Origin of the sequence: Sandarakinorhabdus glacialis (genome assembly GCF_014643455.1) — a bacterium.
GTDB classification, from domain to species: domain Bacteria; phylum Pseudomonadota; class Alphaproteobacteria; order Sphingomonadales; family Sphingomonadaceae; genus Sandarakinorhabdus; species Sandarakinorhabdus glacialis.
Window position 1 is genome coordinate 1 of sequence record NZ_BMJM01000008.1, and the last position, 115,343, is coordinate 115,343.

Consider the following 115,343-nt stretch of genomic DNA (forward strand, 5'->3'; position numbering starts at 1 on the left):
CTATGACCACCCGACCCCACGCGCAACCCCCTTTCAACCCAACATGACAGATTTTTGAAAGCCAAGAGGGAAAAGGACATGGAAATAGTGGGAATTGAAGGAGGAAAGGGTCATTTTTTTCAGGAGCAACGCAAACCCCCCGCAGCCAATCTGGACCGAATCAAGCCGAATCAGCTCGAGATATAGTCCTTCATCGCAGCGGCTTCGGATTCGGCCTGTTCGATTCGACGCTTCACCAGATCGCCGATCGAGACCAGGCCGAGGATCTGGCCGTCGTCGACAACGGGGAGATGGCGAAAGCGGCGGTCGGTCATCACTTCCATCGATTTGATGACGCTTTGGGATGGCGGCGCTGTGACGACGGGTGACGACATGATGTCAGCTGCCGTTGCCTGGAGAATCGCGGCGCCGTGAGTGTGCAAGCCGGCGCAGATATCGCGTTCGCTAACGAGGCCGACGATACCCCCGTCGTCGAGAACGAGCACGGCGCCGATCCGGTGCGTGTAAAGCAACGCCGTGATGTCACTGACGACGGTATCGCGGGCTACCGATATCAGCGGCTTCTTGCCGCTGAGAATTGATCCGATCATGACGATCTCCCCAAAAGGGCGTCTTATGCGCCACCGGGCAATCATCGCCCGATTCGCTTCGGAAGGCAAAGCATGAACCCGGCTGATCAGGGTCACATCGAAACGCGGCCCGGGACGTCGCAGCGCAGCAACGGCGATCATTGGCGCCGGTTTCGCCGGTTGATGGTGTTGATGACTGTTGTCGCGCTCGGCACGGCCGGGTTTGCGATATGGCGGATGCGTGCCGATGGCGTGCCGTTCCACCTGCACTTCATCATCGCGATGGGCGGCGGGATCTTTCTCGCGTTGCTTTTGGCCGGCGCGCTGATGGGCCTGGCATTCGTATCGAACCGGTCGGGGCATGACGAAACGGTCGGGGATAGCGAACTCAACGAAGACTGAGCGCCATTGGTGATGACCGCCCTGCCCTGCCGAATGCGGCAGGACAGGGCTATCGATCAGCCTTCGGTCGACGCGTCCACAGCGACTTTGCGCGGCCGGCCACGGCGGCGTGGTGCAGCGGCCTCGCCCGCATCGGGTTCGACCGCAGCAGCTTCGAACAGCGTTGTTTCAGGCACGACTGCTTCGACAACCGGCGCTTCGCGGCGAGGCGCGCGCTCGGCACGAGGTGCGCGAACCGGGCGCTCGGCAGCGACATCGACGGGCTCGGGGCGACTAACCCGCAAGGTCGCTGGACCGGGCAAGCCCGGGATTGGGCCTTCGCCCGTTGCAGCGGCATCATATACGGGACGCACTTCGGCGGGCCGCTGACTGTCAGCAGCCCTTTGGCCTTCGCCCGGACGCTGGGCGTCCGGGCGGCGCTCGGCACGATCCCGGCGCTCGCCGCGCGGTGCGTCGTCGCGGTTGCGGCTTCCGGCATAAGGCTGGCGATCGCGATTGCCTTCGACTTCGCGGCGCGGCTGCTGGTCGCGCTGCTGCTGGTCGCGATTTACCGCGCCATTGTTGTTATCGGCCTCGCGGCGCGGCTCACGCTGGATGTTGTCGCGATTATTGTCGCGGATCGGACGATCGCGGTTTGGCCGCTCCTCGCGCCAATTGGCTCGTTGCTCGTTGCGGGGCTCGTTGCGAGATTCGTCGCGGCGCGGCTCGTTGCGCGGCTGTTCATTGCGCGGCTCGTCGCGACGATTATCGTCACGGCGTGGTTCTTCGCGGCGCGATTGCGGTTCCTCGCGGCGGGGCTCGTCGCGATTGTTGTCGATCCGGTCATCATCGCCATCGTCGTCGCTGTCATCACCATCGGCGTCGTTGGCGGCATAACCGGCGCTGTCGTCTTCGTAGAATTCGCGGCGACGCTGGGAATTCTGATCGGGCTGCTTGTCGCGATAGTCGCCGAGGACGCGGTAATAATGATCCGCATACTGGAGGTAATATTCGGCGGTGACGCGGTCGCCGGCTTGCTGCGCATCACGGGCCAGGGCGCGATATTTCTCGAGCAACTGGCTGGCATTGCCGCGCTGGCGGTTGTCGAGCCGATTGCCGTAATTGTTGCCGCCCGTCATCTGCTGCGGGCGCGGACCACTGTTGCCGCCGCGGCGCCGCCGGTTCTGGTTATTCCTGATCAACTTCGCGTCCCCGTGTAAACGGACGGCCTTCGCCGTGATGCTGGCATGTTCGACCGTGTTTCCGGCGGGTTCCCGTGGCGCATCCCCTGATGGGCCGAGGGCAAATCGTTGCCGGAGCTTCAATGTCGAAGGATAGAGGATATGATCCACTCCACCTGCGTCGCTCCGTAGACGGCTTTCGTCAGGCTTCCAAGCGAAAAGTTAAGTCGGTGGCGGCAGCGCCGGTCGCTCAGCGCGGCACCTTGGGTGCCATGCTGGCCATGACCTCGAACAATTGCCGCGGGTTGCTGCGCATGAGGTCGAGCAGCTGGAGTTCGGCAGCACCGGCGCGGCCGACCGGGATTTCGGGTGTGTCTGTGGCCAGGGCATCGAGGATCTGGGTCGCGGCTTCGTCGATCGAGATGCCGGCGTTGACCGGGTCGTCGTTGGGGCCGTTGACGCTGCCGTCGCCCTTCAAGGCATTAGCGGCGATCGAGGTGGCGACGAATCCCGGTGTCACGACGTGGACGGTGATGCCGTATTGCGCAGTTTCGGCGCGCAGGGCGTCGGACCAGCCGACCATGGCGTGCTTGGCGGCGCAATAGGCGGTGCGCAGCGGCGAGCCGACCTTGCCGGCGACCGAGGCATTGTTGACGATGGCGCCGGTGCCGCGCTTGACCATGGCCGGCATGACGAGCTGGGTCAGGCGCAGTGGCGCGAAGAAATCGACGTCCATGATCGTGCGATAAACGTCGAAATCGGTGTCGAGCGCGAGGCTGCGCTGCGAGATGCCGGCGTTGTTGACAAGGATGTCGATGCCGCCGGTTTTCGCCTCGGCTTCGGCAACGATCGCCGGCAGGCCGGCGAGGTCGGTGGCTTCGAACGGCAGGATCATGGTGTCTGACTGGCAGCGGCCGGCGACTTCGGCGAGGGCTTCGGCGCGGCGGCCGGACAGGACGAGGCGGGCACCGGCACGGGCGAACGCCGTCGCGAGGCCGGCTCCGATGCCGGAGGAAGCGCCGGTGATCCAGATCGTCTTGCCGGTGAAGTCCATGTCGATGCTCCTGAAAAGGTCAGCCGAATCGCAGTGCCGGCACGCCGACAACCAGGGGGTGACCCCATAGCAGCAGCGCCCAGAGCACCAGCCCGCCGAGGGCGGCGACCATGCCGGGCATCGCACTGCTCCATGGCAACCGGCCGCGAAGCTGGGCGCCGAAGGGAATGAAGCCCGTGGCGCGGATATGTTCGCCGTAGCCGGGCGTGGCGGCACGCTTCTTGATGTCCTGCATGCGGGCGCCGAACAGGGCGAGGACGAGGATGCCGCTGGCGAGAACGATGGTGCGGCTGTCGGCACTGAGGGCGATGTGGACGATTGCCCAGATGGCGAAACTCCACATCATCGGGTGGCGGGTGATGCGCTGGACGCCGCGCGGGCTGCCGCCGGAGGGCATGCCCATCAAGGCCGGATTGGGGGCGGTGACCGAGCCGACGAACAGGATGGCGGCGAAAAGCATCAGCGCGGGTGCGACGGCATAGGCCCAGCCGGGCGTGTCCCAAAGGCGGTCCGGCGGGATGGCGCGCCAGATCAGTATTGCCCAGGCCAGCGAGCCGAGCGCGACGATGCTGTAGAGCAGCAGGAAGCCCTTTTCGCCGATCGCGCGAACGAGCGGGGCACGCAGCGGGTGCGACAGGACTTCGTGGCTGCCGACGAACAGCGAGACCGCGACGATCAGGAGGCCGATGTCGGTCATTGGCGATACTGGAAGGGCAACGCGCCCGGCGCGAGGTCACGGTAGCGATCGCGGAGTTCGGTCTGCCGCGACGTCATCGGTTGGGCGATGCCGTCGATGAAGACGGCAACCGGCGCCGAGGCGAGTTCGAGAGGGTCGCCGTCCCAGACGACGACATCGCCGCGCTTGCCGGCCTCGAGAGTGCCGAGATCGGCGAGACCGAAAATTTGCGCCGGGACACGAGTGATTGCCGCGAGTGCCTGGCCGCGCGTGAGGCCGGCACCGCCGGGGACAGCGGCCTGTGCTACGGCGTTGCCGGCCTGGTACGGCAGGTTGCGCGCCTGGGTTCCTGAATCGCCGCCGAAGATGCCGAAGCCGACATCGACGCCGGCGGCGACCAGCCGGCCGACGTTGGAGCGCGTCGAAGCGAGAGTTTCGAAGCTGTCGGGCAGGTCGAACAGCGGCAGGGTGATGACCGGCACGCGGGCAGCGGCGATCTTGTCGGCGACGAGCCAGCCTTCGCGGGCGCCGATCAGGATGATGCGAAGTTTGGGGAATTCGCGGAGCAGGCCGAGGACGGCGGTGAGGTCGCTGGCGCGCTCGGCGTGGATGACGGCGGGGATGCGGCCTTCGACCACCGGGACCAGGGCAGAAGCGTCGATGCGCTTGATCAGCGAGCCGCGCTCGAGGCCTGACTCGAAGGCGGCGGGGTTGCGGGCGAAACGCTGGGCCTCGGCGAAGCCGTTACGCAGGTTGAGCCACGCGGCGGGGCGCGAACCGCCCGCTATACGCGCGCCGTCCTCGCCCATTTCGATGAGCTGGAAGGCGCGCGGGCGCAGCAGGATATCGCCTGTTGCAGCGAGGCTGATGATGGCGCCCTGCCCGGCAAAGATCTCGCCGGCCATCTCGGGGCCGACGACGGCGCGGGTGACGCCGCCGACGCGATTGATGGCGATCGGCGTCGACAGCGCGTTGATGGCGGGAGCGATGTCGATGGCGGCCGAGAACGGCGAGGTGCGGGCGCGGGCATCGTTGGTTTGCGGGACCGCATCGACTTCATTGATGCCGAGGTTCGACATGCCTGCGATAAGGCCGGGCGTGACAAATTTGCCGGTGGCGTCGATGACGGTGGCCCCGGCGGGGATGACGAGCCCCTGCCCCACTGCGGCGATGCGGCCGTCGCGGACGATGACCGTCCCATTGGCGATGCTGGTTTCGCCGACCGCCGTAAGAACGGTGCCGCCGGTGATGGCGATGGTGGCGGCGGTTGCAGGGCTGGCCAGCAATAGCGCGAGGATGAGGCCGAAACGCTTCATTTCGGATCTCCGCGGCCGGGTTGGCCGAGTTCGAAATCGGCTACGGGACGCCGGCTGCGATCGGCCCAGTCATAGATGACGGCGCCGTCGATCCAGACTTTCTCGGGGCGGGCATAGACCGAGAACGGGTCGGCGTTCCACAGCACGACGTCGCCCATCTTGCCGGCTTCGAGGCTGCCGGTGCGCGCGGCGATGCCGAGGCCCTTGGCGGGGTTGAGCGACAGCCAGGTCCAGGCGCGTTCGGGTGTGATGCCCATCCCCATGCGGTTGCCGGCAGCCATCGCCTTGGCGGCTTCCTGGTTGAGGCGCTGGATGCCGTTAGCGTCGTCGGAGTGAACAATGGCACAGGCGCCGGCCTTGTCGACAAGGGCGATATTTTCGCGGATGCCGTCGTAGCTTTCCATCTTGAAGCCGTACCAGTCGGCCCACATCGCGCTGCAGATGCCTTCCTTCGCCAGCAGGTCGGCGACCTTGTAGCTTTCGACGGCGTGGTGGAATGCGGTGATCTTGTAACCGAACTCGTGCGCCATGCCGATCATGTTGGTCATCTCGTCGGCGCGGTAGCAATGGTTCTGGATGAGGATTTCGCCGTTGAGCACACCGACCAGCGTGTCGTTGGCGATCTCACGGCGCGGTGCGTCGCTCGGCTTGGCCGTGCCGGCCTTGGCGCGGCGGGTATAGTCTTCCCATTTGCGCCGATAGGTGCTCGCATCCGACCAGGCCTGGCGGCCATAGGCGATGTTGCCCATCCGCGTGCTCGGCAACTGGTTGCGGGCGCCATAGACGCGCTTGGGGTTCTCGCCGCAGGCCATCTTCAGGCTGTAGGGCGCGCCGGGGAACTTCATGTCCTGGACGCTGCGACCATAGACATTCTTGAGCGTCGTGCCGCGGCCGCCGAACAGGTTCGCCGAGCCGGGCAGGATGTGGAGCGTGGTGACGCCGCCGGCCAGCGCCCGCGAAAAACCGGGATCCTGCGGCCAGACCGAATGCTCGGCCCAGACTTCGGGGCGCGCCGGACTGGTGGCTTCGTTGCCGTCGCTGAGCGCGTCGACGCCGGGGCTGGGATAGACACCGAGATGGCTGTGAATATCGATGACGCCGGGCGTGACGAATTTGCCGGCGGCGTCGATGACGGTGGCGCCGGCGGGGATGGCGACTTCGCTGCCGATCTCCGCGATCAGCCCGTTTTCGATGCGGACTGCGCCGGGCGCGAACTTTCGCCCGGTGCCGTCATAGACGACGGCGTTGCGGATGATGGTGGTGACGCCAGGGAAGGCCCGATAGGTCGACGGATAAGGGTCGGACGGGATCGAGACGATGTCGCCGGCCTTGCCGCCAGCGCTTTTTGGCGGCGGCTTGGTTGCACAGGCGGCGAGCAGGGCAAGTCCGGACAGCGCGAGGAAACGCATCAATTGACCCCGTGCATCCAGCGCTTGAGCAGCGGCGAGATCGCCAACAGCACGGCGCCGATGATCGCCGAGGCGATGCCGATGGTCTGGAAGACGCCGGCATAGGTGGCGAGGCTGACACCGAGATTGGTGACCTCGCCGCCGACGGTTTCGACGCTGGCGACCTGCGCCACGATACCGCCGACATATTGCGCCACCGAGATCGACAGGAACCATACCCCCATCATCATGCCGACGATCCGGGCGATCGACAGCTTGGTGATCATGCTGAGCCCCACCGGCGAGATGCAGAGTTCGGCCATCGAATGGATCAGGTAGAGGCCGGCCAGCCACCAGAGTGCGACCTTGTAGTCGGGACCGGCAAAGGTCGTGCCCAGGACGAGGAAGAGGAAGCCGAGGCCGACGCCGATCAGCGCGATGCCGAATTTGACCGGAATGCCGGGTTCGAGGCCGCGTGCCGCCAGTCGAGTCCACATCATGCTGAACAGCGGCGCCAGCAAGACGATGAAGAAGGCGTTGAAGAACTGCGTCTGGCCGGCGCTGATCGAAAACAAGCCGAATATGGATAGCTCGGTGTTGCGATCGGCGAACAGCGTCAGCGACGAGCCGGCTTGCTCGAACAGCGTCCAGAAGGTGACGTTGAAGACAATGAGCACCATCGCCGCCAGCATCATCTGGAATTCGGCCTTGTTGCCGACACGGTACGACCAGACGAGGATCGCCGGCAGCCCGATGATGAAGGTCAGGAACAGCGCCTTGCCCAGCACGGGCAGCGCGACGAGATAGCCGATGATGCCCTGGCCTTCGACCGGCGCCGGTGCATCGAGCGTGTTCGAGAACAACAGCCAGGGGATGACCACGGCGGCGACCGAGAGCAGATAAATCAGCCGCGAGCGATCGGGACCGGCGGCGGCTGGCGCCTCACCGTATCCGTCGAGACGGCCGCCGTCGAACTGGATCAGCGCCCAGGCGACCAGCATGCCGAGCGCCGCGAGTCCGAAACCGGCCCACCAGCCGAACGCGACGGCGAGGAAGGGACAGAGGATCTGCGAGCCGAGCGAGCCGAGGTTGATGCCCATGTAGAAGATGGTGAAACCGGCGTCGCGGCGCTGGTCGCCCTTGGCGTAGAGCGAGCCGACCATCGTCGAGATGTTGGGCTTGAAGAAGCCGTTGCCGATGACGATCAGCGAGAGCGCCGTCAGCATGATGCCGACATACAAAGGCGAACGCTCGGCATCGCTGGCGAAGCCGCCCTTGGCGATCGTCCGGGCCGCGGTGCCGTCGGCGGCGAGCAGGTCGACCGAGCCGTCGTCGCGGCCCTTGATCTGCAGCCGTTGGCCGCCATCCACGACGAACTGCTTGTTGGTGCCGTCGGCGGCGGTTTCGGCGAGGACTTCGTGGCGGACACCGTCGTAGGTCGCAAAAGGCTTGGCCGTGTCGCCGCCGAAGCAGAGCATGAGATAACCAGCGGCCATGATCAGCGCGCCGAACTTCACGGCGCGCTTCGAGCCGAGGTAGCGATCCGCCAGCAGGCCGCCGACAAATGGGGTCAAATAGACGAGGCTCATATAGGCGCCGTACATGCCGTTGCCGACGCGGTCGTTGAAGATGAAATGCTGGGTGAGATAGAGCACCAGCAGCGCCCGCATGCCGTAGAAGCCGAAGCGTTCCCACATCTCGGTGGTGAACAGCCGGGCGAGTTGTGCCGGATGGCCGAACCATTGCGGGCGGCTGTCGTGCGGCCCTGCGGCGATCGGCGCGGCGCCAACGCTATCGGTCAAATTATCAACTCCCGAACCCTTTGCGGCGATTTCGCTCGCCGTTATGCGGGCGACGATAGCGAGCGATTGCCGGGTGCGGAAGGGGGAGAGTGGCGGGGGCCGCCGTGCCGGGCTAGAAGGCCGGATGACCGAGTTCAACGATATCAGTTCCCCGGCCGCGCTGTTGGCGACGCGGCGATCGGGCAAGGCGCGCGACATGGGTGCGCCCGGGCCATCGGCGGTGCAGAAGCACGCGATCCTGGCGGCGGCAATGCGCGTGCCCGACCATGGCAAGCTGGCGCCCTGGCGGTTCGTGACCGTGGAAGACGACCGGCGCGCGGCGCTGAGCGCGGCGATGGAAGCAATCTATGTGGCGGAAAAGCCCGACGCCGGACGGTTGGAGCGCGAGGCGATCCGGGGTTTTGCCCTGCAGGCGCCGTGGCTGGTGATCGTCATGGCGCGGCCGGACCCGGCAAGCCATATTCCGGCTTGGGAGCAGGAGCTGTCAGTCGGTACGGCGACGGGATTCCTCTGCATGGCGGCGCACTCGCAAGGGTTTGTGGCGAATTGGCTGACGGGGTGGCCGGCTTATTCGCCGGGGGTGCTGGCGCTGGTCGGCGAAGCGGGGGAGCGGATTGCCGGGTTCATCTTTGTCGGGACGCCGACGCGCGAACTGGAGGAGCGGCCTCGGCCGGCGTTCGGGGATGTGGTGCGCGCCTGGGAGGGATGAGCGGGTGCTTTCAGGCTGTCGCAAACGTTAACATTTTCTGCATTTTCCGCTTTCGCCGGTTTTTGCAGGGTTGGCGAAGTGCCTCGAAGCGGGAATGTCGGGATAGCCGAAAGAGGGCTTGTAGGACAGGGGCTTCCGCAATCGGCGGGTGCTGGCGTGGGGCGCGATGGATGCTGAAACGAGTTCAGCATGACGATTTCTTCATTGATCAGGCGCAGTCGATGGAGCCGCTGCCAGCCTTTGAAATGGCGCATTTGGCGCCGCCGCGGATGCGGATGTCGCCCGAGCCGGCGACCGAGCCGCTGGCGGTGGTGGTGGCGAACGCGTTGACGTTACCCGAGCCGCTGACCGAGACCGACAGGGTGGCGGTCTTCAGCGCGGCGAGATCGAGGTCGCCCGAGCCGGCGACCGAGGCGCGGGTTTCGCTGCTGGTACCGGCGGCGGCGACCTTGCCCGAGCCGGCGACCGAGAAGCGCGTCGTTGCCGATTTGACGCTCGGCAGGCGGAGATTGCCCGAACCGGCGACGCTGGCGCCGAATTCGGGGGTGTCGATGCGATCGACGGTGACATCGCCCGAGCCGGCGACCTTGGCGGCGCGCAGCATCGGCACGGTGACGACGAAGCGCGTCTTGCCGTTCTGGCCGAGGCTGTTCCAGTTCCAGCCGCTGTTTTTCTTGTTGCCGATTACGAGTTCGCCGTCTTCGACGCGGACTTCGAGGCGGTCGAGCGCTGCGACTTCGCCGCTGCCGCGGACGCTAATCGCTTTGCCGGTGATGACCTGGACGTCGGATGCACCGGCGACGGCGATGCGGTCGAACGTGCCGACGGTGTAGTTGCGGTCGGCGGCGCTGGCGGCGGCGGGGATTAGGGCGCTGGCGAGGAGAAGGCGGACGATCATGGCGGGGCTCCTGTGTTGGTTAGATAATACACAGGGTGTTTGGGTTGGGCAAGGGCGTTTGATTGGGGGATTGGGAGATGGGCCCCGGCCTTCGCCGGGGTGACGGGGAAGGGTGGAGTGACGGGGCCGATCTGCACAGAGTCACCCACCCCCGGCCCCTCCCTTGAAGAAGGGAGGGGGGAAGATGAGTGCTTTATGCGGCTTTGAGGACCTGCTCGATCTTGAGCTGGGCGGCGGGTTCGTCGATGTTTTCCATCGCGGCGAGTTCGCGGGCCAGTCGCCCGATGGCAGCTTCGTAGATCTGGCGTTCGGAATAGCTTTGTTCGGGCTGGTCTTCGGCCCGGTGAAGGTCGCGGACGACCTCGGCTATCGAGACCAGGTCGCCCGAATTGATCTTGGCTTCGTATTCCTGGGCGCGGCGCGACCACATGGTGCGCTTGATGCGCGGCTTGCCGCGCAGCGTGGTCAGTGCCTCGGTGAGGGTGGCCTGGCTCGACAGCTTGCGCATGCCGACGGCCTCGGCCTTGTTGGTCGGGACGCGCAGGGTCATGCGCTCCTTTTCGAAGCGCAGCACGAAGAGTTCGAGGACCGAGCCGGCGATTTCGGAGCGTTGCAGCTCGACGACCCGGCCGACGCCATGTTTGGGGTAAACGACATAATCACCGACTTCAAAGCCGAGAGCCTTGGCAATTGCCATGAATAATCGTTCCTTTTCACCCCGAAGCGCGACGACAGGTGCGAGGATGGCCGCCAAGCCGAGGGACAAACCTGGATCGGCAGCGGCGCGACACTGTCTTCGAGTACGGGCGTCCTGCCTGCTAGACTATCTGGCGCGCCACCGACCCGGCAGGGGGCGATTGGTGGACGAACCGGCGACCGCGGCGGTGGTTGGATCCACCGTCACGGCGATCTTGTAGCAGAAAATTCACCGGAATTCTACTGTCGCGTAGGGCTGGAAGGCCGAGTGCAGCGATATTCCATCGGCAATACGTTATATTGCGGGGATGGGGTGCGTTACCGCGCAGGGAGAACACCCTCACCCGGGCCGGCGCAAGGGCGCCGTCTCTCGCCTCTCCCGCAGGCGGGAGAGGGGTACAGCAAATCAGCTGCCGGTGAAGTATTTGTCGAACTTGCCTTCTTCGCCCTTGTGGTCGTCGGCGTCGGCGGGGGTTTCGCCCTTGATGGTGATGTTGGGCCAGCTTGCCGAGAAAGTGGCGTTGAGCTCCATCCACTTTTCGAGGCCGCCCTCGGTGTCGGGCAGGATCGCCTCGGCCGGGCATTCGGGTTCGCAGACGCCGCAGTCGATGCACTCGTTGGGATTGATGACGACCATGTTCTCGCCCTCGTAGAAGCAATCGACGGGGCAGACTTCCACGCAGTCCATGTACTTGCACTTGATGCAGGCTTCGGTGACGACGTACGCCATGGTCTCTTCCTCGCGGGACGTGCCCGTCTTGATGCGACGGAACAGGCCCGCCGCTAATGGTTTCGTCGCCTGCTAGAACGAGGCCGATACTCCCGTCAATGGTGCGGAATATACAGGTGCCAAGCTGCGGGTCAGATCGGTGTAGAGATGACGGGCTTCTTCATAGGGTCCGCGGCGCTCGGAAAGCGCCTCGACACGGACGATGATGACCTCGTCGTCGCGGGGAAAACTGATCACCGAGCCGGCGCGAACCAAGGCGGAGGCGCGGTCGATCACCCTGCCGTCTATTCGCAATCGTCGGCTTTCGCATAGAGTTTGCGCCACGGAGCGTGATTTCGCGAGCCTCGCGAACCACAGCCATTTGTCGAGCCGAAGCCCTGTGCCGTAAACCAAATGCTACCTGCCTTTCATGCTCGCCAGGATCGCGAAGGGAGAATCCGAGAGCATCCGGGCATCGCTTTCGGAAACTTGGGGAACCTGAGGCCGGCGCAGACCACGCCAGGCAAAATGGGCGGCACCATCGACAAGCTGCAGCCGGTAACCAAGTGCGCGCATCAGTCGCGCCAGCCCGTCGCGCGTGAGCCCGGCCGAGGCCGCCCAGTTCGGATCGGGGATGAACGGCGCCCTGCCCTCGCGCTTGCCGTGGATGGCGCGGGCGAGGCGGTCGACCATGTCGATGCGGACGGCTTCGTTGCCGATCGGCCAGAAACCGGCGGCTTCGAGGAACCCTGTCGGCAAATTGGCATCGATAACAACGCTGACCCGGCCGGGTTGCGGCAATGGCGGCAGCGCGGCGACTTCGTTCCAGACTGCCCAGAGGGCCAGCCGCCAGCGGGTCGGTTCGGGACGGAGCAGATTGGCGACGTAGATATGGACGACGCCGAGGCGGACGCCGGCGCCGGTGAGGGCGCGGCGATCGGCGCGGGCGAGGGCCTCGACCTGGCCTTCAGCTTCGGTGCGGGTCAGCATGCCGAGGGTTTCGACAAGGCGGACGATGAGCCCGCGGGCGCCGGGCGAGACGGCGTCGTGGAGCGCGGCGAGATTAACGAGGGCGCCGAGTTCGCGGGCGAGCGCGGCGTCGAACCAGGCCTGCAGGCGGATTTGTATCTGGCGGCGGTCTTCGGGCGACAGGGTCGACAAGGCGCGATCGATTTCGATGCGCGGGCTCATGGCGTCGCGGCCCCGGCGCAGCGACGCGACGCGGGCGCCGTTCCAGAACAGGCGGGGTGGCATCTTGCCGGTGAAATCGAGCTGGAAATCGCAGTCGGCGCTGGCGACGAGGGCGGCGGCGCGGCGGGCCATTTCCTTGACGAGATAGCGTTCGGCGGCGGCCAGCAGCAGGCGTTGCTCGCCGGCGCGGGCCAGGGGATCGGCGGTGAAGCGGAAGCCGTCGAGGGTGCCGATAACTTCGCCTTCGACGGCGACGGCGCCGTAAGGATCGATTTCGACGCGCTGGTCGCCGCCGCGCGCCTTCAGATCCTTGAGCAGCACGGCGGTGCGGCGATCGACGAAGCGCTGGGTGAGCGCGGTGTGGAGCGCGTCGGACAGGCGATCCTCGACGGCGCGGGTGCGCTCGGCCCAATGCGGCGCGTTGGCGAGCCAGTCGGGACGGTGCGCGACGAAGGTCCAGGTGCGCGCGCCGGCGATGCGATCGGCGAGGGTTTCGACGTCGCCGGTGACACGGTCGAGATGGGCGAGTTCGCTGGCGATCCAGGCGTCGGGGAGCTTGTGGTCGCCTTCGGACAGATGCTTGAAGACGCGGGCGACAAGACGCGCGTGCTGTTCGGGGCCGGTCTTGCGATAATCGGGCAGGCCGCACGCCGCCCATAGCCGGGCAACGCCGCGCGGGGTGGCGGTGCGTTCGACCACCCAGGGCTCGGCGGCGAGGGATTTGAGGACCGACAGGTCGATGGCGTCGTCGCCGCGTTGGAGTTCGGCGCGGGGTGGGCGGGCGTCGAGCGCGGCGATGAGGCGGGGAAGCGAGGTGAAATCGAGATCGGTGTTGCGCCAGACGAGGTGCTCGAGGGGCTCGAAGCGGTGCTCCTCGAGGCCTTCGATCTCCTCGGGGGTGAAACTGGCGGCCTCGGCGGTGCCGAGTTGTACGGTGCCGAAAGTGCCGTCCTTTTGATAGCGACCGGCGCGGCCGGCGATCTGCGCCATTTCGGAGAGGGTCAGGCGGCGATTGCGGCGGCCGTCGAACTTGCCGAGGCTGGCGAAGGCGACATGGGCGATGTCCATGTTGAGGCCCATGCCGATGGCGTCGGTGGCGACGAGATAGTCGACTTCGCCGGACTGGTACATGGCGACCTGGGCGTTGCGGGTGCGCGGGCTGAGGCTGCCCATGACGACGGCGGCACCGCCTTTTTGCCGGCGCAGCATTTCGGCCAGCGCATAGACTTCGGTGGCGGTGAAGGCGACGATGGCGCAGCGGCGCGGCAGGCGGGAAAGTTTCTTGGCGCCGGCGTAGCTGAGAGTCGAGAAGCGCGGCCGGGTGACGATCTCGGCCTCGGGGACGAGGCGGCGCAGCAGCGGGCGGAGAGTTTCGGACCCGAGGATCATCGTTTCGGCATAGCCGCGGGCGTGGAGCAGGCGATCGGTGAAGACATGCCCGCGTTCGGGATCGGCGGCGACCTGGCCTTCGTCGATGGCGACAAAGGCGACGTCGCGATCGGTAGGCATGGCCTCGACGGTGGAGAGGAAATAGCGGGCGTTCGGCGGGACGATCTTTTCCTCGCCGGTGATCAGCGCGACATTGGCCTCGCCCTTGAGCGCGACGACCTTTTCATAGACTTCGCGGGCGAGCAGCCGGAGCGGGAACCCGATGATGCCGCTGGCATGGCCGCATAGCCGCTCGACGGCGAGATGCGTCTTGCCGGTGTTGGTCGGGCCGAGCACGGCGGTCAGGGTGGATCCGCCGCGGGTGGGCCGGATCGTCGGGGGAGGGCGGCGGATCGTCACCGCACCAATGTGGGAATTTGCCGTCAGGATGACAATTCCGCGGGCGGCGGAGCATCGGACCGGGGGAAGAAACGCTCTCGGCTCATCGCGTCCTTTGCAACGGGATAGCGAACTGAAGACTCGCATGGCTGAACGGCAGATTCAAGTGACCGTTCCAAGACGTCGGCTGGTCGCACGCATAGTTGTGACAAGCCGTTGCTGGATTGACACAGGGTATGGGGGGAGTCCAAGCAATCACCTGTCTTGGGCGGCCGTGGGGGCTTCGTCTTGTTTCAATCGGATCTGCGCGCCGGAAATGGTGTAGCCGAACTGACGCTGCCCAATAGTGGCGGCTTTGTCGCACCGGATTGGCGCGGGCTTTTGCGGCGGACGGTGCCGCAGGATATTCTTGGCATCGGACTGGGCACCGAGGGCGTCACCGATCTTGGCGCCGATATCGGCAGCAAGCGCTGGTGGCTCGGCATGGCGGCGTGCACGGCGCTGTGCGGGACGGCCTTGTGGCTAGGCAGCATGGTGGTGCCGCTAAGCGAGGCACCGCGGGCGGTGCTGACGCCGGTGCAGCGCGAGGCATTGCGGCCGTCGATGGTGGCGCCGCTGGCACGCGGCGGAGCGACGGGGGCGGAAGTTTTGCCGCAATCGCGGCTGGTCGAGGCGCTGGCGGAGACACCCGAGCGGCCACGGCTGGAATTGACGGCGCAGATGCGGGCGCAGGACAGTTTCGAGAGCGTGTTGCGGCGGGCGGGGGTCGGCCAGGGCGATATTGCCGCGGTGACGGTGCTGGTGCGGCCGGCGGCGAACCTGGGGGCGCTGACCAAGGGGAGCGATATCGACATCGTGCTGGGGCGGCGGGACAGCAAATCGGTGCCGCGGCCGCTGGAAAGCCTGGGATTTCGGGCGGCGTTCGACTTGCGGCTGGCGCTGAACCGGACCGCCGAGGGCCTGCAGTTGCAGCGTATCCCGATCGCGATCGATTCGACGCCGCTGCGGGTCAAGGGGCTGGTCGGCGGTAGTCTTTCTCAATCGATGCGCGGCGCCGGGGTGCCGGGCAATCTGATCGGTGAATATATCAAGACTATGGCCTACGCGGTCGACCTGCAGCGCGGCGTCGGCAAGCGCGACCGCTTCGACATCGTCGTTGAGCGCGACCGCGCCGAGACGGGCGAGGTCCGCTATGGCCAGCTGTTGTTTGCCGGGGTCGACCGGGTCGGCAAGGAGCCGATCGAGCTGGGGCGGTATGTCTATGGCGGCAAGCCGCAGTTCTTCAGGGCCGACGGCGAAAGCGCCAAGAAAGGCCTGATGCGGACGCCGGTCGAAGGCGCGCGGCTGACATCGGCGTTCGGCATGCGCTTTCACCCGCTGCTGGCGTATTCGCGGATGCACCAGGGGGTCGATTTCGGGGCGCGCTATGGCTCGCCGATCTATGCGGCGGCGAGTGGCAAGGTGGCGTATGCGGCACCGCACGGCGGCCATGGCAATTATGTGCGGCTGTTGCACAACAAGGAGTTGGCGACGGCATATGCGCATATGTCGAAGTTTGCCGTGAGGGCCGGGCAGAGCGTGTCGCAGGGGCAGATCATCGGCTATGTCGGGTCGACGGGGGTGTCGACCGGGCCGCATCTTCATTACGAAGTCTGGTTGCGCGGCAAGGCGGTCAACCCGGTGCAGCTGAAGTTCATCGGCGGGACGCAGCTTGCGGGCAACGACATGGCGAGCTTCCTTTCGGTGATGAACCGGATGCGGGGGCTGTCGGTGGCGGGGGTCGCGGTTGCCGAGGCCGTGATGGAGCCCGGGCGGACACGGCGCAAGCGCGGCTGATTGTACGGCGCGGTGGCCAGCGGGCCGGGCCACCGCTATGGGACTGGCATGCACCGTATCATTGCCACTGCCCTGTTGCTCCTGTCATCCGCGGCATTCGCCTGGCCGCAACCCCAGCGCCCGGTCTCGAGCATCGTCAGCCCGACTTGGGCGAGCGAGGCAAGCCGCGAAGCCGCGGGTGAAGCGGCGAGCGTGATGCGGCTCCTGAACGTGCGCGCGGGGCAGACGGTGGCCGATATCGGCGCCGGCAGCGGTTATTACACGATGCGATTGTCGCCGGTGGTGGGGCCGCGGGGGCGGGTCATCGCGCAGGATATCGTGCCGAAATATCTGAACCAGCTGAAGGCACGCGTGCGGCGGGCGGGGCTTAAGAACGTGCGTTTCGTGCTGGGCGGGGAGAATGATCCGCGGTTGCCGGTCGGGGCGGTCGATACGGCGCTGCTGATCCACATGTACCACGAGATCGCGCAGCCATACGAGCTGCTGTACCGGCTGCGCGCGGCATTGAAGCCCGAGGGGCGGATCGCGGTCGTCGATCTCGATCGGACGAGCGGGCAGCATGGCATGCCGCGGGCTTTGCTGGTGTGCGAGGTCAAGGCGGTCGGGTATGACCTGGTGTCGATCACGGATTTGAAGCCGGGGTATCTGGCGGTGTTTCGCAAAGGACCTGCGACCAATCCGGCTGCTGTGCGGGCTTGCCGGGAGTAGGGATTTTTTTGGCGCGGGGGGACACCCCCACCCGGGCCGCGAAGACGCGTCTCTCGCCTCCCCCCTTGAGGGGGAGGACAAGAATTAGCTGTAGTTGAAACTGATGCTGATGCGTTCGGTTTTGGCGCTGCCCGAAGGGACTTCGTGGCGGAGCCAGCTTTCCCAGAGGAAGACGGTGCCGGGCTGGGGGACGGCATAGACGAAGTTGCGGGTTTCTTCCGGCGCGTCCAGAAGGCGCGACGGCGACGCCATCATCAGCGGCAGGCGGGGATCCTCGAGCTTGAGCGCGCCGGCGCCGGGGGGGACCGAGACGTAGACGGTGCCCGAGACGATGCTGTGCGGGTGGATGTGACCCGAATGACCGCCGCCCTTGAGGACGTTGACCCAGAGGCTGTCGAGTTTGAGGCGCTTTGCAATGTCAAGGTGGGCGGCGGCGGCGAACGCCTTGACGTGGCGGTCGAGGTCGCGGCGGAGGTCGTCGAAGGCCGGGTCACGCTGCGGCAGGTCGGTGAGCGAGGCGTAGGAGGTGTAGCCGGCATAGCCGTGCTCCTTCGACCAGGCGCGGCCGGCGCGGTCGTCCCGGGCGAGGCTGCGGCAACTGTGCTCGAGGTCTTCGAGGAGAGCGGGGTCGATGGCGCCTTCGTAGAAGGGCGTCGGGAAAAGGTTGCGGATGGTCATGCGGCGTCCTGACCATTCAGCGGGCGGGAAAGCAAGTGCGGCGGGTGCGGCGAGGGTGCGTCAACGGTTCGTCGAAAACCACTGTCCTACAGAGAACAAAACCGGAACAATGGTGGCTCGATACGGAGTCGTTGTCATGTTTACTCTCGATCAATCCGCGCTGATGGGAATTGCGGCGCTTGTTATGTCTATCGCCGCGCTGATCTGGTCGCTGCGACGAAAGCCGTGATTCGTGCGGCGTTTCACCCGGCGGAGGCGGGCTTTTTCCGGTTGGTGGTGGAAATGGGCCCCGGTCTTCGCCGGGGTGACGGGTTAGAGAACGCCTAGCGGGACCAGCGGGTGAAGATCGCCGTCGGCAGCAGGATGCCGCGGGCTTGTTCGCGGATGGCCATGTCGCCGGCTTCGATGGTCCCGCCGGCGCCGGCCATGACTTCGTCGGTCAACGCCTTGATCGCCAGTGCCGACATGCGGATCGCATAGACGGTGAGGACGAGAAAGGTGGCTTCGTCGGACAGGAGCTGCCGGGCTAGGTGCATGAGTTCAGGCAGGTCGCGTTCGAGGGTCCAGATCTCGCCTTCGGGGCCGCGGCCGTATTTGGGCGGATCGAGCAGGATGCCGTCGTATTTGCTGCCGCGGCGGACTTCGCGGCGCATGAATTTCAGCGCGTCGTCGGTCAGCCAGCGCACCGAGGTTTCGGGCAGGCCCGACAGCGCAGCGTTCTCGCGCGCGGAGGCGATGGCCTTCTTGCTGGCATCGACGTGGGTGACGACCGCGCCGGCTTCGGCGGCGATGAGGCTGCCGACGCCGGTGTAGCCGAACATGTTGAGAATCTTGTCGTTGGGCTTGATCTTCGCCCGCATCCAGTCCCATTGCGCGCCCATGTCGGGGAAGAAACCGAGATGGCGGAAGGGCGTGTTGACGGCGTTGAAGCGCACCGGGCCGCGATCGAGCGGCCAGCGCTCGGGGACCTTGCTGGCGAGATCCCAACGGCCGCCGCCCTCATCGTCGCGCCCGCCGGTGAACTCGCCGTCGGATAGCCATTCGGGATTGGCGGGTTTCCATAGCGCCTGCGCTTCGGGGCGGATGAAGCTGTAGGGGCCATAGCGTTCGAATTTGCGGCCATCGCCCGAATCGAGGAGGGCGTAGTCGTCCCATGATTCGGTGATCAGGACATCGAGGCCGGTCATGCGGCGGCTTTTATCGGTCTGGCCTTGGTGACGGCGCCGATTTCGGCGCGCGCCGGGGCGTAAGCAAGCATTGCCTTCCCGGCGGCGCGGGCGTCGTCGATGGTGACGGCCTCGATTCGCGCCACGACTTCGGATGCCGGCACCCAGCGGCCGTGGACGAGCAATTGGCGGGCCAGATAGTCGCCCTGCCCTTGCGGGCTTTCGAGCGCCATCAGCAGCGACGCGACGGCGATGGCCTTGGCCCGGGCGAACTCGGCGGTGTCGAGGGTTTCGGCGGTCTCGGCAAGCACGCGATCGACGAGCTCGCGGGCGCGGGCGGCGTCCTTGCGCGATGTCGCGGCATGGACGCTCATCAGCCCGCCGTCGGCATAGGGCGAGACCGAGGCGCTGATCGAATAGGCATAGCCGCGTTCCTCGCGGACTTCCTGGAACAAGCGTGACGAGGTGCCGCCGCCTGCCGCCAGCGTGAACAAAGCGGCCGCGTCGTGCGCGGGGTCGTAATGGCCGGGGGCGGGATAGGCACTGGTCAACTGTGCTTGCTCGAAACGGCGCGAATCGATGAACTGGCCCGAGGCGAAGGAGGCGCGTTCGGCGGCGGGTGCAGGCGCGTCGCCGCCATTGCGGAAGGCAGCTTCGGCGAGGCGCATGACTTCGTCGTGATCGAGCTTGCCGGCGACGACCAGTGTCAGGCGCGAATTGCGGTAGTGGGTGTCGAGCCAGTCGCGGAGATGCGCGGTGGTCAGCCGGGCGAGGCTTTCCTCGCTGCCGAGGATCGAGCGGCCGAGCGCCTGGCCGGGATAGGCGACCTCCTGCAGGTGATCGAAGACGATGTCGTCGGGGGTGTCGCGGACTTCGCCCAATTCCTGCAGGACGACGTCCTTTTCGCGGACGAGATCATCTTCGTCGAACCTTGGCGACGTGACGAGATCGGCGATGACGGCGAGGCCGAGCGGCAGGTCGCGCGCCAATAGCCGGGCGTGAAAGGCTGTCGTGTCGCGCGAGGTCCAGGCGTTGATGCTGCCGCCGACATCTTCGATCTGTTCGGAAATGGCGCGGGCCGAGCGAGTCGCCGTGCCCTTGAAGACCATGTGCTCGAACAGATGGGCGAGGCCGTTGTGCTCGGGGATTTCGAAGCGCGCGCCGGTTTCGGCGTGGAGCGCGACGGCGACGGTCTCGACGCCGGGGGTCTGGCAGGTGGCAACGCGCAGGCCGTGGGCGGTATGGGCGATGACGGGGGTTTTCATTCGGCCGCAACCGCGAATGCCGGGCGGGCGCGCTCGGCGATGAACGCCTCGATCTTGCCGAGGTCGGCGGGGAGCACGGTAAAGCGTTCCTCGCCGGTCATCAGGCCCTTGAGGCGGGCGGGCAGTTCCGGACGGACGCCGGTCGCGGCGACGACGGCATCCTGGAACTTGGCGGGATGCGCGGTGGCCAGGGTAACGACCGGGCTGTCGCAGCTGCTGCGCTGTGCAGCCGCGAGCGCGATGGCCGTGTGCGGATCGATATGCTGGCCGCTGTGATCCTGGGCCCAGCGCATCGCCGCCGCCATTTCGGCCGAATCGACGCGCGCGGTGTCGAAGGCCAGCGCGGCGCCGGCACGTTGCCCGGCAGGTATGACGACGCCGCCGGTGGCTTCGAAACCGCGCATCGAGGCGGCGTTGGCACTGCCGTCGCGGCCGGCGAGATCGAACAACAGGCGCTCAAAATTGCTGCTGACCTGGATGTCCATCGACGGCGAGGCGGTCGCGGTGACGGTGCCGACGCTATAGTCGCCGGTGCCGAGCGCGCGGTGGAGGATGTCGTTTTCGTTGGTGGCGACAATCAGCCGGTCGATCGGCAGGCCCATCTGGCGCGCCGCATAGCCGGCATAGACATCGCCGAAATTGCCGGTGGGGACCGAAAAGCTGACCGGGCGATCGGGGGCGCCGAGACGGACCGCGGCGTAGAAATAATAGACGATCTGGAGCATCAGCCGCGCCCAGTTGATCGAATTGACCGCCGACAATGCGAATCGGCTGGCGAAGTCGGTGTCGTTGAACATTGCCTTCACCAGGCGCTGGGCGTCGTCGAAATTGCCCTCGATGGCGATGTTGTGGACGTTGGGGGCGATGACGGTGGTCATCTGGCGGCGCTGGACTTCGGACACGCGGCCTTGCGGGTGGAGCATGAAGACTTCGACGCGGTCGCGCCGGGCCAGCGCGTTGATCGCCGCCGAGCCGGTGTCGCCCGAGGTGGCGCCGATCACGGTGATGTGGCGATCGGAACGGCCGAGGAAGGTTTGGAATAGCAGTCCGAGCGACTGCATGGCGACGTCCTTGAACGCCAGTGTCGGGCCGTGAAACAACTCTAGCAACCAATGGCGCTGGTCGAGCTGGACCAGCGGCGTGACGGCGGCGTGGTCGAAATTGCCATAGGCCGCGGTGAACAGGGTGCGCAGTTCGGCGTCGCTAAGGGCGCCGCCGACGAAGGGCGAGCAGACGCGAACAGCTGTCTCGACATAAGAGAGCCCGTTCATCGCCGAAATGGCGCCCTTGGCGAAGCGCGGCCAGGTCTCGGGGACGTACAGCCCGCCGTCGCTGGCGAGGCCGGCAAGCGTGACCGCTTCGAAATCGAGGGAGGGCGCGGCGCCGCGAGTGCTGATGTAACGCATGATGACCTGCGATTAGGACGCCGAAGGCGCGGCGGCAACCGTTTCCCAGCGCAGGCGCCGCCGTAGCCAGATGCCGTAGATGACAGCGAGGACGATCGCGAGGCCGAACCATTGGCCGGCATAGGAGAGATGGTTGTCGGGAAGGTCCGCCGGGCTGGGCAGGCGCGAGGGGGTCAGCGGCGGCACGGCGGTGTCGGGGATGAGCATGAATTGCGGGCGGCCCGGTGCGTCGCCATAGGGGCGCTCGATGATCAGGCCGGTGAATGTCGTGTCGACGTCGATCGGGACCTGGGCCGCGTCAGGGCGGCGGGTCCAGCCGGCGACGGCGACGATGTCCGGGGATTTACCGGCTGGGCCGCACGAGACGAGGACGAGGTAGCCCGAGACGTCTTTCGCGCTGCTGCCGCCCTTCAGGTCATAGGGGAGGACCTTGCCTGGCGTGCACGGCAGTTCGGCACGCCGATACTGGACGCTGATCTCGCCGGTCATTGCCCGGAAATAATCGGCGGGAGTTAGAAGCGGCAGGCGCTGGGCTGCTTCGAGCTGGGCGATGAGATCGGCTTTCCAGATGCGGCGCTGGAGCTGCCAGGTGCCGAGGCCGATGAGAACAGCGAGCATGACGGCGGTGAGCAGGGTCGGGAAGATGAAGCCGCGCTTCACAAATGGCCCAGGCGTGCCTCGTGGCGATATTCGAGCGCGATAAGCAGCGCCTTGGCGACGCGCATCAGGATGACGGTGAGCACGATGGTCAGCGGCACCCAGAGCGCGACATGGACATACCATGCCGGCGAGCGCGTCAGTTCGAGCCACATCGCAAGGCCGGTGACGATGGCGCCGACGATCAGGATGAGGAAAGTGGCCGCGCCGTCACCGACGTTGAAGGCACGATAGTCGAGATCGCACGCCGAGCACTTCGGGCGGAAGACGATGAACGTCCTGAACAGCTTGCCTTGGGCGCAGCGCGGGCAGCGACCCCTGAGCGCGTTCGCAACCGGCGCCGGTCCAGGAGGGGTACTAGCCAAAGGCGTTGTGCACGACCGCGGCACCGAACTTGGAGCCCCAGACATAGATGGTGATGAACAGGAACAGCCAGACGACATCGACGAAATGCCAGTACCAAGCAGCGGCTTCGAAGCCGAAATGCTGGGTGGGGGTGAAGTCGCCCTTGTAGGCGCGGCGCAGGCAGACGATCAGGAAGATCGTGCCGACGATGACATGGAAGCCGTGAAAACCGGTCGCCATGTAGAAGGTCGAGCCATAGATATTGCCGGCGAACGGGATCGTCGCGTGGTAGTATTCATAGGCCTGCACGGCGCTGAAGATCATGCCGAGCAGGATCGTGAGGATCAGGCCCTGCTTGAGCGACTTGCGGTCGCCGTGGATGAGGGCGTGGTGCGCCCAGGTGATGGTGGTGCCCGACAGCAGCAGGATCAGCGTGTTGAGCAGCGGGAAGACGAAGGGATCAAGGACCTCGACGCCGGCGGGGGGCCAAACGCCATCGATGCCGGCCTGGGCACTGGGGAAAAGCGCCGCATTGAAGAAGGCCCAGAACCAAGCGACGAAGAACATGACTTCGGAGGCGATGAACAGGATCATGCCGTAGCGGTGATGAAGCTGGACGACTGGCGTGTGGTCACCGGTGTTGGCTTCGTGGATGACGCTGCTCCACCAAAAGTAGAAGGCAGCGATGACAAAGGCGAAGCCGGCGAAGAAGACCATCGGTCCCCAGGCGGCCTTGTGCATCCAGCCGATGGCGCCGGCAGCAAAGATCAGCGCTGCGACAGCCATGGCGATCGGCCAAGGCGAGGGGTTGAGGATGTGGAAATCGTGTGTCTTGCCGGCGGCCATGACCTTTAGCCCCTGTTGTCTGATGGCTGGAGTTTCGCGCCTTGAGCCGGGCTCGCAGCATTGAGTGAGGCGCTTACCGGCTTTGCCTCGGGATTGTCCACCGGGAAGAAGGTGTAGCTGAGCGTGATCTCGTCGATCTTCTTCGCATCGGGGTCATCAAGGATGGCCGGATCGATGAAATAGGTGACCGGCATCTGGACGGTTTCGCCGGCAGCGAGTGTCTGTTCCGTAAAGCAGAAACATTCGATTTTGCGGAAATACTGGCCTGCGGTGTCGGGCGACACGTTGAAGATGGCGCGGCCGGTGGTCGGCGCGGCGGACAGGTTGGTGGCGGTGTAATAGGCGAGGCGTTTTTCGCCGATCTTGATCTTCTGGTCGCGATTGACCGGGCTAAACGTCCACGGCATGCCGGGAGAAACGTTCGAATCGAAGCGGATCTTGATGGTGCGGCCGCCGAGCGCGTTGAGGTGGCTGGCGTCGGGAATGGCTGCCGCCTCCGAGCGACCCGTAGTGCCGCCGAAGCCGGTGGCCTGGCAGAACAGGCGATAAAGCGGCACGCTGGCATAGGCGAGGCCGATCATCGCGACCGCCATGAGCGCCGTGAGGAGCCCGGTGCGGCGCTTGGCGCGGTGGAGGGCGGCGTCGGTCATGGCGCGGGAGTCGCTGGTGGGGCAGTGGGCCCTACGGTGGGTTTGCCGTTTTCGAGGCCCGGGGCCATGCGGACGACGGTGATGCCGTAGAATAGCGCCACCAGTGCGGCGAGCAGGAGCCCGAGCGCAATGTTGCGCGAGCGGCGACGGGCAATGAAGGCGGCGCGCTCCTCGGGGGTCCAGGAGGCGGTGGAATCAGGGATCATGCGAACACCAAACGATCAACGACAAGGGCGCCGAACAAGGCGGCGAGATAGACGAGGCTGAACTTGAACAGTTGCTTTTCGGCAATCATGTCGGCGGCGCGTTGCGTCTGGCTGCGTGACACGCGAAGGGCCATGGCGAGGAAGACCAGCCCGAGGGCGATCGCGCTGCCGCCGTAGATCCAGCCGGTGAGGCCGAGGACGGCGGGGGCGATCGATACCGGGACCAGCAGCACCGAATAGGCGAGGATCTGCCGCCGCGTGTTGGCCATGCCGTGGGTGACGGGGAGCATGGGGACGCCGGCCTTGGAATAATCGGCCTCCATGAACAGCGCCAGCGCCCAGAAGTGCGGCGGGGTCCACAGGAAGATGATGGCGAACAGCAGCCAGGGCAGCAATGCCGTGTCGCCGGTGACCGCGGCCCAGCCGACGATGACCGGGAATGCCCCGGCAGCACCGCCGATGACGATGTTCTGCGGGGTGCGGCGCTTGAGCCAGACGGTATAGACGATGACGTAGAACAGGATCGACACGGCGAGCCAGAAGGCCGCGGCCCAATTGAGCGCCACGCCGATGATTGCAACCGATCCGACCGCAAGGGCGATGGCGAAGTTCAGCGCCTCGCCGGGATTGATTCGCCCGGCCGGAAGCGGGCGGTTGGCGGTGCGCTTCATCAGCGCGTCGATATCGGCCTCGTACCATTGGTTGAGCGCGCCGGCGGCACCGGCGGCGACCGCGATGCACAGGATGGCGGTGAAACCGAGAACGGGATGGATGCTGCCGGGCGCGGCGATCATGGCGCAGGCGGCGGTGAAGACGACCAGAGTCATCACCCGCGGCTTGAGCAGCGCGAAATAGTCCCGCCATTCGGCAAACGCCGTGATTGGCGCGGTCAGTGGCGCTGCAACAGGAGAGGCGTTCGGTTGGTTCATCTTCATTCTGCTGCGCCCCTCCCGCGGACGGGAGGGGCGGTTTGACTTTACTTGATGATCGGCAGGGTTTCGAACTGGTGGAACGGCGGTGGCGAGGACAGCGTCCACTCCAGCGTCGTCGCGCCCTCACCCCAGTAATTGTCGCTGACACGCTTTTTGCTGGCGAAGCTGACGATCAGGTTGATGAAGAAGAACACCATGCCAAGCGCCATGATGGCGTAGCCCCAGCTGGCGATCTGGTTGTAATAGGCGAACTGCTCCGGATAGTCGGGGATGCGGCGCGGCATCCCGTCCTGGCCGAGGAAGTGCATCGGGAAGAACATGACATTCACGCCGATGAAGAACACCCAGAAGTGCAGTTTACCGAGGAACTCGTTGTACGGCTTGCCGGTCATCTTGCCGAACCAGTAATAGAAACCGGCAAAGATCGCGAACACGGCGCCCAGCGAGAGCACGTAGTGGAAATGTGCCACGACGTAATAGGTGTCGTGGAAATAGGTGTCGACGCCGGCGTTGGCGAGGATGACGCCGGTGACGCCGCCGACGGTGAACATGAAGATGAAGCCGATCGCCCACAGCATCGGGGTCGGAAAGCTGAGCGAGCCACCCCACATCGTTGCGATCCACGAGAATATCTTGATGCCGGTCGGCACTGCGATGATCATCGTGGCGGCGGTGAAGTACATCTTGGTGTTCACGTCGAGACCGGCGGTGAACATATGATGCGCCCAGACGAGAAAGCCGATGAAGCCGATCGCGACCATGGCATAGGCCATGCCGAGATAGCCGAAGACGGGCTTTTTCGAGAAGGTGCTGATGATCTGCGACACCATGCCGAAACCCGGCAAGATGAGGATGTAGACCTCGGGGTGGCCGAAGAACCAGAACAGATGCTGGTACAGGACCGGGTCACCACCGCCGTCGGCGGTGAAGAAGTGGGTGCCGAAGTTGCGATCGGTCAGCAGCATGGTGATGGCACCGGCGAGGACCGGCAGCGACAACAGCAGCAGAAAAGCGGTGACCAGCACCGACCAGACGAACAGCGGCATCTTGTGGAGGGTCATCCCCGGTGCGCGCATGTTGAGGATGGTGGTGATGAAGTTGATGGCGCCGAGGATCGACGAGGCACCGGCGAGATGGAGCGACAGGATCGCCATGTCGACGGCAGGCCCCGGATGTCCGGCGGTGGAGAGCGGCGGATAGATCGTCCAGCCGGTGCCGGCGCCGTTGAAGCCGGCGGGGCCTTCGACAAACATCGACCCGAGCAGCAGCAGGAACGATGGCACCAGCAGCCAGAACGAGACGTTGTTCATGCGCGGGAAGGCCATGTCTGGCGCGCCGATCATGATCGGCACGAACCAGTTGCCGAAGCCGCCGATCATCGCCGGCATGACGGTGAAGAACACCATGATCAGGCCGTGGGCGGTGATGAAGACGTTCCAGAGATGGTATGACGCGTCAAGGTTCCCTTGCGTGAACCAGGTCAGGTACTGGATGCCCGGCTGCGCCAGTTCGAGACGCATGACGCCCGAGATCGCGCCGCCGAGGGTGCCGGCAATGATCGCGAAGATCAGGTAGAGCGTCCCGATGTCCTTGTGATTGGTCGAGAACAGCCAGCGCTGGACGAAGCTCAGCTCTGGATGGTGGTCGTCATGGGCGTGGTCGGCATGGCCGACGAGCGCGCTGTTGTTGGCGCTGGCGGGCGCGCTGGGGGTTGCCATCTATCGGTCCCTCTTTCAGGCGGCAGGAGTTGTAGTGGCGGTCGGCGTCGGTGCCGTGTTCGTCGCAGCAGGCGACGGTACGCCGGGCGCAGCCGGAAGTGGGGCCGTGCCCGTTGCGGCGGGCGCCTGGCCGGTTGCGGCGGGCACCGCACCGGGCGTAGCGCCGACACCGGGCACCGGCTGGACCGGCGTTGCAGCGCCTGCGGTCGGCGTGATGCCGTTTTCGGCCTGCTTGGCGGCGGTCCATTGGGCGAACCGCTCACGCGAGACGACTTCGACGGCGATCGGCATGAAGGCGTGCTTGGTGCCGCACAGCTCCGAACATTGGCCGAAATAGACGCCGGGGCGATCGACCTTGAACCAGGTCTCGTTGATGCGGCCCGGAACGGCGTCCATCTTCACCCAGAAGCTGGGGACGGCGAAGCTGTGCATGACATCGGCCGAGGTCGTGAGGACCTTGACCACGGCGCCCTGCGGAACGACGATGCGGTTGTCGGTATCGAGCAGCTTGGGGCTGCCGCGCTGGGCTGCCTCGGCCTCGGTAAGCATGACGGCATCGAAGCTGAAACCGCCCTGGTCGGGATACTCATACTCCCAATACCATTGATGGCCGGTAGCCTTGATGGTGAGATCGGCCTTGGGCGGGCTGTACTGGTTGGCGAGCAGGCGGAACGACGGCACCGCGATCCAGATCAGGATGAGCACCGGCACGACCGTCCAGGCGATCTCGACCAGGGTATTGTGGCTGGTCCGCGAGGCGACAGGGTTGCGCGCGGCGCGGTAGCGAAACACCGTCCAGGCCAGCAGGATCAGTACGAAGATCGCCGTAGCGGCCATCAGCGGATTGAGGATGCCGTTGGCCATTGCCTGGGCTTCGCGCGCGATCGGCGTCATCGGCTGCTGGAGGTCGATGCTGCCTCGGGGCATGCCGATGCCGGGCGTCGCCGTGACGAATTCGGGCGCGCTGCTCGGCAATGCCGTCGTGGTGACGACGGGCACCGGTGCCGCGACCGGCGCGTCGCTTTGCGCCAGCGCCGGAACGCTGGCGCCAAGCGTGCCGGCGAACGCGATGACAATCGGCAAAATCAGGCGCTGCATTCTGCGCATCATGGCCCCACGGCAAAAATGACCGGACAGTGCCGGCGAACAATGGGTCCCTATGGCGCGATGCAGCGCTGCGGGCAAGCGGCTGTTGTGTCGCAAGTCGATTCAATCCTGTAGCTTGGGCTAAGCGCGCTGGACCAGGTTGCCGGTCAGGCCTTGAGGTCGGCGAACACCGGCGTGGTTTTCGACAGCTGGCCGCGGATGGCATTGGGCAGGTCGTCGCCCTGGAGCAGGCCGGCGTTCCACAGCGCGACATAGTCGAGGCCCTGCTCGATGGTCTGGTCGCGGCCAGCGTTGAGGACATTCTTGATGCCGGTGATGACCAACGGCGACTTGGCGGCGATTTCGCGTGCCATGGCGTCGGCGGCGGCGAGCGCGGCATCGTGGCTGGCTTCGACGCGGTTGACGAAGCCGTACTGCCTGGCCTCCTCGACCGGAAAACGCCGCCCGGTGTAGGCGAGTTCGCGGATCAGGCCCTGCGGCAGCAGGTAGGGAATGCGTTGCAGCGTGCCGACATCGGCGACGATGGCGATGCTGACCTCCTGGATCGTGAAATACGAGCCCTCGGCGGCGATGCGGATGTCGCAGGCGGTGATCAGATCGACGCCCCCGCCGATGCAGGCGCCGTGGACGACGGCGATGACCGGCACGCGGCAACGATCGATGATGCAGAAGCTTTCCTGCATCGTGCGGACATGACGGCGGAAGGACTCGCGGGCGCGGCCCAGGTCCACCGGCTCAGTGGAAGCGCTGTTGCTGCCGGCCCAGCCGAGATCGAGGCCTGCGGTGAAATGCTTGCCCGTCGAGGCGATGATGACGACGCGGATGCTCGGATCGGCGTCGATGGCCTGGAAGACTTCGATGATCTCGGGCCAGAATTCCTTGTTCATGGTGTTGAGCGCGGCGGGACGGTTCATCGTGACGCGAGCGATCGGGCCGTCGACGGTGTAATCGAGGGTGGTCAGTTCCATGGTGGATTCCTTTGGGCTATGCCCTTTCGATGACCAAATTTACCGTCAACGGCAATCCTGTGCATTTCAAGATGCCGCCCGAGACACCGCTGCTATGGGCGCTGCGCGATGCGTCGAACCTGACCGGGACCAAGTACGGCTGCGGCGCCGGGCTTTGCGGAGCCTGCACGGTGCATATCGACGGCAAGGCGCAGCGATCGTGCCAGGTGCCGATCGGCAGCATCGAAGGTACATTCGTGACGACAATCGAGGGGCTGAGCGACGATCGCAGCCATGTCGTCCAGCAGGCGTGGATCGCAGAACAGGTGCCGCAGTGCGGCTATTGCCAGTCGGGGATGATCATGGCGGTGGCGGCGATACTGAAGGAGATCCCTGAGCCGTCGGATGCCGATATCGATGCGACGATCACCAATTTGTGCCGATGCGGGACATATCCGCGGATCCGCAGGGCGATCCACCGGGCGGCGCGGGGGGATGTCGATTCGGGGGTGCCCGGGCCGGATACGACGGCTTCGGAGGCGGCGCGGATGGCGCCTAGCTTGAAGGCGCGTTGAGGTTTCGGGGGGGCAGGAGAAACTGGGTCCCGGGTCGAGCCCGGGATGACAGATTCAGAACCGATCGTCATGCTGAATTTGTTTCAGCATCCATCCCGCCACCTGCGCGCCTGTCCCCGGCCGCGCGATGGATGCTGAAACCAGTTCAGCATGACGAATGGATTTTTGGGGGGTTTTAGCCGAAAGGCCGCGCGGCCATCGCATAGTGCGCCATCGCCATGGTGGTTAGTTGCGCGTTGACGCGGATGCAGCTCGAAAAGGTGCTGGCGTCGGCGACATAGACGTTCGCCGCGCCGTGGAGGCGGCAATCGAGATCGACGACGCCCTTGGCGGGGTCGGCGTTGCGGGCGTTGCCGCCTTGGGGGTGCGAGCTCGACATCGAGACGTCGTCGGCTTCGCGCAGCTCGGCGGCGAAGAAGGCGTCGATGTCGTCGCCGGGGTGGAGCGTCTGCCCGCGGGCGAGGCCGGGATAGACTTCGATGGCGCCGGCGGCGAAATGCACGCGTGAAAGGGTGGCGAGGGCGCGGCGGAGCAGGGGCAGTTCCCTGGCCTCGGTGAGTTTTAGATGGAGCTTGCCGCAGATCAGCTTGCCGACGCGGTCGGCGGGGAACAGCACGCCGGCGGAGTTGAGCCGGCCATAGGCGCGCATGCGGGCGGCGTGGTCGCCGAACCAACCGGGGAGCAGCGCGGCCATGCTCATAGGGGGTTGGAAATGCGATTCGAGCAGGAAGTCGCCGCGATCGACATAGGTGGTCATCTGGTCCTCGTCCCATGAGCGCTGCGGGCTGTCGGCGGGCATCAGCGCGGCGACGGGACAGGCGATATTGAGCGAGATATCGGTACCGGTGCCCTTGATGCCGCTGGCAGCGAGCAGCCGGCTCGAGGCGAGGGTGCCGGCGGCGACGACAACACCTTTGGTAGCGCGGATGAAGGCCTTGCGGCCGTCGGCGAGCTTGATCTCGACGCCCTCGGCGACCTGCTTGCCGGCGACTTTATGGGGGCGCCAGCGGATGCGGGTGGCTTCGGCGTCGGGGAGGATGTCAGCGCCGTCGCGGCGAGCGGCGATGAGCAGCGACTGGGCGGTTCCGGTCTTGCGGCCATAGGGGCAGCCGGTGTTGCAATAGCCGCAATAGGCGCAGGCGGCGCCGGCCGACTGCGGGCCAAAGTTCTTGTTGAACCAGCCGGCGGGGGCGGCGGCGTCGACGGGATCGCCGGTGATGGCGGCGTGGGCGTGCCAGCCGGCGAGCAGATGGGTGCCGTTGTTGCGGCCGCTGCGCTGCTCGATGCGCTCGACGCCGAGCGCGGTCTCGGCGGCGACATAGCTCGCCATGAAGCGAGTTTCGTCGATGGGGGCGCCGAGCCCGGCCCAGGTCGCGAACACATCATTGGCGGCAGGGTGGGTGCCGCCGGGTTCGGCAACGCGCAGGCAGATGCCGTTGTTGATGACCGTCGAGCCGCCGACGCAGCGGCCCTGGAACAGGATGATGTCGTTGTCGCGGCTGGTCTGCAGCGCGCCGTCGACGAACAGCGACGAGGTCATACGGCGTTCTTCATGGCTGAGCGCCGAGGAGGGCCAGGCGCTGCCGGCTTCGATGACGAGGACCTTGTGGCCTTGCGCGGCGAGTTCGCCGGCGGCCATGCTGCCGCCGGCGCCCGAGCCGATGACGATGATCTCGGCTTCGACGGGGACGGTCTCGGGGCCGAGGAAATCGCTCGGCAGGAGGTCGCGGCCGGGGAAAAGCGTGATGGGCTGTTCGCCGGCGCCGCGGGTGCGGTGGGCCGGCAGGGTGAAGCCGATCTGGGCGAAGACGGGATTGTGGCGGTTGCCCTCCTGCTCGCCGGGCAGCCAATGACCGTAATAGCCGGCGTGGATGATGCCGCGGACGCGGGCGAGATCCTGGAGAAAGTTGTTGCTGCTCGAGATGAGGCTCTTTTCGAGGCGGCGGGCGCGCCATTTGGGCGGCATCAGCAGGAACATGGGGCCGCCCATCAGCAGGCAGAGGGCGATCAGCGAGAGCTTGACCTGCCTCGCCTTGGGGCCGTGGATGTAGCTGAATTGGGTCTGGATGTTGTCGGTGACTTGCTGGGGCGAGATCACCATGTCGACGCCGTGGAATAACGCCTCGACGACGGATTTCAGGATGGGGGCGGTGAAGACCCCGAACGGTTTTTGCATTGCCCAGCCCCCAACGAGATGCCCGGCGACCCCTGCCGCGTCCGGATGCACCGGCACGGCTTGGGGTAATTGTTAACCGGATTGGGGGTTGGGGGCAATATGGGTGCGGCGGGGGAGGAAGTTACCCCTCACCCCGCCGCGCCGAGGGGCGCGAGTCGCCCTCTCCCGCAGGGGGAGAGGGTAGAGCTTACTCGGCGGCTTCGGCGGCGCCCCAGCCGATGATGGCCTTGGTTTCGAGAAAGTCGTGGAAGGCGAAATCGCCCCATTCGCGGCCGTTTCCCGACTGTTTGTAGCCACCGAACGGCGCCATCATGTCGCCGGCGGCGTTGTTGATGTTGACCTGGCCGGCGCGCAGCTGGCGCGCGACCTTGCGGGCGTGCTCAGGGTCACCCTGCACATAGGCGGCGAGGCCATAGACCGTGTCGTTGCCGATGGCGATCGCCTGCTCCTCGGTTTCGTACGGCAGCATCGCCAGCACCGGCCCGAAGATTTCCTCGCGGGCGATGGTCATGTCGTTGGTGACGTCGGCAAAGATCGTCGGCTTGACGTAATAGCCCCTCTCGAGGCCCTCGGGGCGTCCGGTGCCGCCCGATACCAGCGTGGCGCCTTCGTCGATGCCCTTCTGGATGAGGTCCTGGATCTTGTTCCACTGGGTCTCGCTGACCACGGGACCGATGGCTGCATTACCATCGGGCGAACCGACAGTGGTCGCCTCGGCGGCGGCACGGGCGTATTCCTTGGCCTGCGCCATCTTCGCCGAAGGCACGAGCATGCGGGTCGGGGCGTTGCACGACTGGCCCGAGTTCATCATCACCGACTTGATGCCGCCGGTGACCGCGACGTTGAGGTCGGCGTCGTCGAGGATGATGTTCGGCGACTTGCCGCCGAGCTCCTGGTGGACGCGTTTGACGGTCGGGGCGGCGTTGCGCGCGACCTCGATGCCGGCGCGGGTCGAGCCGGTGAAGCTGACCATGTCGACTTCGGGATGGCTGCTGAGCGCGGCGCCGACGGTCGGGCCGTCGCCATTGACGAGGTTGAAGACGCCGGCGGGAACGCCTGCGGAATGCATGACTTCGGCCCAGAGCACCGCCGAGAACGGCGCGATTTCGGACGGTTTGAGCACCATCGTGCAGCCGGTGGCAATGGCGGGCACGACCTTGCAGGCGATCTGGTTGATCGGCCAGTTCCACGGCGTGATGAAGGCGCAGACGCCGATGGCTTCATGGGTGATCAGCGTCGAGCCGCGCAGTTCCTCGAACTTATAGTTCTTGAGGACCTCGATGCCGGTCATCAGATGGCCGACGCCGATGGCGGCCTGTGCCTGCTGGGCGAGCCAGCCGGGAGCGCCCATTTCCTCGGTGATCGCCGCGGCGATCTCGGGATAGCGTTTTTGATATTCGGCGAGGATGTTCTGGAGCAGCTCGATGCGGTCGGCGCGGCTGACCTGCGAGAAGCTCGGGAACGCCTTGCGGGCGGCCATGACGGCGCGGTCGGCATCGCCGGCGCTGCCCATCGAGATGATGCCAGCGACTTCCTCGGTGGCCGGGTTGATGACGTCGATCTGCCTGGCGATCGCGGGATCGGTCCATTCGCCGTCGATATAGAATTTGCGGTAATCGCGCATGGCTAGAACTCCCAAGGGTGGTTTAGAGCTGTTCTAGCACGGCGGGTGCAGGGCGCACCCTCTCGCTTTTCCGTCAGGGTTCACGCCGAGGTAAGTCTGTCGCGCTTCCAGCCGGCCCAATCGAAGCGCCAGGCGCGTTCGTGGAAGAAGAACGCCACGGCGTTGACACACGGCTCGATGATGGCGATGCCGCCGGCGATCTGCCAGCTGCCGGTCATCAGATAGGCCACCGTGAACCCGATGGTCAGGTGAATGCTGAGATAGGTGAGGGTTTTGGTGATTTCCTGGCGCATGGCGACCTCCCTGGTGCGCCTTGGTGCGACCTGTCGGGATTCAACGCCAGAGCAAAATCCGGGTTGCGGTTATTGCCAAAATCGATGGGCTGCGATGATTGGGCACAGGCAAGTCATTTGGCCAGCAGGTCCATCGCTGCGATCGTCATCGCCTCGACGCCAGCAGCAATTGTCGGGACCGGGTCTGGGGCCCAGCCGGCATTGTGGAGCGAGGCGACCGAGGGACCGCCCTTTTGCGCGGCGTCCCAGGTCGACTGCTTGACGGCGCCGAGCCAGAAAATCGCCGATTCGATCGTCGGGTCGGCGAGGTTGAAGGCGTTGAAGTCCTCGCTCGCCATCGACGGGTCGAGCTTGACGACGCGCGCCGCGCCCAGTTTCTCGGCGAAAGTCTTTTCGAGCCGGGCGGCAAGCGCCGGGGTGTTGAGCGTCGGTGCGGTGCCGAACAGCGTCTTGACGATCGGCAGGCGGTCGTCCGGGATGCCGGCGGCGATGGCCTCGCCGCGCGCGACGCGGGCGATGCCGCCGACGAGGCGCTGTTGCTGCGCGGCGTCGTACGACCGCACCGTCAACTGGAGCTTGACCTCGTCGGAGATGATGTTGTGCTTGGTGCCGCCGTGGATCGAGCCGACGGTGATGACCGCCGGGCGGGAGGGATCGTTTTCGCGGCTGATCAGCGTCTGCAGGCCGGTGACGATGCTCGCGGCGAGGGTCACGGGGTCCTTGGTCGTCTGCGGATAGGCGCCGTGGCCACCGCGACCGCGAACGGTGATGTCGACCATCGACGCCGATGACAACGCCGGACCGGGGGGTACCGAGACCTGCCCTGCCGGCATGCGGTTGTCGTCGTGGAGCGCCAGCGCGAACTGCGGCTTTGGAAAGCGGGTGAACAGGCCGTCCTTGAGCATGGCGGCGGCACCTTCGACGATTTCCTCGGCGGGCTGGGCGATCATAACCAGCGTGCCCGACCATTTGGCCTTGTTCTTCGCCATCTCGCGCGCCGTGCCGACCCAGACCGACATGTGGATGTCGTGCCCGCAGGCGTGCATCACCGGCGTGTCGGAGCCGTCGTCGGCCTTGCCGATCGCCGTGCTGGCATAGGACAGTCCGGTCGCTTCCTTGACCGGCAGGCCGTCCATGTCGGTGCGAATCAAGACCACCGGGCCGGGGCCGTTAACCATCACGGCGACGACGCCGGTGCCCCCCACCTTCTCGGTGACGGTGAAGCCGGCAGCGCGCGCCTCGGCCGCCATGATCCCGGCGGTTCGGGTTTCCTGGAGGGAGAGTTCGGGGTGGCTGTGCAGATCCTTGTAGAGGGTGATGAGATCGGTCGGCGCGGCGCCGGCGGCGGCGGAGGTCAGCAGCACGGCTGCAGCGAGCGCTTGGGATATCTTCATCGCGGACACACTAGCCGCGTTCCGACGAGCGGCGCAAAGGGTGATTGGCGGGTGCCGACGGCGTTGCTGGCGGGGGGCTTTGCGGCGCTGGTGATGGCGGCGCCGGTCGAGGCGCAGGCCCTGATGCGAGCGGCTCCGATGCTGGTGCTGCCGTTGCCGGAGGGCAAGCCCGATGCGATCGACTTCGGTGCCGATCCCCTGCTTGGTTTTTTGGCGCAAGGATCGGATGCCGCCGGATTCCGCGCGGCGATCAAGGCGGCAGTGGCGCAATATCCGGCGTGGGGCGAGGCCGAGGCAGTGACCGAACAGGCGCAGGCGGCGCGGCGCGAGGCACGGTCGGCCTTGTTTCCGGCGCTCGGCGTCTCGCTCATTGCGGCGCGGTCGCTGGCGCGTGATTTCGAGGGCAACAGCGCCATCGTCGAGAGCCTGGTGCCGCGCGGGCGCACCGACGCGCAGATCAGCGCCGACCAGCTGCTGTGGGATTTCGGCGCGACCTCGAGCCGGATTGCCGGCGCGTCGGCGCGGATCCGGGCGGCCCGGGCCGAGGCCGGCGACAGTGCGGCAACGACGGCGCTGGCGGCAATCGCGGCATGGTACCAGGTGCTCGGTTACCAGTCGCTGGCGGACCTGTCGGACGCACTGGTGGAGCGGCATCGCGGCATATTGGCCGATACGCGGACACGCGCCGCGGCCGGGCTCGGCACCGGCGGCGACACGGCGCGGGCCGAGGCGACGCTGGCCGAGGCGATCGGCGCGGCGCTGCGCAACCAGCGGTCGCTGACGGCGGTACGGGCGCGGTATCGCGTGCTGTTCGGGCGCGAGGCACCAGCGCGCCCCGAACGACCCGATCGGCCGGTTTCGGTGGCGGCCGATGCAGCGGCGGCGGCGGGCATGAGCCATAATGTGCCTGCGGTGCGGGCAGCCATGGCAGCAGCGGAAGCGGGACGCGCCGAAGCGCGGGCGGTGCGCGGCGACACGCTGCCGCGGCTGTCGGGCGGCGTCGCCGGCACGCGCTACGATGCTTTTGGCAGCGGCAGTAACTATGATGTCCGCGGGCAACTTGTGCTGCGCCAGTCGTTGTCGGTGGGCGGTGCGGAGACGGCCAGGGTGGCGCAGGCACGGGCCCGGGCGCGGGGCGCGGAATTTGCCGGTGACCGTGTGGTGGCCGAGGCCGAACGCGCGGCCGAGACCGCCTTTGCCGACGATGCGATCCTGGGCGGCGCGGTGCCGGTACTCGGCGATTCCTACCGTGCCAACCGCCGCGCGCGCGATGCGATGGCCGAGCAGTTCCGGCTGTCGCGCGGCTCGCTGATCGAGCTGCTGCGTGCCGAGCAGGATTATTTCGCCGCGGCGCAGGCGCTGCTGCAGGGCAATATCGAGCGCGATGTCGCGCGCTACACTTTGATGGCGCGGACCGGCGAGTTGCTCCCGCTGCTCGCGATCTCCTTCGAAATCCCCGCGAAAGGCGCATGATGGCTTCGCTTCCCGCAACGATGGCGCTGGTCTACGACCGGCCTGCCCTGCGTATTCCACGGCCGGATATCTCCCTGCCCCCTGCCCCCGGCGACTGGCTGCGCGCGCCGCTATGGGCCAATCGCGGCCTGTTCGGGCAGGTCGTGCTGGCGGCGGCGCTGATCAACGTGTTCGCGCTGGCGACGTCGATCTTCTCGATGACGGTCTACAACAAGATCGTGCCCGCCGGCGCGACCGATTCGATGACGGCGCTGCTGATCGGCATCGTTCTCGTACTGGCGTTCGATTTCGCGCTGCGGGGCTTGCGCGGTTATTTCGTCGATGTCGCCGGGCAGAATATCGACCAGCAGCTCGGCAGGCGGATCTTCGACCAGCTGATGACGATGAAGCTCGCCGACCGGCAGGGCTCGAACGGCGCCTTCGCCGGGCTGCTGCGCGAGTTCGAGACGCTGCGCGAGTTCTTCGCCTCGGCGACGATCACGGCGCTCGTCGACGTGCCGTTCATCCTGCTATTCCTCGGCGTGATCTTCTGGGTGGCGCCGCCGCTGGCGCTGGTGCCGCTGTTCGCCATCCCGGTCGTCATCGGCATCGCATGGGCGTCGCAGCCACTGCTCGGGCGACTGGCGCAGGCCGGGCTGGCCGAATCGCTGAACAAGCAGGGCATCATCATCGAGGCGATCGCCGGGCTCGAGACGATCAAGACCAGCCGGGCCGGGCCGCTGCTCGCGGCGCGCTGGCATCTGGCGGTCTTGCACCATGCGGCGCTGTCGCTGCGCCAGCGGCTGATCTCGGCCGTGGCGGTCAACACTGCGGCGACGGCGCAGAACCTTGTCTATGTGCTGACGGTGGCGATCGGCGTGTCGCTGATCGCCGACCGGCAGTTGACGATGGGGGCGCTGATCGCCGCGTCGATGCTGGCGGGGCGCTGCGTGACGCCGCTCGGGCAGATCGCGGCGCTGTTGACGCGTCTGAGCCAGACCCTGTCGTCATACCGCGCGCTCGACAAGGTGATGACCACGCCGGGGGAAGGCAGTCCGACGCTGCGGCGGCCGCGCCTCGACGGCGGCATCGCGTTCAGGAACGTCACCTTTCGCTATCCCGGCAGCAGCGCGCGAGCGCTCGACGACGTCAGCTTCGACATCGCGCCCGGCGAGCGCGTCGCCATCATCGGCCGCGTCGGATCGGGCAAGTCGACGATCGCGCGGCTGATCCTCGGGCTGTACGAGGCGAGCGACGGCGCGGTCATGGTCGGCGATGCCGATGTGCGGCAGCTCCATCCAGACGATTTGCGCGCCAATATCGGCGCGGTGCTCCAGGACGTGGTACTGCTGTCGGGGAGCATTCGCGACAATATCGCGCTCGGGGATCCGGCAATCGACGATGCCGAGGTGCTGCGCGCGTCGCGGCTGAGCGGCGCGCATGACTTCATCGGGCGGATGGCGGCGGGTTACGATCGCCAGCTCGCCGATCGCGGCGAGGGGCTGTCGGGCGGCCAGCGCCAGACCATCGCCATCGCCCGCGCGCTGACGCTGCGGCGGCCGATCATGATCTTCGACGAGCCGACCAGCGCGATGGATACCGCGTCGGAGGACGCGCTGATCGAGCGACTCGAGACCGAGCTGATCGGCCGGACGCTGGTGCTGGTTACCCACCGCCAGTCGATGCTGCGGCTGGCAACGCGGGTCATCATGATCGACGCCGGGCGCATTGTCGCCGACGGGGCGCCGGCCGCCGTCCTCAAATCGCTCACGACCGTTTGAGGAACCGAGAATGTCCGCAATGACTGGTTTTCCGTCGCCTGTTCCCGCGTTGCCGCATCAAATGCCCGAACTGCCGGGAGCATTCATCGCACCGGCGCGAGTCGCCCGGCTGATGCTGTGGTCGATCGCCGGGTTTTCGGGGTTGATGATCGCCTGGGCCGGGCTCGCGCGGGTCAACGAGACCGCGGTCGCCACCGGCCGGGTCGTGCCGGCGCGCCAGCTGCAAATTATCAGCAATCTCGAAGGCGGCGTCGTCGAGGCGATCCTGGTACGGCCGGGGCAGAAAGTCGCTGCGGGCGAAATCCTGATGCGGCTCGACCCAGGCGCGGCCAATTCCGAATTCGGGCGGTCGAATGCGGCGGCGCACGCGCTGCGGGCGCGAATCGCGCGGCTCGAGGCGGAAGCGAGCGGCAGGGCGTTGCGCTTTGAAAGCGGGCCGGAAACGGCAGCGTTGGCGGCGGAGCGTGCGCTGTTCTCGGCGCACCGCGCCGAGATCGCAGCGGCATCGGCAGGCGATGCGGCACGACTCGACGGCGCGCGGCGGGCGCTTGCCGAGGCCGGGGCGCAGCGCGGCAGCCATGCCGAAGCGCGGGCGCAGGCAGCGCGTGAGGCGGCAATGTACGCGCCGCTCGTCGACAAGGGTATCGAGCCGGCGATCAGCCTCGATCGCGCGCGGTCGGTCCTGGCACAGGCGCAGGCGGCCGAGGATGCGGCGGATGCCGGCTATCGGCGCGCCGCCGCCAGCGTCGCCGAGGCCAGCGCGGCGCTGCGTGCCGGCGAGGGCCGATTGCGGTCGCAGGCCGGCGAGATGCTGGCCCAGGCGCGGGCAGAACTGGCGGGTCAGGCTGCGACTCTGCCGGCACTCGAAACCCGGCTGGCACGGACGGCCTTGCGCAGTCCGGTCGCGGGCACGGTGCAGCGGGTACTGGCCGCGACGGTCGGCGGCTCGGTGGCGCCGGGTGTGCCTCTGGTCGAGGTCGTGCCGGCGGGCGACCGGCTGGTGGTCGAGGCGCAGGTACGGCCGGCGGACATCGCGTTCGTCCATCTCGGGCAGAAGGCAGCGGTGCGGCTGACCGCGTATGACGCGTCGGTCTATGGCGCGCTGGCGGGGCGGGTCGAGCGGATTTCACCTGATGCGGTGGTCAACGAGCGGACCGGCGAGAGCCATTATGCGGTGCGAGTGGCGAGTGATTCGGTCGCGCTCAGGGCGCCGGACGGCATGGCGCTGCCGGTCGGAGCCGGAATGACGGCGGAGATCGACCTGATCGGACGCAAGCGGTCGGTGCTGTCGTATCTGCTCAGCCCGGTGACGAAGCTGCGGGACAATGCGTTTCGGGAGCGGTAGCGCTCAAAAGAGGAAATCGTCATGCTGAACTTGTTCAGCATCCATCGCGCTGCGGGGACGCGTTCGCCAACCGCACGATGGATGCTGAAACAAGTTCAGCATGACGGACCCCATTTTTTTAGAACAGCCGCCCGCCGATCGGCACGTCCTGGTCCGGCGAAAACAGCACGACGGCGCCGTCCGCATCCGGAAAGCCCAACGTCAACACCTCGGACATGAACTTGCCGATCTGGCGCGGCGGGAAGTTGACCACCGCCGCGACCAGTCGGCCCGGCAAGGCTTCGACGGCACAATGCTCGGTGATCTGCGCCTTCGAGCGCTTGATGCCGATGACGGGGCCGAAATCGATGCTGAGCTTGAACGCCGGCTTGCGCGCCTCGCGATAGGGCTCGGCCGCCACGATGCGCCCCACACGGATATCGACGGCCAGGAACGCCGCGAAATCGATGGTCGGCGCGGCAGGCGCGGCGGGGGCGTGATCGACATGCATCAGGCGAGCCTAGACCGGCCGCGGTCAGGCGGGAAGGATCTCGATCAGCGCGAGGTTGGATTGCCATTTCGGCCAGGGCAGTTCGATCCGCCAGCGTCTGTCGCCATAGGCCTTGAGCACCCCGACCTGGTCACGCTGGCCATCGGTGCCATAGGGCAGCATGCCGATCTCGCCGGCGAGCGCCATCGAGCCGAGGAAGACCATGCGGTCGCCATCGGCATACATCTTGCCGCCGATGCGCTGGGGCCCGGCCTGCTGTTCGAACCACAACAGGCCCTTGCGCTCGGTGATCGTGCACGGCACCGACTGCCCGGTGGTCATCGCCGGAACCCCGGGGGTGGGGACGCCGCCTTCGCGAATGCCGATGGTGATGGTGCGGCAACGATAATTGCCGGGACCGGGAAACGCGGCCGGCACCGCGGTGTCGGGGACGACCATGTTGCCGAATTGCGCGAGATTGGCGCGCATGCCGGCCTTGTCGGCCTGCGCCAGTGCGCGGGTCCAGGCGCCCCACAATTTGGCGAGCAGCTGGCGATCGGGATCGCTGATCTGCGACTGCCACGATGGTGGCGGCCTGGCGGAGTCATTGCCTTTGCCGGCGCAGGCGCTGGCGGCGATGGCAAGGGCAACAGCGAGGCCGGGGATCAGGACGGGGCGCATGCGCTTACCTTGGCAGGCCGGGATGGCCGCATGGTGAACGCTCAGTCACCGAGCATGGTCCGGACGAACGCGGCGAGGCCGAGCTGGCGCTTGCGGCGCAGGCGCTCGGCATGGAGGATGGCGCGGATCTCGACGAGGCAGGCATCCGCATCGTCGTTTATCAGGATATAGTCGTATTCGCCCCAATGGCTGATCTCGTCGCGGGCGCGTGCCATGCGGCTGGCGATGACATCGGCGGGGTCGGTGGCGCGGGTGGTCAGCCGGCGTTCGAGCTCCTTGAGGTCGGGCGGCAGGATGAAAACCCGGACGAGGTCGCTGGCGGCGTCGGTCTGCTGGAGCTGCTGGGTGCCCTGCCAATCGATGTCGAACAGCACGTCGCGCCCGGCATGAAGCGCGACTTCGACCGGCGCCCGCGGCGTGCCATAGCGATTGCCGAACACCGTCGCCCATTCGAGCAATTCGTCGCCGGCGACCATTTCGGCAAAGCGTTCGGGCGAGACGAAATAATAATCGTCGCCCTCGGTCTCGCCCTTGCGCGGCGGGCGTGTCGTCGCCGACACCGACAGGGTTATCGCCGGGTCGTTCTTCAACAGCCGCCGCGACAGGGTCGTCTTGCCGGCGCCCGAGGGCGACGACAGGACGAACATCAACCCGCGGCGGGGCGGGGTATGGGCAGCGGGACGCGTGAATTCGGTCATCGCGGGGTGGTTAGCGGGTTATTGCGGGCACGTCACGCACTGGCGTCTTCGCCTAGCATGAGTTCGGGACGGACCACGGCGCGGAACTGCGGCTCGTCGGTCAGGCCGAGCGCCAGCCCGGCTTCGAGCAGGGTCGTCCCGTCGTGATGCGCCTTCTTGGCAATGGCGGCGGCATTATCATAGCCGATGACCGGTGCCAGCGCGGTGACCAGCATCAGCGAGCGTTCGACGAGTTCGGCGAGGCGGTCGCGATTAGGGGTCATGCCCTCGGCACATCGCTCGCGGAACGAATCGATCGCGTCGGACAGCAGCGCGATCGAATTGAGCAGGTTGTGCGCAATCAGCGGCTTGAAGACATTGAGCTGGAGGTGGCCCTGCAGCCCGCCGATGGTGACCGCCATGACGTTGCCCATGACCTGTGCGCAGACCATCGTCAGTGCCTCGCACTGGGTCGGGTTGACCTTGCCGGGCATGATCGAGCTGCCGGGCTCGTTCTCGGGAAGCGCCAGTTCGCCGAGCCCCGAGCGCGGCCCCGACCCGAGCAGCCGCAGGTCGTTGGCGATCTTGGTCAGGCCGACGGCGATGGTGTTGAGCACGCCGGCGACCTCGACCATCGTGTCGTGCGTCGATAGCGCCTCGAACTTGTTGGGCGCGCTGACCCAGGGCACGCCGCCGGTGACGCCGGCCAGCGCCGCGCAGAAATCGGGGCCAAAGTTTGCCGGCGCGTTGAGTCCGGTGCCGACCGCGGTGCCGCCCTGCGCCAACCGCGACAGCCGCGGCCACAGCGCGGTGATCCGGTCGGCATTGTCCTCGCAGGTTTGCGCCCAAGCCGAGGATTCCTGCCCCAGCGTCATCGGCGTCGCGTCCTGGAGATGGGTGCGGCCGATCTTGATGATCGCGGCCCATTCGGTTTCGTGGCTGCGAAAGACGGCGGCGAGCGACCGCAACGACGCGAGCAGGCGGCCGCGCAGTTCGAGCGCCACCGAGACGTGCATCGCCGTCGGAAACGTATCGTTCGACGACTGGCCGCGGTTGACATGGTCGTTGGGGTGAACCGGCGTCTTGCCGCCGCGCGTGCCGGTGAGGATTTCGTTGGCGCGGCCGGCGATGACCTCGTTGGCATTCATGTTGGTCTGGGTGCCGCTGCCGGTCTGCCACACCACCAGCGGGAACTGGTCGTCGTGCTTGCCTTCGGCGACTTCGGCGGCGGCGGCCTCGATGGCGTCGGCGAGCGTCGGATCGAGACCGTGGCCGCGATTGACCTCGGCGGCGGCCTGCTTGATGCGGCCAAGGGCATGGACCAGCGGCAGCGGCATGCGATCGCGGCCGATCGGAAAGTTGGCGATCGAACGTTCGGTCTGCGCCCCCCAATAGGCGTTGGCGTCGACCTCGATGGGGCCAAAACTGTCGGTTTCGATGCGCGTGGTCATTCGCGGTCTTCCTTGATCGGAGAGCATCGCGCCGCGCCGATGCGAAGCAGCGCCGCGCTGCGACGCCGGCGTGAACGGGGTTATTTCTTGCGGAAGCGATCGAGCGTGACGACGTTCGATCCTGGCTCGATCGGCGCCGGTGGTTCGGGCTCCGGCTCTGGTGCGGCGATGGCCTCGCCTTCCTTGGCTGCAAACTGCAGCGCGAAATTGACCGCCGGATCGACGAAGCCGGTAATCGCCGCATAGGGAATGCGCAGCTTGGCGGGAACCTGGTTGAAACTCAGCCCGATCTGGAAACCCTCGTCGTCGATGGCGAGATCCCAATAGCGGTGCTGAATGACGATGGTCATCTCGTCGGGATAGCGTTCGATCAGGTGGCGCGGGATATCGACCCCGGGGGTGCGTGTGCGAAACGCGATGTAGAAATGATGCGCGCCTGGCAGGCCGCCCTCGGCATCGATTTTTTCGAGCACACGGCGCACGACCGTTCGCAGAGCGTCCTGGACGATCTCGTCGTATGGAATCAGGCTGTCGGCGGTCGTCTCGGTCACGTTCACGCCCTGCTTGGCTGGATTTTGCCTAGGTGACGCCTGACGGCGTTCGGGTCAAGGTTCTTTGGCATCAAGGGTGCGCCGCCAGCGCAAAGCGCCAAAAACGATGGGGAGCTTCTGTTGCTCGGTGCTCCCCGTACCGCCGGTTTCTGCTTCTGTTGCCCGGTGCAGTCCCAACCGCGCTTTCGGCCAGTGTAACTAGATCCGTGAGGATCTTGGGTTACGCTGCGATTGCGAATGCCTCGTTGTCGTTGGCATTTAGGTGTTTTAAACGGTTTAACGGCTCATTCAGGCCGGGCAAAAATATCGTCTTTGAACACACGTCGATCCTAGTTCGACCCCATACCGCCCGCAACAACCGGGGAAAATGGTGGAGTCGCCGGGTACTGCCCCCGGGTCCGCTGCATCTATTTCACGACACACTTTATCGCCATAGACGGGCCGAAGCCCGACACGTCCTATATAGGCGCTTGTCGGGCAGAGTTCAAATGGGCTTTTGCGGGCGCGGCAACGCCGGCAGGATCAGGATCCGACAATCTCGTGATAGCGGTCGAGGACAGCGCCATTGATGCTGTCCCAGTCGTAAAGCCGCGCGCGTCTCAGGCCCTCGGCACCGGCGGCGGCACGCGCGCGCGGATCGGTCAGATACTGGGTCAGCGCATCGGCAAAGGCGCCGATGTCGCCGGCGGGTACCAGGCGGCCGTTGACGCCGTCGTCGATCAGGCAGTTGCTGCCTGTGGCGATGGCGGCGACGACGGGAATGCCACTCGCCATCGCTTCGAGATTGATATTGCCGAAGGTCTCGGTGACCGACGGGTTGAGCAGCATGTCGGCGCTGGCATAGGCGCGCGGCAGGGTGTCGCCATCGAGGAAGCCGGTAAACACGGCACCGGGCACCTGCGCCTGCAGGCGTTCGCGCGCCGGGCCATCGCCGACGATGAGCAATTTGTGCGCGACGCCCCGGGCCTTGAGCTCGGCCGCGGCGGCAGCAACGACGTCGAGGCCCTTTTCGAGCACGAGGCGACCGACAAAGCCGATGACCAGCTCGTCGTCGGCGATGCCGAAGCCGCGGCGCCAGGCCAGCGAGCGCTTGCCGGACGAAAAGCGCAGCTTGTCGACGCCGCGGCTCCAGACCGCCGAATGACCGATCATGCCTTGCTCGCGAAGCACGTCGCCAAAGCCTTCGGAGGTGACAAAGACTTCGTCGAGCCCGGCGTAAAAGCGCTTCAGCAAGGCTTCGCCGAGCGGCCGGGCCCAGGCCAGGCCGTAATATTCGAAATAGGTCTCGAAGCGGGTGTGGACCGAGGCGACCACCGGCACGCCCATCGCGCGCGCCAGCTTCTTGGCCGAATGATTGAGCGGATCCGGGGCCGACAAATGAAAGATATCGGGCGCGAAATTGCGGATGTCGCGCTTGAGGGCGGCGGGCAACCCGCGCGCGATGCGGTATTCGGCGCGGCCGGGAATCGAGAACGAAGGTACCGAGACCAATGTGCCGGCGGGCGGAAAGGCCGGCGTCGCGCTCGTCGGCGAATAGACGCGGACGATATTGCCCTGCGACTCGAAGAAGGCAACGAGGCGATTGAGCGCCTGGTTGGCGCCATCGCGGACATAGTTGTAATTGCCCGAGAACAGCGCGATCCGCAGGGGCCGGCGCAGCGGACGGGGCACAGGCTGAGCGACCGGCAGAAGCGACAGCTCCTCGTCGTCGGCAAGCAATCGATAGGCGGTGGCCACTTGATGTTCCTCGAGCATGTCCCGAGGATGTAAGCCATCATTGTGACCGGGTTGGGGCGACGCAGCGGCGACAGCGAGGCGATATCAAGCGCGCCCCGAAACGAAAAAGCCCGCCGGATCGCGCCGGCGGGGCTTTAGCTCGCGGCCGATCTAGGCGGCGACGACAGCGGTCCGCCGGCGGCGCATGGCTGCACCCGTCAGGCCGAAGCCGGCGATGAGCATCGCCCAGCTCGCAGGCTCGGGGACACCGCCGCCGGGCGTCGCGCTGCCGAAGGTGATGTCGTCGAAGCCGGTCTGGTTGGCGGTGCCGCCGAAATTAATCGAGCGAGCAGTGCCGGCGAAATCGATACCGATCGCCGAGAAATTGCAGAAGGTCCCGCTCGGGTCTCCGGTGCAGCCATCGGTATATTGCGCCAACAGGTTGAGCGTACCCAGGAGGTTGCCCGTCCCGTTGATGCCATCCCAGACGCTGACGGCGGCCGCGGTTGACGAGGTGTAGAAAAACGAGAAGCCGGTGGTGAAGCCATCGGCATAATTCAGGATGGCGTTGTTGGCGTTGAGGAAGAACATGATCGTGTTGGGTGACGGTTCGTTGCCGAAATTGCCGCTTCCGCCGTCGTCGGCGTCGACCAATGCGAGGGTATCGGCCGAAAATACGATGCCCTGCCCGGCGTAGAAATTGCCGACGGGGTTTTGGTTGCCGATGCCTTCGAAATCGAGAGTGATGACCGCGGCAGACGCGGCGGAGGCGCCCATTGCCAGGGCGGCAGCGGCGGTTATGGCGAATAGCTTCATGTTGGTCCCTTCAGTGGATTCGATGCGCTCGTTGGCGCTGGATCGCTTGACCGAAGGGCGTGGAAGCAGGAGCGCGGCAGATTGCCGGACCGACCGTCATGGACAAGGTTAGCATCGGCGCGGTGGACCGGCGACTGCCCCTGCGAGGTAGTCCGTTTGCCCCAGTCGAGCAGCGTCGACAAGGAAATGGCCCGGGCGGCGGGTGCCGACCGGGCCATTCTGGCGTCTTTCAGAGCGAAGGGTTCAGCCTTCGGTTGGCGCTTCCACCGGAGCCGGTGCCGGCGCCGCGGCGATTGCCACGAGCTCGGCGGCCTTGACCTTGGAGGCCTGCGAAGCGCGAAGGGCAGCGTCGCGGCTGTTGGCGGCCACGCGGAGGCGTGACATGCCGGCACCGGTGCCTGCCGGGATGAGCCGGCCGACGATGACGTTTTCCTTCAGGCCCTGAAGCGTATCGATCTTGCCCTGGACGGCGGCTTCGGTCAGCACCCGCGTCGTTTCCTGGAACGATGCGGCCGAGATGAAGCTTTTTGTCTGGAGCGAGGCCTTGGTGATGCCGAGCAGGATCGGCTTGCCTTCGGCACGCTCCTGGTTCTTGCCGAGCTTGGCATTGTCGGCGTCCATTTCCTCGCGATCGACCTGCTCGCCCACCAGCAAGGTGGTGTCGCCCGACTTGGTAATCTCCACCTTCTGCAACATCTGGCGAACAATCACTTCGATGTGCTTGTCGTTGATGCGCACGCCCTGGAGACGATAGACCTCCTGGACTTCGGTGCAGATGTATTCGGCGAGCGGCTGGATGCCCAGCACGTCGAGAATGTCGTGCGGGTTGGGGTTACCGTCGATCAGATAGTCGCCGCGACGGACGTAATCGCCTTCCTGCACCGAGACATGCTTGCCCTTTGGCACCAGGTACTCGGCCAGTTCACCACCGTCCTCGGGACGGATCGAGATCCGACGCTTGGTCTTGTAGTCCTTGCCGAATTCAACGCGGCCGTTGATGCGCGCGATGATGGCGTTGTCCTTGGGAATGCGCGCCTCGAACAGCTCGGCCACCCGCGGCAGACCGCCGGTGATGTCGCGCGTCTTGGCAGCTTCCTTCGGGATACGGGCAACCACGTCGCCGGCGAAGACTTCCTGGCCGTCGTTGACGGACAGAATTGCATCGACGGCGAGCAGGTAACGCGCCGTCTCGCCCGAGCCTTCGTCAAGCAGGGTGATGCGCGGACGCAGGTCATCCTTCTTGTTGATAGCGCGCCAATCCTGGACGACCTTCTGGGCGATCCCGGTGGCTTCATCGACGTTCTCCGACATGGAGACGCCTTCGATGAGATCCTGATACTTCACCTTGCCCGATTTCTCGGTGATGACCGGCAAGGTGTACGGATCCCAATCGGCGAGACGATCACCGCGCGAGACGGTGGCGCCTTCGAGATGCGTCACGGTCGCACCGTAGGGAATACGATGGATCGAACGCTCACGGCCTTCGGCATCGCGCAGCACCAGTTCGCCGTTGCGCGCCATCGAGATGTTGCGACCGCGGCTGTCGGCAATCGTCGACAAGGCGCGGAACTCGATGGTGCCATCGACAGGCGAGTCGAGGGTCGACTGCTCGCTGACCTGTGCGGCCCCACCGATGTGGAAAGTACGCATGGTCAACTGGGTACCAGGCTCACCGATCGACTGGGCGGCAATGACGCCGACAGCTTCACCGGAGTTGACAGGTGTACCACGCGCCAGATCGCGGCCGTAGCAGGTGGCGCAAACGCCGCCCTTGGTCTCGCAAAGCAGCGGCGAGCGGATCTTCACTTCCGGCACGGCGGCCTGTTCGATGACGGCCACATCGGCTTCGCTGAGCAACAGCCCGGCAGCCGCGATGACTTCGCCGGTCTTGGCATCGACGATATCGTTAAGGACCGTACGACCAAGGATCCGCTCGGAGAGCGAGACGATGGTGTTGCCGCCCTCGACGATGGCCTTCATGACCATGCCGCGATCGGTGCCGCAATCGGCCTCGATGACAACGCAATCCTGGCTGACATCGACGAGACGACGCGTCAGATAGCCCGAGTTGGCGGTCTTGAGCGCGGTATCGGCGAGACCCTTGCGGGCACCATGGGTCGAGTTGAAGTATTCGAGGACGGTCAGGCCTTCCTTGAAGTTCGAGATGATCGGCGTTTCGATGATCTCGCCCGACGGCTTGGCCATCAGGCCGCGCATGCCGGCGAGCTGCTTCATCTGCGCCTGCGAACCACGAGCACCCGAATGCGCCATCATGTAGATCGAGTTGATCTGCATGTCGCGGCCATTGGCGTCCGTCTTCTTGGCGGAGATTTCCTTCATCATCTCGGTCGCAACCTGGTCACCGCAACGCGCCCAGGCGTCGACGACCTTGTTGTACTTCTCGCCCTGCGTGATCAGGCCGTCCTGATACTGCTGCTCGAAGTCCTTGACCGCGTCCTTGGTGTCGCCAACGAGCTTCACCTTGGCGCCGGGGATGACCATGTCGTCCTTGCCGAAGGAAATACCTGCCTGGAAGGCGTGCCGGAAGCCGAGCGTCATGATCGCATCGGCAAACAGCACGGTCTCCTTCTGGCCGGTGTGGCGATAGACGGTATCGATGACATCGCCGACTTCCTTCTTGGTGAGGAGGCGGTTGATGGTCTCGTAAGGCACCTTCGACGACTTCGGCAGCGTCTCGCCGAGCAACATGCGGCCCGGCGTGGTTTCGACACGGCGCAGCACCATGTTGCCGGCTTCGTCGGTGGTCTCGACGCGGGCGCGGATCTTGGCGTGGAGCGTCACGACCTTGGCGTGAAGCGCCTGGTGGACTTCGGCCATGTTGGCGAACGCCATGCCTTCGCCCGGCTCACCGTTCGATTCCATCGACAGGTAATACAGGCCCAGGATCATGTCCTGCGACGGCACGATGATCGGCTTGCCGTTGGCGGGGCTGAGGATGTTGTTGGTCGACATCATCAGGACGCGCGCTTCCAGCTGCGCTTCGAGCGACAGCGGAACGTGGACGGCCATCTGATCGCCATCGAAATCGGCGTTGAACGCGGCGCAGACCAGCGGGTGAAGCTGGATGGCCTTGCCCTCGATCAGGACGGGTTCGAACGCCTGGATGCCGAGACGATGGAGCGTCGGGGCGCGGTTGAGCAGCACGGGATGCTCGCGGATCACCTCGTCGAGGATGTCCCAGACTTCCTTGCGCTCCTTTTCGACCCACTTCTTGGCCTGCTTGAGGGTCATCGACAAACCCTTGGCGTCAAGACGCGAGTAGATGAACGGCTTGAACAGCTCGAGCGCCATCTTCTTGGGCAGGCCGCACTGGTGAAGCTTCAATTCAGGACCCGTGACGATGACCGAACGGCCCGAATAATCGACGCGCTTGCCGAGAAGATTCTGGCGGAAACGGCCCTGCTTGCCCTTGAGCATGTCGGACAGCGACTTCAGCGGACGCTTGTTGGCGCCGGTGATCGTCCGGCCGCGGCGGCCGTTGTCGAACAGTGCATCGACGGCTTCCTGGAGCATGCGCTTTTCGTTGCGGACGATGATGTCCGGTGCGCGCAGCTCGATCAGGCGCTTCAACCGGTTGTTGCGGTTGATGACGCGGCGATAGAGATCGTTGAGATCGGACGTCGCGAAACGGCCACCATCGAGCGGCACCAGCGGGCGCAGTTCGGGCGGGATGACCGGAACGACGGTCATGATCATCCACTCGGGTTTGTTGCCCGATTCGATGAAGGACTCGACGACCTTCATGCGCTTGATGATCTTCTTGGGCTTCAGCTCGGACTTGGTGGTCGCCAGTTCCTCGCGCAGCGTGACCATCTCGCCTTCGAGATCGATTTCCTCGAGCAGGCGGCGGATGGCCTCGGCGCCGATGCCGGCAACAAAGCCGTCTTCGCCATATTCATCCTGTGCCGTCAGCAGTTCGTCCTCGGTGAGGAGGTCGAACTTCTTCATCGGCGTCAGGCCGGGCTCGATGACGACATATTGTTCGAAATACAGCACGCGCTCGAGGTTCTTGAGCTGCATGTCGAGCAGCATGCCGATGCGCGACGGCAACGACTTGAGGAACCAGATGTGGGCGACAGGGGCAGCCAGCTCGATATGGCCCATGCGCTCGCGGCGAACCTTGGAGACGGTGACTTCAACGCCGCACTTTTCGCAGACGATGCCCTTGTACTTCATGCGCTTGTACTTGCCGCACAGGCACTCGTAATCCTTGATGGGACCGAAGATGCGCGCGCAAAAGAGCCCGTCACGCTCGGGCTTGAACGTCCGGTAGTTGATGGTCTCGGGCTTCTTGATCTCGCCGAACGACCACGAGCGGATACGCTCAGGGGAGGCCAGCGAAATCTGGATCTGGTCGAAAGTCTCGGGCTTTGCGGCCGGCGAGAAGAAGTTCATCAGTTCGGTGTTCATAACCGTTCCTTTTCTAATCTCTAGCCCCTCTCCCGTGAGGGAGAGGGAGGGGCCCACGAGCTTGTTCAGCACATGAGAGGGTGAGGGAGAGGCAAGCCCCCTCCCCCGACGCGGCCCCTGTTAATCGGCCTTTTCGTGGCTCTGCAGTTCGACGTTGAGGCCCAAGGAACGCATTTCCTTGACCAGAACGTTGAAGCTTTCCGGAATACCGGCCTCGAACGTGTCGTCACCCTTGACGATCGCCTCATAGACCTTGGTGCGCCCGATCACGTCATCGGACTTCACCGTCAGCATTTCCTGCAGCGTGTACGCAGCGCCATAGGCCTGCAGCGCCCACACTTCCATCTCACCGAAGCGCTGCCCGCCGAACTGTGCCTTGCCGCCCAGCGGCTGCTGGGTAACGAGCGAGTACGGCCCGATCGAACGCGCATGGATCTTGTCATCCACGAGATGGTGCAGCTTGAGCATGTAGATATAGCCCACGGTGACCTTGCGATCGAACATGTCGCCGGTCCGGCCGTCGAACAGCTCGACCTGGCCCGACGTATCGAGCCCTGCCAGTTCGAGCATGTGCGAGACATCGGCCTCACGCGCGCCATCGAACACCGGCGTCGCCATCGGCACGCCGCCGGCGAGGTTGGTGGCCAGTTCATGCGTCTGCGCATCGGTCATGTCGGCGATCTCGCGATCATACTGGCCGCCATAAATGGCCTTCAGCTTGTCGCGAATGGTCGTCGCATCGGCCGAAGCCAGGTCCTTGCCGCGGCTGTGGATGTCCTCGAGCATCGCCCCGATCTGCTTGCCGAGACCGCGTGCGGCCCAGCCCAGATGGGTTTCGAAGATCTGCCCGACGTTCATCCGCGACGGCACGCCCAACGGGTTGAGCACGATATCGACCGGCGTCCCGTCTTCGAGAAACGGCATGTCCTCCTGCGGCAGGATGCGGCTGATGATGCCCTTGTTGCCATGGCGGCCGGCCATCTTGTCGCCCGGCTGCAGCTTGCGCTTCACCGCGACGAACACCTTGACCATCTTGAGCACGCCTGGGGGCAGCTCGTCGCCAGCCTGCAACTTGCCCTTCTTGTCGTCGAGGCGCGCTGTGATCAAAGCCTGGGCGTCGTCCCACTGCTGCTTCAACGCCTCGAGATCGGCCTGCACGCTGTCGTCGGAGACACCGAACTTCCACCAGTCGTAACGCTGATGCTCCTCGAGCAGGGCGTCGTCGACGACGGCACCCTTTTTGACGCCCTTCGGCGCTGCGACCGTGGTCTGGCCCATCAGCGAGTTGCGAACGCGGGCGAAGGTCGCGCGGTTGAGAATGGCGCGCTCATCGGTCGCATCCTTCTCGAGCCGCTCGATTTCCTCGCGCTCGATCTGCAGCGCGCGCTCGTCCTTGTCGATGCCGTGGCGGTTGAACACGCGGACTTCGACGACCGTCCCGGCAACGCCCGGCGGCAGTTTCAGCGAGGTATCGCGCACGTCGGAGGCTTTTTCACCGAAGATGGCACGAAGAAGCTTTTCCTCCGGCGTCATCGGCGATTCGCCCTTTGGCGTGATCTTGCCGCACAGGATGTCACCGGGCTCCAGCTCGGCACCGATATAGACGATGCCGGCTTCGTCGAGGTTGCGAAGCGCCTCCTCGCCGACATTGGGAATGTCGCGGGTGATGTCTTCCGGCCCGAGCTTGGTGTCACGCGCCATGACTTCGAATTCTTCGATGTGGATCGAGGTGAAGACGTCTTCCTTGACGATCTTCTCGTTGATCAGGATCGAATCCTCGTAGTTGTAGCCGTTCCACGGCATGAACGCGACGAGCACGTTGCGGCCCAGCGCCAGTTCGCCGTCCTCGGTCGACGGACCGTCGGCGATGATGTCGCCCTTCGAGACATGGTCACCGACCTTCACCAGCGGGCGCTGGTTGATGCAGGTGTTCTGGTTCGAACGCTGGAACTTCATCAGGGTGTAGATATCGACGCCCGACTTGCCGGGTTCGACATCGGTGGTGGCACGAATAACGATACGCGTCGCGTCGACCTGATCGATGATGCCGCCGCGGCGCGCCGCGATCGCTGCGCCCGAATCGCGCGCAACGGTGCCTTCCATGCCGGTTCCGACGAACGGCGATTCAGCGCGTACCAATGGCACGGCCTGGCGCTGCATGTTCGAGCCCATGAGGGCACGGTTAGCATCGTCGTTCTCGAGGAACGGGATCAGCGAAGCGGCGACCGAAACCAGCTGCTTGGGCGATACGTCCATCAGCGTGATCTGGTTCTTGGGCGCCATCAGGAATTCACCTGCTTCGCGCGCCGAGATCAGGTCCTCGGTGAAGGTGCCGTCGGCGCCGGTATCGGCGTTGGCCTGGGCGATCGTGTGACGCGCCTCCTCCATTGCCGACAGATAGACGACATCGTCGGTCAACTTGTGGTCGACAACCTTGCGGTACGGCGTCTCGATGAAGCCGTACTTGTTCACGCGGCTGAAGGTGGCCAGTGAGTTGATCAGGCCGATGTTCGGGCCTTCCGGCGTCTCGATCGGGCAGATGCGGCCGTAGTGGGTCGGGTGAACGTCGCGGACTTCGAAACCGGCACGTTCGCGGGTCAGACCACCTGGCCCCAAGGCCGACACGCGGCGCTTGTGGGTGACTTCCGACAGCGGGTTGGTCTGATCCATGAACTGCGAGAGCTGCGACGAGCCGAAGAACTCACGCACCGCGGCGACCGCAGGCTTGGCGTTGATGAGGTCGTTCGGCATCACCGTGTCGATGTCGACGCTCGACATGCGCTCCTTGACGGCGCGCTCCATGCGGAGCAGGCCGACGCGGTACTGGTTCTCGAGCAATTCGCCGACCGAACGCACGCGGCGGTTGCCGAGGTTGTCGATGTCGTCGATTTCGCCCTTGCCGTCCTTGAGGTTCACGAGAGTCTTGATGACCTCAAGAATGTCCTCGCGGCGCAAGACGGTCATGTCGTCGGCGACATCGAGGTCGAGACGCATGTTCATCTTGACGCGGCCCACGGCCGAGAGGTCGTAGCGGTCGGCGTCGAAGAACAGGCCGTAGAACATGGCTTCGGCGGTTTCGCGCGTTGGCGGCTCGCCAGGGCGCATGACGCGATAGATCTCGCTAAGCGCATGATCGCGCTCCTCGACCTTGTCGGCCATCAGCGTGTTGCGGATCCACGGACCCACCGAGACGTGATCGATATCGAGCAGCTCGATCGACGACTGGCCCGACTTGTCGATCTTGTCGAGGTTCTCGGCGGTGAGCTCGTCACCGGCTTCGATGTAGATTTCGCCGGTGGCTTCGTTGATCAGGTCGAACGCCGAGTAGCGGCCGAAGATTTCCTCGGTCGGGATCAGCAGCGTGGTCAGGCCATCGGTTACCGCCTTGCGGGCGATGCGCGGCGTGATCTTGGTGCCGAGCGGGAAGACAACTTCGCCGGTCTCGCCGTTGACGATGTCGAAGGTCGGCTTCTGGCCGCGCCAGTTTGCCTCGACGAAGGGCACGACCCAGCCGGCTTCGCCCCCATCCTTCTCTTTCAACACGCCATGGCCGCGCTCCCAGGTGACGCGGTTGTAGAACAGGTTGAGGATTTCCTCGGAATTCCAGTTGAGCGCGTACAGCAGCGACGTCACCGGCAGCTTGCGCTTGCGATCGATGCGAACGTTGACGATGTCCTTGGCGTCGAACTCGAAATCGAGCCACGAACCGCGATACGGAATGACGCGGGCGGCGAACAGATACTTGCCCGATGCATGGGTCTTGCCGCGATCGTGATCGAAGAAGACGCCTGGCGAACGGTGCATCTGCGAGACGATGACGCGCTCGGTGCCGTTGATGATGAAGGTGCCGTTGTGCGTCATGAGCGGCATGTCGCCCATGTAGACGTCCTGCTCCTTGATATCGAGCACCGACCGGGTTTCGGTATCGGCATCGACTTCAAAGACGATCAGACGGAGGGTGACGCGCATCGGCGCTGCATAGGTCATGCCGCGCTGGCGGCACTCGTCGGTGTCGTATTTGGGCTCCTCGAGCTCGTAATGGACGAAATCGAGCTCGGCGGTGCCGGCGAAATCGCGGATCGGGAACACCGAGCGCAGCGTCTTTTCGAGGCCCGAGACATAGCCGTCATTGGGACGCGAGCGCAGGAAATGCTCGTATGATTCGCGCTGCACTTCGATGAGGTTCGGCATCTGCACGACCTCGCCGATCTTGCCGAAATCCTTGCGGATGCGGCGGCGCGCGTTGAAGATATTTCCCGTAACCGGGGGCTGCTTGATCTGGGTGGCCATGTGTCTCGGTCGCCTCTCAAAATCGCGTCGCGTCAAAGGCTTGTGGCCAATGACAACAAAAACCGCACGGCCTTCGGATACCTCCGATTGCCGTACGGGCCTTGGGCGTTGAAGCCTCCATGCCCCCTATTCGTCGCGGTCCGTTCGCACCAGATCGAACCGTGTCCCGGGGGCGGGAGGACGGCAGCCGCAGGGACTGCCGGGAATGTCTTGTAGGGGCTATATAGGGCGAGTGTTGGATTTGGGGAAGGGGGGTGTTGGATTTAGTAGTGGTCGCGGCATTGGACCACTTCAATGCGCTGGTCGGCGCCAGTGCCTTTGCAGCGATAGACCAGCCGGTGTTCGCTGGTGATCCGGCGTGACCACCAACCCGACAGTTCGCCTTTCAACGGCTCGGGTTTGCCGATTCCGCGGAACGGGTCGCGCATGATGTCTGACAACAAGGTGGTGATGCGTGCGGTCATGGCGCGATCCTGCTGCTGCCAATGCTCATAATCTTCCCACGCGGCGGCCGTGAATTGCAGGTTCACCGTTCCAGGTCGTGTTCGGCCAACTTCCCGGCATCGGCATCTGCGATCGAATCGAGCAGGCGCTTGGCGTTGCGGGGATTGCTCAGCAGGCGCACCGTTTCGATCCAGCCCTCGTATTCACTCGCTGCCATCATGACGACGGGCTCCTTGCCTTGGCGCGTCACGACGATCGCGTCGCGGTCGTCGTTCGCCCGGTCCATGTAGGTGGCGAGGTTCTTGCGCAGGTCGGTATAGCTAACGTGGATCATGGCTGGTCTCCGTACGTATTTCTGTACGGTTTTTCCGTGCACGTCAACGGTTGGGCCGTACGGGCCGGCCGCGGGCAAGGCCCGCGAGTCCGGTTGGGCGCAGAAGCAGCAAGCAAGAACGCGGCGAGCCGCGTCGTCGGACACGACAAAGGCGCGGAGGTTGAAACCTCCGCGCCTTTGCGCGCCGTCCGGCCTTCGGCGAGTCGGTCGGGAGCTTTCGCTCCCGTCCGCCGCCGTGCAGCTTACTTAAGCTCGACGGTACCACCAGCAGCTTCGATCTGAGCCTTGAACTTCTCGGCATCAGCCTTCGAAACGCCTTCCTTGACGGCCTTTGGAGCCGATTCAACGAGCGTCTTGGCTTCGGTAAGGCCCAGGCCGGTGATGGCGCGGACTTCCTTGATGACGTTGATCTTCTTGCCGCCGTCGCCGGTCAGGACGACGTCGAATTCGGTCTTCTCTTCAGCAGCAGGAGCAGCGGCAGCAGCTGGACCGGCCGAAACGGCGACGGCGGCAGCGGCGGAAACGCCCCATTTTTCTTCGAGCATCTTGGCGAGGTCGGCAGCTTCGAGAACGGTCAGAGCCGAAAGCTGTTCGACGATCGAGTTAAGGTCAGCCATGTGTAGTCTCCAGTTTTCTGTGTCTTGCGAACGCGGTATTCACCGCAGGTTTAAGCAGCGTCCTTGGTGGCATAGGCCCCGAACACGCGGGCAAGCTTGCCAGCGGGTGCATTGACCAGCTGGGCGAGCTTGGTAGCCGGCGAGCTGATGAGGCCGATGAGCGTTGCACGAAGCGCGTCGAGCGACGGCAGTTCGGCAAGCGCCTTGACGCCATTCACATCGAGGACAGTCGTTCCCATCGCGCCGCCGACAACCTCGAACTTGTCCGTGGTCTTGGCGAATTCGACAGCGACCTTGGCAGCCGCGACCGGGTCGGTCGAGGTTGCAAAGCCGATCGGGCCAGTCAGCAATTCGCCGAGCGGCTGGTAGGGCGTGCCTTCGAGTGCGAGACGTGCAAGGCGATTCTTGGTCACCTTGAAGCTGGCTCCGGCATTGCGCATCCGGTTCCGAAGATCGGTGACTTGGGCCACCGTCAGACCATGGTTGCGAGTGACCACAACGACGGACGTTTCGGACAACGTCTTGGCAAGACCAGAGATCTGCTCGGATTTTTGAGCGCGATCCATGCTCTCTCCTTAGGTTACGACGGCACTTGCGTGACGCCAGTTGAGCCAAGGCCAGGAGGGTCCGGGCCAGGGCCCGTCCGCGGGATCGTCGCCAGACGCTTCGGGTTGCCCCGTTCGCAAGGCCCGGCAACCATCGCTGGCGACCGGAAAAACTTTCCTCGTCTCATGCAGGCCCCTGAGGCTTAAGCGCACCTTTGCCAAAGCATTGGCACGCACCTGCAATCTCGGACGGTTTTCCGCCCCGATTCGATCGATAGGCGACCGCATCGGGGCAGGAAGTTGGGGGCGCCTACAGCAGAATCCGCGAAAACGCAAACCCTGCCGAGGCAGGCGCCTCAGATAGCGTGACCGACAGTCGTGGTGTCGACGCGAACGCCGGCGCCCATGCTCGAGCTGAGCGCGACCTTCTGGAGGTACTTGCCCTTGGCGCCCGATGGCTTGGCACGCACGACCGCATCGAGCAGCGCGTCGAAGTTGGCGCGCAGATCTTCCTGCGGAAAGCTGGCCTTGCCGAGCATGCCGTGGATAATCCCCGCCTTTTCGACGCGATACTCAACCTGGCCGCCCTTGGCAGCCTTGACGGCTTCACCGACGTTCATGGTCACGGTGCCGAGCTTGGGGTTCGGCATCATGCCCTTGGGGCCGAGAATCTTGCCGAGACGGCCGACGAGGCCCATCATGTCCGGGGTGGCGATGCAGCGATCGAAATCGATGGTGCCGCCCTGGACGATCTCGAGCAGGTCTTCGGCGCCGACGACATCTGCACCAGCTGCCAAAGCTTCCTCGGCCTTGGCGCCGCGTGCGAACACGCCGACACGAACCGTCTTGCCGGTACCCTTGGGCAGGGTGACGACGCCGCGGACCATCTGGTCGGCGTGGCGCGGATCGACGTTCAGGTTGATGGCGACTTCGATGGTCTCGTCGAACTTGGCGGTCGCGTTGGCCTTCACCATCGCCAGCGCCTGGTCGAGATCATAAAGCATTTCGGGGTTCACGGCTGCGGCGAGTGCCTTGGCCTTCTTGGACTGTGCCATGATCTTAGCCCTCCACTACTTCGAGGCCCATTGCGCGGGCGCTGCCTTCGATCGTCTTCATCGCCGTCTCGATCGAGTTGGCGTTGAGGTCGGGCATCTTCTGCTCGGCGATGGCCTTGATCTGCGTCTTGGTCAGCTTGCCGGCAGGATCGCCCTTGCCTGGCGTCGTGCCACCCGACTTGAGCCCGGCAGCCTGCTTGATCAGGAAGCTGGCTGGCGGCGTCTTGGTGATGAAGCTGAACGAACGATCGGCATAAACCGTGATGACGGTCGGGATCGGGGTGCCCTTTTCAAGGGATTCGGTCTTGGCGTTGAACGCCTTGCAGAATTCCATGATGTTGACGCCGCGCTGGCCAAGCGCCGGCCCGATTGGCGGCGATGGGTTCGCACTGCCGGCTTTCACCTGCAGCTTGATGTAACCTGTAATCTTCTTTGCCACTGTGGCTCTCCTTTAGTGGTGCAAACGGCCGCAAGCGGCCTCCCACGGTTGAAGTCGAAAAGCCTACTTCTGCTTTTCGACCTGCTCGAAGCCGAGTTCGACGGGCGTTGCCCGGCCGAAGATCGACACCGAAACCTTGACCCGGCCGTGATCGAAATCGATCTCCTCGACCAGGCCGTTGAACGAAGCGAACGGGCCGTCGAGGACGCGCACCTGGTCGCCAATTTCGAAATTGGCCTTGTGCCGCGTCTTGGCGGTCGGCACGTCCTCGGCCTTGGTATTCAGAATGCGCGCCGCTTCGCTTTCGGAAATCGGCTGCGGCTTGTTCTGCTGCCCAAGGAAGCCCGTGACCTTCGGGGTATTCTTCACAAGGTGATAGACGTCATCGGTCATGTCGAGCTTGGCGAGCACATAGCCCGGGAAGACCTTCTTCTCGACGGCGCGCTTCTTGCCCTTGAAGACTTCATTGACGGTCTCGGTCGGCACCGAAACCTCGTCGATGAAGACGTCGAGTCCCTTACGGGTGGCCTCGGTCAGGATCGCCTCGCGAACCTTGTTCTCGAAACCCGAATAGGCGTGAATGATGTACCAGCGCGACATGAGAGCCCTTAAACCTTAACCGGCAAAACTGAGCAGGAACTTGACGAACCGGCCCAACACCTGGTCGACACCGACAAAGAACAGCGCCAGAATCGACGTCATGATCAACACCATGATGGTCATGCGGATGGTTTCGCTGCGCGATGGCCAGACGACCTTGGTCATCTCCGCCTTCACCTGGTTGACGAACGTACCGATCGAAACCCGCGGCTTGGGCGGCAGAATGGGCTTAGGGCCCACGACCTTCAGTTTCGTATCGATCGCCATCGAATCAGCCAGTCTTTCAATACCGAACCAAAAACACCAAAATCCGGCTGTTGCCCCATATTCCGGGGCGCACAACCGGTGCCGCAATCTTTACGAACCCCGATTCGTTCGTATCAAGTCGTTCACCAATAAAGCTTTTTCAAGCCCGACTGGCAGGAGTGGAGGGGTTCGAACCCCCGGCCCTCGGTTTTGGAGACCGATGCTCTACCAGCTGAGCTACACTCCTAGGGTCGGGCTGCGGGCTATACCGACGCACTTCCTCCTGCGCAAGAGCCGGCTTTTGCCAACCAGCGCCTTATCTTGCGGTGATCGGCATCGCGGCTGCCGGCAAGCCCCGGCGCTGCGGTCCGCGCATCCCGCAATCCCTCCAGCGCCCGCATCAGCACCTCGAGCGGCGGGCCACTCGCCGTCACCTGCGCCTTGTGGACCGGCGCCAGGGCCTCGGATGGCCCGGCGACATATCGTTCGACGAACAAGTGATGGTGCTGGCGCGCCGTGTCGGCAAAGGCGTCGGTAACCTCCAGCAGCAGCCGGGCATTGGTCTCCAGCGCCGGGGTGCGCGGGCCTTCGATTTCGGCCAGCAGCAAATCGAGCAGGCTGGGATACTGCATGCACTCGCGCAGCCGCGCCTGGTCGCTCGGCGGCATGAAGCTCATCTTGTCGGTGATCAGGTGGGCATAGCTCGGGTCGCGCGCACTCAGCAACCCGAGTGCGAGGTCGAGCTCGTTGATCCCCGAAAAATCACCGCCATTGGCGCCGCGAAACTCCTGCCGGCCGACGCGATACGGTTTGTAATACGGCCGCACGCTGAAGAAAAAACGATCGGTGTTGAGCGTGGCCGCCAGCCGCGCGTTGACCACCGCCACCGCGCGCAGTTCCGCCGCCGCCGCCGACAGCAGACCGTCGGCCACCGGGTTGCCGATCCCCAGCGGCTGGATGCGGTACAGCGCATCGGCGGCGCGCTGCATGCCGGCGATGGCGCGGGCGTTCTCGTCGATGAACAGGAACTCGTCGGACAGCGATGTAAAGCTTTTGCGAACCCCGCCGATCGCCCGGTTGCGCGTCGTCAGATGCGCCGTCGCCATCCGCGGCGCCATGCCGATCGACGCTCCTGCCTGAAGCGCCAGCGAGGACGCCGCGCGGAGCGGCGAGCGTTCCTCGCGCGCCGGATTGGTCAGCTCGTGCCGCCGCATCGCCGCCATGTACAGCCCGACATTGCCGAGCACGTCGAAGGCGCTGTCGAAGCCGCCACCGGTATTGCCCTCGCTTGCCAAGGCCTCGGCATGCGCGTCGCCCTCGGCATGCAGCGCCGCCTTGATGGCATCCCCTGTTCCATCGACGTTGGAGCGGTCGTCCTGAACGAAATACAGCGCCTCGAGCTCGGTATTCATCTGGACGAAGCCGGTCCGGATCCAGCCATCGAATGCGTCTGATGCAGTGCTCATGCGCCCAATTAGGCGCTCGCGATGGTCCGCGCCAGCACCAGCCCCCGAGAATGCGGTTGAGCGAACCGCCTCGAGCCGCTATCGAAGCCGTCCGGCGCGGGCGTAGCATAGTGGTAATGCACTAGCCTTCCAAGCTAGCTAGGAGGGTTCGATTCCCTTCGCCCGCTCCAATCCGGCTCAAATCCCGGCCTTGCCCAATGGCTTGAACGCCCCGCCTTAACCATTGCCGACGTCCGCCGTTCATCTCGCTGGCGCCGCAGCGCGCCTGACGATGGCGCCCCGCGCGCCGGGAAAGGTCGATGATGACAATGCACGAAGGCCGACTGGTCGCGATCGGTGAGCATCTCGCCCCGGCGGCTGCGGAAACCCACGCCGCCGCTGCCGGCCTCGCCTTTTTCGACCAGATCCGCGCGCTGGTGGTGCGCACCCGGCTGCCGCCCAACACCGATGTCTACGACCTGTTCTGGCGCTATGTCCGCGACGAGGACCACGACCTGTCGCTCGCCATCGATACCGCGATCGCCCATGACCAGCTCGACCTTGCCGCCGTCGCCGCGCTGCGCCGCTGCCATTGCCAGGATGACGACGTCGGCGCCGTCGAGGTCGCAGCGCTCGTCGCCGCCGCGCACGACCAGGCCGAGGCGCTGACCCAGCGTATCGAGGCCGGGCGCACCGACCTTGCCGACTATGGCCGCGCCATTGCCGATGGCGGGGCGCGGCTGGCGGCGCCGCTCGACGCGTCGGGGCTGGCGGTGCTGCTCGAACAGCTCGGCAGCGCCACGCGGACCATGCAGGCCGCCAACACTCGGCTCCACGACGAGCTTGCCGCCGCCGCCACCGAAGCGCGCGAGCTGGGCGAACGGCTGGGGGCTGCCGAGCGCGCCGCGATCACCGACCAGCTGACCGGCGCGCTCAACCGCCGCGGCACCATCCAAACGCTCGAACGCGCCCAGTCCGCGGCGCGCATCGCCGACGGCACGCTCGCGGTGGCGATGCTCGACATCGACTATTTCAAGAATTTCAACGATCGCTTCGGACATTCCCTCGGCGATGAAGTGCTGCGTTTCGTTGCCCGCCATGTCGCCGACCGCATCGCCCCGCGCGGCGGCACCGTCGGCCGCATGGGCGGCGAGGAGTTCATCGCCATTTTGCCCGATCACGACATCGTCGCCGCGACCTCGGTCATCGACCACGTGCGCGCCGAACTCGCCGGCCAGATCATCCGCAACGCCGCCGACGGCTCGAGCATGGGCCGCGTCAGCTTTTCGGCAGGCGTCGCGACGGACCGCGTCGACGACAGTTGCGACACGCTTATCGACCGCGCCGACAAGGCGCTCTACTGCGCCAAGCGCATGGGCCGCGACCGGGTTGTGCCCGACCGGCGTTGAGCGCGGTGGGTGCCGGATGGCGGGGCGCTGAAAGCAAAGATTGACACCTGCCCGCCCATTCGCCACTAGGCCCGCTCTTCGCCTGCCAAGCGAGAACCTCGTGGAGGGGTGGCCGAGCGGTCAATGGCAGCAGACTGTAAATCTGCCGGGTTCGCCCTACGTTGGTTCAAATCCAACCCCCTCCACCACTTCGCCGCCGCCCGATTGACGCACAGTTTCGCTCTGCGTTCGCCTTGTCCCGCGCAGCGCACGACCTGCCGTAACAAATCCGTCTCGATGTTTCCAAACCCCATGCCATGCGTTTCATCGAGGTTGAGGAGACACAATCATGCGCAGCTATACCACTATCGGCATCGTTCTTGCCCTTTCCGCCGGAACCGCGAGCTTCGCCCAGACGGCTGCCGCACCCGCCGCCTCGGCCTCGGCCCAATTGAGCGCCGGCGCACCGATCTTCGACACGGCCGGCACCCAGATCGCCACCGTCGATTCGATCAACGGCGACAATGTCGTCGTCTCGACCGGCACCAACAAGATCGCCATTCCAAAGGCATCGTTCGGCGTCGGTGAAAAGGGTGCGGTCATCGCCGCCACCAAGGAACAGCTCGACGGCGCCGCCGGCCAGGCCGCCACTGCCGCCAAGCAGGCACTGCTGTCGAAAATGACGCCCGGCGCCGAGGTTCGCGGCACCGGCGGCGCGACGCTCGGCAAGGTCAAGGCCGTCGAAGGCGACATCGTCCTCGTCGAGACGCCCAAGGGTGAAGTTCGCGTGCCGTCGGCAGGCTTTTCGGCCGGTCCGGCCGGCCTTGTCCTCGGCATGAGCGCGGCTGATTTCGAAGCTGCCGTCGCTGCGGCAACCCCGGCGGTCTGACGCCAGGCATTGCGAAGGTGACGGGCGGGGGCTTTCCGGCTAAGCCCCCGCCATGGGACGCAGACCAGTTACACGAAATCATGGGCCAAAGAGCACATACCCCCGCATTTACGGACGCCACGCGGTCTTCGCAGCGCTCGACAATCCGGAGCGGGTGTTCCGCAAGCTCTACCTGACCCCCGCGACCGCCAAGGTCGTAGTCATCCCGACCGGACTCAATGTCCAGTTCGGCGATGACCATGATCTCGGCCGCCTGGTGCCGCCCGACGCCCCGCACCAGGGCTTTGTCCTCGAGGTCGAGCCGCTCGAATCGGTCTGGCTCGGCGATGTCCTCGCCGATGCGAAGAACGACGGCGACAACCGTCCGATCATCGTCCTCGACCAGGTCACCGATCCGCACAATGTCGGCGCCATCATGCGCTCGGCCGCCGCCTTCAACGCCCGCGCCCTGGTCACCCAGGACCGTCACGCCCCCGGCGAATCGGGCGTCCTCGCCCGCTCGGCGTCGGGTGCACTCGAGCTTCTGCCGTGGTGCCGCGTCGTCAACCTGGCCCGCGCCCTCGACGAAATCGGCGAGGCCGGCTTCTGGCGCATCGGCCTCGACGGCACCGCCGAAGTCGAGCTCGAAAGCGCCATGTCGAAAACCCAGCCCTGCCTGATTCTCGGCGCCGAAGGCGAAGGCATGCGCGCCCTCACCCGCGAGCGCTGCGACCAACTCGCCAAGCTGCCGATAAGCGCCGCCATGGAGAGCCTCAACGTCTCGAACGCCGCCGCAATCGCCCTCTACGCCGCAGCGCGACGGGGCCTGTAGGAAGCTGTCATCCCCGGCTCGACCCGGGACCTAGTTTCTTTTCCGCGAGCTCCGCCTTCAGTAGCTCTCCGACGCATAGACGTTCGCCACATCGCCGCCCCAGGCGCCCTCGTACAGCGCCAGCATCCGATCAGCGTTGGTCTTGCCGCTTGCGGCGACCTCACGCAGCGGGTTGAGGAAGCCCTGCTCGGTATCGCCCATCCGGTTAAGCCGCGCCCGGCGTCCCAGCCCGGCATCCGCAATGCCCAGCACCTGCTTCGCCAAATCCTGCAAACTGCCGCCATTCGGACTCGCCGCCTGCAGGCCCAATCGCGGCACCTCGGCACGCAGCCGGTCATGATCGGCATGCGACCAGCCCTTGACCAGCTGCCACGCCGCATCCAGCGCGACATCGTCGTACAACAACCCGACCCAGAATGCCGGCAGTGCACAGATCTGGTCCCAGCGCCCGCCATCGGCGCCGCGCATCTCGAGATAACCCTTCAGCCGGACCTCGGGAAACGCCGTCGACAGATGATCCTTCCAATCGCCGAGCCTGGGCTTTTCGCCCGGCAAAACGCTCAGTTTCCCATCGAGGAAATCGCGAAAGCTCAAGCCCGCCGCATCGATATATTTCCCGTCCCGATAGACAAAATACATCGGCACATCGAGCGCATAGTCGGTGTAGCGCTCGAACCCGAAGCCATCCTCGAACACGAACGGCAACGTCCCCGTCCGCGCCGGATCGGTATCAGTCCAGATATGGCTCCTGAAGGATTTGAAGCCGTTGGGCTTGCCTTCGGTGAACGGCGAGTTGGCGAACAGCGCCGTCGCCAGCGGCTGCAACGCCATCGACACGCGAAATTTCATCACCATGTCGGCCTCGGACGCATAGTCCAGATTGGTCTGGATCGTGCAGGTCCGCAGCATCATGTCGAGCCCCAATGACCCGACGCGCGGCATGTGGCTGCGCATGATGACATACCGCCCCTTGGGCATCACCGGCAGTTCGGCGCGCGTCTTGTCGGGCCAGAATCCCACCCCCAGGAACCCGATCCCAAGCCGGTCGCCGACTTCGCGGCACTGCGCCAGGTGCCGGTTCGATTCGGCACAGGTCTCGTGGATCGTCTCGAGCGGTGCCCCCGACAGCTCGAACTGCCCCGCCGGCTCGAGGCTGATGGCGCCATCCGCGCCCTTCATGGCGATGACATTCCCGCCTTCGTAAACAGGCTCCCAGCCGAACGCCTCCATGCCCTTGAGCAGGTCGCGGATGCCGCCCGGCTCCTCATAGCTCGGCGCACCGTGATCGCTCAGCCGATAGACGAACTTCTCGTGCTCGGTGCCGATTCGCCAGTCCGCAGCGGGTTTGTTGCCCGCCTGGAACACCCCCACCAGCTGATCGCGGTTTTCAATGGGGGCGTCATCGCCCGTGGTCGTTCCGGGATTGCTCATGCCGTCGCGTCTAGCCGCGACCGCGGCGGTGCGCAATTGAGCGTGGCTTGGAACCCCCCTTATGCTAATAGCCCTGTAATGCGCGCCGCCCTCCCCCTCCTCGCCGCGCTCGTGCTGTCCGCCTGCGGTGACCAGGCCGAACCCGCCCCCGTCCCGGACAAGAACGCCGAGGCCATCGCCCGCATCGCCGCGGCGCCGGGCGGAACCACCCGCTGGCCCCCCGACGCACCCGCATTCATCCCGCAATATCCCGGCGGCGCGGTGACCGCCGCCAGTGGCGGCAACGGCGTCGTCGGCGACACGATCGTCACGTTTAACACCCCCGACAGCCCCGACGCCGTCGTCGCCTTCTACCAAGCGCAGGCGACAAAGGCCGGCCTCGCCCGCATCTCGGCACTCAGCACCAGGCAATCGACGCTGTTCAGCGCCGGCGACCCCGCCACCGGCCGCGGCATGACCATCCAGGCCGCCACCCGCGGCGACCACACCGCCGCCGCCCTCTCCTTCGCCCGCGGCCGTGCCCCCGGCTAAAGCTTGGCGCTTATCATAGTGCCGGTGCCGCCCCGCCTGTGTCACACTCCCGCCGCAGGGTAGGAGACACGACATGCACGACCTGGTCATTCGCGGCGGCACGATCGTCGACGGCACCGGCGCCCCCGCCTTCATCGGAGATGTCGCCATCGACGGCGGCCGCATCACCGCGGTCGGCACCGTAACCGCCCGCGGCACAAGGGAAATCGACGCCACCGGCCACCATGTCACCCCCGGCTTCGTCGATATCCACACCCATTACGACGGCCAGGCGACCTGGGACTCCGAAATGGCGCCGTCGTCGTGGCACGGCGTCACCACCGTCGTCATGGGCAATTGCGGCGTCGGTTTCGCCCCCGCCCGGCCCGACAAGCACGACTGGCTGATCGGGCTGATGGAGGGCGTCGAGGACATTCCCGGCACCGCATTGGCCGAAGGCATGAGCTGGAACTGGGAGACCTTCCCCGAATATCTCGACGCGCTCGAGGGCCGCGCCCGCACCATCGACGTCGCCACCCACGTCCCCCACGGCGCCGTCCGCGCCTATGTCATGGGCGAGCGCGGCGCCAACAACGAGGCGCCGACCGAACACGAGATCGCCCAGATGAGCGCCATTGTCGAAGAAGGCCTGCGCGCCGGCGCCCTCGGCTTCTCGACCAGCCGGACGGTGCTGCACAAGTCGATCGACGGCGTCCTCGTCCCCGGCACCACCGCCACCAAGGAGGAGCTCATCGGCATCGGTCGCGCCGCCGGCCGCGTCGGCCACGGCGTCTTCGAAATGGCGTCCGACCTCAAACGCGAATGGGACGAATTCGGCTGGATGGGCGCGCTCTCGAAGGAAACCGGCATGCCCGTCACCTTCGCCATGCTCCAGTCGATCGCCAAGGAACTGCCTTGGGAAGAACAGATGTCCGAAACGGCGAAATGGAACGCCGACGGCGCCAACATCGTCGCCCAGATCGCCTTGCGCGGTACCGGTATCCTGATGGCATGGCGCGGCACCGTCCACCCGTTCAAGTTCCGCCCGTCATGGGCCGCAATCGACGCGCTGTCGTGGGCCGAGCAATGGGCCCGCATCAGCGACCCGGCGTGGAAGGAGCTGCTGCTCGCCGAGGAAAACGTTTTCCCCCAATCCGACGTGCTGCCGCTACTCCATGCCGTCGCACTCGGTTTCAGCGCCCAATACGGCATGAACGACGGCTTCGACTACGAACCCACGCAAGCCCAGTCCATCGAGGCACTCGCCGCCGCCGCCGGCAAGTCTTCCGCCGAATACGTCTATGACCTGCTGTCGTCGGCGGACGGCACCGGCTTCATCTACTTCCCCATCCTCAACTATGCCGACGGCAACCTCGATTTCGTCGAGGGGCTGCTCAATCGCGACGACACCATCATCTCGCTGTCCGATGGCGGCGCCCATTGCGGCACGATCTGCGACGCCGCCTCGCCGACCTACCTCCTCCAGCACTGGGTCCGCGACCGCAGCCGCGGCACCATCACCATCGAAAACGCCATCAAGCGCCAGTGCAGCGACACCGCCCGCCTCTACGGCATGAACGACCGCGGGCAGCTCGCGCCCGGGATGCTCGCCGACCTCAACATCATCGACCTGCCGCGCCTGAAACTCCTCGCCCCTTGGATGGCCTTCGACCTCCCCGCCGGCGGCAAGCGTCTGCTGCAAAAGGCCGACGGCTATGTCGCGACGATCAAGTCGGGCGTCGTCACCTTCGAAAATGGCACCATGACCGGCGCCTTCCCCGGCATCCTCGTCCGCGGCCCACAAGGCAAACCCGCACTGGCACTGGCGGCGGAGTAGCGCCCCGCCGCACCACCCCTCCCCCCTTTCGTCATGCTGAACTTGTTTCAGCATCCATCCCGCCGCCGGGCCAGCCCTTGCCAGCCGCACAATGGATGCTGAAACAAGTTCAGCATGACGATCGCTTGTTGTGAGTTGGCAGGCTCAGATCGTCAGGCTGACGACGTGCTGCCCCGGCGCCAACACCCATTCTGTGCCACCCTCGACCACAGCCAACGCCACCCCATCCAGAGTCGCTCCAACCCCACCCCGCCCAATCTCGATCCGATAAACGGCCTCCCCCAGCACCACCTCCACAGAGATCCCCGGCCATCCCTCCGGCAAGCACGGCTTCAACCGCACCACATCACCCGCCACCCGCAGCCCGATAATCCCCTCGATCCCGGCACGATACATCCACCCCGCCGCCCCGGTATACCAGGTCCACCCCCCGCGCCCGTCGTTCGGCGCCACCGAATAAACGTCCGCCGCGACCACATAAGGCTCGACCCGATAATGGTCGGCATCCCCCAACGTCAGCGCATGATTGACCGGATTGAGCACCCCGAACAGCTTCGCCGCCCCATCCCCGTCGCCCATCCGCGCCGCCGCCAGGATCGTCCACATCGCGGCGTGACTGTATTGCCCGCCATTCTCGCGCAGCCCCGGCGGATAGCTGCGGATATAACCCGGATCATGAATCGTCTTGTCGAACGGCGGCGTGAACAGCTTGACGATCCCCACCTTGTCATCGACCAAATGCTTGCGCACCGACGCCATCGCCTGCGCCGCGCGCGCCGGCTGCGCGGCACCGCTCAGCACGCTCCACGTCTGCGCGATCGAATCGATCCGGCACTCGTCGCTGTCCTTCGACCCCAGCCAGGTGCCATCGTCATAGGTCGCGCGGCGATACCATTCGCCATCCCAGGCATGCGTCTCGATCGCCGCCCGCACGCTATCGGCATGCGCCCGCCACCGCGCCGCACGCTCGGGCTCGCGCGCCTCGGCAAAGGGCGCAAACCGGTCGATGGCGTGGATGAGGTGCCAGCCGAGCCAGACGCTCATCCCCTGCCCGCCCTCGCCGACACGGTTCATGCCGTCGTTCCAGTCCCCCCCGCCGATCAACGGGATACCCAGTGCCCCGGTCAGCCCCATCGATTGGTCGAGTGCCAGCGCACAATGACTGTAAAGCGAAGCCGTATCGACACTCGTCCCCGGCTGGTAAAACGCATCATGCTCGCCAGGCTCGAGCAATCGTCCCTCGAGGAACGCGATCTGCGTCTCGAGAATCGCCGCGTCGCCGGTACGCTCGACATAATCCGCCACCGAGATCGCCAGCCAGCCGCGATCGTCCGAAATCCGTGTCCGCACGCCGCGCCCGCTCTCGGGCAACCACCAATGCTGGACATCGCCCTCGCGGAACTGGCGTCCTGCGGCGCGCAGCAGATGCGGCCGCACGAGATCGGGCCGCGCCAGCAGCAGCGCCCCGCCATCCTGCAACTGATCGCGGAAACCATAAGCGCCGCTGGCCTGGTAAAAGCCGGCGCGGCCCCACACCCGGCAACCGAGCACCTGATACAGCAGCCAGCCATTGACCATGATATCGAGCGCGCGATCCGGCGTGCGGACCTGCACCGTCCCCAGCGTCACCCGCCAATGCGCCGCCGTCTTCGCCAGTTCGGCATCGAGATCGGTGTCGCGCCATTCGCGCACCAGCGCCCGCGCCGCATCGCGGTCGGCGGCCTGTCCGATCGTCCAGACGATCTCCGCCGATTGGCCGGGCGCCAGCGTCACATTGGTCGTCAGCACCGCGCACGGATCGAGCCCGGCCCCCGCCGCGCCCGCCAGCGGCGCATCGCTCGCCAGTGCGGCCGGCGCCGACATGCTGCCGCCGCGCCCGAGGAACGCGGCGCGGTCGCACGTCCACCCGGTCTGGCAGCCGCCGAGATCGGCAAAGGCAATCCGCCCGCCGGTCTCGGGGTCGAACGGGTTGCGGGCGAACAGCGCGCCGCTGGCCTCGTCGTGCTCGGTGACGATGTGCGACGCCGTTTTCGATCGCGCCTGCCCAAGCACCCATTCGGCGTACCCGGTCACCGACAGCGTCCGCGGCTCCTCCGACATGTTGCGCAGCGTCAACCGCGCCAACCGCAGCGGCGCCTCCATCGGCACATGGATCAACAAGTCGCTCTCGATGAAGTTCGCCGCCGCATGAAAGCGAGTATAACCAAACCCATGCCGCGTGATGCGCGTGCCCCCCGGACCCGCCGGCGCCGCAGTCGGCGACCAGACCTGCCCGGTATCGGCATCGCGGATATACAGCGTGTCGCCCGGCGGATCGGCAACGGTATCGTTCGACCACGGCGTCAGCTGGTTGTCGCGCGCATTGCCCGACCAGATCGAGCCCAGCGCATCGGCCGACACCTGGCAGCCGAACACCGGATTGGCGATAACGTTGATCCACGGCGCCGGCGTCGCCGCACGATCGGCGAGGATGATCGCATATTCGCGGCCATCGGCGTGAAACCCGCCATAGCCGTTCCAGAACTCCAGCTCGCCGGCATGTGGCAGCGCGGCGTCGGCAACCCGGCCGGCGCGCGGCGCATGCGTCGGCAACCACGCCGGCGCCGCTATGGCCGGCAGCGCCACCAGCGTATCGCGCTGCAACTGCCGCCGCAGCGAGCCGCGCTGCGCCACGATCTCCACCCGCGACAAGGCCCGCAGCGCCGACACCTGCTGTTCGAGCATCAAGTCGCCGCGCAGCGTGAAGACATCACCGCGCAACCCCGGCGGCGCCGGCCGCGCCCGCACCACCCGCACCGCATTGTCGATGGCGATCTGCAGATCCTGCACATACGACGCCTTGCGCTCGTTGAGGATCACAAGGTCGAACGACAAATACCGCCCCTGCAGGAACTCGAACGCGCGCAGCAGATCCTCGACGACGGTCATGTCGCGCGGGTCGTCGATGCGCACCAGCAGGATCGGCCGGTCGCCCGAAATGCCGTGTACCCATAGCGACGATTGCGGCCCGGCAGCAGCGGCGACGAGGTCCGGCGGCGGCGCGTGCAATCGCCCGGCATGGACAATGTGCGCCGCCAGCCGCTGGAAATCGGCGGCATCGCCCGGCGCCAGCTGCAGGAACCGCCGTTCGATCTGCGCCTGCGTCCACGCCCCGACCTGCGCCCGGTCATACGCGCTGGGGTCGCGATGCCGGTCGATGCCGTCCTCGAGCTCCGCCCGCGACGCCGCCGCAATCGTCCAGAACGCCACCTTCACCGTGCCGCCGGGAGGCACCAGCAACGGACAGCGCAGCGCCAGCATCGGATCGAGCACCGTCCCGGCATGACCCTCGAGCGGATGCGAAAAACCCCAGGGGTCGGCAACCGAGCGCCCGCGCCCGATAAAGGCGCTGCGACCCGTTTCCCACGTGACCGGCCCCGCCGTCTTGCCCTCGATGACCGCGAGGTGCGCCACCCAGACCGACGGATCGTCCGATCCGCGCGGCCGCCGATGCGCGATCAGCACCGGGCCGTCGGTGCATTCGGTCTCGATGAACATCCGCGCGAACGCCGGGTGGGCAAGGTCGGTCGCCGCATCCCCCAGCGCCAGTTCGATGCACGAGGTCAGGTCGATCTGGTGCTGGACCCGACCGCTATTGGTCAACGTGACGCGGCGCACCTCGGCGTCGTCCTCGGGCGAGATCAGCACGTCGGTGGTCGTCGTGATGACCCCGTCGCGGCGCTGGAACGAGGCCCGCCCTTCGGTGAAACTCGCCGAATAATATTGCGGCTGGACCGGCATCGGTGCCAGCGTCGCCGACCAGGACGTCCGCGTCTGCCGGTCGGTCAGGTAAATCCATGATCCCGCGCCGTGCACCACCGGGTCCTCGCGCCAGCGGTTGATCGACAGGCCCTTCCACCGGCTGCTGCCCGACCCGGCACTGGTCAACAGCACCGAATATCGCCCGTTCGACAGCAAATGCACCGGATGCACCGCCGCCGGCACCGCGCCATAGGTCCGCACCGCGCCCGCATCCGCCGGCCGGTCGATCGCCGCCACCATGGCCTCCTCGGCGCGCGGCGCAAAGGTGCCGACACCGCGCGGCGGCCGCTCATGCAGCAGCAGTTCAGCCGCCCGAATCATCGGCTCGGCATGAAACGCGTCGCGCAACTTCCCGCCATCGAGCACATTGGCAATCGCCAGCAGCGCCATGCCCTGGTGATGCGCCATATAGTTCCGCACCACGGCAAACCGCTCGCCCTCAGGCACCCGCGCCGGCGTGAAATCAACCGCCTCGTAAAAGCCGTAAGCCCCCCGCGCCCCCATCGTCTCGAGCACATCGAAATTGTCGAGCGCCGCGACCGCATCGACCATCGTCGCCAGCCCCGTCGCATAGGGCGCGATGACCAGATTCTCCGAAAGCCCGCGCTTCAGCCCCAGCCCCGGCACGCCGAAATTGGAATATTGATACGTCATCTCGCGGTCACGGGCATTGTAGCCCGATTCGGAAATGCCCCACGGCACCTTGGCCTCGCCTGCATATTCGCGCTGCCGCTCGACCACCAGCCGGTTCGACGTCTCGAGCAAGCTGCCGTCGGGCGCCCGCATCAACAGCGACGGCATCAGATACTCGAACATCGACCCCGACCAGGAAATCAGCACCGACGACGCCCCGACCGCGGTCGCACTCCGCCCCAGCCGACCCCAATGCTTGGCCGGCAAATCGCCCTTGGCAATCGCGAACAGGCTGCCTAACCGCGCCTCCGACGCCAGCAGGTCGTAACAGCCCTCATCAAGCCGATTATCCGCCGCCGACCAGCCGATCGACAGCAGCAACCGGTCCTTGTCGACAAGAAAACCAAAGTCCGTCGCCATCGCAAAATCGCGCGCCCGCACCGCAATCGCCCCGGCCCGCGCCGCACTTGCCGCGTCAGTCCACGCCGCCACAAGGTTCGCCAGCGCGATCAAATGCCCCGCCAGATTACCGCTATCGACCGACGACACATACGCCGGATCGAGCACCCGCAAATCGCGCGTGTCGTACCAGTTGAACAAATGCCCGCGGTGCCGCGCCAGCCGGTCGAGCGTCGCAAAGGTCGCCTCCAACCGATCGAGCGCCGCCGCCGGCGTACACCAGCCCCGATTGCGCGCCGTTGCCACCACCAGCAGGTACAGCCCGATATTGGTCGGCGAAGTCCGCCCCGCCACCACCGGCTCGGGGCTCTCCTGGAAGTTATCAGGCGGCAAATGATGATGCTCGGCGGTGACGAAATTCGTGAAAAACGCCCAGGTTTCGCGCGCCACAGCCTCCAGCCGGGCCCGCTGCGCCGCATCGAGCCGCGGACTCGTCGCGACCGGTCGCGGCCGGCTGACCAGCCACGCCAGCCACGGCGCCGCGGTCCACACCAGCACCAGCGGCACCACGATCGGCCACACTCCCGGCTGCCGCCACAGCGCCGCCGCGGCCAGCACCAGAACCACCACCACCGACCGCCCCATCATCGCGTACATCGCGGAAATACCCGGATCCGGCGCCGCGCTCGCCTGCGCCGCCGTCCGCCATTCGAGCAGATTGCGCCGCGACACGAATAGCCGCCACAGCGTCCGCACGATCGCATCGACCATCCGCACCGCCTGGTCGGCCAGCGTCACCAGTTGCAGCGCCGCCTGCCCCAGCGCGGCCCCGATATCATGCACGATCGTCCGCAGATGCGCGCGCAGCGCCACGTCCCGCCCGCGCAGTGCCAGCAACAAGGACGGCAGCGGCAACAGCGGCGGAATCGCCACCAGCAGCAGCACGCCCAGCGTCCAGGCGATCGCCGTCGCCGCCGGCAGGAACCAGCCGCCAACCAGTGCCACCAGCGTCGCCGGCGCCACCAAAGATCGCCGCAGATTGTCGAGCATCTTGCCCCGGCCATTGCCCGTCAGCGCCTGCGCCGGGCTGCGTCCCCGCGCAAAGATCCACGGCAGCAACTGCCAGTCGCCGCGCACCCAGCGATGCTGGCGCCGCACCGCGACGTCGTACCGGACCGGGAAATCCTCGACGACCTCGACATCCGATATCAGCCCGGCGCGGGCATGAATCCCCTCGAACAAATCATGGCTGAGCATCGTGTTCGGCGGCACGCGTCCCGCCAGCGACGCCATGAACGCATCGACTTCGTAAATGCCCTTGCCGGTGAACGAACCTTCGCCGATCAGGTCCTGGTACAGGTCCGACGCCGCCGCGGCGTAGGGATCAATTCCCGCTGGCCCGCCCGCCAGCGTCTCGAACCGCGACGGCCCGCGCCCCAGTGGCAGCGCGATCGTCACGCGCGGCTGCATGATGCCATAGCCCGACGTCACTCGCCGCACCGCCATGTCGAAGCGCGGCCGATTGAGCGGATGCGCCATCTTGCCGATCATCCGCCGCGCCGTGCCGAGCGGCAGCCGCGTATCGGCATCGAGGGTGATTACATAACGTACCTGCTCCGGCACCGCCGGCGAACCGCCGTCCGCTGCGACATATGACGTATCGGTGGCACCGCGAAGCAGCCGGTTGAGCTCGTGGAGCTTGCCGCGCTTGCGCTCCCACCCCATCCAGACACCCTGCGACGCGTTGAATTGCCGCCGCCGGTGCAGGAACAGGAACCGCGCGCCGCCGCCCTCGACCGGATAGCGCGCATTGAGCGCCGCCGTCGCCGCGCGCGCACTCGCCAGCAACGCATCCTCGCCCTCGACCGTCTCGGTATCGGCATCGGTAAAATCCGATAGCAGCGCATAATGCACCGCGTCCTCGCGCGTCGTCAGGTGGTGCACCTCGAGATCGGCAATCGCCGCCTCGATGCCGCTGCCTGGCCCAAGCAGCACCGGCACCACCACCAGCGTTCGCAATTCCGCACCGACACCGCCGTCCAGCTCGAGCGCCGGGATGATCCGCGGCGGCAGCAATCGCGCCATCGCCCGGTTGATCACCGCCGTCGCGGTTTCGATCGACAGCACCAGCACCGCCGCCAGCAACAACAGTCCCAGCAACAATGATCCCGGCGTTCCGTCACCGACGGCGCCGAGGCGACCGAACCCCGCCGGTGGCACATTCTCGAACGCCGTCATCGGCACAGTCTCGAATGCGGCCAGCGGCAAAAGCGCCAACAGCGCCCCCAATAGCAGGATTAGCCCGATGTAGAGCCGGACACCGCCCTCGCGGACCTGCCGCGCCAACCGCGTCTCTGTTGGCGGCACATAGCTGATTTCGTCCTCGATCGCCGCGCGCCCGTTGCCGATCAGGTAGAATCCCGGGTCCTTGTCGATATCGTTGGTGCGCACCTGCGCCCCGGCCAGCGCGATAGCTTTTCCGGCCACCGCATCCTCGGAATACGACGACCCGCGCGACAGTTCCTCAAGCGCGTTGCGGTACAAATTACGCGACGGAAAATCCATGTCGCCGAAATTGCTGCCGGCGCGCAGCACCCGGTCGGCGAGGCTCAGCGCCTCGACCATCCCGCCCCAATCGGATTCGGCGATGGCGCGCATCGCCATGATAATGTTGCGGATCGACGCCGTCGAGGCGATCAGCTCGGCCTGCGCGACCGTATCGAGGTCCGAAATACTGGTGCCGCGCGCATGGGCATGCGCCTCGAGCCAGCGCCGCGCCGCCTCGCTGCGACTGTCGACATCGCGCAGCCGCAGCGCCAGCTGGCTGATGAACGCCGGCGACTGCGCCCGGTCGATGTTCACCAGGCTGTTCAGCGCAACCATGTCGGTCGGCGCCGCGAACAGCGCATCGGCAAAGCCATCGGCGCGCGCCCGGTCGAGCTCGTCGATGATCGCCAAATCCGCCAGCCGCCGCAAATTCTCGACCAGCACCAGCTGGAGCGAGATCGCCAGCGCCCATAGCTCGCCGATGGTCAGCGCATTGACCTGCTGGTACGCCGCGACAAAGCGCTGGAAACGCTCGTCCTCGAACAGGCTGTCGCTATGCGCGACATAGGCCCAGCTGATCCCGAACACCCGCGGCAGCGTCGCCAGCGGGCCGTCCGCCAGCTTGGGCAATTGCCGATAGAAATCCGCCGGCAGGTCGTCGCGGATCTTGCGGATCTGCTTTTCGACGATGTGATAATTGTCGATCAGCCATTCGGCCGCCGGGGCAATGGGCCGGCCCTGCTCGATCGCCCGCGCCGTCTCGCGATAGGTCTGGCGCAGCGCCGCGTCGTTATCGTCGAGCCGGATCAGCAACTGCCGTGATCGCAGCGTCCCCGGCACGATCTGCTGCGCTCGCGCCAACGACCGGGCATGCGCCTCCAGCCGATCCGCCCCGAACAATTCGGCGCGGATCGGCCGGCTGTCGCTCCAGGCGGACGCTGTAAGCTGGCCGCGGTTGAATGACTTGTCGAAGCCCGTGAGGCGTAGAAGTCGGTCAACCACCATCAAGCCAAGCTAGCGTCAGTTGCCGCCCAACCGCCAGCGGCAAATGCAGATATTTCGGGCTTTTGCGCAATGTCCGGCCAGGGCCTGCCAACCCGCCCTAGGGTTGCAGGACCACTTTGGTGAACTCATCCTGCTTGTTGAGGAAATTGGCGTACGCGCCGGGTGCCTCCGATAGCTTCAGCCGGTGACTGATGATCACGTCGGGCTTGATATCGCCCGCCTCGATCCGCGCCAGCAGCGGTTTCATATAGCGATGGACATGGGTTTGCCCGGTCTTGAGCGTCAGCCCCTTGTTGACGAACGCGCCCATGGGCAATTTGTCGACCATCCCGCCATAAACGCCCGGCATCGAGATCGTCCCGCCCTTGCGGCACGCGACGATCGCCTGTCGCAGCACATGCGGCCGGTCGGTGCCCAGTCCCGTCGCCTGCTTGGCGCGGTCAATGATATTGTCGATCGCCAGCCCGTGCGCTTCCATGCCGACCGCATCGATGCAGCGATCGGGACCACGTCCGCCGGTCGTCTCCGCCAATGCCGCCATCACGTCGACCAGCTCGAAATTGAGCGTCTCCGCCTTGGCCTCGGCCGCCAGCGCCAGCCGGCCCGGCCGGTGATCGATGGCAATGACCCGCTCGGCACCGAGCAGGAATGCCGACCGTATGGCGAATTGCCCGACCGGCCCGGCGCCCCAGATCGCCACCGTATCGCCCGGCTCGATGTCGGCATTCTCCGCCGCCATCCAGCCGGTCGGCAGGATGTCCGACAGGAACAGCACCTGCTCGTCGCTCAGATGCGCCGGCACCTTGAAGCAGCCGGTATCGGCGAACGGCACCCGGACATATTCGGCCTGGCCGCCGGCATAACCACCGAGCATGTGCGAATAGCCGAACAGCCCCGATGGCGAATGCCCCATCAGCGCTTCGGCAAGGTCCTGGTTGTCGGCCGGATTGCTGTTGTCGCACAGCGATGTCAGCGTCTTTTCGCAGAAAAAACACTGGCCGCAGGCGATGGTGAACGGCACCACGACCCGGTCGCTGACCTTGAGATTGGAGACGCCTTTGCCGAGCGCCACGACCTCGCCCATGAATTCATGGCCCAGGATGTCGCCCGCCTGCATCGACGGGATCATGCCGTCGTAAAGATGCAGGTCGGAGCCGCAGATCGCCGTCGAGGTGACGCGGATGATCGCGTCGCGCGGGTTAACGATCTCGGGGTCGGGAACAGTATCGACGCGAATGTCTTTCTTGCCGTGCCAGCGGACTGCGCGCATGGAAAATCCTTCAGAATAGCAACGATAAAGCTCAAGCCTTGGGGACGGTGCCCTGTGGTGAATTGGTGGCGATCTCGCCGGTCTCGATCAGGCTCTTGAAGCGCTTGAGATCGCGGCGAAGCTGGATTCCCGGCTCGCGCTGGGTCAGCTTGGCGGCATAGCGCCCCATGCTGCCACCCGGCGGCCGATACGCGACCGCGGCATGGATCTCGGTGCCGCGGCCACCGACCGCGTCGCGGAACTCATAACGCGCAGTGGTCGGCACCTTCGATCCCGGCACCGAGGCGATCGCCAGCAATTCGCCCGGCCGTTCGTCGGTAATGCGGGCATCCCATTCGACCGGCCCGGTCGGATCGATCGAAACAAAGTGCAGCCGGCCATCGCGGCGAATCCGGACGCTTTCGACGTTGAACGCCCAATAGGGCCAGCGCTGGATCTCGCGGAACTGCCGATAGACCATCTCTCGCGGCGCGTTGATGGTGACGGCGCGCGACACCAGCGCCGCGCTCGACCACCCCGCCGCCTTGGCGATCTCGGCCTCATCGGGCCGCTGGCCGATCAGCCGCTTGGCCGGCGACGCACCGGTGACGCCGCGCGCTACCAGCAACGATCCGAGCAACCCCATCAGCACGCCGGCGGTGCCCTTCTGCTGGGTAGCAATGACCCCGATTACCGATCCGGCGGCAACCGACAGCCCGCGCTCGACCGGCTTCAGATTGCGGCGCGGCGCTATACGCGTGCCGGGAGGGGCAAGATTTCCATCGATATCAGACACGATTTTCCCTTTGCTTTCAGGATTTTTCAATCGTCGGCGTCAATAAACCGGGCGGACGCTCGGCTCGCGATCCCAGCGGCGACCGGCTGCCATGCGATCGACGAACACCGCGCCGCCGGCATCGACCGCCACCACCGCGTCGTCGGCAACCACCCCGGCCTTGTCGAGCAACGGCTGGGCCGCGGTGCCATAGCCGATGACCTTCAGATGGCTGAAGGCATCATGGACAAAGGCCACAGCCGCCGCATCGTTGACCAGCCTGGCCACCGCATCGGCGCCGGCGAGGACGACGACCGCGTCGAACAGCACCGAAGGCCCGCCCTGCAGCTGATGCTCCGCCGCGCGCAATGATCCATCCGACAACGTCACGCCGCCGACCTTGGGACAAATGACCTTCAGCGTCGCACCGGACTCGCCGAGGACGTTCTCGAGCGAGGCCAGCGCGTTCGCATCGGCACCGTCGCCAAGCAGGACGCCGACCTTGCGGCCAAAGACCAAAGGTGCCGGCCGGGCAAGAATGCTCAGCGACGGCGCCAGCGGCATATCGGTCGGCTCGACTGCCGGCGTGATCACCGGAATATCGCCGACATAGCCCAGCCCGGTGGCAACCCGCTCGCCCAGTTCGGGCAAGATCACCGAAAGGTGGCCCAGCATCGTCGACCGGATGAACAGCGTCTCGACCTTGCTCAGTTCGAACACCAGCGCCGCGACGATATGGTTCTGCTCGGGTTCGGTCTGGCTCAGGAAGAACTGCCGGGCCTGGCTGTAATGGTCGGCAAAGCTCTCCGGCCGCGCCCGCACCTTGGTGCCATCCATCGGGCTCGGGAACGTGCGGAAGCCGCGCTCGGCAGATTCGCGGGGGCCCGCCGGATCGAGCAGGCTCGGCGTGTACGTCACCCGCTGCGGATGCACGATCGTCTGCATATGCCCCTCGCGCTGCATGTTGGCGAACGGGCACTTGGGCGTGTTGATCGGGATCTGGTGAAAATTGGTCGAACCGAGGCGCTTCAACTGGGTATCGAGATAGCTGAAATTGCGCCCGTGCAGCAGTGGATCGTCCGAAAAATCGATGCCTGGCACGATATTGGCGGTGCTGTAGGCGACCTGCTCGGTCTCGTCGAAAACGTTGGCCGCGTTGCGATCGAGCACCAGCCGGCCAATGGTCCGCAGCGGAATCAACTCCTCGGGAATCAGCTTGGTCGCATCGAGGTGATCGAACGGCAGCGCATCGGCTTCTTCCTGGGTGAACAGCTGGACGCCGAGTTCCCACTCGGGGAAATCGCCATTGTCGATCGCTTCCCACAGGTCGCGGCGATGGAAATCCGGATCGGCGCCGTTGATCTTGACCGCCTCGTCCCAGACCACCGACTGCATGCCGAGCTTGGGCGTGAAGTGGAACTTGACGAAGGTCGACGTGCCATCGGCCGCAACCAGCCGGAAGCTGTGGACGCCGAACCCCTGGATCATCCGCGTCGAGCGCGGGATGGCGCGATCCGACATCGTCCACATGATCATGTGCATCGCCTCGGGCGTGCAGGCGATCCAGTCCCAGAACGTGTCGTGCGCCGATGCCGCCTGCGGCCAGCCGCGATCGGGCTCCTCCTTCACCGCATGCGCGAGATCGGGAAACTTGATCGCGTCATGGATGAAGAACACCGGGATATTGTTGCCGACAATGTCCCAATTGCCTTCCTTGGTATAGAATTTGACCGCGAACCCGCGCACGTCGCGCGGCAAATCGGCCGACCCCTTGTTGCCCGCCACCGTCGAGAACCGCACGAAAACCGGCGTCTTCTCACCCACCTCACCGAGCACTTTGGCCGTCGTCTTGTCGGCCAGGCTGTCGGTCAGCTCGAAAAACCCATGCGCGCCAAGCCCGCGGGCATGGACCACCCGCTCGGGAATCCGCTCGTGATCGAAGTGGAAGATCTTCTCGCGCAGCACGAAATCCTCGAGCAGCACGCTGCCGCGCGGGCCGGCGCGCAGGCTGTTGTGATCATCGGAAATCGGGATGCCCATGTTGGTCGTCAGCAGCGGCTGGTCGCCTTCCGCCTGCTGGTGAAGCTCGCCGCCGACACCCCGCACCATGCGCCCCAATGGGTTGGCGAGGTCGACCCGCGGGTCGACCGCATCGGCCTTCTGCTTGGCGGCCTTCGCCGCAAGCGTGTTTTTCACGGAATCGTTCTTGGTGGCCATGTTCGATGCTCCGAAATGATCCGGCAGACGGCGCGGAAGGGGACCAGCCATGAACGGCATCGGCGTTGAATCGTTCCCTGCATTTTGCGTCGCATCTCACAGCCGCTTGACGCCTGGCCCCCGCCGGCGCGACACCGGTGTCGACACTGGCACAGGGGCAACGCAGACCATGAGATCGACCCTGACTGCCGCGGCTGTCCTCACCCTGTTCGCCGCGCCCGCGCTCGCCGGCCCCGCCACCGAGTCCCGCCGCCTCCCCGGCCTCGCCGCCCCCGCCGAAATCATCGTCGATCGCTGGGGCATCTCGCACGTCTATGCCGCCAACACCCCCGACGCCTTCTTCCTGCAAGGCTATGCCGCCGCCCGCGACCGCCTCTGGCAGATCGACCTGTGGCGCAAGCGCGGTCTCGGCCGCCTCGCCGCCAGCTTCGGACCTACGTTCGTCGAACAGGACCGCGCCTCCCGCCTGTTCCTCTACCGCGGCGACATGGCCGCCGAATGGGCATCCTACCCGGCCGAGGCGCAGGCCTGGACCACCGCCTTCGCCGCCGGCATCAACGCCTTCATCACCGACACGGAAGGCTCCCGCCAGCCGCTCCCCCCCGAATTCACCGCCACCGCCTCGCGCCCCGAACGCTGGACCGCCGACGACATCGTCCGCATCCGCTCGAACGCGCTGGCCGCCAACATCCCCGCCGAAGTCGCCCGCGCGCAATCCCTCTGCGCCGGCGGCCTCCCCTACGAACCGCTGCGCCGCAAGCTCGAACCCGCCCACCAGATCATCGTGCCCAAGGGCGTCGACCCGTGCATCGTCACGCCCGACATCCTCAAGACCTACAACCTCGCCATCGCCGGCGTCAGCTTCGACAAGGGAACAGTCGTCGCGATTGCAGATTCCGATGGCGCCAACCCCGACGACGACACCCGCGAAGGCTCGAACAACTGGGTCATCGCCCCGGGCCGCAGCACCACCGGCCGCGCCATCCTCGCCAACGACCCCCACCGCGCCCACGGCATCCCGGGCCTGCGCTACCTCATCCACCTCGACGCCCCCGACCTCAAGATCGCCGGCGCCGGTGAGCCCGCGCTCCCCGGCATCAGCTTCGGCCACAACGAGGACATGGCCTGGGGACTGACGATCTTCGCCATGGACCAGCAGGACCTCATCGTCTCCAAACCCGGCGAGCCCGTCACCGCCATCACCGAAACCATCGACGTAAAGGACCAGAAACCCCGCGCCGCCGAACTGCTTTTCACCCGCGACGGCCCAGTCATCGCCGTCAACGCCGCCGGCAACCGCTTCGCCGTCCGCGCCACCTGGGACCGCCCCGGCGCGTCGGCCTATTTCAGTGCCGCCTGGCTGTTCCGCGCCAAGAACTGGACCGATTTCACCGCCGCCCGCGCGCACTGGGGCGCCCCACCGCTCAACCTCGTCTATGCCGACACCAAGGGCGACATCGGCTGGGCCGCCGCCGGTTTCGCCCCCGTCCGCACCGACGCCGACGGCCTGTCCCCCGTCGCCCCCGGCAGCAAATGGCACGGCCTGCTCGACCCCTCGTTGCTCCCCAGCCTGAAAAACCCCGCCAAGGGCTGGTTCGCCAGCGCCAACGAGATGAACCTGCCCGCCGGCTACCCTTCCGAAACCCGCCGCATCGCCTATGAATGGGCCGACCGCTCGCGCATCGACCGCATCGACAAGATCATCGGATCAAAGCCCAGGTTCAGCCTCGAAGACTCGATGGCGCTGCAGAACGACGAACATTCCACCCTCGCCCTGCGCGCCGTCGCGCTCCTGCGCGGCCTCAACAGCCAGGACCGCGACGAAGCCGCCGCCATCGCCCTCCTGCAAGGCTGGGACGGCCATCTCACCGCCGACAGCCCCGCCGCCGCGCTCTACGAAGTCTGGCTCGCCCGCCACCTCGGCACCGCCGCCGTCGCCGCACTGGTCCCCGCCGCCACCCGCCCGGCCTTCGCCCGGCCCGAATCCGCCGCGGTCATCTCCGTTCTCGAGCAGCCCGGCACCAACGCCGCCCCCATCCTCAAGACCTCGCTCGCCGCCGCTTGGGGCGAAACCCGCACCCTACTCGGCCCCGACCCCAAGAAATGGCAATGGGGCAACCTCCACGCCGCGCATTTCACCCCCGCCCTCGCTCTCCCCGGCCGCGCCGCCGACCAAGCCGCTGGCCCCCTCCCGCTCGGCGGCTCGGGCTCGACGCCTAAGGCCGCCAGCCACCGCGGCGCCACCGACAATTTCAACGTCGCCGCCGGCGCGTCGGTGCGCATGGTCCTCGACGTCGGCGCCTGGGACAATTCCCGCGTCATCAACACTCCCGGCCAATCCGGCAATGTCGACAGCCCGCACTACCGCGACCTCTTCCCGCTCTGGGCCGACGGCCGCTACGTCCCCATGCTCTGGACGAAAGCCGCGATCCTCCGCGAAGCCGAAACCATCATCAAGCTGACGCCGGCCTCCTAGCCGCCATCCCCCGCAACCGCCTGCCACACCCCGACAGCCACCGCCGCAGCCGTGTCCGCGCGCAGGATTCGCGGCCCCAGACTCACCGCCAGCGCCCCCGGCACCGCGCGGATCGCCTCGCGTTCCTCAACCGTGAATCCCCCCTCCGGCCCGATCAATATCCCCGCCGGTGCCCGCACCCCGGCGAACGCCGCCGCCATCGGCGCCCCGCCCGTTTCATCGGCAAAGATCAACACCCTCTCAGCCGGCCAGTCCTTGAGCAACGCAGCCAGCGCCACCGGCTCACTAACGTCAGGCAACGCCGTCCGCCCGCACTGCTCCGCCGCCTCGACCATATGCGCCCGCAACCGATCGAGGTTGAGCTTGTCCACGATCGTCCGCCGCGTCAGCACCGGCACGAACCTCGCCACCCCCAATTCGCACGCCTTCTCGGCCACCCAGTCGATCCGCCCCCGCTTCAAAGGCGCCGAGCACAGCCACAAATCCTGCACCACTTCCTGCGCCGCCGACTGCGCCACCATCTCGGCCACCACCGCCTTGCGCCCGACAGTCACCAGCCGCGCCGCCCACTCGCCATCCGCCCCGTTGAACAGCCGCACCACATCCCCCGGCTGCCGCCGCATCACCTGCGCCAGGTAATGCGATTGCGGCACCGGCAAGGTCACCACACCACCCGCCGCCAGCGGAACCTCCACATAAAGCCGCGGCGTTACAAGGAGGCTCTGGGTTGACAGATCGCTCGGCAATTCGCTCATGAGCCCGTGGCTAGCACAGCACCCTCCCCGCCGAAACCCGAGGCAACCCCCGACGCCCAGCCAAGCTGGATCGACGCCCTCCCGGCCCACATCCGCCCCTACGCCCGCCTCGCCCGCCTCGATCGCCCCGCCGGCAGCTGGCTGCTGTTCTGGCCCTGCGCCTGGGGCGTCGCCCTTGCCGATGGCCTTGTCGCCGACTGGGCGCTGATCCCGTGGTTTGCCATCGGCGCCATCGCCATGCGCGCCGCCGGCTGCGTCTGGAACGACATCGTCGACCGCGACCTCGATGCCCAGGTCGCCCGCACCCGCGACCGCCCGGTCGCCAGCGGTGCCATCCCGGTAAAACGCGCCCTCGCCTTCGCCATCCTGCTTGCCGGCATCGGGCTCCTCGTGCTCCTCCAACTCCGCCCCGCCGCCCAGCTCACCGCCCTCGCCAGCATCATCCTCGTCGCCGGCTACCCCTTCATGAAACGCATCACCTGGTGGCCGCAGGCCTGGCTCGGCCTCACCTTCAACTGGGGCGCGCTGGTCGGCTTCATCGCCGTCGCCGACCCCGCGCCGGCAATGCTCCTGCTCTACGCCGGCGGCATCGCCTGGACCCTTGGCTACGACACCATCTACGCCCTGCAGGACATCGAGGACGACGCCATGGCCGGCATAAAGTCCTCCGCCCGCGCGCTCGGCAAGAACGCCCGCGCCGGCGTCGCCGTCTTCTACGCCGCCGCCGTGATCCTCTGGGCCATCGCCTTCTACTTGGTCCGCGAAGACCCTCTCGCCCTGCTCGCCCTCGTCCCCATCGCCCTCCACTTCGGCTGGCAAATCCACCGCCTGTCCGACCAGTCCCCCCAAAACGCCCTCACCCTGTTCCGCAGCAACCGCAGCGCCGGCCTCCTAATCTTCGCCGCCTGCGCCGCCATCGGCCTGACAGCCATACATTAACCCGTGTCATGCCAGCGACGGCTGGCATCCAGCTTCGCCACAAAGCAAAGCCCTCACAAAAAAACGCCGAACCAACCTGTCACGCGCCCTCCCCCACATCACCCCAACCCGAACTGTCATCCCGGGCTCGACCCGGGACCCAGTTTCTCCCCCCTCCCCCAAGAAAAACCACCCCCCCCAACCCCGCCCCCGATGACATCCAGCCCCCGACCGCTTAAGTCTCCTCCATGCTCACAGTCCCCCAGGCCCTCGACCGTCTCGATTCCGCCCTCGCCGCCGCCAAAGCCGCCGGCGCCGACAGCGCCGACGCCATGTACGTCGGCGACGGCTCGACCAGCGTCTCCGTCCGCCTCGGCAAGCTCGAGGACATCGGCCGCAGCGAAGGCGAGGAAGTCGGCATCCGCGTCTTCATCGGCCACCAATCCGCCAGCGTCTCGTCGTCGGACCTCACCCCCCAGGCCCTCGCCATCGCCGCCGAGCGCGCCGTCGCCATGGCCCGCCTCGCCCCCGAGGACGAATGGGCCGGCCTCGCCCCCGCCGATCGCCTGCTGACGACGCTGCCGCAGGATCTCGATATCGACGATGGCCAGGATCCCAGCGCCGAACTGCTCCGCGACATGGCAATGGCCGCCGAGGACGCCGCCCGCGCCATCCCCGGCGTCACCAATTCCGAAGGCGGCGGCGCCTCGGCCGGCCGCGCCGTCACCGCGCTCGCCACCTCGACCGGCTTTCGCGGCGGCAAGCGCTCGACCAGCTATGGCTCGTCGGCGAGCGTCCTCGCCGGCGCCGGCGGCGATATGCAGCGCGACTATGCCTGGCATTCGGCGCGCCATTTTTCCGATCTCGAGGCTCCCGCCACCATCGGCACCCGCGCCGGCGAACGCGCCATCCGCCGCCTGAACCCGATCAAGCTCGAAACCGCGCCGATGCCGATCATCTTCGACCCGCGCATCGGCTCGTCGCTCGTCGGCCACCTCATCGGCGCCATCACCGGCAGCGCCATCACCCGCGGCACCAGCTTTTTGAAGGACGCGCTCGGCACCCAGGTCTTCGACAGCGCCATCACAATCACCGACGACCCGCACCGCCCGCGCGGGCTCCGCTCGCGCAGCTTCGACGGCGAGGGCCTGCCCACAAACCGCAGCGCCATCATCGAAAACGGCATGCTCACCAACTGGCTGCTCGACGCCGCCAGCGCCCGCCAACTCGGCCTGCAACCGACAGGCCACGCCGCCCGCGGCACCTCGGGCCCCCCCGGCGCCGGCGCCAGCAACCTCCATCTCGAAGCCGGCACCGACACCCCCGCCGCCCTCATGGCTGGCATCAAGCGCGGCTTTTACGTCACCGAGCTGATCGGCATGGGCGTCAACGGCCTCACCGGCGACTACAGCCGCGGCGCCTCGGGCTTCCTCATCGAGGACGGCGAGATCAGCGTCGCCGTCGCCGAAGTCACCATCGCCGGCAACCTCATCAGCATGTTCAAGGTCATGGTCCCCGCCAACGACCTCAGCTTCCGCCACGCCGTCAACGTACCCACCATCCGCATCGATGGAATGACGGTAGCCGGTGCCTAACGGCAGCCACCCCACCCCTACCCCGTCACCCCGGCTCTTTCTGCCGTCACTCCGGCTCTTTCTGCCGTCACCCCGGCGAAGGCCGGGGCCCATCTCCCGCACGCACCGGAAAACGCCCCCCTCCCCCACAGCCACAACCTGACCCGCCAATGCCCCCCCGCCGCCTAGAATCCGACCTCTCCGTCGCCATCCGCGCCGCGCACGCCGCCGGCGAACTCGCCCTCCGCCATTTCCACGCCAAATCCGAATGGTGGGACAAATCCCCCGGCAACCCCGTTGGCGTCGCCGACCTCGAGTGCGATTCCTACCTCAAGGACCGCCTGCTCGGCGCCCGCCCCGAAGACGGCTGGCTATCCGAAGAAACCGCCGACACCGCCGACCGCCTCTCCCGTCACCGCCTCTGGGTCGTCGACCCCATCGACGGCACCCGCGATTTCATCCGCGGCCGCACCGGCTGGGCCGTCTCCGTCGCCCTCGTCGAAAACGGCGAAGTCACCATCGCCGCGCTCTTCGCCCCCGCGCGCCAGCAATTGTTTGCCGCCATCAAAGGCCGCGGCGCCCAGTGCAACGGCAAGCGCCTCCATGTCAGCGACCTCACCACGATCGAAGGCATCCGCCTGCCCATCGACGCCGTGAACCTCACCGCCAGCTTCTGGCCCGAACCCTGGCCCGGCACCGCCACCGAAAAACCCAACAGCCTGGCGCTGCGCATGGCCAAGGTCGCATCGAACGAAGCCGACGCCTGGATGGAGGGCCGCACCATCGCCGAATGGGACGTCGCCGCCTCCGCCCTCATCCTCACCGAAGCCGGCGGCACCGTCACCGACCGCACCGGGCAACCGCTGACCTTCAACAAGCCCGATCCGGTCTTCCACGGCATCGCCGCCGCCACGCCGGCTCTCCACGCCGTCGTCCGCGACCGCCTCGACTATGCCCTCAAGTCGCTTGCGGCGGTGCGACGGGGGACAACCCCAACCGCCTGATCTCGATCTTCGGGCAGCGATCCATCACCACCTTCAACCCCGCCGCTTCGGCCTTCGCCGCCGCCGCTTCGTTGACAACGCCCAACTGCATCCACACCGCCTTCGCCCCCACCGCGATCGCCGCATCGACGACCTCATCGACCGCCTCCGACCGCCGAAACACATCGACGATATCGATCGGCTCACCGATCTGGCTCAGTTCCCGCCACACATATTCGCCCAGCACATGCTCGCCGGTAATCTGCGGATTGACCGGCATCACCCGATAACCCTGGCCCTGCAAAAATTCCATGACCCCATAGGAAGCCCGATCCGGCCGATCCGAAGCCCCCACCATCGCAATCGTCCGCGCCCCACCAAGCAAATCGCGGATCTCGTCATCTGTGCTCAACGGCATAAAAACGCTCCCTCTCTCCAAACTGTCATACCAGCGAAGGCTGGTATCCAGTCGTCCCGCCAAGCACCGCCCGCCGCCGCCTCACCCAAAACAGGATGCCAGCCTACACCGGCACGACACTATCCGGAAAATTCAACCGCAACCAATCCTCGACACCCAACCCCTCTCCAAACAACGTCGGCCAAAGATCGTTCCACTCCGGGTTAGCCGCCTCGATCAGTCTCAACTTCCAAGCCCGTTGCCACGCCTTGATCGCCTTCTCCCGCCCGATCGCCGTCGGCACATCCCCATGCGCCTCATACCAGACCAGCATCTTCACCCCATATTGCCTGGTGAACCCGGCCAGCACCCCCTCCCGATGTTCATGCACCCGCCGCGCAATATCGTTCGTCACCCCCACATACAGTGTCCCATTCCGCTGGCTCGCCATGATGTAAACATACCCTTGCCGCACCACGCCCCCCCTATCTCCACTGTCATGCCAGCGAAGGCTGGCATCCAGCCTCCCCGCCAAGCAAGCACTTCGAAACTACGGTCGACCTGTCATGCCAAGCCACCCCTACAACCCGACACTCCCCGCCACAGCCCGCGCCACTCCCGCAAAAACCTCAGCCTGCGCCCCCTCCCCAGGCCGCCCCGCATCCGAAGCCAGCCGCAGCGCAATATCCAGCGGCACCCGCCCCAAAAACGCCACCCCCATCGCCTTCGCCTCGGCCTCAGCCCCGCCATGCCCGAACGGCTCGCTCGCCTCGCCGCAATGCGGGCACAGATACCCGCTCATGTTCTCGATAATCCCCAGCACCGGCACATTGACCTCGCCGAACATCGCCGTCGCCCGCCGCGCATCGATCAGCGCAAGATCCTGCGGCGTCGACACGATCACCGCGCCATCGGGCTTCAATTTCTGCGCCAGCGTCAACTGGATATCCCCCGTCCCCGGCGGCATATCCACCACCAGCACGTCGAGCACCCCCCAGTCGGCCTTCTCGACCATCTGCACCAGCGCCGACGACGCCATCGGCCCACGCCAGATGATCGCCTTCTTCGGATCGGTCATCATCCCCATCGACAGCGCCTTGATCCCGTGCGCCGCCGCCGGCTGCAACCGCCCGTCCGACAACGCCGCCCGCCCCTCGATCCCCAGCAATGTCGGAACCGATGGCCCATAGATATCCGCATCGAGCAGCCCCACCGCCAGCCCCTGCCGCGCCAAAGCCACCGCCAGGTTCACCGCCACCGTCGACTTGCCGACCCCGCCCTTGCCGCTCGCCACGGCGATCAGTTTCCGTATCCCCGGCACCGCCGATTGCGTCGGCGCCGGCGCGCCCTCGCCACTCGCCCGATCCGCCGTCAGAATTATCCGCACCTGCGCCACGCCGGCGACCCGCCCCACGGCAACCTCGACCGCCGCCTGCAACCGCTCCGCCGCCGCCTTGTCGAGCCCATCCACCGCCAGCACCAAGCCCACCGTGCCGTCGTTTTTCACAACGATTCCAGCCGTCCGCCCCACCGCCACGATATCGCGCCCCGCCTCCAAAGGGTCTGCAACCGCCGACAGCGCCGCCGTCACGTCATCCTTCACGCTCATTCGAATGCTTCCCGAAATGGTCGCGGGCGGCAGCGACAATCGTGCGCCCTCGCAATCCATGATTACGGAACGTATATAGCGTGGGCGTGTACGATGACGAGACCTGGAAACCGGATGCCCTGGCAAAACAACAATGATGGCGGACCTTGGGGCGATGCACCCAAAAACGGCGGCGGCGCCGGTGGTTCCGGCGGCGGCGGCGGCGGCGGCGGCGGCGGCGGCAATGGTGGCGGCTCTGGCGGCCCACCCCGCAACCCTTGGGGCGAAGGCCCACCCAAAAAGCCGAACGGCCCACGCCCGACAGGCAACAAGGATTTCGACGACATCATCCGCCGCGGCCAGGAAAAACTCCGGCAGTTCGGCCCTAATAACAACAACAGTGTCGGTGGCCTGAACCCGCTCGGCGGCCGCAAATGGCTATGGATCGCCGGCGCCATCCTCGCTGCCTGGATCATCTTCACCAGCTTCTACCGCGTCGATGCACAGGAACGCGGCGTCGTGCTGCGCTTCGGCCGCTTCGTCGAAACCACCGGCCCGGGCCTCCAGTTCAAGCTGCCCTTCCCCATCGATACCGTCGTCCTGCGCAAGGTCGAGCAGATCAATTCGGTCGATATCGGCGCCACCGAGGGCGCCGCCGAAAACCTGATGCTCACCGGTGACCAGAACATCATCAACCTCGCCTATGCCGTGCGCTGGAAGATCAAGAACGTCGAAAACTTCCTGTTCACCCTCGCCGAGCCCGAGCAGACCGTCCGCGAAGTCGGCGAATCCGCCATGCGCGCCGAAATCTCCAAGGCGACGCTCAACGACGCCATCGGTCCCCAGCGCGCCCAGATCGCCGAGCAGGTCCGCGAGCGCATGCAGGAAGTCCTCGACTCCTACCGCTCGGGCATCGAAGTCCGCGGCGTCGACATCAAGCAGGCCGATCCGCCCGCCATGGTCGATGATGCCTTCAAGGACGTCTCCGCAGCGCAGCAGGACGCCCAGCAATACCTCAACCAGTCGCGGACCTATTCGCAGCAGCTGCTCGCCAGCGCGCAGGGTGCCGCCGCGGCCTTCGACGCCGTCTATACCCAGTACAAGCTGGCCCCCGAAGTCACCCGCAAGCGGATGTATTTCGAAACCATGGAAAGCGTCCTCGCCAAGGTCGACAAGACCGTCATCGAGGCCGGCGGCGTCCAGGCCTATCTGCCGCTTCCCGAACTGCGCCGCCGCGCTGGCGCCGCAGCCCCCACGCCCGAGGCTGCCGCCAGCGGCAGCGCCTCGGGCAAGTCCGGACAATAAGGCATGACTTTGTTCCGCAACCCCATCGCCTGGGCCGTTCTCGCCTTCGCCGCCGTCGTCGTCCTCATGGGCACGTTCTACACGGTCCATGAAACCCGGCAGGTCGTCGTCCTGCGCCTCGGCAAGCCCGAGCGCATCGTCAACGCCTACAACCCCAACGCTGCCTTCGGCACGTCGGGCGCCGGCCTCGTCGCCAAGGTGCCGTTCATCGAAACCGCCACTTTCGTCGACAAGCGCGTGCTCAACCTCGACATGGAACAGCAGACGGTGCTCACCACCGACCAGCTGCGCCTCGTCGTCGATGCCTTCGCCCGCTTCCGCATCACCGATCCGCTGCGCATGGTGCAGACGGTGGGTACGGAGGCCAACGCCGCCGACGCCCTCAAGCGCATTCTCGCCTCCAAGATGCGCAACGAGCTCGGCAAGCAGCCGTTCGCCTCGCTGCTCAGCCCCGAACGCACCGAGATGATGGAGGAGATCCAGACGACGGTGAACCGTCAGGCCCGCCAGTACGGCGCCGAGATCATCGACGTCCGCATCAAGCGCGCCGACCTGCCCAGCGGCACGCCGCTCGAATCCGCTTTCCTGCGGATGCGTTCGGCGCGCCAGCAGGAGGCTGCGACCATTCGCGCTCAGGGCCTAAAGCAAGCCCAGCTGGTCCGCGCCAAGGCCGACGCCGAAGCCGCCAACACCTATGCCGCGAGCTTTGGCCAGGACCCTGAATTCTTTGCCTTTTACCGGGCAATGCAGGCTTATCGCACGACCTTTACCGACGACAGCTCGACCGTCGTGCTGTCATCGAACAATGAATTCCTCCGCGAATTCGAAGGCCGGCGCGGCAATCGTTGATGAATTACGGGCGGCAATGGGCGCCGCCCGTACATCATTCAGCAAAGCCGGGTCCGTATCGTTCATCGCGCGTTAGTATCGAAAGAGCCATTTGAGCGACATTATCGGTGCCATCTTGTTTCCGGGACCTGCCCGGGCCAGGCTGGCACCACAAATCATAGCCCCGGTCCAGACCTGAAAGGTTCGCCCAATCGTGCGTATCGTCCGCAGCCTCCTCTCCGCCGCCGCCCTGCTCGGGGGCGCCGCCGCCGTTTTGGCGCCTGCCTTCGCCCAGACCACCGCGCCCGTCGTCGCCGGCCAGCCCGCTCAGAACGCGACCCCGCCCGCCGCGCCGATCGCGCCTCCCGGCGGCGCCCCGCGCAGCTTCGCCGATCTCACCAGCCGGCTATCGCCCGCCGTCGTCAACGTCTCGACCACCCAAAAGGTCGAAGTCGGCAAGCTGCGCGGCGGCGCGCCATCGTCGCCGCTCGAGGAACTCTTCCGCCGCTTCCAGGAGCAGCAAGGCGATGCCGGCGAGCCCGTCACGCGCGAAGCGACCTCGCTCGGCTCGGGCTTCATCATCGATCCCGCCGGCTATATCGTCACCAACAACCACGTCATCTCGGCCGGCGAGGGTGCCGGCAAGGACGCCGTCGACACCATCACCGTCACGCTTTCGGATCGCCGCGAATACAAGGCCAAGGTCATCGGCCGCGACGCGCTGACCGACATGGCGCTGCTCAAGATCGAGGGCACCAACCTGCCCTTCGTGAAGTTCGGCAACTCCAAGGACGTCCGCGTCGGTGACTGGGCGATCGCCATCGGCAACCCCTTCGGCCTCGGCGGCACCGTCACTGCCGGCATCGTTTCCGCCCTCCACCGCAACATCGGTTCGGGCCAGTACGACCGCTACATTCAGACCGACGCCTCGATCAACCAAGGCAACTCGGGTGGCCCGCTGTTCGATCTCGATGGCAACGTCATCGGCATCAACACCGCGATCTTCTCGCCCACCGGCGGCAACGTCGGCCTAGGCTTCTCGATCCCGGCCGAACTCGCCTTTCCGGTCATCCAGCAACTCCGCGCCACCGGCACCGTCAAGCGCGGCTACCTCGGCGTCGGCATCCAGCCCTTGACCACCGACATCGCAGCCGGTCTCGGCCTGCCCAAGGATCGCGGCGAAATCGTCGCCTCGATCGAGGCCTCGGGCCCCGCCGCGCGCGCCGGCATCAAGCAGGGCGATGTGATCGTCAAGATCAACAACGCCGACGTCACCTATGACAACACCCTGTCGTACGTCGTCGCCAACACGCCGATCGGCGCCAATGTGCCGATCGAGCTGATCCGCGACGGCCAACGCCGCACCATTAACGCCGTCATCGCCCAGCGCCCGGCCGAATCGATCGTCCAGGCGCGCGCCGGCCTCAAGTCCGAAGGCGACGAAGCCACCGACACCAAGGCCCCCGGCGCCGAATCCGCCAAGCAGAGCCTCGGCATCACCCTGCAGCCGCTGACCGCCGAACTGCGCCAGCAGCTCCGCATCACCGATGCCGTCAAGGGCGTCGTCATCGCCGGCATCACGCCGGGCAGCGACGCCGCGACCAACGGACTCCAGCGCGGCGACATCATCCTGCAGATCAACCAGCGCCCGACGGTAACCCCCGCCGAAGCCGCCGCCGCCGTCGACCTCGCCCGCAAGGCCGGCCGCGACACCGTTCTCCTCCTCGTCCAGCGCGGCGCCCTCCCCCCCCGCTACGTCGGCATCAAACTTAACACCGACAAAAAATGACCCCTTGCCCTCCCCCTAGAGGGGGGAGGTCGAGAGACGCCTCTTGGCGGCCCGGGTGGGGGTGTCCCCCTCCCCAGCACAAGCAAAATCCCTCTCCCCTCGCGGGAGAGGGAGACTCGCCGCTTCGGCGAGCGGGGTGAGGGGCAGGCTCTTCCCGAAGTAAGTCACCCCGCCCAACTCCGATTGAGCCCCCCCAAAAAACCCGCTATCCCCCTCCCCACACCAGGGGACCCGCGCAAATGGCCGACAGCATCTTCATCGGAAAAGGCGAGGACTCCCCCCAGGCCCTCGTCCTCAAGCGAGCCAACCGCCACGGGCTCATCGCCGGCGCCACCGGCACCGGAAAAACCGTCACCCTGCAAACCCTCGCCGAAGGCTTCAGCCGCGAAGGCGTCCCCGTCTTCCTCTCCGACGTAAAGGGCGACATCGCCGGCATGGCGATGAAGGGCTCCGATGCCGCCGCCTGGACCGGGCAACGCGCCGCTGAAATCGGCATCACCGACTATGACTATGCCGCCAACCCCGTGGTCTTCTGGGACCTGTTCGGCGAGCAAGGCCACCCCATCCGCGCCACCATCTCCGAACTTGGGCCGCTGCTCCTCGCCCGCCTGATGGGCCTCAACGAAACCCAGGAAGGCGTGCTCAGCATCGCCTTCAAATACGCCGACGACCTCGGGCTCCTGCTCCTCGATCTCAAGGACCTGCAATCCATGCTGTCCTTCTGCGCCGACAACGCCGCCGAGCTCAGCACCAGATACGGCAATGTCTCCAAGGCCAGCGTCGGCAGCATCCAGCGCCAGCTGCTCCAGCTCGACACCCAAGGCGGCGCCTATTTCTTCGCCGAACCCGCCCTCGACATCACCGATTTCATCAAGACCGACGCCCAAGGCCGCGGCCAGGTCAACGTCCTCGCCGCCGACCGCCTGATGCAGAGCCCACGCCTCTACGCCACCTTCCTGCTCTGGCTGCTTTCCGAACTCTTCGAGACCCTCCCCGAAATCGGCGACCCCGAAAAACCCAAATTGGTGTTCTTCTTCGACGAAGCCCACCTCCTGTTCGACGAAGCCCCCGACGCGCTGATGGACAAGATCGAGCAGGTCGTCCGCCTCGTCCGTTCCAAGGGCGTCGGCGTTTATTTCATCAGCCAGAACCCCATCGACATCCCCGAAAAGATCGCCGGCCAACTCGGCAACCGCGTCCAGCACGCGCTGCGCGCCTTCACCCCGCGCGACCAGCGCGCCATCAAGGCAGCGTCCGAAACCTTCCGCGCCAACCCGAAACTCGATCTCGTCACCGCCATCACCGAACTGAAAGTCGGCGAGGCCCTGGTCTCGCTGCTGATGGCCGACGGCGCCCCGACCCCCGTCGAACGCACCATGATCGCCCCGCCCCGCAGCCGCGTCGGCCCGCTGACGAAAGACGAGCGCGCCACCCTCATCAACGCCTCGCCCTTCGCCGGCAAATACGACGACGCCGTCGATCGCGAATCCGCCTATGAAAAGCTCCTGACCCGCGCCGCCGACACCGCCGCCCGCACCGAAGCCGAAAAAGCCGCCGCCCTCCAGGCCAAGCTCGACGAACGCGCCGCCGTAGAAGCCGACAAGGCCGCCGTCGCCGCCGCCAAGCTCGCCGCCCGCGAAAGCGCCGCCGCCGCCCGCGTCGCCGCCCGCCCCCAGCCCAAAAGCTTCACCGAAAAAATGATCGAATCCACGGCGCGATCCGCCGCCACCAGCGTCGGCCGCCAACTCGGCGGCAGCTTCGGCTCGAAACTCCTCCGCGGCCTCCTCGGCAGCCTGATGAAGTAAAAACTCCCCTCCCTTCTTCAAGGGAGGGGCTGGGGGTGGGTGAGTCTTCTCTTACGTCCCCCCTCCCTACTTCTAGGGAGGGGTCGGGGGCGGGTCCTTACTTACTTCTCACCCAGAATCAGCCAATCCTGACCTCAGCCACAGCTGCATTCCGCGTCCCCGCCGGCGCATCCATCAACTCGCGCACAAACGCCCCCTTGTTGACCGTCGGCGTCTTGGTATCCCCGGCATTCGACCGGATCGAAGGATCATTCGCCCCAGCCCCAGCTTTATCAAGCAGCTGCTGCTCGGCTGGCGACTTCGGCGGCACCTTCACGCCCGGCCCGAACAACGCTTCCATCGCCGAGCTCTGCGAATCCTGCCCGATCGCCCGCGGCGCACCCGGCTTGGGCGGCGTCAGCGCAAAATCCTGCGGCACCACCAGCGGCGCGCTGCGCCCGATGGCGAGTTCGTCGGGCCCCTTGCGATCGGTCATGCTGGTCTTGCCGCACGCCGCCAATGCCATCGCGGCGCCGCAAATGATGAGAAGATTACGCATGACCCATTCCTTTCGGCGCCGTCAGCGCCCTCACCAGCAACAATAGCACACCTGCGGTGATCGCCGCATCTGCAACATTGAACACCCAGAAACTCCGCTCCCCCCAGAAGAAGTGCAGGAAATCCACGACATAACCGAACCGCACCCGGTCGACGATATTGCCCAGCGCGCCGCCCAGCACCAACCCGAGCGCCAGCACATCCGGGCGTTGTTTCTCGCGCACGATCCACACCGCCACCGCGCCGGCGATCGCCGCCGTCACCGCCACCAGCAGCCACCGCCCAAGGTCCGAATTGGCGCGAAACAGCCCCATCGAAACGCCGACATTGCCAACGAACGTCAGCCGAAAGAACGGCAACACCTCGACAGAGCCCCGCTCGGGCAACAGCACGACACGCAGGATCCAGTATTTGCTCAGCTGGTCGAGAAGAAATACGAGCGCCGCCACGCCAAATCCGAAAGCCTTCACTGAACCCCTCTCCCCCTCGGGGAGAGGGAGGGGCCCGCGCGCTTCTTCAGCGTGTAGGATGGTAAGGATACTTCAACCATTAACAACACTCGCACACCGCCCACAAAGCCCGGTCTCCACCACAACGTCCGGCAAATGCCGCCAGCACCGCGCGCATTTCTCATCGCCCACCGGCCCGACACTCACCCCGACGCTGCCAGACTTCCGCACCGTCACTCGTCCGACGATCAGCATCTCGGCCAGATCCGCAGTCGACAGTTCGACAAACAGATCCTCGTCGGCGACCTCGATATCGACCCCCGCTTCGAGGAAACTTCCAATCGTCTTGTCCCGTCGCAGCGCCTCGAGCCGCAGATACACATCGTCGCGCACCACCCGCAGCCGCGCGATCCGCCCGGCCAGCGCCTCGTCGCGCCACCCGGCCTCCACCGCCGGCCATTCAAGCAAATGCACCGACCCGCCTTCCGGAAACCGCGTCCCCCAGACCTCCTCGCCGGTAAACACCAGTACCGGCGCCAACCACCGCGTCAACACATGGAACAGCGTATCGAGCACCGTCCGATACGCCCGCCGCTTGGCATCCCCCGCCGCATCGCAATACAGCGAATCCTTCCTCACATCGAACACGAACGCCGACAGATCATTGTTCACGAACGTCGAGATCGCCGTCACATACCCCGAAAAATCGAAATCCCCGACGCGCGCCCGCAGTTCGACATCCAATTCCGCCAACCGATGCAAAACCCAGCGCTCCAGCTCAGGCATCTCCGCCGCCGCCACCCGCTCGGCCTCGTCAAACCCATCCAATGCCCCCAGCAAATATCGGAACGTATTCCGCAACTTGCGATACTGGTCCGCCACGCCTTTCAGGATCTCATCACCGATCCGGTGGTCCTCGGTCGTATCGCTCGTCGCCGTCCACAACCGCACGATATCGGCGCCATAATCCTTCATCAGGATCGCCGGATCGGTCGTATTGCCCAATGATTTCGACTGTTTGAACCCCTTGGCATCGAGCGTCATGCCATGCGTCAGCACCGCCTTGTAAGGCGCCCGCCCCCGCGTCCCGCAACTCTCGAGCAACGACGACTGGAACCACCCCCGATGCTGGTCCGACCCTTCGAGGTACAAATCCGCCGGCCAGCTCAAATCCGGCCACCGCCCACTCTCGAGCACGAACGCATGCGTACACCCACTGTCGAACCAAACATCGAGAATATCGGTAACCCGCTCATAATCCGCAGCATTATAGTCATTGCCGAGCAGCCCCTGCGCCGCTTCCTCGGTCCAGGCATCGACCCCGCGCTCGGCCACCGCCGCCACGATCCGCGCATTCACCGCCGCATCGTTCAAATAAGCGCCGCTTTTCCGATCGACAAACAACGTGATCGGCACCCCCCACGCCCGCTGGCGCGAGATCACCCAATCCGGCCGCCCGGCAACCATCGACCCCAACCGGTTACGCCCCTTCTCCGGAATAAACCGCGTGTCCGCAATCGCCGCCACCGCCGTCTCGCGCAGCGTCAGCCCCTCCCGCATCGGCGAGTCCTCGGCATCGTTGACCGCGCCGCCCTCGCTCTCCCAGCGTTGCTCGGCAATCGATCGCGCATCCATCGGAATGAACCACTGCGGCGTGCAGCGAAAAATCACCTTCTTCTTCGACCGCCAGCTATGCGGATAACTATGCGCATACGGCGACGCCGCCAGCAGCGCCCCCGCATCCCGCAACGCCGAGCAAATCGCGCCCTGAGGGTTGTTCAACTTGTCGCTGATGACATTGCCCATGCCCAACAACCATAGCCAATCCGGCCGATCGGTCCGATACGTGCCATCCCCCTCGACCGCAAAAACCGGCTCGATCCCATGCGCCTTGCACAGGATGAAATCATCCTCGCCGTGATCCGGCGCCATATGCACCAACCCCGTCCCCGCATCGGTGGTAACGAAATCCCCAGCCAGAAACGGCCGCGGCCGGGCAAAGAACCCGCCCAGATGATGCAGCGGATGCCGCGCCACAGTCGCGGCCAATTCGGCGCCCAAGCCGCGCCAGATCACCCCCCCCTCGTCATCCCGGCGAAGGCCGGGATCCAGCGTCGCCGCGAGCTCCGCCCCACCGGTCGCATCACCCACGACGCCGAACCGCGAAAACGCCGCAGCCTGCAACGCCGCCGCCACGAGCACCCGCTGCTCGCCAAACGCGATCAACACATATTCAATCTCCGGCCCATAAGCCAAAGCCTGGTTCACCGGGATTGTCCACGGCGTCGTCGTCCAGATCACCGCCACCGCGCCAACCAGCGCCGCCACCGACGAAGCCACAATCTCGAACCCGACATCGATCTGCGTCGAGACAATATCCGCATATTCAACCTCGGCCTCAGCCAGAGCCGTCTTCTCCACCGGCGACCACATCACCGGCTTCGCCCCGCGATAAAGCTGCCCCGAAGCCGCAAACTTCAGCAACTCGGTAACAATCACCGCCTCCGAAGAGAAATCCATCGTCAGATACGGCTTGTCCCATTCGCCGCCGATGCCCAGCCGCTTGAACTGCTCGCGCTGCACATCGACCCACTTCTGCGCATAGGCCCGGCATTCCGCCCGAAATTCCGCAACCGGCACTTCGTCCTTGTTGCGCTTGTGCTTCCTGTATTCCTCCTCGACCTTCCACTCGATCGGCAGGCCATGGCAGTCCCAACCCGGCACAAACGGCACATCCTTGCCCAGCAGGCTCTGCGTCCGAATGACCAGGTCTTTCAACGTCTTCTGCATCGCATGGCCGATATGAATATCGCCGTTCGCATAGGGCGGCCCATCATGCAGGATGAACTTCTCGCGGCCCCGACGCGCCGCGCGCAGCTGCCCATAGGCATCGTCCGCCTGCCACTTCGCCAGGATGCGCGGCTCCTTCTCGGGCAGCCCCGCCTTCATGGGAAAATTCGTCCTCGGCAAAAAGACGGTCGCGCGATAATCTGGAAGGGTCATGGTCAACGCCGTCTAAAGGTTAGCGCCCTAGTTTTCTACCCCTCTCCCGCTTGCGGGAGAGGCGAGAGACGGCGCAGCCGGCCCGGGTGAGGGTGTTCTTGCTACCCCGCCAAAACCCCCCGAGCCATCTCCCCATCCGCCGCAATCTGCGCCTTCAGCGCCTCCAACCCATCCAGCTTCATCTCAGGCCGCAAATAAGCCACCAACTCCACATCCAGAACCTTGCCATAAAGGTCCCCCGACCAATCCAGCAACCACGTCTCCAGCAACTCCACTACGGGCGTAATCATCGGCCGAATCCCCAAATTCGCCACCCCCTTCACCCGCTTGCCCCCCGGCAACACCACCCAAACCGCATAAACCCCGTAAGCCGGCCGCTGATAATCCCCCAACCGCATGTTCGCCGTCGGAAACCCGAGCGTCCGCCCCAGCTTCGCCCCATGCTCGACCACCCCGCGCACCGTGAACGGGCGCGTCAGCAACCCCGCCGCCCCCACCGGATCCCCCGCGCGCAGCAAAGCCCGCACCCGCGACGACGAGATCACCCCCTCGCCATCGACCACCGGCGCCACCACTTCCGCCGAAAACCCATGCACCGCGCCCAGCTCGGCCATCTGCTCGGTCGTCCCGCTACGCCCGCGCCCAAAGGTAAAGTCCCCTCCGGTCACCACGCCCGAAACGCCCAGCCGCCGCACCAGCCACTGCACGACGAATTCCTCCGCCGACAGCGCCGCCAGTTCGCGCGTGAACGGCACCATCACCACCGCATCCACGCCGAAATCGGCAAACAAATCCATCCGCTGCGGCACCGTCGTCAACGCAAACGGCGACAATTCGGGCTTGAACACCCGCGCCGGATGCGGGTCGAAACTCGCCACCAAGGCCGGCACCTCACGCGCGCGCGCCAATGCCAGCGCCCGGCCGACAACCGCCTGGTGCCCGGCATGAAAGCCATCAAAATTGCCCAGCGCGGCCACACCGCCCCGCGCCATTTGCGGCACGGCCGCTCCGCCTGTTACTCGATCCATGATTTCGCTTAGCCTTGCAGCCCCGACCCGCCAAGCGGTTTGGCCGCCATCCCCGCCCCAAGCAGCCGCACCGCATTGCCGCCCATCGCCTTGGCGATGTCGCCCGGCGCCATGCCCGCCGCGACCAGCGCGCTCGTCACCGCATCGATATGCGCCGCATCGAACCCCGTCGTCACCGCCCCGTCGAAGTCCGATCCCAGCCCGACATGGTCCACACCCGCCACCGCCACCGCGTGCAAAATCGCCTTCGCCGTCGCCGCCGGAGTCGCCGCACAAACCGCCGCATCCCAGTACCCGATGCCGATCATCCCGCCATTCGCCGCCAGCGCCCGCAACTGGTCGTCGGTCAAATTGCGCGGCGTATCGCACGTGCCCTTCACCCCGCCATGACTGACCACCACCGGCCGCGTCGCCATCGCCAGCACATCGGCAAACGTCGCCGCACTCGCATGCGCCAGATCGACGATCATCCCTCGCGACTCCATCGCCAGCACGACTTCACGCCCGAGCGGCGTCAACCCGCCCTTTTTCACACCATGCATCGAGCCACCGACATCATTGTCGAAGAAATGCGCCAGCCCGATCATCCGGAACCCGGCATCGTACAGCCGCGCCAGGTTGCCGACGTCGCCTTCGAGGTTCTGTGCCCCCTCGACCGAAAGCATCGCCCCGGTCACCTTCCTGCCCGCCGCCCGATCGGCCAGCAAAACCTGCAAATCCCCACCCGACCGAATGATCCGCAACCGCCCATCCGATGCCTTTTCCGCCGCCAGCAGCTTCTCCGCATGATACAGCGACCGCTCGAGCAAAGACCCCCACGTCCCCACCGGCTGCAACTGCGCCACCGTCAACGCGGTAATATTGTCGGTATCCCCCGAATTGCTCTCGTAATTCTGCCCCTTGGGCGTCTTCGTCACACTCGAGAATATCTGCAGCGCGACATTGCCCGCTTCCAGCCGCGGCAAATCCACCTGCCCGACACTCGAAGCCTCATCGAGATGCCGCTTCCACAACAGCGTATCGGCATGAAGATCAACGATGACCAGCTGCTTGTGGAGCGCCTTCGCCGCATCCGAGACCGGCCACACGCCGCTCCCCTCGATCCTGTTCATCGACTGCTCGACGAACCGCGGCGCAAACACGAAAAACGCCCCCGGCACCAGGATCAGCAGCACCGCCACCGGCACCACCACCCGCTTCATCGCCCGGCTCATCGGCATCAAAAAATCCTTTCCCTCCCCCTAGAGGGGGGAGGCGAGAGACGCGTCTTCGCGGCCCGGGTGGGGGTGTCCCTCTCCCCGAACAAGCCCCTATCGCCTCACCAACGTAACAAAAGCAAACCCCGGCCGTCCCGCGCTCGCCGCATGCGCCTCCCGCGCCACCTCCCGCCACCGGCTTTCCGAAAACGCCGGCAGCACAACGTCCCCCTCGAAATCCGCATCCACCTCGGTCAGCTCGATCCGCGTCGCACCCGGCAGCGCCTCGGCATAAACCTGCGCCCCGCCGATCACCATGATCCCATCCGCCCGCGCCCGCGGATCGAGCCCCGCCGCCGCCACCGCCTCGGCAAGGTTCGCCGCAACCGTCACCCCGTCGGCCCGCCACCCGGCATCGCGCGTCAACACGATATTCTGCCGCCCGGGCAACGGTTTCCCGATCGATTCGAAGGTCTTGCGTCCCATGATTACGGGCTTGCCGACGGTCATCCGCTTGAACCGCCGCAGGTCCTCCGGCAAATGCCACGGCATCGCGCCATCCTTGCCGATCACCCCATTGCGCGCCCGCGCCACCACCAGCACCAATTCCACTATTTGTCTCCGCGCAACTGTGTTTCCCCGCTCATGCCAAGCACAGTCGAGGCACGCACCCAATCACCCTCAAACCGCCACCGGCGCCGCAATCGCCGGATGCGGATCATACCCCGTCACCACAAAATCCTCGATCGCGTAACCGAACATATCCTCCGGCCGCCGCACGATTTCCAGCCGCGGAAAGTCCTGCGGCGCCCGCGACAGTTGCTCGGTGACCAGGTGCTCATGGTTCAAATACAAATGACAATCCGCCCCCATCCAGGTAATTTCACCCGGCAGCAGATCGCATTGCTGCGCCAGCATCCGCAACAACAGCGCTGCTTCGAAAATGTTGAAGGCAAATCCCAGCCCGAGGTCACACGATCGCTGATACAGAATCCCTGACAAAGTGTTTCCGCTAACGAAATATTGATACATCATATGGCAGGGTGGCAAGGCCATCTGGTCGAGTTCGGCGACGTTCCAGCCCGTGAATATATGGCGACGACTGTAGGGGTTATTCTTCAAGCCATGAACAAGCGCGGCGATCTGGTCGATGCCATTGGCGTCACGCGTAAATCGTCCGTCCTCGCCCTCGACATACTGCGGCCAATGCCGCCACTGCGCCCCATAGACCGGCCCCAGATCGCCCCACTGCCCGGCGAAATCATCGTCGGCCAGTATCCGCGCCTCGAACGCCGCCCGATCGAGCCCGCTGCCGGTCTCGCTGTTGAACCGCGCCAACGGCCAGTCGGTCCAGATATGCACCCCCTGCGCCACCAGCTTGCGAATATTGCGGTCGCCGCTCAGGAACCAGATCATCTCGCGCACCGCAGTCTTCCAGAACACGCGCTTCGTCGTCAGGATCGGCACCGTCCCGTCCGACAGATCGAATTTCATCGTCTCGCCGAACAGCGCCCGCGTCCCGGTCCCGGTCCGATCGCCGCGCTCCACCCCGCCCTCCCAAACCCGGCGGACAAGATCGAGATACTGGCTTTCGGCGGTGCGCATGAACTTCTATCGCCCGGGCGCTCTCCGTCGTCACTCTTATATTCTTGGCCGTCTCCCCATTTTAGTTCGTCACCCCGGCGAAGGCCGGGGCCCATCTCCCGCCCGCCCCACCAGGCAACCAGCCTCACGCGCCCCCATCACTCCGCAAAATCTCCCTTCTGAACAGTGGAAGATTCCGGCCCAATCCTCCTCGCCTTCTGGCACATTTCGCTGCGCGAACTCCTGTTCGTCATCGCCCTCGGCGTCACTTTGTCCGGACTCGACGACCTGTTCATCGACGCCGTCTATTTCACCCGCACCCTCTGGCGCCGCCTGACGATCTACACCCGCCACGACCGCGCCAGCGCCGAATCGCTGCGCCGCTTCGATCCCGGCCCGATCGCCATCTTCATCCCGGCCTGGGACGAGGCCGCCGTCATCGGCGCCATGCTGCGCTTTTCGCTCACCCACCTCGACTACGACCGCTACCGCATCTTCGTCGGGCTCTATCCCAACGACCCCGAGGGCCGCGCCGCGGTCGCGGCGGTGGGCGATCACCGCGTCCAGGCCGTGCTCTGCCGCCGCCCTGGCCCGACGACAAAGGCCGATTGTCTCAACCGCCTCTGGCACGCCATGCTCGCCCGCGAGGCACTGGTCGGCGAACGCTACAAGGCCGTCGTCCTCCACGACGCCGAAGACGTCATCCACCCGCAGGAGCTGTGGATCTACGACGCCCTCATCCCGCGCCTCGCCATGGTGCAGCTGCCGGTGCTCCCCCTCCCCGATACCGGCTCGCGCTGGATCAGCGGGCATTACGCCGATGAATTCGCCGAAAACCACACCAAGGACATGGTCGTCCGCGAGGCGCTCGGTGCCGCCGTGCCCTCCGCCGGCGTCGCCTGTGCCATCGATCGCGCCGCCCTCGGCATGATCGCCGATCGCGCCGGCGCCGATGCCGCCAGCCACGACAGCACCGGTTACGACAGGCCCGGCCCCTTCAACGCCGCCAGCCTGACCGAGGATTACGAGCTCGGCTACCGCATCAAGGCGCTCGGCGGCCGCGGCGCCCTCGTCCGCCTGCGCAGCGGCGACGAACCCGTCGTCGTCGCCACCCGCGAGCATTTCCCGGATAATTTCGACGCCGCGCTGCGCCAGAAATCGCGCTGGCTGGTTGGCATCGCGCTGTCGGGCTGGGATCGCATCGGCTGGCCCGGCGGTCTCGCCGACCGTTACCTGCTGCTCCGCGATCGCAAGTCACTGCTCGCCGCGTTGCTGACCCTGCTCGCCTATCTCGCCGCCGTCATGGTCCTGATCGATATCTGGCTTCGCCAGGCTTATCCGATGGCCGCCGCGCTGCCGCCGCTTGCCGGTCGCCTCGTCACCGCGATGCTCTGGTTCAACGCCGCGCTGCTGGCGTGGCGCCTGCTCATGCGCGCCGCCTTCACCGCGCACGCCTATGGCCCGATCGAGGGCATCCGCGCCATCCCGCGTGCGCTGACCAGCAACGTCATCAACGCTGCCGCCGCCTGGTCCGCCGCCCGTCGCTATCATGCGATCGTCCGCGGCAACCGTGCCCAGACCTGGGACAAGACCGAGCACCGCTTTCCGCCCTATGACCCGCGGACCCCACCAACGTCGCAATGACCAGCCCGTCGCCCGCCACCGCCGTCATCATCACCGGACGCCCGCTGCGTGCCCTGGCGCTGCTCGGCCTCGCCCTCGGCGTCGGCCTGATGCTCCGCCTGCCGATCCTGCAACGCGACCTCGCCGCCATCAGCGCCCGCCTCGGCGCTGCCGGCGACGTGATCTTCCGCCCGATCCTCGCACCCTTCACCGCCGAAATCACCGCCCCGATCATCCTCGCCGGCACCGTCGCCATCCTCATCCCCGCCCGCATACCGGCAACAATCCACCCAACGCCGGTCCCCGGGGCAAAACCGCCCCGCCAAAGCCCGGAACCTGCTCCCGGCGCGATCGAAAACCACCCGGAAATCCCCCAGATCGCCACCCGAGCCGCCGATCCGGTCACTGATCCCGACTACGCCGCCCAGGCCTTGCCAGCCTCGCCGCCGGCGACCGCCGCGCCGCCGTCCGCCTTTTCGACCAGGCTCTCGCCAGCAACGACCCGCGCCGCCCGCAATGGCAACGACAGCGCGATCGCCTGACCCGGCAATGGTCGGGCCAGGCCTATGCCTTGGTCCGCCAGGCCGGTATCCCGCCCGGCCCCAGCGCCAGCCCGATCCTCGGCGGCAGCCAGGTCGGTGCCAATCTCGGCTGGACCCCCGATCCGCTCGCCCGCCGCCCGTTCGCCGTCATCGCCCGGCTCAACGCCGCGCTCACCCCCGGCCTCGCCATCGACACCGCCACCACCCAGGCCGCGCTCGGCGTCCGCTGGACCCCGGCCGCCAATATTTCCCTTTCCGCCAAACGGCTTGTCGCCATCGGCAGCACCGCGCTCGATCGCTTCAGCCTGCGCGCCGCCGCGGGTCTCGCCGGCCGCCGCGGCCGCGCCGAATGGACCGGCTATAGCGAAGCGACGATCCTCGACAACGGCGACGTCTTCGCCGGGGCACAAGCCCGCGCCGGGCTGAACGTCACCCGCGGCCGCATCGCGGTCTCCCCTGGCGCCGGCGCCTGGGCCAGCGTCCAGAACGACACCCGCACCATCCACCGCCTCGACATCGGCCCCAGCCTCACCGCCCGCACCGCCAATCTCGAACTCACCGCCGACTACCGCTTCCGCATATCCGGCAACGCCGCCCCCGACAGCGGCCCGACGCTAACAATTTCAACCGCCTTCTAACCTTGTCCTCCCCCTAGAGGGGGGGAGGCGAGAGACGCGTCTTCGCGGCCCGGGTGGGGGTGTCCCCCTACGACGTCAAAGCCCCTCAACTATTATCGTTCGCCACCCGCCGCCGCTCGCCCAGCTTGCGCAGCAACGCCCGCGTCCGCAGCTGCGACAACAGGTCATTGACCACCGACACCCCGCGTTCCGCCATGTCGAGCGCCCGCGCCTCACCCACTTGCCCGGCGGTCCGCTCGAAAAACAGCCGCATCTCCTGGTTGGTCACCCATTCGATGAAATCGAGGTACATCCGCATCTGCTCGCCGACAAAGCCCAGCTCCCCGGTAAACCCTATTTCGCCCAACTCCTTGACACACCGCGCGATTGCCACGTCGCGTGCCGTCACCATGCCGTCCCCATCGACCGAAATCATGCCGATCGCCGACAGATGCGCCACCGCGTCGGACCCCTTGCCGAGCAATTCCGCCAGCGTCTCCACCGGCACCCGCGCCGCCCCGTCCCCCAGCCGCGCCGCCAGCATCGAATCGAGCATCGGAAACACCTCCGGCGCCAACCAGCGCTCGCCATCCTCGGCCTCAAGCAACGACCGGATCACCGCCAGCGGCAGGAAACGTTCCTCCTGCAACCGCTTGATGGCACGCAGCCGGCTGACATGGTCGTCGCTATAGAATGCCGAATTCCGGCTCACCCGGTCGGGTTCGGGCAACAGCCCTTCGCGAATATAGTATCGGATGGTCTCCCGCCCGACGCCACTCGCCTTTTCAAGTTCGCGCATCCGCATTGCCGGCCTCAGCCCCCTGGTTCCGGTTGATCCGCAACTCTAGCAGAACGCCCGGAGTATGAACATGTTGGCGCCAGTTGCGCTCCCGCCACGAACGGCAATATCATCGGATCAACCCAATGTTCGCTTTTGCCGCCCTGCTCGACGCCCTGCTCTACACGACGTCGCGCAATGCCAAGCTGCAGCTGATCGGCGACTATCTCCGCACCGCACCCGACCCCGATCGCGGCTGGGCCCTCGCCGCGCTCACCGGCGGCCTCGATCTCAAATCGGTCCAGCCCAAGCTCATCCGCGAGCTCATCGCCGCCCGCACCGACCCCATCCTCTTCGAAATGAGCCACGACTTCGTCGGCGACCTCGCCGAGACCGTCTCCCTCCTCTGGCCCGATGTCCCTGGCATAAAACCCCCCACCCCCAGCCTCGACGAAATCGTCCAGCAACTCACCGCCCTCTCGCGCGCTGAAGCCCCCGCCGTCGTCGCCGCCCTCATGGATCGCCTCGACCCGCAAGGCCGCTACGCCCTGCTCAAGCTCGCCACCGGCTCACTGCGCATCGGCGTCTCCGCCCGCCTCGCCAAGACCGCCCTCGCCAACGCCTTTTCGATCGACGTCGAAGGTGTCGAGGAAGTCTGGCACGGCCTCGTCCCGCCCTACACGCTGCTGTTCGACTGGGCCGAGGGCCGCACCGCCCAACCCACCGCCGGCGACGTCCCCGTCTTCCGCCCCTTCATGCTCGCCCACCCGCTCGAAGAAACCATCCTCGACCTCGCCGAATACGTCGCCGAGTGGAAATGGGACGGCATCCGCGTCCAGTTGGTCCATGTAGCCGGCGATACCCGCCTCTACAGCCGCACCGGCGACGACATCACCGCCAGCTTCCCCGACGTCGCCATCGCCTTCAACACCCACGCCACCCTCGACGGCGAACTCCTCGTCCGCGGCGACGTGCAAAAGGGCGAAGCGGCCAGCTTCAACGCTCTTCAGCAACGGCTTGGAAGAAAAGCGCCGCCCGCAAAAACCCTCGCCGAATACCCCGCTTTCGTCCGCGTCTACGACGCCCTCTCCATCACCGGCGAAGACCTGCGCGCCCTCCCCTGGACCGAGCGCCGCGCCCGCCTCGAAGCCCTGATGCCCCACCTCGACGCCAGCCGCTTCGACATCTCCGCCATCGTCGACGCCGAAGATTTTCCCGCGCTGCTAGCGATCCGCGACGGCGCCCGCGACGCCGCCATCGAAGGCCTGATGCTCAAGCGCCGCGACAGCCCCTATGTCGCCGGCCGCCGGACCGGCCTCTGGTACAAATGGAAACGCCAGGCCCTCACCTGCGACTGCGTGATGATGTACGCCCAGCGCGGCCACGGAAAGCGATCGAGCTTCTACAGCGACTACACCTTCGGCTGCTGGAGCCCGGAAGGCGATCTCCTGCCCGTCGGCAAGGCCTATTCCGGCTTCACCGACGTCGAGCTCGCCTTCCTCGACAAATGGGTCCGCAGTCACACCACCGGCCGCTTCGGCCCGGTCCGCGAAGTCGAAAAATCGCTCGTCCTCGAAGTCGCCTTCGACTCGATCCACGCCAGCAAGCGCCACAAATCCGGCCTCGCCATGCGCTTCCCCCGCATCAGCCGCATCCGCACCGATAAACCCGCCCACGAAGCCGATCTGGTCGAAACCCTGCTAAAAATGGCCACCTGACCCTAACTCCCCCCCCCCTGCGGGGAGGGCGACTCGGCGTCAGCCGAGCGGGGTGGGGGTTCCACTCCCGCCGGAAACCCTAACTCCCCCGAGACCGCCGCTCCCCCCGCCGATTCCCACTCGTCGCCGAAGACAGTCGCCGAGATTTAGGCTTTGGCGGTGGCGGCAAAATCACCAACGGCAGCCCCAATTCCGGATCGAACCCCAACAACCCGAACGACTCCGAGATATGCAGCGGCAGCTCCGCCGTAATATCGATCTTCCCCGAATCCGGCGCATCGATCACCAGCCGCCGCGCATGCAAATGCAGCTTGCGGCTCACCCCGCCGGTCAAGAACGCTTCCTTGCCGCCATATTTCGCATCGCCGACGATCGGATTGCCGATCGCCGCCGCATGGACGCGGATCTGGTGCGTCCGCCCGGTCAGCGGCGAAAACTCGACCCACGCCGCGCGCCCCGCCGCCCGCTCGATCACGCGATAGCGCGTCTTGGCCTTCAATCCGCCTTCGGGGTCGACATGCATCTTCTCGCCGCCGCTGCCCGGCTGCTTCGACAGCGCCGCATCGATCTCGCCGGCCTGGACATTGGGCACGCCGATGGTCAGTGCCCAATAGGTCTTCTTGGCGTCCCGCGACGCAAAGCTCTTCGAGAAAAACGCCGCCGCCCGCGCCGTCCGCGCCAAAAGCAACACCCCCGACGTATCCTTGTCGAGGCGATGCACCAGCTTGGGCCGCGTCGTCATCTCGCCGCACAGCGCATCGAGCAACCCGTCGACGTGCGTCGTGATGCCGATGCCGCCCTGCGTCGCCAGCCCCGGCGGCTTGTTGATGACGATCGCGTGCTTGTCCTGGTAAATCACCAGGCTCTGGATATACCGAACCTGGTCATCGCTCAGCTGCGCCCGCTCGCGCACTTCCGGCCGTGGCCCCGCCGTTTCCGGCACATGCTCCGGCCAGGTGAGCGTCTGCCCCGCAGCGATCCGGTCGCCGGTCGCCGCCTTGGCGCCATCCAACCGCACCGCGCCAGTGCGGGCCCAGCGGGACACGATATTGAAGCTCGTCTCGGGCGCATGCCGCTGGAACCAGCGATCGAGCCGGATCCCGTCGTCGTCGTCTGCAATGATTGCTGTAGGCATGTCAGATTCGCGCCAAATAAACGCCGGTCATCAGCGCAAGCACGGAGCCCGCCACCGATGACACGGAATAGGCCGCCGCCAGGCCGATTTCACCGCGGTTGATCATGTTGAAGACTTCCAGGCTGAACGCCGAAAATGTTGTAAATCCGCCCATAACGCCGACGCCCAGCATCAGTCGAAACGATTCGCCAACGGCTGGGCCGCCAGCCTCGGATCGCGACAGCCACCCCGCCAGCAAGCCCATCGCAAAGCCGCCGACGATGTTGACTGTCCAGGTCCCGAACGGCAGCCCCGGCCCGAAACTGACCAGCGCCCAGCGTCCCACCAGGTAGCGCATCATCGATCCCAAAGCACCGCCAAGGGCAACGAGAATCAGCGGCGGAACGGACGAAAGCGCGGGCATTGCCGCGGCCATAGCGCAGGACAGCCAAAAGCGCCAATTCCTCCCCGCTCAGCAACGAGGAAGTGGCAGGTCGCTTCCTCCCTTCTTCACCCCTCCCTCTTCAGGGAGGGGTCGGGGGAGGGTCACTTCCTTCTCCCAAACCGCCAGTCCCCCCACCTACACGATCCCAAACGTCCACCCCTCGCTCTCGCGCACCGCCTCCAGCCCCGCCGGCGCCCACCACTTCGCCTCCCCGGCAATCGCCCGCAGCCCCGCCGCGCTCACGATCGCATCGCCGACATGGTCCGGAAAAACCCCCGGAAACCCCTCCGCCATCGCAGCCGACCCAAAATGCGCCAGCGCAACATCCAGCGCCGCCTTGTCCCGCAATTTCCCCCGAAACCCCGCCATCCGGGCAAACGCCTGCGCATAAATCTCGACGATCACCGGGCCATGATCGGGCACCGCATCGAACGGCCACACCGCCCACCCCAGCCGGTGCAGCAACCGCATCGCCGACAGCGTCGCCTTGCCGACCTGCGACGCCCCCAGCAGGACAAAGTTCGACGTCGGCGTCCCCAATCGCGACACCGCATAAACCCGCTCGGTCTCGCGGAAATGCGCCTTCAGGTGCCGCGGCCCATCGGCAGCGCCCATCCAGAACAGCTCCCGCCGCGCCGCCACAAACGCATGCCCGCCAAGATCGACGTCCGCCGACGAAACCCTGTCCACCTCCGCCCACAATTCCCGCGCCGGCCCCGAAACCCCCGCCACCGCCGCAAACCCGAACCCCGCATCCATCCCGACGAGCACATCGCCGGAAAGCCCGCCCAGCCACTCGAGCACCTCCATCCGCGACCAGGTCCCGCCCGCCGGTAACACCAGCCGCGGCGCATCATCCCCAATCTCGCAGATCGCCACTTGCACCGAAGGATGCCGAACCCCGATCGCCCCCGACCAATCGATCCCGACGAACTGGTCGAATCTCATCGCACCTCGACGATTGGCTCGCCGGCCTCGAAAGCCACAACGATGTCCGGCAAGCGCGCGCAAACAGTTTCGATGACCCGGTTGCGACTGCAATTGCCGATGCGCAGCAGTAACACCGGCACCTCACCCCGGTTGTCCACCGACAGACGCAGGAAATCGCTGTCCTTCGTGATAACGATGCACGTTTCCGCCCGCGCAAAATCCCAGATGGCGCGGTCCGGCGCATCGAGCGAGAGCACCTCGCCGACATGCCAGCTCCGATGCCCGAGGTCGCTCAACGTCCGCGCCAGCCGCGGCGGCAGATGCGTGTCGACGATGAACTTCATTCGGCGGCGGCGAGCACCGGAAAGTCGGAATGATCGGCAGCGAACGCCAGGCACGCCATGATATCGGCGCGCGTGATGAACGGAAACTCGCCGAGCAGGTCATCGACCGAATCGCCGCCCGCCATATATTCGAGCACATCGCGCACCCGCATCCGGGTGCCGCGAATGCACGGCTTGCCGCCGCAGACATCGCTGCGCGAGACGATATGCTCAAGATAGGCCACGCTCATGCCCGCAGCCTAACCGAACGTCCAGGCCTTGTCACTCGGCCCCGCCGGCCGACACTCCCTGCTGCGCCGCCCTCCACAGCACCTGCGGCCAGCTGCTCCCTCACCACCCAGCCTGTCATCCCGGGCTTGACCCAGGACCCAGTTGCTTCTCTGCAGGCACAACCCGAAAGCAGACGCTACCCGCCCCGCTTCGCCGCCCGCCGTCTCGCCCATTCCGCCAAACGCTCCCCGATCCGCGCCTCATGCCCGCGCGGGCTCGGCTGGTAGAACTGCTCCCCCGCCATTCCCTCGGGCCAATAATCCGCCCCCGAAAACCCGTCCTCGGCGTCATGGTCATAGGCATAGCCCTTGCCGTACCCCAGGTCCTTCATCAGCCGCGTCGGCGCATTCAATATATGCGCCGGCGGGTTCAGCGACCCCGTCGCGATCGCCGACCGTTTCGCTGCCTTCTCCGCCACATAAGCCGCATTCGATTTCGGCGCCGTCGCCAAATACAAACACGCATGGACGATCGCCAACTCCCCCTCCGGCGAGCCCAGGAAATCATACGCATCCTTAGCCGCCAGCGTCACCGCCAGCGCATTTGAATCCGCCAATCCGATGTCCTCGCTGGCAAACCGCACCAGCCGCCGCAGCAGATACAGCGGCTCCTCACCCGCCGTCAGCATCCGCTCCAGATAATAGAGCGCCGCATCCGGATCGGACCCCCGCAGCGCCTTGTGCAACGCCGAAATCAGCCCGTAATGCCCCTCGCGGTCCTTGTCATAAACCGGCATCCGCCGATGCAACAACGCCGCCAGCCCCGCCGGATCGAGGTCGGCCTCCAACTTCACCGCAAAAAGCTGCTCGACCTGATTGAGCAAAAACCGCCCGTCGCCATCCGCCGAGGCAATCAACGCCGCCCGCGCATCCCCGGTCACCGGCAACGCCCGCCCCTCGCTCGCCTCCGCCCGGACTATCAACTCGCCCAGCGCCGCCTCATCCAATCGCCGCACGATCAACACCTGCGCCCGGCTGAGAATAGCAGCATTCAGCTCGAAACTCGGATTCTCGGTCGTCGCCCCCACAAGCGTCACCGTCCCGTCCTCGACCACCCCCAGGAAACCATCCTGCTGCGCCCGATTGAACCGGTGGATCTCGTCGACGAACAACAAAGTCTTCTGCGGCGGATTGGCGAGATCTCCGCGCGCCGCCTCACGGGCGTCGGCAAACAGCTTCTTCAATTCGGCAACGCCCGAAAACACTGCCGAAATGCCGACGAACCGCAGCCCCACCGCCTCGGCGAGCAACCGCGCAATGCTGGTCTTGCCCGTCCCCGGCGGCCCCCACAGGATCAGGCTCGACAGCGCCCCGGCCGCCACCATCCGCCCGATCGCGCCCTCCGGCCCGGTCAGATGCTCCTGTCCGACGATTTGATCCAGCGCCCGCGGCCGCATGCGCTCGGCGAGCGGCGGGTTCGCCACCGCGCCGCCGGCCGCTGCGCCGGTTCCAAAAAGATCAGCCATGACCCGGCCGCACGCCCATTCAGCTGCGGAAGTAAGGCTCGACCTTGCCCTTGAGCTTGATCGTCAGCGCATTGCCATAGCGATCCTTGGACTTTCCGGCCGCGACCTTCACCCAGCCCTCGGAAACGCAATATTCGTCGACGTTGGTGCGCTCGACATCGTCGAACACGATGCCGACACCGCGTTCGAGCATCACTTCGTCATAAAACGGGCTGCGTGGGCTCGCCGCCAGCCGATCGGGCGGCGTATCGGTGATCGCTGCAGTTTCGGGTGCCACTTCGGGCGTGTTCTCGGGTTCTTCGCTCATGCGGCGGGACGTGGCCTGTCAAACCGAAACGGTCAACCCTCTTCCGACTCCCTCCCCCCTGAGGGGAGGGCGACTCGGCCCCAGCCGAGCGGGGTGGGGGTTCCCCCTCTCCACTGAAAAAGCCCAAGAAAAAGCCGCGCCGCCCTCCCGGGCAGCACGGCCATTCCTCAACCCAAATCGCTTCAGGCTTCTTCTTCGTCGTCCGCAACAGCAGCAGCCGGTGCCGCATCGGCAACAGGTGCTTCGTCCTGCGGAATGCCAGGCTCGGCGCCCGGATCGAAAGCTTCGGTGAAGCCCGCTTCCTCACGCTCGAACATGTCGGCGTTGACGTCGACGCCCTTCGTTTGCAGCTCGGCTTCTTCAGGCGAGCGGGCGATGTTGACCTTGACCATCACGACGACTTCAGGATGCAGAGCAACCTTCACGTCATGGATGCCCAGCGTCTTGATCGGCTTGTCGAGGACGATCTGGTTCTTGTTGACCTTGTGGCCACCGGCAACCAGGACTTCGGCCAGATCGCGCGCCGCAACCGAACCGAACAGCTGTCCGGTCTGCGAGGCCTGGCGGATCATGACGACCGATGCGCCATCGACGTCCTTGGCTTCGGCGCGCGCGATGTCGCGGCGCTTGGCGTTATCGGCTTCGATGCGGGCGCGATCGGCTTCGAACTTCTTCTTGTTGGCTTCCGAGGCACGCAAGGCCTTGCCGCGCGGCAACAGGAAGTTGCGCGCGAAACCGGGCTTCACATTGACGATGTCACCAATGGCGCCGAGCTTGTCGACGCGCTCGAGCAGGATGATTTCCATGTCGGCTACTCCTACTTCACGAGGTAGGGCAGCAAGCCCAGATGACGCGCACGCTTGATGGCCTGCGCCAGTTCACGCTGCTTCTTGCCGGAAACGGCCGTAATGCGCGACGGCACGATCTTGCCGCGCTCGGACACGAAACCCTGCAACAGGCGCACGTCCTTGTAATCGATGATCGGTGCATTGGCGCCCGAGAAGGGGCAGCTCTTGCGGCGGCGGAAAAATGGACGTCCCATGATCTATCCTTTCCGATCAATACGCGCGCGGGGCGCGTTCGGGGCGGTCACCACCCCGGGGGCGATCACCACGGTCGCCGCGATCGCCGCGATCCGGACGGTCGCCGCGAGGCGCCCCATCACGATCGCCGCGCTCACGCTCGCGCTCGCCGCGCTTCATCATCGCCGATGGCTCGGTCGGCAGTGCTTCGATGCGGACGGTCATGTAGCGGATGATGTCTTCGTTCAAAGCGACCTGGCGCTCCATTTCGGCAATCGCCGGCGCCGGCGCTTCGATGCTGAGCATCACGTAATGCGCCTTGCGGTTCTTGGCGATCCGATACGCCAGGCTGCGCAGGCCCCAATATTCATTCGACGCAACGGCACCGTTGCCGTCGGCAATGATCTTCGAAAATGTCTCTGTCATCGCTTCGACCTGGGCTGCTGCCAGGTCCTGACGCGCGAGAAAGACATGCTCATAAAATGGCATGTTTCATCACTCCTCTGCCGATCGCTGACGCCGCACCATGCGAACGCCCCTCCGGCTTGCTTTCAAAAACAACGAACGCCAGGGACTGGCCCCGGCGCTTGTCGAGGCGCGCCCTATGGCCGATTCTCGTGCTTGGCGCAAGGCAGCTTGGCGCTAACCAGCCCGCCGCCTACAACCGCGGCGATGGCCACACAAATGTTCATACCACCAATCCTGCTCCTTGCCCTTGCCGCCGCTGCCCCCGACGACACGATCACCGTCACCGGGACCCGCCTCACCGACAAGCAGATCGCCGTCGGCGCCCGCAATTACGTCGGCGCCGTGCTGCCCATCCCCGCCTACGGCCAGTATTCGCGCTGGGCGGACCCGGTCTGCATCAAAGTCACCGGCCTCGAGGATGCCTATGCCGCCCGCGTCGCCGCTGCCGCCGACGAAGCCCATATTGCCCGCGCCAGACCCGGCTGCCGCACAAACCTGTCGATCGTCTTTTCCGAAGACGCGGTCATCACCACCGCCGCGATCCTCGCCAAAAAACCCAAGCAGATCGCCCGCCTCGACGGCACCGAGCGCCATCGCCTGCTCACCGCACGCCTCCCGGTGCGCTTCTGGCACGTCCTCGAGCTTCGCGGCGCCGATGGCCGCGCCCCCGCACCGAGCCAGATCACCGTCGCCGGCAGTGCCCCGCAAACCGACAGCTGGTCCGCCAGCCTGATCGACACCCATATCGCCATCTGGGCAACGAGCGCCGTGGTCATCGTCGATGTCGGCCTGTCGTCCGGCAAGTCATTGGACGCCGTCGCCGACTATGCAGCGCTCGTCGGCCTCGCCCCGATGCGACTGCCACCGCCCACCCCCGGCGTCCCCAGCTTCCTCGCCCTCTTCACCCCGGCCTCGGCAGACGCGCTCAGCAGCTGGGACAAGGCCTTTCTCGCCGCGCTCTACCGAATGCAGATGAACCGCACCGGCAGCCGGCAAGAAGGCCAACTCGTCACCGCCATCAAGGCCGAACTGGCGCGCTGACCGGCGCCAGCAACCCTGCCACCCCCGGCATCGTCTCCACAGACTCGGCAAAACCCGTCACGATCCGCACCCCTGCCGCACGCTCATAAGCCGCCCCCAGCGCCAGCATCCGCGCATCGTCCCACTTCGCCCCGATAAAGCTCAGCCCTACCGGCAGTCCCCGCACCGCCCCCATCGGCACGGTCAGATGCGGATACCCCGCCACCGCCGCCATCCCGCCAACCCCCGCCCGCTGCGGACTCTGGTCCCCCAGCACCGCATCGATCGGCGACGCCGGCGCCGTCGTCGGCTGCACCAGCGCGCTCACCTTCGCCGCCGCCAGCATCGCATCGATCCCCTCCACCCCCGCCAACCGCAACGAAAGCGCCCGAGCCGCCACATATGCCGGATCATCCAGTCCCTTCGTCGCCTCCGCCGCGACAAACGTCTCCTGCCCGAACAACCCCAGCTCCCGCGCATCCCCCGCATTGAACGCGATCACCTCCGCCAGCGACCGCACAGGTGTTCGCGTCCGGCCCGGCCGGCTCGCCAGATAAGCATTCAGATCCGCCTTCAACTCGCTCAGCAAGACCTGGAACTCCGCCGGCCCGATCTCCCCTCGCCGCTTCGGCGCCGCCTCGATCTCCACGAGCACCGCCCCTTGGCGCCGCAAAACCCCCAACGCCGTCTCGAAAACCCCATCCACGTCCCGCGACCACCCC

General features: G+C 66.0%; 101 protein-coding genes, 3 tRNA genes, 1 other RNA gene and 1 pseudogene (1 of these 106 running past the window's edge). 28 read left to right on the forward strand and 78 right to left on the reverse strand.

Annotation, left to right across the window (positions count from 1 at the left end; translation table 11 throughout):
* Positions 1–170 precede the first annotated feature (170 nt).
* Positions 171–590 (reverse strand): CBS domain-containing protein, encoded by a 420-nt coding sequence (locus IEW98_RS11465; protein ID WP_188763101.1) that lies wholly within the window; start codon positions 588–590, stop codon positions 171–173.
* 72 nt (positions 591–662) lie between these two features.
* Between IEW98_RS11465 and IEW98_RS11470 the strand changes: the two genes are divergently transcribed.
* Positions 663–971: a hypothetical protein gene (locus tag IEW98_RS11470; protein WP_188763102.1), complete on the forward strand. Its 309-nt coding sequence runs from the start codon at positions 663–665 to the stop codon at positions 969–971.
* Positions 972–1,027: 56 nt separating this feature from the next.
* Here IEW98_RS11470 and IEW98_RS16515 read toward each other — a convergent pair whose 3' ends face one another.
* The 7 genes and pseudogenes from IEW98_RS16515 to IEW98_RS11500 form a co-directional block, all read right to left on the reverse strand.
* Positions 1,028–1,324, reverse strand: a complete 297-nt coding sequence (locus IEW98_RS16515; protein ID WP_243450723.1) for a hypothetical protein — start codon at positions 1,322–1,324, stop codon at positions 1,028–1,030.
* 645 nt (positions 1,325–1,969) lie between these two features.
* Positions 1,970–2,089: pseudogene (locus IEW98_RS16945) on the reverse strand (DUF4167 domain-containing protein); the annotation flags it as partial.
* A 292-nt stretch (positions 2,090–2,381) separates the two neighbouring features.
* A complete protein-coding gene (locus tag IEW98_RS11480; protein WP_188763104.1) occupies positions 2,382–3,185 on the reverse strand; it encodes an SDR family NAD(P)-dependent oxidoreductase in 804 nt (267 codons plus the stop codon).
* 19 nt (positions 3,186–3,204) lie between these two features.
* Entirely contained in the window at positions 3,205–3,882 is a 678-nt protein-coding gene (locus IEW98_RS11485; protein WP_188763105.1) for an NnrU family protein, read from the reverse strand.
* Entirely contained in the window at positions 3,879–5,177 is a 1,299-nt protein-coding gene (locus IEW98_RS11490) for an amidohydrolase family protein (RefSeq protein WP_188763106.1), read from the reverse strand. Before IEW98_RS11490 ends, IEW98_RS11485 begins: the two co-directional genes overlap by 4 nt.
* On the reverse strand, positions 5,174–6,586 hold the full coding sequence (locus IEW98_RS11495; RefSeq protein ID WP_188763107.1) for an amidohydrolase: 1,413 nt from the start codon (positions 6,584–6,586) through the stop codon (positions 5,174–5,176). The genes IEW98_RS11490 and IEW98_RS11495 overlap by 4 nt, the downstream gene beginning before the upstream one ends.
* On the reverse strand, positions 6,586–8,367 hold the full coding sequence (locus tag IEW98_RS11500; RefSeq protein ID WP_243450725.1) for a peptide MFS transporter: 1,782 nt from the start codon (positions 8,365–8,367) through the stop codon (positions 6,586–6,588). Before IEW98_RS11500 ends, IEW98_RS11495 begins: the two co-directional genes overlap by 1 nt.
* A 124-nt stretch (positions 8,368–8,491) precedes the next feature.
* Here IEW98_RS11500 and IEW98_RS11505 point away from each other — a divergent pair, with 124 nt between their 5' ends.
* Positions 8,492–9,076, forward strand: a complete 585-nt coding sequence (locus tag IEW98_RS11505) for a nitroreductase family protein (RefSeq protein ID WP_188763108.1) — start codon at positions 8,492–8,494, stop codon at positions 9,074–9,076.
* Positions 9,077–9,284: 208 nt separating this feature from the next.
* On the opposite strand, the gene IEW98_RS11510 is transcribed toward IEW98_RS11505, so the two are convergent.
* From IEW98_RS11510 to IEW98_RS11530, 5 genes are all read right to left on the reverse strand, one after another.
* Positions 9,285–9,974: a head GIN domain-containing protein gene (locus IEW98_RS11510; RefSeq protein WP_188763109.1), complete on the reverse strand. Its 690-nt coding sequence runs from the start codon at positions 9,972–9,974 to the stop codon at positions 9,285–9,287.
* 193 nt (positions 9,975–10,167) lie between these two features.
* A complete protein-coding gene (locus tag IEW98_RS11515; RefSeq protein WP_188763110.1) occupies positions 10,168–10,671 on the reverse strand; it encodes a CarD family transcriptional regulator in 504 nt (167 codons plus the stop codon).
* A gap of 405 nt (positions 10,672–11,076) precedes the next feature.
* Positions 11,077–11,400: a ferredoxin FdxA gene (gene fdxA, locus IEW98_RS11520; protein WP_188763111.1), complete on the reverse strand. Its 324-nt coding sequence runs from the start codon at positions 11,398–11,400 to the stop codon at positions 11,077–11,079.
* Positions 11,401–11,472: 72 nt separating this feature from the next.
* Entirely contained in the window at positions 11,473–11,793 is a 321-nt protein-coding gene (locus tag IEW98_RS11525; protein ID WP_188763112.1) for an RNA-binding S4 domain-containing protein, read from the reverse strand.
* 3 nt (positions 11,794–11,796) lie between these two features.
* Positions 11,797–14,358, reverse strand: coding sequence for a helicase-related protein (locus IEW98_RS11530; protein ID WP_243450726.1), 2,562 nt, complete (start codon positions 14,356–14,358; stop codon positions 11,797–11,799).
* 267 nt (positions 14,359–14,625) lie between these two features.
* Here IEW98_RS11530 and IEW98_RS11535 point away from each other — a divergent pair, with 267 nt between their 5' ends.
* Together IEW98_RS11535 and IEW98_RS11540 are read left to right on the forward strand one after the other, a co-directional pair.
* Positions 14,626–16,173 (forward strand): M23 family metallopeptidase, encoded by a 1,548-nt coding sequence (locus tag IEW98_RS11535; protein WP_188763114.1) that lies wholly within the window; start codon positions 14,626–14,628, stop codon positions 16,171–16,173.
* A 48-nt stretch (positions 16,174–16,221) separates the two neighbouring features.
* Complete coding sequence (locus tag IEW98_RS11540; protein WP_188763115.1) at positions 16,222–16,881, forward strand: class I SAM-dependent methyltransferase; 660 nt, start codon at positions 16,222–16,224, stop codon at positions 16,879–16,881.
* Between the two features lie 84 nt (positions 16,882–16,965).
* On the opposite strand, the gene IEW98_RS11545 is transcribed toward IEW98_RS11540, so the two are convergent.
* The 13 genes from IEW98_RS11545 to IEW98_RS11605 all read right to left on the reverse strand — a co-directional run bounded on the left by IEW98_RS11545 (position 16,966) and on the right by IEW98_RS11605 (position 28,825).
* Positions 16,966–17,559 carry a TIGR02466 family protein gene (locus IEW98_RS11545; protein ID WP_188763116.1) on the reverse strand — a complete coding sequence of 198 codons (594 nt, stop codon included), beginning with the start codon at positions 17,557–17,559 and terminating at the stop codon, positions 16,966–16,968.
* A gap of 323 nt (positions 17,560–17,882) precedes the next feature.
* Positions 17,883–18,746 (reverse strand): class I SAM-dependent methyltransferase, encoded by an 864-nt coding sequence (locus tag IEW98_RS11550; RefSeq protein WP_188763117.1) that lies wholly within the window; start codon positions 18,744–18,746, stop codon positions 17,883–17,885.
* Complete coding sequence (locus IEW98_RS11555) at positions 18,743–19,990, reverse strand: M16 family metallopeptidase (RefSeq protein WP_188763118.1); 1,248 nt, start codon at positions 19,988–19,990, stop codon at positions 18,743–18,745. The genes IEW98_RS11550 and IEW98_RS11555 overlap by 4 nt, the downstream gene beginning before the upstream one ends.
* Positions 19,987–21,396: a threonine synthase gene (gene thrC, locus IEW98_RS11560; protein ID WP_188763119.1), complete on the reverse strand. Its 1,410-nt coding sequence runs from the start codon at positions 21,394–21,396 to the stop codon at positions 19,987–19,989. The genes IEW98_RS11555 and thrC overlap by 4 nt, the downstream gene beginning before the upstream one ends.
* Positions 21,397–21,408: 12 nt before the next feature.
* Complete coding sequence (locus IEW98_RS11565) at positions 21,409–22,056, reverse strand: SURF1 family protein (protein WP_188763120.1); 648 nt, start codon at positions 22,054–22,056, stop codon at positions 21,409–21,411.
* Positions 22,053–22,418: a DUF983 domain-containing protein gene (locus IEW98_RS11570; protein WP_243450727.1), complete on the reverse strand. Its 366-nt coding sequence runs from the start codon at positions 22,416–22,418 to the stop codon at positions 22,053–22,055. The genes IEW98_RS11565 and IEW98_RS11570 overlap by 4 nt, the downstream gene beginning before the upstream one ends.
* On the reverse strand, positions 22,411–23,244 hold the full coding sequence (locus tag IEW98_RS11575) for a cytochrome c oxidase subunit 3 (RefSeq protein WP_188763122.1): 834 nt from the start codon (positions 23,242–23,244) through the stop codon (positions 22,411–22,413). The genes IEW98_RS11570 and IEW98_RS11575 overlap by 8 nt, the downstream gene beginning before the upstream one ends.
* 5 nt (positions 23,245–23,249) lie before the next feature.
* Positions 23,250–23,894 carry a cytochrome c oxidase assembly protein gene (locus IEW98_RS11580; protein ID WP_188763123.1) on the reverse strand — a complete coding sequence of 215 codons (645 nt, stop codon included), beginning with the start codon at positions 23,892–23,894 and terminating at the stop codon, positions 23,250–23,252.
* Positions 23,891–24,100, reverse strand: a complete 210-nt coding sequence (locus IEW98_RS11585; RefSeq protein WP_188763124.1) for a cytochrome c oxidase system small membrane protein — start codon at positions 24,098–24,100, stop codon at positions 23,891–23,893. The genes IEW98_RS11580 and IEW98_RS11585 overlap by 4 nt, the downstream gene beginning before the upstream one ends.
* The gene (locus IEW98_RS11590; protein ID WP_188763226.1) at positions 24,097–25,029 is read right to left on the reverse strand and encodes a heme o synthase; all 933 of its coding nucleotides are present in this window, start codon (positions 25,027–25,029) and stop codon (positions 24,097–24,099) included. Before IEW98_RS11590 ends, IEW98_RS11585 begins: the two co-directional genes overlap by 4 nt.
* Before the next feature lie 47 nt (positions 25,030–25,076).
* On the reverse strand, positions 25,077–26,750 hold the full coding sequence (ctaD, locus tag IEW98_RS11595; RefSeq protein WP_188763125.1) for a cytochrome c oxidase subunit I: 1,674 nt from the start codon (positions 26,748–26,750) through the stop codon (positions 25,077–25,079).
* 15 nt (positions 26,751–26,765) lie between these two features.
* Positions 26,766–27,848, reverse strand: a complete 1,083-nt coding sequence (gene coxB, locus IEW98_RS11600) for a cytochrome c oxidase subunit II (protein ID WP_243450728.1) — start codon at positions 27,846–27,848, stop codon at positions 26,766–26,768.
* A 155-nt stretch (positions 27,849–28,003) separates the two neighbouring features.
* On the reverse strand, positions 28,004–28,825 hold the full coding sequence (locus IEW98_RS11605) for a crotonase/enoyl-CoA hydratase family protein (RefSeq protein WP_188763127.1): 822 nt from the start codon (positions 28,823–28,825) through the stop codon (positions 28,004–28,006).
* Positions 28,826–28,854: 29 nt separating this feature from the next.
* Between IEW98_RS11605 and IEW98_RS11610 the strand changes: the two genes are divergently transcribed.
* Positions 28,855–29,379 (forward strand): (2Fe-2S)-binding protein, encoded by a 525-nt coding sequence (locus IEW98_RS11610; protein WP_188763128.1) that lies wholly within the window; start codon positions 28,855–28,857, stop codon positions 29,377–29,379.
* A gap of 175 nt (positions 29,380–29,554) precedes the next feature.
* On the opposite strand, the gene IEW98_RS11615 is transcribed toward IEW98_RS11610, so the two are convergent.
* From IEW98_RS11615 to IEW98_RS11630, 4 genes are all read right to left on the reverse strand, one after another.
* A complete protein-coding gene (locus IEW98_RS11615; RefSeq protein ID WP_188763129.1) occupies positions 29,555–31,555 on the reverse strand; it encodes a GMC family oxidoreductase N-terminal domain-containing protein in 2,001 nt (666 codons plus the stop codon).
* Between the two features lie 187 nt (positions 31,556–31,742).
* Positions 31,743–33,179, reverse strand: a complete 1,437-nt coding sequence (locus tag IEW98_RS11620; protein WP_188763130.1) for an aldehyde dehydrogenase family protein — start codon at positions 33,177–33,179, stop codon at positions 31,743–31,745.
* An 80-nt stretch (positions 33,180–33,259) separates the two neighbouring features.
* Positions 33,260–33,472 carry a DUF2061 domain-containing protein gene (locus tag IEW98_RS11625; RefSeq protein ID WP_188763131.1) on the reverse strand — a complete coding sequence of 71 codons (213 nt, stop codon included), beginning with the start codon at positions 33,470–33,472 and terminating at the stop codon, positions 33,260–33,262.
* 113 nt (positions 33,473–33,585) lie between these two features.
* On the reverse strand, positions 33,586–34,866 hold the full coding sequence (locus IEW98_RS11630) for an amidohydrolase (RefSeq protein ID WP_188763132.1): 1,281 nt from the start codon (positions 34,864–34,866) through the stop codon (positions 33,586–33,588).
* Between the two features lie 51 nt (positions 34,867–34,917).
* Between IEW98_RS11630 and IEW98_RS11635 the strand changes: the two genes are divergently transcribed.
* From IEW98_RS11635 to IEW98_RS11645, 3 genes are read left to right on the forward strand one after another with little or no spacing between them, the layout of a single operon-like run.
* Complete coding sequence (locus IEW98_RS11635; RefSeq protein ID WP_188763133.1) at positions 34,918–36,339, forward strand: TolC family protein; 1,422 nt, start codon at positions 34,918–34,920, stop codon at positions 36,337–36,339.
* Positions 36,336–38,099 (forward strand): type I secretion system permease/ATPase, encoded by a 1,764-nt coding sequence (locus tag IEW98_RS11640; protein ID WP_243450729.1) that lies wholly within the window; start codon positions 36,336–36,338, stop codon positions 38,097–38,099. Before IEW98_RS11635 ends, IEW98_RS11640 begins: the two co-directional genes overlap by 4 nt.
* A 10-nt stretch (positions 38,100–38,109) precedes the next feature.
* On the forward strand, positions 38,110–39,444 hold the full coding sequence (locus tag IEW98_RS11645; protein ID WP_188763134.1) for an HlyD family type I secretion periplasmic adaptor subunit: 1,335 nt from the start codon (positions 38,110–38,112) through the stop codon (positions 39,442–39,444).
* 118 nt (positions 39,445–39,562) lie between these two features.
* Here IEW98_RS11645 and IEW98_RS11650 read toward each other — a convergent pair whose 3' ends face one another.
* The 20 genes from IEW98_RS11650 to IEW98_RS11745 form a co-directional block, all read right to left on the reverse strand.
* Positions 39,563–39,934 carry a tRNA-binding protein gene (locus tag IEW98_RS11650; protein ID WP_188763135.1) on the reverse strand — a complete coding sequence of 124 codons (372 nt, stop codon included), beginning with the start codon at positions 39,932–39,934 and terminating at the stop codon, positions 39,563–39,565.
* A gap of 24 nt (positions 39,935–39,958) precedes the next feature.
* On the reverse strand, positions 39,959–40,594 hold the full coding sequence (locus IEW98_RS11655) for a DUF4893 domain-containing protein (RefSeq protein WP_188763136.1): 636 nt from the start codon (positions 40,592–40,594) through the stop codon (positions 39,959–39,961).
* A 41-nt stretch (positions 40,595–40,635) separates the two neighbouring features.
* A complete protein-coding gene (gmk, locus tag IEW98_RS11660) occupies positions 40,636–41,292 on the reverse strand; it encodes a guanylate kinase (RefSeq protein ID WP_188763137.1) in 657 nt (218 codons plus the stop codon).
* Between the two features lie 32 nt (positions 41,293–41,324).
* Positions 41,325–42,722, reverse strand: a complete 1,398-nt coding sequence (gene fumC, locus IEW98_RS11665) for a class II fumarate hydratase (RefSeq protein WP_188763138.1) — start codon at positions 42,720–42,722, stop codon at positions 41,325–41,327.
* Between the two features lie 80 nt (positions 42,723–42,802).
* The gene (locus IEW98_RS11670; protein WP_188763139.1) at positions 42,803–43,273 is read right to left on the reverse strand and encodes an SspB family protein; all 471 of its coding nucleotides are present in this window, start codon (positions 43,271–43,273) and stop codon (positions 42,803–42,805) included.
* A 144-nt stretch (positions 43,274–43,417) separates the two neighbouring features.
* Positions 43,418–43,765, reverse strand: a transfer-messenger RNA (tmRNA) gene (gene ssrA, locus IEW98_RS11675).
* 30 nt (positions 43,766–43,795) lie between these two features.
* A complete protein-coding gene (locus tag IEW98_RS11680; protein WP_371870773.1) occupies positions 43,796–45,010 on the reverse strand; it encodes a glycosyltransferase family 4 protein in 1,215 nt (404 codons plus the stop codon).
* A 150-nt stretch (positions 45,011–45,160) separates the two neighbouring features.
* Positions 45,161–45,805: a PEPxxWA-CTERM sorting domain-containing protein gene (locus IEW98_RS11685; protein WP_188763141.1), complete on the reverse strand. Its 645-nt coding sequence runs from the start codon at positions 45,803–45,805 to the stop codon at positions 45,161–45,163.
* A gap of 243 nt (positions 45,806–46,048) precedes the next feature.
* A complete protein-coding gene (gene rpoC / locus IEW98_RS11690) occupies positions 46,049–50,236 on the reverse strand; it encodes a DNA-directed RNA polymerase subunit beta' (RefSeq protein WP_188763142.1) in 4,188 nt (1,395 codons plus the stop codon).
* Positions 50,237–50,356: 120 nt separating this feature from the next.
* Positions 50,357–54,526 carry a DNA-directed RNA polymerase subunit beta gene (gene rpoB, locus IEW98_RS11695; RefSeq protein WP_188763143.1) on the reverse strand — a complete coding sequence of 1,390 codons (4,170 nt, stop codon included), beginning with the start codon at positions 54,524–54,526 and terminating at the stop codon, positions 50,357–50,359.
* Positions 54,527–54,789: 263 nt separating this feature from the next.
* Positions 54,790–55,056 carry a Txe/YoeB family addiction module toxin gene (locus IEW98_RS11700; protein ID WP_188763144.1) on the reverse strand — a complete coding sequence of 89 codons (267 nt, stop codon included), beginning with the start codon at positions 55,054–55,056 and terminating at the stop codon, positions 54,790–54,792.
* Positions 55,053–55,304, reverse strand: coding sequence for a type II toxin-antitoxin system Phd/YefM family antitoxin (locus tag IEW98_RS11705; protein WP_188763145.1), 252 nt, complete (start codon positions 55,302–55,304; stop codon positions 55,053–55,055). Before IEW98_RS11705 ends, IEW98_RS11700 begins: the two co-directional genes overlap by 4 nt.
* 242 nt (positions 55,305–55,546) lie before the next feature.
* Positions 55,547–55,921 carry a 50S ribosomal protein L7/L12 gene (gene rplL / locus IEW98_RS11710; RefSeq protein ID WP_188763146.1) on the reverse strand — a complete coding sequence of 125 codons (375 nt, stop codon included), beginning with the start codon at positions 55,919–55,921 and terminating at the stop codon, positions 55,547–55,549.
* A gap of 50 nt (positions 55,922–55,971) precedes the next feature.
* A complete protein-coding gene (rplJ, locus tag IEW98_RS11715; RefSeq protein WP_188763147.1) occupies positions 55,972–56,487 on the reverse strand; it encodes a 50S ribosomal protein L10 in 516 nt (171 codons plus the stop codon).
* Positions 56,488–56,822: 335 nt separating this feature from the next.
* Positions 56,823–57,521: a 50S ribosomal protein L1 gene (rplA, locus tag IEW98_RS11720; RefSeq protein WP_188763148.1), complete on the reverse strand. Its 699-nt coding sequence runs from the start codon at positions 57,519–57,521 to the stop codon at positions 56,823–56,825.
* A gap of 4 nt (positions 57,522–57,525) precedes the next feature.
* The gene (rplK, locus tag IEW98_RS11725) at positions 57,526–57,960 is read right to left on the reverse strand and encodes a 50S ribosomal protein L11 (RefSeq protein ID WP_188763149.1); all 435 of its coding nucleotides are present in this window, start codon (positions 57,958–57,960) and stop codon (positions 57,526–57,528) included.
* 63 nt (positions 57,961–58,023) lie between these two features.
* Positions 58,024–58,560, reverse strand: a complete 537-nt coding sequence (gene nusG, locus IEW98_RS11730; RefSeq protein WP_188763150.1) for a transcription termination/antitermination protein NusG — start codon at positions 58,558–58,560, stop codon at positions 58,024–58,026.
* Between the two features lie 15 nt (positions 58,561–58,575).
* Positions 58,576–58,827 (reverse strand): preprotein translocase subunit SecE, encoded by a 252-nt coding sequence (gene secE / locus IEW98_RS16790; RefSeq protein ID WP_188763151.1) that lies wholly within the window; start codon positions 58,825–58,827, stop codon positions 58,576–58,578.
* A gap of 150 nt (positions 58,828–58,977) precedes the next feature.
* A tRNA-Trp gene (locus tag IEW98_RS11740) sits at positions 58,978–59,053 on the reverse strand.
* A 16-nt stretch (positions 59,054–59,069) separates the two neighbouring features.
* Positions 59,070–60,272, reverse strand: a complete 1,203-nt coding sequence (locus IEW98_RS11745) for a monodechloroaminopyrrolnitrin synthase PrnB family protein (protein ID WP_188763152.1) — start codon at positions 60,270–60,272, stop codon at positions 59,070–59,072.
* Positions 60,273–60,368: 96 nt separating this feature from the next.
* On the opposite strand from IEW98_RS11745, the gene IEW98_RS11750 reads away from it, so the two are divergent.
* The 5 genes from IEW98_RS11750 to rlmB all read left to right on the forward strand — a co-directional run bounded on the left by IEW98_RS11750 (position 60,369) and on the right by rlmB (position 63,339).
* Positions 60,369–60,442, forward strand: a tRNA-Gly gene (locus tag IEW98_RS11750).
* 129 nt (positions 60,443–60,571) lie between these two features.
* Entirely contained in the window at positions 60,572–61,660 is a 1,089-nt protein-coding gene (locus IEW98_RS11755; protein ID WP_188763153.1) for a GGDEF domain-containing protein, read from the forward strand.
* A 102-nt stretch (positions 61,661–61,762) separates the two neighbouring features.
* Positions 61,763–61,848: transfer RNA gene (locus IEW98_RS11760), tRNA-Tyr, on the forward strand.
* Between the two features lie 140 nt (positions 61,849–61,988).
* Positions 61,989–62,528 (forward strand): hypothetical protein, encoded by a 540-nt coding sequence (locus IEW98_RS11765; protein WP_188763154.1) that lies wholly within the window; start codon positions 61,989–61,991, stop codon positions 62,526–62,528.
* Between the two features lie 52 nt (positions 62,529–62,580).
* Positions 62,581–63,339 (forward strand): 23S rRNA (guanosine(2251)-2'-O)-methyltransferase RlmB, encoded by a 759-nt coding sequence (gene rlmB, locus IEW98_RS11770; protein ID WP_188763155.1) that lies wholly within the window; start codon positions 62,581–62,583, stop codon positions 63,337–63,339.
* 57 nt (positions 63,340–63,396) lie between these two features.
* Here the strand turns inward: rlmB and IEW98_RS11775 are convergent, their stop codons facing one another.
* Positions 63,397–64,770 carry a glutamate--cysteine ligase gene (locus IEW98_RS11775; RefSeq protein WP_188763156.1) on the reverse strand — a complete coding sequence of 458 codons (1,374 nt, stop codon included), beginning with the start codon at positions 64,768–64,770 and terminating at the stop codon, positions 63,397–63,399.
* A 78-nt stretch (positions 64,771–64,848) separates the two neighbouring features.
* On the opposite strand from IEW98_RS11775, the gene IEW98_RS11780 reads away from it, so the two are divergent.
* Both IEW98_RS11780 and IEW98_RS11785 read left to right on the forward strand, forming a co-directional pair.
* Positions 64,849–65,301: a hypothetical protein gene (locus IEW98_RS11780; RefSeq protein WP_188763157.1), complete on the forward strand. Its 453-nt coding sequence runs from the start codon at positions 64,849–64,851 to the stop codon at positions 65,299–65,301.
* A gap of 73 nt (positions 65,302–65,374) precedes the next feature.
* Positions 65,375–67,117 carry an N-acyl-D-amino-acid deacylase family protein gene (locus tag IEW98_RS11785; protein WP_188763158.1) on the forward strand — a complete coding sequence of 581 codons (1,743 nt, stop codon included), beginning with the start codon at positions 65,375–65,377 and terminating at the stop codon, positions 67,115–67,117.
* Between the two features lie 144 nt (positions 67,118–67,261).
* Here the strand turns inward: IEW98_RS11785 and IEW98_RS11790 are convergent, their stop codons facing one another.
* From IEW98_RS11790 to IEW98_RS11805, 4 genes are all read right to left on the reverse strand, one after another.
* A complete protein-coding gene (locus IEW98_RS11790) occupies positions 67,262–75,502 on the reverse strand; it encodes a glycoside hydrolase family 94 protein (protein ID WP_188763159.1) in 8,241 nt (2,746 codons plus the stop codon).
* Positions 75,503–75,599: 97 nt separating this feature from the next.
* Positions 75,600–76,772 (reverse strand): zinc-dependent alcohol dehydrogenase, encoded by a 1,173-nt coding sequence (locus tag IEW98_RS11795; protein WP_188763160.1) that lies wholly within the window; start codon positions 76,770–76,772, stop codon positions 75,600–75,602.
* Between the two features lie 31 nt (positions 76,773–76,803).
* A complete protein-coding gene (locus IEW98_RS11800) occupies positions 76,804–77,547 on the reverse strand; it encodes an SRPBCC family protein (protein WP_188763161.1) in 744 nt (247 codons plus the stop codon).
* A gap of 39 nt (positions 77,548–77,586) precedes the next feature.
* On the reverse strand, positions 77,587–79,743 hold the full coding sequence (locus IEW98_RS11805; RefSeq protein ID WP_188763162.1) for a catalase: 2,157 nt from the start codon (positions 79,741–79,743) through the stop codon (positions 77,587–77,589).
* Between the two features lie 169 nt (positions 79,744–79,912).
* Between IEW98_RS11805 and IEW98_RS11810 the strand changes: the two genes are divergently transcribed.
* Entirely contained in the window at positions 79,913–82,219 is a 2,307-nt protein-coding gene (locus tag IEW98_RS11810; RefSeq protein ID WP_188763163.1) for a penicillin acylase family protein, read from the forward strand.
* On the opposite strand, the gene IEW98_RS11815 is transcribed toward IEW98_RS11810, so the two are convergent.
* Positions 82,216–82,974 carry a 16S rRNA (uracil(1498)-N(3))-methyltransferase gene (locus tag IEW98_RS11815; protein WP_188763164.1) on the reverse strand — a complete coding sequence of 253 codons (759 nt, stop codon included), beginning with the start codon at positions 82,972–82,974 and terminating at the stop codon, positions 82,216–82,218. The two genes, IEW98_RS11810 and IEW98_RS11815, sit on opposite strands and share 4 nt — an antisense overlap.
* 6 nt (positions 82,975–82,980) lie before the next feature.
* Here IEW98_RS11815 and ubiA point away from each other — a divergent pair, with 6 nt between their 5' ends.
* From ubiA to IEW98_RS11830, 3 genes are all read left to right on the forward strand, one after another.
* On the forward strand, positions 82,981–83,913 hold the full coding sequence (gene ubiA, locus IEW98_RS11820) for a 4-hydroxybenzoate octaprenyltransferase (RefSeq protein WP_188763165.1): 933 nt from the start codon (positions 82,981–82,983) through the stop codon (positions 83,911–83,913).
* Between the two features lie 227 nt (positions 83,914–84,140).
* The gene (locus IEW98_RS11825) at positions 84,141–85,487 is read left to right on the forward strand and encodes a TldD/PmbA family protein (RefSeq protein ID WP_188763166.1); all 1,347 of its coding nucleotides are present in this window, start codon (positions 84,141–84,143) and stop codon (positions 85,485–85,487) included.
* 149 nt (positions 85,488–85,636) lie between these two features.
* Positions 85,637–86,470, forward strand: coding sequence for an inositol monophosphatase family protein (locus tag IEW98_RS11830; protein WP_188763167.1), 834 nt, complete (start codon positions 85,637–85,639; stop codon positions 86,468–86,470).
* Here the strand turns inward: IEW98_RS11830 and IEW98_RS11835 are convergent.
* The 3 genes from IEW98_RS11835 to IEW98_RS11845 all read right to left on the reverse strand — a co-directional run bounded on the left by IEW98_RS11835 (position 86,424) and on the right by IEW98_RS11845 (position 88,455).
* Complete coding sequence (locus IEW98_RS11835) at positions 86,424–86,867, reverse strand: CoA-binding protein (RefSeq protein WP_188763168.1); 444 nt, start codon at positions 86,865–86,867, stop codon at positions 86,424–86,426. The two genes, IEW98_RS11830 and IEW98_RS11835, sit on opposite strands and share 47 nt — an antisense overlap.
* A 103-nt stretch (positions 86,868–86,970) precedes the next feature.
* A complete protein-coding gene (locus tag IEW98_RS11840; RefSeq protein ID WP_207792565.1) occupies positions 86,971–87,324 on the reverse strand; it encodes a GIY-YIG nuclease family protein in 354 nt (117 codons plus the stop codon).
* 102 nt (positions 87,325–87,426) lie between these two features.
* The gene (locus tag IEW98_RS11845; protein ID WP_188763170.1) at positions 87,427–88,455 is read right to left on the reverse strand and encodes an Mrp/NBP35 family ATP-binding protein; all 1,029 of its coding nucleotides are present in this window, start codon (positions 88,453–88,455) and stop codon (positions 87,427–87,429) included.
* 114 nt (positions 88,456–88,569) lie between these two features.
* Between IEW98_RS11845 and hflK the strand changes: the two genes are divergently transcribed.
* The 4 genes from hflK to IEW98_RS11865 all read left to right on the forward strand — a co-directional run bounded on the left by hflK (position 88,570) and on the right by IEW98_RS11865 (position 94,161).
* On the forward strand, positions 88,570–89,739 hold the full coding sequence (gene hflK, locus IEW98_RS11850; protein ID WP_188763171.1) for an FtsH protease activity modulator HflK: 1,170 nt from the start codon (positions 88,570–88,572) through the stop codon (positions 89,737–89,739).
* Positions 89,740–89,742: 3 nt separating this feature from the next.
* On the forward strand, positions 89,743–90,588 hold the full coding sequence (hflC, locus tag IEW98_RS11855) for a protease modulator HflC (RefSeq protein WP_188763172.1): 846 nt from the start codon (positions 89,743–89,745) through the stop codon (positions 90,586–90,588).
* A 193-nt stretch (positions 90,589–90,781) separates the two neighbouring features.
* Positions 90,782–92,356, forward strand: coding sequence for a Do family serine endopeptidase (locus IEW98_RS11860; protein ID WP_188763173.1), 1,575 nt, complete (start codon positions 90,782–90,784; stop codon positions 92,354–92,356).
* Positions 92,357–92,595: 239 nt separating this feature from the next.
* Positions 92,596–94,161: a helicase HerA-like domain-containing protein gene (locus IEW98_RS11865; protein WP_188763174.1), complete on the forward strand. Its 1,566-nt coding sequence runs from the start codon at positions 92,596–92,598 to the stop codon at positions 94,159–94,161.
* A 118-nt stretch (positions 94,162–94,279) separates the two neighbouring features.
* Here the strand turns inward: IEW98_RS11865 and IEW98_RS11870 are convergent, their stop codons facing one another.
* The 7 genes from IEW98_RS11870 to thyA form a co-directional block, all read right to left on the reverse strand.
* On the reverse strand, positions 94,280–94,699 hold the full coding sequence (locus IEW98_RS11870; RefSeq protein ID WP_188763175.1) for a DUF3035 domain-containing protein: 420 nt from the start codon (positions 94,697–94,699) through the stop codon (positions 94,280–94,282).
* Entirely contained in the window at positions 94,692–95,168 is a 477-nt protein-coding gene (gene lspA / locus IEW98_RS11875) for a signal peptidase II (protein ID WP_188763176.1), read from the reverse strand. The genes IEW98_RS11870 and lspA overlap by 8 nt, the downstream gene beginning before the upstream one ends.
* A 72-nt stretch (positions 95,169–95,240) precedes the next feature.
* A complete protein-coding gene (gene ileS / locus IEW98_RS11880; protein ID WP_188763177.1) occupies positions 95,241–98,150 on the reverse strand; it encodes an isoleucine--tRNA ligase in 2,910 nt (969 codons plus the stop codon).
* A gap of 101 nt (positions 98,151–98,251) precedes the next feature.
* Positions 98,252–99,178 carry a bifunctional riboflavin kinase/FAD synthetase gene (locus tag IEW98_RS11885; protein WP_188763178.1) on the reverse strand — a complete coding sequence of 309 codons (927 nt, stop codon included), beginning with the start codon at positions 99,176–99,178 and terminating at the stop codon, positions 98,252–98,254.
* A gap of 8 nt (positions 99,179–99,186) precedes the next feature.
* On the reverse strand, positions 99,187–100,380 hold the full coding sequence (locus tag IEW98_RS11890) for a dipeptidase (protein ID WP_188763228.1): 1,194 nt from the start codon (positions 100,378–100,380) through the stop codon (positions 99,187–99,189).
* Between the two features lie 108 nt (positions 100,381–100,488).
* Entirely contained in the window at positions 100,489–100,989 is a 501-nt protein-coding gene (locus tag IEW98_RS11895) for a dihydrofolate reductase (RefSeq protein WP_188763229.1), read from the reverse strand.
* A gap of 66 nt (positions 100,990–101,055) precedes the next feature.
* The gene (thyA, locus tag IEW98_RS11900; RefSeq protein WP_188763179.1) at positions 101,056–101,979 is read right to left on the reverse strand and encodes a thymidylate synthase; all 924 of its coding nucleotides are present in this window, start codon (positions 101,977–101,979) and stop codon (positions 101,056–101,058) included.
* Positions 101,980–102,144: 165 nt separating this feature from the next.
* Here thyA and IEW98_RS11905 point away from each other — a divergent pair, with 165 nt between their 5' ends.
* Genes IEW98_RS11905 through IEW98_RS11915 form a run of 3 tightly spaced genes read left to right on the forward strand, consistent with a single transcriptional unit; the run spans position 102,145 to position 104,761 of the window.
* On the forward strand, positions 102,145–103,602 hold the full coding sequence (locus tag IEW98_RS11905; RefSeq protein WP_243450730.1) for a glycosyl transferase family protein: 1,458 nt from the start codon (positions 102,145–102,147) through the stop codon (positions 103,600–103,602).
* Complete coding sequence (locus IEW98_RS11910; protein ID WP_188763180.1) at positions 103,599–104,123, forward strand: hypothetical protein; 525 nt, start codon at positions 103,599–103,601, stop codon at positions 104,121–104,123. The genes IEW98_RS11905 and IEW98_RS11910 overlap by 4 nt, the downstream gene beginning before the upstream one ends.
* Before the next feature lie 29 nt (positions 104,124–104,152).
* On the forward strand, positions 104,153–104,761 hold the full coding sequence (locus IEW98_RS11915; RefSeq protein ID WP_188763181.1) for a hypothetical protein: 609 nt from the start codon (positions 104,153–104,155) through the stop codon (positions 104,759–104,761).
* A gap of 85 nt (positions 104,762–104,846) precedes the next feature.
* Here IEW98_RS11915 and IEW98_RS11920 read toward each other — a convergent pair whose 3' ends face one another.
* Entirely contained in the window at positions 104,847–105,539 is a 693-nt protein-coding gene (locus tag IEW98_RS11920; protein WP_279380371.1) for a MerR family transcriptional regulator, read from the reverse strand.
* A 125-nt stretch (positions 105,540–105,664) separates the two neighbouring features.
* On the opposite strand from IEW98_RS11920, the gene IEW98_RS11925 reads away from it, so the two are divergent.
* Positions 105,665–107,236 (forward strand): cisplatin damage response ATP-dependent DNA ligase, encoded by a 1,572-nt coding sequence (locus IEW98_RS11925; protein ID WP_188763183.1) that lies wholly within the window; start codon positions 105,665–105,667, stop codon positions 107,234–107,236.
* Between the two features lie 79 nt (positions 107,237–107,315).
* Here the strand turns inward: IEW98_RS11925 and IEW98_RS11930 are convergent, their stop codons facing one another.
* The 10 genes from IEW98_RS11930 to rpsF all read right to left on the reverse strand — a co-directional run bounded on the left by IEW98_RS11930 (position 107,316) and on the right by rpsF (position 113,622).
* Entirely contained in the window at positions 107,316–108,371 is a 1,056-nt protein-coding gene (locus IEW98_RS11930; RefSeq protein WP_188763184.1) for an RluA family pseudouridine synthase, read from the reverse strand.
* 1 nt (position 108,372) lies between these two features.
* Complete coding sequence (crcB, locus tag IEW98_RS11935) at positions 108,373–108,774, reverse strand: fluoride efflux transporter CrcB (RefSeq protein ID WP_188763185.1); 402 nt, start codon at positions 108,772–108,774, stop codon at positions 108,373–108,375.
* A gap of 156 nt (positions 108,775–108,930) precedes the next feature.
* Entirely contained in the window at positions 108,931–109,743 is an 813-nt protein-coding gene (locus IEW98_RS11940; protein ID WP_188763186.1) for a hypothetical protein, read from the reverse strand.
* Positions 109,740–110,069, reverse strand: coding sequence for a DUF5615 family PIN-like protein (locus IEW98_RS11945; RefSeq protein WP_188763187.1), 330 nt, complete (start codon positions 110,067–110,069; stop codon positions 109,740–109,742). The genes IEW98_RS11940 and IEW98_RS11945 overlap by 4 nt, the downstream gene beginning before the upstream one ends.
* A complete protein-coding gene (locus tag IEW98_RS11950) occupies positions 110,066–110,299 on the reverse strand; it encodes a DUF433 domain-containing protein (RefSeq protein WP_188763188.1) in 234 nt (77 codons plus the stop codon). Before IEW98_RS11950 ends, IEW98_RS11945 begins: the two co-directional genes overlap by 4 nt.
* 176 nt (positions 110,300–110,475) lie before the next feature.
* Entirely contained in the window at positions 110,476–111,804 is a 1,329-nt protein-coding gene (locus IEW98_RS11955) for a replication-associated recombination protein A (RefSeq protein WP_188763189.1), read from the reverse strand.
* Positions 111,805–111,823: 19 nt separating this feature from the next.
* Positions 111,824–112,111 carry a DUF3297 family protein gene (locus IEW98_RS11960; RefSeq protein ID WP_207792566.1) on the reverse strand — a complete coding sequence of 96 codons (288 nt, stop codon included), beginning with the start codon at positions 112,109–112,111 and terminating at the stop codon, positions 111,824–111,826.
* 182 nt (positions 112,112–112,293) lie between these two features.
* Entirely contained in the window at positions 112,294–112,917 is a 624-nt protein-coding gene (gene rplI, locus IEW98_RS11965) for a 50S ribosomal protein L9 (protein ID WP_188763190.1), read from the reverse strand.
* A gap of 11 nt (positions 112,918–112,928) precedes the next feature.
* Positions 112,929–113,153, reverse strand: coding sequence for a 30S ribosomal protein S18 (rpsR, locus tag IEW98_RS11970; RefSeq protein ID WP_188763191.1), 225 nt, complete (start codon positions 113,151–113,153; stop codon positions 112,929–112,931).
* 16 nt (positions 113,154–113,169) lie between these two features.
* Positions 113,170–113,622 carry a 30S ribosomal protein S6 gene (rpsF, locus tag IEW98_RS11975; protein WP_188763192.1) on the reverse strand — a complete coding sequence of 151 codons (453 nt, stop codon included), beginning with the start codon at positions 113,620–113,622 and terminating at the stop codon, positions 113,170–113,172.
* Between the two features lie 195 nt (positions 113,623–113,817).
* Between rpsF and IEW98_RS11980 the strand changes: the two genes are divergently transcribed.
* Positions 113,818–114,642, forward strand: a complete 825-nt coding sequence (locus IEW98_RS11980) for a hypothetical protein (RefSeq protein WP_188763193.1) — start codon at positions 113,818–113,820, stop codon at positions 114,640–114,642.
* Here IEW98_RS11980 and IEW98_RS11985 read toward each other — a convergent pair.
* A protein-coding gene (locus IEW98_RS11985; protein ID WP_188763194.1) for an amidase crosses the window boundary here: on the reverse strand, positions 114,620–115,343 show its final stretch. The gene runs 815 nt beyond the window's last position; 724 of the gene's 1,539 nt are visible here — the last part of the coding sequence; the start codon falls outside the window, past its right edge — the gene reads right to left on this strand; its stop codon occupies positions 114,620–114,622. The genes IEW98_RS11980 and IEW98_RS11985 overlap by 23 nt on opposite strands.

What these genes read in the sequence shown, in the direction of transcription:
- IEW98_RS11830 (WP_188763167.1), top strand. Translation starts at nt 85,637, where the DNA reads ATGCCCCCCCGCCGCCTAGAATCCGACCTCTCCGTCGCCATCCGCGCC.
- IEW98_RS11815 (WP_188763164.1), bottom strand. Translation starts at nt 82,974, where the DNA reads ATGAGCGAATTGCCGAGCGATCTGTCAACCCAGAGCCTCCTTGTAACG.
- IEW98_RS11625 (WP_188763131.1), bottom strand. Translation starts at nt 33,472, where the DNA reads ATGCGCCAGGAAATCACCAAAACCCTCACCTATCTCAGCATTCACCTG.
- nusG (WP_188763150.1), bottom strand. Translation starts at nt 58,560, where the DNA reads ATGTCGCGCTGGTACATCATTCACGCCTATTCGGGTTTCGAGAACAAG.
- rlmB (WP_188763155.1), top strand. Translation starts at nt 62,581, where the DNA reads ATGGGACGCAGACCAGTTACACGAAATCATGGGCCAAAGAGCACATAC.
- IEW98_RS11780 (WP_188763157.1), top strand. Translation starts at nt 64,849, where the DNA reads ATGCGCGCCGCCCTCCCCCTCCTCGCCGCGCTCGTGCTGTCCGCCTGC.
- IEW98_RS11510 (WP_188763109.1), bottom strand. Translation starts at nt 9,974, where the DNA reads ATGATCGTCCGCCTTCTCCTCGCCAGCGCCCTAATCCCCGCCGCCGCC.
- IEW98_RS11580 (WP_188763123.1), bottom strand. Translation starts at nt 23,894, where the DNA reads ATGACCGACGCCGCCCTCCACCGCGCCAAGCGCCGCACCGGGCTCCTC.
- fdxA (WP_188763111.1), bottom strand. Translation starts at nt 11,400, where the DNA reads ATGGCGTACGTCGTCACCGAAGCCTGCATCAAGTGCAAGTACATGGAC.
- IEW98_RS11685 (WP_188763141.1), bottom strand. Translation starts at nt 45,805, where the DNA reads ATGAAGCTATTCGCCATAACCGCCGCTGCCGCCCTGGCAATGGGCGCC.
- IEW98_RS11930 (WP_188763184.1), bottom strand. Translation starts at nt 108,371, where the DNA reads ATGCCTACAGCAATCATTGCAGACGACGACGACGGGATCCGGCTCGAT.
- IEW98_RS11865 (WP_188763174.1), top strand. Translation starts at nt 92,596, where the DNA reads ATGGCCGACAGCATCTTCATCGGAAAAGGCGAGGACTCCCCCCAGGCC.
- IEW98_RS11610 (WP_188763128.1), top strand. Translation starts at nt 28,855, where the DNA reads ATGACCAAATTTACCGTCAACGGCAATCCTGTGCATTTCAAGATGCCG.
- rplA (WP_188763148.1), bottom strand. Translation starts at nt 57,521, where the DNA reads ATGGCACAGTCCAAGAAGGCCAAGGCACTCGCCGCAGCCGTGAACCCC.
- IEW98_RS11555 (WP_188763118.1), bottom strand. Translation starts at nt 19,990, where the DNA reads ATGAAAACCCCCGTCATCGCCCATACCGCCCACGGCCTGCGCGTTGCC.
- rplI (WP_188763190.1), bottom strand. Translation starts at nt 112,917, where the DNA reads ATGGAAATCATCCTGCTCGAGCGCGTCGACAAGCTCGGCGCCATTGGT.
- IEW98_RS11630 (WP_188763132.1), bottom strand. Translation starts at nt 34,866, where the DNA reads ATGAAGATATCCCAAGCGCTCGCTGCAGCCGTGCTGCTGACCTCCGCC.
- IEW98_RS11870 (WP_188763175.1), bottom strand. Translation starts at nt 94,699, where the DNA reads ATGCGTAATCTTCTCATCATTTGCGGCGCCGCGATGGCATTGGCGGCG.
- IEW98_RS11470 (WP_188763102.1), top strand. Translation starts at nt 663, where the DNA reads ATGAACCCGGCTGATCAGGGTCACATCGAAACGCGGCCCGGGACGTCG.
- IEW98_RS11745 (WP_188763152.1), bottom strand. Translation starts at nt 60,272, where the DNA reads ATGAGCACTGCATCAGACGCATTCGATGGCTGGATCCGGACCGGCTTC.
- IEW98_RS11640 (WP_243450729.1), top strand. Translation starts at nt 36,336, where the DNA reads ATGATGGCTTCGCTTCCCGCAACGATGGCGCTGGTCTACGACCGGCCT.
- coxB (WP_243450728.1), bottom strand. Translation starts at nt 27,848, where the DNA reads ATGCAGCGCCTGATTTTGCCGATTGTCATCGCGTTCGCCGGCACGCTT.
- rpoC (WP_188763142.1), bottom strand. Translation starts at nt 50,236, where the DNA reads ATGAACACCGAACTGATGAACTTCTTCTCGCCGGCCGCAAAGCCCGAG.
- rpsR (WP_188763191.1), bottom strand. Translation starts at nt 113,153, where the DNA reads ATGGGACGTCCATTTTTCCGCCGCCGCAAGAGCTGCCCCTTCTCGGGC.
- IEW98_RS11795 (WP_188763160.1), bottom strand. Translation starts at nt 76,772, where the DNA reads ATGCGCGCAGTCCGCTGGCACGGCAAGAAAGACATTCGCGTCGATACT.
- IEW98_RS11955 (WP_188763189.1), bottom strand. Translation starts at nt 111,804, where the DNA reads ATGGCTGATCTTTTTGGAACCGGCGCAGCGGCCGGCGGCGCGGTGGCG.
- ileS (WP_188763177.1), bottom strand. Translation starts at nt 98,150, where the DNA reads ATGACCCTTCCAGATTATCGCGCGACCGTCTTTTTGCCGAGGACGAAT.
- IEW98_RS11480 (WP_188763104.1), bottom strand. Translation starts at nt 3,185, where the DNA reads ATGGACTTCACCGGCAAGACGATCTGGATCACCGGCGCTTCCTCCGGC.
- IEW98_RS11490 (WP_188763106.1), bottom strand. Translation starts at nt 5,177, where the DNA reads ATGAAGCGTTTCGGCCTCATCCTCGCGCTATTGCTGGCCAGCCCTGCA.
- IEW98_RS11650 (WP_188763135.1), bottom strand. Translation starts at nt 39,934, where the DNA reads ATGCATGTCGATCACGCCCCCGCCGCGCCTGCCGCGCCGACCATCGAT.
- IEW98_RS11575 (WP_188763122.1), bottom strand. Translation starts at nt 23,244, where the DNA reads ATGGCCGCCGGCAAGACACACGATTTCCACATCCTCAACCCCTCGCCT.
- IEW98_RS11775 (WP_188763156.1), bottom strand. Translation starts at nt 64,770, where the DNA reads ATGAGCAATCCCGGAACGACCACGGGCGATGACGCCCCCATTGAAAAC.
- IEW98_RS11940 (WP_188763186.1), bottom strand. Translation starts at nt 109,743, where the DNA reads ATGAGATTCGACCAGTTCGTCGGGATCGATTGGTCGGGGGCGATCGGG.
- IEW98_RS11805 (WP_188763162.1), bottom strand. Translation starts at nt 79,743, where the DNA reads ATGGCCACCAAGAACGATTCCGTGAAAAACACGCTTGCGGCGAAGGCC.
- ctaD (WP_188763125.1), bottom strand. Translation starts at nt 26,750, where the DNA reads ATGGCAACCCCCAGCGCGCCCGCCAGCGCCAACAACAGCGCGCTCGTC.
- thrC (WP_188763119.1), bottom strand. Translation starts at nt 21,396, where the DNA reads ATGCGTTACATCAGCACTCGCGGCGCCGCGCCCTCCCTCGATTTCGAA.
- IEW98_RS11885 (WP_188763178.1), bottom strand. Translation starts at nt 99,178, where the DNA reads ATGGATCGAGTAACAGGCGGAGCGGCCGTGCCGCAAATGGCGCGGGGC.
- IEW98_RS11910 (WP_188763180.1), top strand. Translation starts at nt 103,599, where the DNA reads ATGACCAGCCCGTCGCCCGCCACCGCCGTCATCATCACCGGACGCCCG.
- IEW98_RS11550 (WP_188763117.1), bottom strand. Translation starts at nt 18,746, where the DNA reads ATGACCGGCCTCGATGTCCTGATCACCGAATCATGGGACGACTACGCC.
- IEW98_RS11925 (WP_188763183.1), top strand. Translation starts at nt 105,665, where the DNA reads ATGTTCGCTTTTGCCGCCCTGCTCGACGCCCTGCTCTACACGACGTCG.
- IEW98_RS11540 (WP_188763115.1), top strand. Translation starts at nt 16,222, where the DNA reads ATGCACCGTATCATTGCCACTGCCCTGTTGCTCCTGTCATCCGCGGCA.
- IEW98_RS11545 (WP_188763116.1), bottom strand. Translation starts at nt 17,559, where the DNA reads ATGACCATCCGCAACCTTTTCCCGACGCCCTTCTACGAAGGCGCCATC.
- IEW98_RS11585 (WP_188763124.1), bottom strand. Translation starts at nt 24,100, where the DNA reads ATGATCCCTGATTCCACCGCCTCCTGGACCCCCGAGGAGCGCGCCGCC.
- IEW98_RS11495 (WP_188763107.1), bottom strand. Translation starts at nt 6,586, where the DNA reads ATGCGTTTCCTCGCGCTGTCCGGACTTGCCCTGCTCGCCGCCTGTGCA.
- IEW98_RS11485 (WP_188763105.1), bottom strand. Translation starts at nt 3,882, where the DNA reads ATGACCGACATCGGCCTCCTGATCGTCGCGGTCTCGCTGTTCGTCGGC.
- crcB (WP_188763185.1), bottom strand. Translation starts at nt 108,774, where the DNA reads ATGCCCGCGCTTTCGTCCGTTCCGCCGCTGATTCTCGTTGCCCTTGGC.
- IEW98_RS11950 (WP_188763188.1), bottom strand. Translation starts at nt 110,299, where the DNA reads ATGAGCGTGGCCTATCTTGAGCATATCGTCTCGCGCAGCGATGTCTGC.
- IEW98_RS11605 (WP_188763127.1), bottom strand. Translation starts at nt 28,825, where the DNA reads ATGGAACTGACCACCCTCGATTACACCGTCGACGGCCCGATCGCTCGC.
- IEW98_RS11785 (WP_188763158.1), top strand. Translation starts at nt 65,375, where the DNA reads ATGCACGACCTGGTCATTCGCGGCGGCACGATCGTCGACGGCACCGGC.
- IEW98_RS11890 (WP_188763228.1), bottom strand. Translation starts at nt 100,380, where the DNA reads ATGAAGCGGGTGGTGGTGCCGGTGGCGGTGCTGCTGATCCTGGTGCCG.
- secE (WP_188763151.1), bottom strand. Translation starts at nt 58,827, where the DNA reads ATGGCGATCGATACGAAACTGAAGGTCGTGGGCCCTAAGCCCATTCTG.
- IEW98_RS11615 (WP_188763129.1), bottom strand. Translation starts at nt 31,555, where the DNA reads ATGCAAAAACCGTTCGGGGTCTTCACCGCCCCCATCCTGAAATCCGTC.
- IEW98_RS11920 (WP_279380371.1), bottom strand. Translation starts at nt 105,539, where the DNA reads ATGCGCGAACTTGAAAAGGCGAGTGGCGTCGGGCGGGAGACCATCCGA.
- IEW98_RS11705 (WP_188763145.1), bottom strand. Translation starts at nt 55,304, where the DNA reads ATGATCCACGTTAGCTATACCGACCTGCGCAAGAACCTCGCCACCTAC.
- rpoB (WP_188763143.1), bottom strand. Translation starts at nt 54,526, where the DNA reads ATGGCCACCCAGATCAAGCAGCCCCCGGTTACGGGAAATATCTTCAAC.
- IEW98_RS11810 (WP_188763163.1), top strand. Translation starts at nt 79,913, where the DNA reads ATGAGATCGACCCTGACTGCCGCGGCTGTCCTCACCCTGTTCGCCGCG.
- rplL (WP_188763146.1), bottom strand. Translation starts at nt 55,921, where the DNA reads ATGGCTGACCTTAACTCGATCGTCGAACAGCTTTCGGCTCTGACCGTT.
- IEW98_RS11980 (WP_188763193.1), top strand. Translation starts at nt 113,818, where the DNA reads ATGTTCATACCACCAATCCTGCTCCTTGCCCTTGCCGCCGCTGCCCCC.
- hflC (WP_188763172.1), top strand. Translation starts at nt 89,743, where the DNA reads ATGACTTTGTTCCGCAACCCCATCGCCTGGGCCGTTCTCGCCTTCGCC.
- IEW98_RS11945 (WP_188763187.1), bottom strand. Translation starts at nt 110,069, where the DNA reads ATGAAGTTCATCGTCGACACGCATCTGCCGCCGCGGCTGGCGCGGACG.
- IEW98_RS11515 (WP_188763110.1), bottom strand. Translation starts at nt 10,671, where the DNA reads ATGGCAATTGCCAAGGCTCTCGGCTTTGAAGTCGGTGATTATGTCGTT.
- rplJ (WP_188763147.1), bottom strand. Translation starts at nt 56,487, where the DNA reads ATGGATCGCGCTCAAAAATCCGAGCAGATCTCTGGTCTTGCCAAGACG.
- IEW98_RS11620 (WP_188763130.1), bottom strand. Translation starts at nt 33,179, where the DNA reads ATGCGCGATTACCGCAAATTCTATATCGACGGCGAATGGACCGATCCC.
- IEW98_RS11960 (WP_207792566.1), bottom strand. Translation starts at nt 112,111, where the DNA reads ATGAGCGAAGAACCCGAGAACACGCCCGAAGTGGCACCCGAAACTGCA.
- IEW98_RS11825 (WP_188763166.1), top strand. Translation starts at nt 84,141, where the DNA reads ATGCTCACAGTCCCCCAGGCCCTCGACCGTCTCGATTCCGCCCTCGCC.
- IEW98_RS11645 (WP_188763134.1), top strand. Translation starts at nt 38,110, where the DNA reads ATGTCCGCAATGACTGGTTTTCCGTCGCCTGTTCCCGCGTTGCCGCAT.
- thyA (WP_188763179.1), bottom strand. Translation starts at nt 101,979, where the DNA reads ATGCGCACCGCCGAAAGCCAGTATCTCGATCTTGTCCGCCGGGTTTGG.
- IEW98_RS11465 (WP_188763101.1), bottom strand. Translation starts at nt 590, where the DNA reads ATGATCGGATCAATTCTCAGCGGCAAGAAGCCGCTGATATCGGTAGCC.
- IEW98_RS11590 (WP_188763226.1), bottom strand. Translation starts at nt 25,029, where the DNA reads ATGAACCAACCGAACGCCTCTCCTGTTGCAGCGCCACTGACCGCGCCA.
- IEW98_RS11845 (WP_188763170.1), bottom strand. Translation starts at nt 88,455, where the DNA reads ATGAGCGTGAAGGATGACGTGACGGCGGCGCTGTCGGCGGTTGCAGAC.
- IEW98_RS11755 (WP_188763153.1), top strand. Translation starts at nt 60,572, where the DNA reads ATGATGACAATGCACGAAGGCCGACTGGTCGCGATCGGTGAGCATCTC.
- fumC (WP_188763138.1), bottom strand. Translation starts at nt 42,722, where the DNA reads ATGACCACGCGCATCGAAACCGACAGTTTTGGCCCCATCGAGGTCGAC.
- hflK (WP_188763171.1), top strand. Translation starts at nt 88,570, where the DNA reads ATGCCCTGGCAAAACAACAATGATGGCGGACCTTGGGGCGATGCACCC.
- IEW98_RS11835 (WP_188763168.1), bottom strand. Translation starts at nt 86,867, where the DNA reads ATGCCGTTGAGCACAGATGACGAGATCCGCGATTTGCTTGGTGGGGCG.
- IEW98_RS11790 (WP_188763159.1), bottom strand. Translation starts at nt 75,502, where the DNA reads ATGGTGGTTGACCGACTTCTACGCCTCACGGGCTTCGACAAGTCATTC.
- IEW98_RS11505 (WP_188763108.1), top strand. Translation starts at nt 8,492, where the DNA reads ATGACCGAGTTCAACGATATCAGTTCCCCGGCCGCGCTGTTGGCGACG.
- IEW98_RS11765 (WP_188763154.1), top strand. Translation starts at nt 61,989, where the DNA reads ATGCGCAGCTATACCACTATCGGCATCGTTCTTGCCCTTTCCGCCGGA.
- gmk (WP_188763137.1), bottom strand. Translation starts at nt 41,292, where the DNA reads ATGACCGAATTCACGCGTCCCGCTGCCCATACCCCGCCCCGCCGCGGG.
- rpsF (WP_188763192.1), bottom strand. Translation starts at nt 113,622, where the DNA reads ATGCCATTTTATGAGCATGTCTTTCTCGCGCGTCAGGACCTGGCAGCA.
- IEW98_RS11655 (WP_188763136.1), bottom strand. Translation starts at nt 40,594, where the DNA reads ATGCGCCCCGTCCTGATCCCCGGCCTCGCTGTTGCCCTTGCCATCGCC.